At 40.7% G+C, this 115343-nt stretch carries 103 protein-coding genes, 1 pseudogene and 3 riboswitches (2 of these 107 only partly in view); of the genes and pseudogenes, 38 read left to right on the forward strand and 66 right to left on the reverse strand.

Features of this window, described 5'->3' with window-relative positions; all coding sequences use genetic code 11:
- The 3 genes in view from MHB38_RS18560 to MHB38_RS18570 are tightly spaced (at most 12 nt apart) and all read right to left on the reverse strand, a layout consistent with a single transcriptional unit that may run on beyond the window.
- A protein-coding gene (locus tag MHB38_RS18560) for a hypothetical protein (protein WP_035389955.1) crosses the window boundary here: on the reverse strand, window positions 1–545 show its 5' portion. Its footprint begins 214 nt before the window's first position; the window shows 545 of its 759 coding nt (coding positions 1–545); it begins with the start codon at window positions 543–545; its stop codon lies off the left edge, out of view.
- Between the two features lie 12 nt (window positions 546–557).
- Window positions 558–1754 carry a DUF6861 domain-containing protein gene (locus MHB38_RS18565; RefSeq protein ID WP_017358662.1) on the reverse strand — a complete coding sequence of 399 codons (1197 nt, stop codon included), beginning with the start codon at window positions 1752–1754 and terminating at the stop codon, window positions 558–560.
- 4 nt (window positions 1755–1758) lie between these two features.
- On the reverse strand, window positions 1759–2082 hold the full coding sequence (locus tag MHB38_RS18570) for a WXG100 family type VII secretion target (protein ID WP_008345659.1): 324 nt from the start codon (window positions 2080–2082) through the stop codon (window positions 1759–1761).
- 226 nt (window positions 2083–2308) lie between these two features.
- On the opposite strand from MHB38_RS18570, the gene pepT reads away from it, so the two are divergent.
- Together pepT and MHB38_RS18580 are read left to right on the forward strand one after the other, a co-directional pair.
- A complete protein-coding gene (gene pepT, locus MHB38_RS18575) occupies window positions 2309–3541 on the forward strand; it encodes a peptidase T (RefSeq protein ID WP_008345662.1) in 1233 nt (410 codons plus the stop codon).
- Window positions 3542–3829: 288 nt separating this feature from the next.
- The gene (locus tag MHB38_RS18580) at window positions 3830–4009 is read left to right on the forward strand and encodes a hypothetical protein (protein WP_008345664.1); all 180 of its coding nucleotides are present in this window, start codon (window positions 3830–3832) and stop codon (window positions 4007–4009) included.
- Between the two features lie 79 nt (window positions 4010–4088).
- Here MHB38_RS18580 and MHB38_RS18585 read toward each other — a convergent pair whose 3' ends face one another.
- The gene (locus MHB38_RS18585) at window positions 4089–4766 is read right to left on the reverse strand and encodes a DUF3298 and DUF4163 domain-containing protein (RefSeq protein WP_017368341.1); all 678 of its coding nucleotides are present in this window, start codon (window positions 4764–4766) and stop codon (window positions 4089–4091) included.
- 161 nt (window positions 4767–4927) lie between these two features.
- Between MHB38_RS18585 and MHB38_RS18590 the strand changes: the two genes are divergently transcribed.
- The 5 genes from MHB38_RS18590 (at window position 4928) to MHB38_RS18610 (ending at window position 11080) form a co-directional block, all read left to right on the forward strand.
- Complete coding sequence (locus MHB38_RS18590) at window positions 4928–5785, forward strand: MurR/RpiR family transcriptional regulator (RefSeq protein WP_017368342.1); 858 nt, start codon at window positions 4928–4930, stop codon at window positions 5783–5785.
- Between the two features lie 200 nt (window positions 5786–5985).
- On the forward strand, window positions 5986–6879 hold the full coding sequence (gene garR, locus MHB38_RS18595; protein ID WP_035389960.1) for a 2-hydroxy-3-oxopropionate reductase: 894 nt from the start codon (window positions 5986–5988) through the stop codon (window positions 6877–6879).
- Between the two features lie 6 nt (window positions 6880–6885).
- Complete coding sequence (locus MHB38_RS18600; protein WP_046526794.1) at window positions 6886–8307, forward strand: four-carbon acid sugar kinase family protein; 1422 nt, start codon at window positions 6886–6888, stop codon at window positions 8305–8307.
- 50 nt (window positions 8308–8357) lie between these two features.
- Window positions 8358–9677, forward strand: a complete 1320-nt coding sequence (locus tag MHB38_RS18605; protein WP_008345676.1) for a gluconate:H+ symporter — start codon at window positions 8358–8360, stop codon at window positions 9675–9677.
- An 81-nt stretch (window positions 9678–9758) separates the two neighbouring features.
- Window positions 9759–9871, forward strand: a riboswitch (SAM riboswitch).
- Window positions 9872–9958: 87 nt separating this feature from the next.
- Window positions 9959–11080 (forward strand): 5-methyltetrahydropteroyltriglutamate--homocysteine S-methyltransferase, encoded by a 1122-nt coding sequence (locus tag MHB38_RS18610; protein WP_341004169.1) that lies wholly within the window; start codon window positions 9959–9961, stop codon window positions 11078–11080.
- 213 nt (window positions 11081–11293) lie between these two features.
- On the opposite strand, the gene MHB38_RS18615 is transcribed toward MHB38_RS18610, so the two are convergent.
- The gene (locus MHB38_RS18615; RefSeq protein ID WP_228003901.1) at window positions 11294–11839 is read right to left on the reverse strand and encodes a JmjC domain-containing protein; all 546 of its coding nucleotides are present in this window, start codon (window positions 11837–11839) and stop codon (window positions 11294–11296) included.
- A gap of 684 nt (window positions 11840–12523) precedes the next feature.
- Here MHB38_RS18615 and MHB38_RS18620 point away from each other — a divergent pair.
- The 3 genes from MHB38_RS18620 (at window position 12524) to MHB38_RS18630 (ending at window position 14056) form a co-directional block, all read left to right on the forward strand.
- Window positions 12524–12700, forward strand: a complete 177-nt coding sequence (locus MHB38_RS18620; protein WP_017358652.1) for a PqqD family protein — start codon at window positions 12524–12526, stop codon at window positions 12698–12700.
- Window positions 12697–13686 (forward strand): GNAT family N-acetyltransferase, encoded by a 990-nt coding sequence (locus tag MHB38_RS18625; protein WP_017358651.1) that lies wholly within the window; start codon window positions 12697–12699, stop codon window positions 13684–13686. The genes MHB38_RS18620 and MHB38_RS18625 overlap by 4 nt, the downstream gene beginning before the upstream one ends.
- 115 nt (window positions 13687–13801) lie before the next feature.
- Window positions 13802–14056 carry a hypothetical protein gene (locus tag MHB38_RS18630; RefSeq protein WP_025208230.1) on the forward strand — a complete coding sequence of 85 codons (255 nt, stop codon included), beginning with the start codon at window positions 13802–13804 and terminating at the stop codon, window positions 14054–14056.
- A gap of 209 nt (window positions 14057–14265) precedes the next feature.
- Here MHB38_RS18630 and MHB38_RS18635 read toward each other — a convergent pair whose 3' ends face one another.
- From MHB38_RS18635 to MHB38_RS18685, 11 genes are all read right to left on the reverse strand, one after another.
- Window positions 14266–15684, reverse strand: coding sequence for a glycoside hydrolase family 1 protein (locus tag MHB38_RS18635; protein ID WP_025208231.1), 1419 nt, complete (start codon window positions 15682–15684; stop codon window positions 14266–14268).
- Window positions 15656–17563: a beta-glucoside-specific PTS transporter subunit IIABC gene (locus tag MHB38_RS18640; RefSeq protein ID WP_341004174.1), complete on the reverse strand. Its 1908-nt coding sequence runs from the start codon at window positions 17561–17563 to the stop codon at window positions 15656–15658. Before MHB38_RS18640 ends, MHB38_RS18635 begins: the two co-directional genes overlap by 29 nt.
- Before the next feature lie 325 nt (window positions 17564–17888).
- Window positions 17889–18722 carry a BglG family transcription antiterminator LicT gene (gene licT / locus MHB38_RS18645; protein WP_017368351.1) on the reverse strand — a complete coding sequence of 278 codons (834 nt, stop codon included), beginning with the start codon at window positions 18720–18722 and terminating at the stop codon, window positions 17889–17891.
- Window positions 18723–18946: 224 nt separating this feature from the next.
- A complete protein-coding gene (locus MHB38_RS18650) occupies window positions 18947–19762 on the reverse strand; it encodes a YwqG family protein (protein ID WP_035702594.1) in 816 nt (271 codons plus the stop codon).
- 173 nt (window positions 19763–19935) lie between these two features.
- Window positions 19936–20775 carry a methyl-accepting chemotaxis protein gene (locus MHB38_RS18655; protein WP_024719223.1) on the reverse strand — a complete coding sequence of 280 codons (840 nt, stop codon included), beginning with the start codon at window positions 20773–20775 and terminating at the stop codon, window positions 19936–19938.
- Window positions 20776–20924: 149 nt separating this feature from the next.
- Window positions 20925–21659: an energy-coupling factor transporter transmembrane component T family protein gene (locus tag MHB38_RS18660; protein ID WP_017358644.1), complete on the reverse strand. Its 735-nt coding sequence runs from the start codon at window positions 21657–21659 to the stop codon at window positions 20925–20927.
- The gene (locus MHB38_RS18665) at window positions 21649–23247 is read right to left on the reverse strand and encodes an ABC transporter ATP-binding protein (RefSeq protein ID WP_135226476.1); all 1599 of its coding nucleotides are present in this window, start codon (window positions 23245–23247) and stop codon (window positions 21649–21651) included. Before MHB38_RS18665 ends, MHB38_RS18660 begins: the two co-directional genes overlap by 11 nt.
- Entirely contained in the window at window positions 23222–23821 is a 600-nt protein-coding gene (locus tag MHB38_RS18670; RefSeq protein WP_019743666.1) for an ECF transporter S component, read from the reverse strand. Before MHB38_RS18670 ends, MHB38_RS18665 begins: the two co-directional genes overlap by 26 nt.
- Window positions 23818–24504 (reverse strand): thiaminase II, encoded by a 687-nt coding sequence (gene tenA, locus MHB38_RS18675; RefSeq protein WP_025208236.1) that lies wholly within the window; start codon window positions 24502–24504, stop codon window positions 23818–23820. The genes MHB38_RS18670 and tenA overlap by 4 nt, the downstream gene beginning before the upstream one ends.
- Window positions 24505–24591: 87 nt before the next feature.
- Window positions 24592–24695: riboswitch (TPP riboswitch) on the reverse strand.
- 56 nt (window positions 24696–24751) lie between these two features.
- Entirely contained in the window at window positions 24752–25879 is a 1128-nt protein-coding gene (locus MHB38_RS18680; protein WP_341004181.1) for a hypothetical protein, read from the reverse strand.
- Between the two features lie 141 nt (window positions 25880–26020).
- Entirely contained in the window at window positions 26021–26677 is a 657-nt protein-coding gene (locus MHB38_RS18685; RefSeq protein WP_268390612.1) for a type 1 glutamine amidotransferase domain-containing protein, read from the reverse strand.
- A gap of 227 nt (window positions 26678–26904) precedes the next feature.
- On the opposite strand from MHB38_RS18685, the pseudogene MHB38_RS18690 reads away from it, so the two are divergent.
- Window positions 26905–27096 (forward strand): annotated as a pseudogene (locus MHB38_RS18690) (hypothetical protein); the annotation flags it as partial.
- A 144-nt stretch (window positions 27097–27240) separates the two neighbouring features.
- On the opposite strand, the gene MHB38_RS18695 reads toward MHB38_RS18690, so the two are convergent.
- The 11 genes from MHB38_RS18695 to MHB38_RS18745 form a co-directional block, all read right to left on the reverse strand.
- Entirely contained in the window at window positions 27241–27612 is a 372-nt protein-coding gene (locus tag MHB38_RS18695; RefSeq protein ID WP_007498006.1) for a DUF1304 domain-containing protein, read from the reverse strand.
- Entirely contained in the window at window positions 27609–27872 is a 264-nt protein-coding gene (locus MHB38_RS18700; protein ID WP_008345710.1) for an ORF6C domain-containing protein, read from the reverse strand. The genes MHB38_RS18695 and MHB38_RS18700 overlap by 4 nt, the downstream gene beginning before the upstream one ends.
- Window positions 27873–28079: 207 nt before the next feature.
- Window positions 28080–30461, reverse strand: coding sequence for an immune inhibitor A domain-containing protein (locus MHB38_RS18705; RefSeq protein WP_025208238.1), 2382 nt, complete (start codon window positions 30459–30461; stop codon window positions 28080–28082).
- Window positions 30462–30650: 189 nt separating this feature from the next.
- The gene (locus MHB38_RS18710; protein ID WP_008345714.1) at window positions 30651–30944 is read right to left on the reverse strand and encodes a putative quinol monooxygenase; all 294 of its coding nucleotides are present in this window, start codon (window positions 30942–30944) and stop codon (window positions 30651–30653) included.
- A gap of 25 nt (window positions 30945–30969) precedes the next feature.
- A complete protein-coding gene (locus tag MHB38_RS18715) occupies window positions 30970–31608 on the reverse strand; it encodes a nitroreductase family protein (RefSeq protein WP_017368360.1) in 639 nt (212 codons plus the stop codon).
- A 13-nt stretch (window positions 31609–31621) separates the two neighbouring features.
- Window positions 31622–32065, reverse strand: coding sequence for a MarR family winged helix-turn-helix transcriptional regulator (locus tag MHB38_RS18720; protein ID WP_045033720.1), 444 nt, complete (start codon window positions 32063–32065; stop codon window positions 31622–31624).
- 534 nt (window positions 32066–32599) lie between these two features.
- A complete protein-coding gene (locus MHB38_RS18725) occupies window positions 32600–33901 on the reverse strand; it encodes a pyrimidine-nucleoside phosphorylase (RefSeq protein ID WP_035702607.1) in 1302 nt (433 codons plus the stop codon).
- A 24-nt stretch (window positions 33902–33925) separates the two neighbouring features.
- Entirely contained in the window at window positions 33926–35107 is a 1182-nt protein-coding gene (locus MHB38_RS18730; RefSeq protein WP_057078859.1) for a NupC/NupG family nucleoside CNT transporter, read from the reverse strand.
- A 167-nt stretch (window positions 35108–35274) separates the two neighbouring features.
- Entirely contained in the window at window positions 35275–35946 is a 672-nt protein-coding gene (deoC, locus tag MHB38_RS18735) for a deoxyribose-phosphate aldolase (RefSeq protein ID WP_007498018.1), read from the reverse strand.
- Between the two features lie 84 nt (window positions 35947–36030).
- Window positions 36031–36975: a sugar-binding transcriptional regulator gene (locus MHB38_RS18740; protein ID WP_019743593.1), complete on the reverse strand. Its 945-nt coding sequence runs from the start codon at window positions 36973–36975 to the stop codon at window positions 36031–36033.
- A gap of 60 nt (window positions 36976–37035) precedes the next feature.
- Window positions 37036–37911 (reverse strand): aldose 1-epimerase family protein, encoded by an 876-nt coding sequence (locus tag MHB38_RS18745; RefSeq protein WP_268390606.1) that lies wholly within the window; start codon window positions 37909–37911, stop codon window positions 37036–37038.
- A gap of 239 nt (window positions 37912–38150) precedes the next feature.
- Between MHB38_RS18745 and MHB38_RS18750 the strand changes: the two genes are divergently transcribed.
- On the forward strand, window positions 38151–39974 hold the full coding sequence (locus MHB38_RS18750) for an acyltransferase family protein (RefSeq protein WP_025208244.1): 1824 nt from the start codon (window positions 38151–38153) through the stop codon (window positions 39972–39974).
- A 95-nt stretch (window positions 39975–40069) separates the two neighbouring features.
- Here MHB38_RS18750 and MHB38_RS18755 read toward each other — a convergent pair whose 3' ends face one another.
- From MHB38_RS18755 to MHB38_RS18765, 3 genes are all read right to left on the reverse strand, one after another.
- Window positions 40070–41341, reverse strand: a complete 1272-nt coding sequence (locus MHB38_RS18755; RefSeq protein WP_025208245.1) for an MFS transporter — start codon at window positions 41339–41341, stop codon at window positions 40070–40072.
- Window positions 41342–41523: 182 nt separating this feature from the next.
- A complete protein-coding gene (locus tag MHB38_RS18760; RefSeq protein ID WP_017358626.1) occupies window positions 41524–42621 on the reverse strand; it encodes a saccharopine dehydrogenase family protein in 1098 nt (365 codons plus the stop codon).
- Window positions 42618–43325: a class I SAM-dependent methyltransferase gene (locus MHB38_RS18765; protein WP_048002491.1), complete on the reverse strand. Its 708-nt coding sequence runs from the start codon at window positions 43323–43325 to the stop codon at window positions 42618–42620. The genes MHB38_RS18760 and MHB38_RS18765 overlap by 4 nt, the downstream gene beginning before the upstream one ends.
- A gap of 125 nt (window positions 43326–43450) precedes the next feature.
- On the opposite strand from MHB38_RS18765, the gene MHB38_RS18770 reads away from it, so the two are divergent.
- Complete coding sequence (locus MHB38_RS18770) at window positions 43451–44458, forward strand: helix-turn-helix transcriptional regulator (RefSeq protein WP_008345737.1); 1008 nt, start codon at window positions 43451–43453, stop codon at window positions 44456–44458.
- Between the two features lie 35 nt (window positions 44459–44493).
- Here the strand turns inward: MHB38_RS18770 and yidA are convergent, their stop codons facing one another.
- Window positions 44494–45306, reverse strand: a complete 813-nt coding sequence (gene yidA / locus MHB38_RS18775; protein ID WP_008345739.1) for a sugar-phosphatase — start codon at window positions 45304–45306, stop codon at window positions 44494–44496.
- A 311-nt stretch (window positions 45307–45617) separates the two neighbouring features.
- Here yidA and MHB38_RS18780 point away from each other — a divergent pair, with 311 nt between their 5' ends.
- Window positions 45618–45977, forward strand: coding sequence for a MerR family transcriptional regulator (locus MHB38_RS18780; RefSeq protein ID WP_007498034.1), 360 nt, complete (start codon window positions 45618–45620; stop codon window positions 45975–45977).
- A gap of 144 nt (window positions 45978–46121) precedes the next feature.
- A complete protein-coding gene (locus MHB38_RS18785) occupies window positions 46122–47105 on the forward strand; it encodes a Gfo/Idh/MocA family protein (protein ID WP_341004184.1) in 984 nt (327 codons plus the stop codon).
- Window positions 47106–47146: 41 nt separating this feature from the next.
- On the opposite strand, the gene MHB38_RS18790 is transcribed toward MHB38_RS18785, so the two are convergent.
- Window positions 47147–48661, reverse strand: coding sequence for a methyl-accepting chemotaxis protein (locus tag MHB38_RS18790; protein ID WP_341004186.1), 1515 nt, complete (start codon window positions 48659–48661; stop codon window positions 47147–47149).
- Window positions 48662–48979: 318 nt separating this feature from the next.
- Between MHB38_RS18790 and MHB38_RS18795 the strand changes: the two genes are divergently transcribed.
- Window positions 48980–50317 (forward strand): amino acid permease, encoded by a 1338-nt coding sequence (locus tag MHB38_RS18795; protein ID WP_007498042.1) that lies wholly within the window; start codon window positions 48980–48982, stop codon window positions 50315–50317.
- A 219-nt stretch (window positions 50318–50536) separates the two neighbouring features.
- Here the strand turns inward: MHB38_RS18795 and MHB38_RS18800 are convergent, their stop codons facing one another.
- The 8 genes from MHB38_RS18800 to MHB38_RS18835 form a co-directional block, all read right to left on the reverse strand.
- Window positions 50537–51637, reverse strand: a complete 1101-nt coding sequence (locus tag MHB38_RS18800; protein ID WP_377862879.1) for a DNA alkylation repair protein — start codon at window positions 51635–51637, stop codon at window positions 50537–50539.
- A 108-nt stretch (window positions 51638–51745) separates the two neighbouring features.
- Window positions 51746–53074, reverse strand: coding sequence for a GntP family permease (locus MHB38_RS18805; RefSeq protein ID WP_008347326.1), 1329 nt, complete (start codon window positions 53072–53074; stop codon window positions 51746–51748).
- Window positions 53075–53098: 24 nt separating this feature from the next.
- Window positions 53099–54643, reverse strand: coding sequence for a gluconokinase (gene gntK, locus MHB38_RS18810; RefSeq protein ID WP_025208252.1), 1545 nt, complete (start codon window positions 54641–54643; stop codon window positions 53099–53101).
- Window positions 54644–54828: 185 nt separating this feature from the next.
- Complete coding sequence (locus tag MHB38_RS18815; RefSeq protein ID WP_034646848.1) at window positions 54829–55662, reverse strand: MurR/RpiR family transcriptional regulator; 834 nt, start codon at window positions 55660–55662, stop codon at window positions 54829–54831.
- Window positions 55663–55778: 116 nt separating this feature from the next.
- Complete coding sequence (locus MHB38_RS18820) at window positions 55779–56714, reverse strand: nucleoside hydrolase (protein WP_249476668.1); 936 nt, start codon at window positions 56712–56714, stop codon at window positions 55779–55781.
- A gap of 99 nt (window positions 56715–56813) precedes the next feature.
- Window positions 56814–57299, reverse strand: coding sequence for a hypothetical protein (locus tag MHB38_RS18825; RefSeq protein WP_017368376.1), 486 nt, complete (start codon window positions 57297–57299; stop codon window positions 56814–56816).
- Window positions 57300–57375: 76 nt separating this feature from the next.
- A complete protein-coding gene (locus MHB38_RS18830) occupies window positions 57376–57858 on the reverse strand; it encodes a DUF1433 domain-containing protein (protein WP_017368377.1) in 483 nt (160 codons plus the stop codon).
- Between the two features lie 83 nt (window positions 57859–57941).
- Window positions 57942–58439: a hypothetical protein gene (locus tag MHB38_RS18835; RefSeq protein WP_007497257.1), complete on the reverse strand. Its 498-nt coding sequence runs from the start codon at window positions 58437–58439 to the stop codon at window positions 57942–57944.
- A gap of 131 nt (window positions 58440–58570) precedes the next feature.
- Here MHB38_RS18835 and MHB38_RS18840 point away from each other — a divergent pair, with 131 nt between their 5' ends.
- The 3 genes from MHB38_RS18840 to MHB38_RS18850 all read left to right on the forward strand — a co-directional run bounded on the left by MHB38_RS18840 (window position 58571) and on the right by MHB38_RS18850 (window position 62237).
- Entirely contained in the window at window positions 58571–60055 is a 1485-nt protein-coding gene (locus tag MHB38_RS18840) for a lipase family protein (protein ID WP_052321118.1), read from the forward strand.
- 12 nt (window positions 60056–60067) lie between these two features.
- Window positions 60068–60478, forward strand: a complete 411-nt coding sequence (locus tag MHB38_RS18845) for a hypothetical protein (protein ID WP_041092638.1) — start codon at window positions 60068–60070, stop codon at window positions 60476–60478.
- A gap of 82 nt (window positions 60479–60560) precedes the next feature.
- Window positions 60561–62237 carry a hypothetical protein gene (locus MHB38_RS18850; RefSeq protein ID WP_099496966.1) on the forward strand — a complete coding sequence of 559 codons (1677 nt, stop codon included), beginning with the start codon at window positions 60561–60563 and terminating at the stop codon, window positions 62235–62237.
- 15 nt (window positions 62238–62252) lie between these two features.
- Here MHB38_RS18850 and MHB38_RS18855 read toward each other — a convergent pair whose 3' ends face one another.
- Window positions 62253–63152 carry a LysR family transcriptional regulator gene (locus MHB38_RS18855; RefSeq protein WP_017359912.1) on the reverse strand — a complete coding sequence of 300 codons (900 nt, stop codon included), beginning with the start codon at window positions 63150–63152 and terminating at the stop codon, window positions 62253–62255.
- 172 nt (window positions 63153–63324) lie between these two features.
- On the opposite strand from MHB38_RS18855, the gene MHB38_RS18860 reads away from it, so the two are divergent.
- The 7 genes from MHB38_RS18860 (at window position 63325) to MHB38_RS18890 (ending at window position 72919) form a co-directional block, all read left to right on the forward strand.
- Entirely contained in the window at window positions 63325–64320 is a 996-nt protein-coding gene (locus MHB38_RS18860; protein WP_129547986.1) for a LacI family DNA-binding transcriptional regulator, read from the forward strand.
- Window positions 64321–64492: 172 nt separating this feature from the next.
- Complete coding sequence (locus MHB38_RS18865; protein WP_341004193.1) at window positions 64493–65758, forward strand: extracellular solute-binding protein; 1266 nt, start codon at window positions 64493–64495, stop codon at window positions 65756–65758.
- 145 nt (window positions 65759–65903) lie between these two features.
- Window positions 65904–67142, forward strand: a complete 1239-nt coding sequence (locus MHB38_RS18870; protein WP_007497272.1) for a carbohydrate ABC transporter permease — start codon at window positions 65904–65906, stop codon at window positions 67140–67142.
- Between the two features lies 1 nt (window position 67143).
- A complete protein-coding gene (locus tag MHB38_RS18875; protein WP_007497274.1) occupies window positions 67144–67986 on the forward strand; it encodes a sugar ABC transporter permease in 843 nt (280 codons plus the stop codon).
- Window positions 67987–67997: 11 nt separating this feature from the next.
- Window positions 67998–69206: a glycoside hydrolase family 53 protein gene (locus MHB38_RS18880; RefSeq protein ID WP_341004195.1), complete on the forward strand. Its 1209-nt coding sequence runs from the start codon at window positions 67998–68000 to the stop codon at window positions 69204–69206.
- A gap of 23 nt (window positions 69207–69229) precedes the next feature.
- A complete protein-coding gene (locus MHB38_RS18885) occupies window positions 69230–71296 on the forward strand; it encodes a beta-galactosidase (RefSeq protein WP_341004198.1) in 2067 nt (688 codons plus the stop codon).
- Window positions 71297–71590: 294 nt separating this feature from the next.
- On the forward strand, window positions 71591–72919 hold the full coding sequence (locus tag MHB38_RS18890; protein WP_050826775.1) for a CitMHS family transporter: 1329 nt from the start codon (window positions 71591–71593) through the stop codon (window positions 72917–72919).
- A gap of 45 nt (window positions 72920–72964) precedes the next feature.
- Here MHB38_RS18890 and MHB38_RS18895 read toward each other — a convergent pair whose 3' ends face one another.
- The 8 genes from MHB38_RS18895 to MHB38_RS18930 all read right to left on the reverse strand — a co-directional run bounded on the left by MHB38_RS18895 (window position 72965) and on the right by MHB38_RS18930 (window position 80419).
- Window positions 72965–73393, reverse strand: a complete 429-nt coding sequence (locus MHB38_RS18895) for a DUF4064 domain-containing protein (RefSeq protein WP_007497283.1) — start codon at window positions 73391–73393, stop codon at window positions 72965–72967.
- Between the two features lie 26 nt (window positions 73394–73419).
- Window positions 73420–74370 carry an ABC transporter permease subunit gene (locus MHB38_RS18900; RefSeq protein WP_076821422.1) on the reverse strand — a complete coding sequence of 317 codons (951 nt, stop codon included), beginning with the start codon at window positions 74368–74370 and terminating at the stop codon, window positions 73420–73422.
- The gene (locus tag MHB38_RS18905; protein WP_079920001.1) at window positions 74367–75296 is read right to left on the reverse strand and encodes an ABC transporter ATP-binding protein; all 930 of its coding nucleotides are present in this window, start codon (window positions 75294–75296) and stop codon (window positions 74367–74369) included. Before MHB38_RS18905 ends, MHB38_RS18900 begins: the two co-directional genes overlap by 4 nt.
- Window positions 75297–75591: 295 nt before the next feature.
- On the reverse strand, window positions 75592–76113 hold the full coding sequence (locus MHB38_RS18910) for a tubby C-terminal domain-like protein (RefSeq protein WP_268357692.1): 522 nt from the start codon (window positions 76111–76113) through the stop codon (window positions 75592–75594).
- Between the two features lie 205 nt (window positions 76114–76318).
- Window positions 76319–76657 carry a zinc ribbon domain-containing protein YjdM gene (locus tag MHB38_RS18915; RefSeq protein ID WP_039962846.1) on the reverse strand — a complete coding sequence of 113 codons (339 nt, stop codon included), beginning with the start codon at window positions 76655–76657 and terminating at the stop codon, window positions 76319–76321.
- A 91-nt stretch (window positions 76658–76748) separates the two neighbouring features.
- Window positions 76749–77888 carry a glycerate kinase gene (locus tag MHB38_RS18920; protein WP_341004206.1) on the reverse strand — a complete coding sequence of 380 codons (1140 nt, stop codon included), beginning with the start codon at window positions 77886–77888 and terminating at the stop codon, window positions 76749–76751.
- Window positions 77889–77917: 29 nt separating this feature from the next.
- Window positions 77918–79189 (reverse strand): GntP family permease, encoded by a 1272-nt coding sequence (locus MHB38_RS18925; RefSeq protein WP_116306540.1) that lies wholly within the window; start codon window positions 79187–79189, stop codon window positions 77918–77920.
- Window positions 79190–79306: 117 nt separating this feature from the next.
- On the reverse strand, window positions 79307–80419 hold the full coding sequence (locus tag MHB38_RS18930; protein ID WP_007497295.1) for a CdaR family transcriptional regulator: 1113 nt from the start codon (window positions 80417–80419) through the stop codon (window positions 79307–79309).
- 160 nt (window positions 80420–80579) lie between these two features.
- On the opposite strand from MHB38_RS18930, the gene MHB38_RS18935 reads away from it, so the two are divergent.
- The 5 genes from MHB38_RS18935 to MHB38_RS18955 all read left to right on the forward strand — a co-directional run bounded on the left by MHB38_RS18935 (window position 80580) and on the right by MHB38_RS18955 (window position 87489).
- Complete coding sequence (locus tag MHB38_RS18935; RefSeq protein ID WP_008347371.1) at window positions 80580–81230, forward strand: TetR/AcrR family transcriptional regulator; 651 nt, start codon at window positions 80580–80582, stop codon at window positions 81228–81230.
- Window positions 81231–81299: 69 nt separating this feature from the next.
- A complete protein-coding gene (locus tag MHB38_RS18940; protein ID WP_206114115.1) occupies window positions 81300–82553 on the forward strand; it encodes an MFS transporter in 1254 nt (417 codons plus the stop codon).
- Window positions 82550–84877, forward strand: coding sequence for an FtsX-like permease family protein (locus MHB38_RS18945; protein ID WP_035703966.1), 2328 nt, complete (start codon window positions 82550–82552; stop codon window positions 84875–84877). The genes MHB38_RS18940 and MHB38_RS18945 overlap by 4 nt, the downstream gene beginning before the upstream one ends.
- Window positions 84878–84890: 13 nt before the next feature.
- Window positions 84891–85652: an ABC transporter ATP-binding protein gene (locus tag MHB38_RS18950; protein WP_265154200.1), complete on the forward strand. Its 762-nt coding sequence runs from the start codon at window positions 84891–84893 to the stop codon at window positions 85650–85652.
- A 658-nt stretch (window positions 85653–86310) separates the two neighbouring features.
- Window positions 86311–87489, forward strand: a complete 1179-nt coding sequence (locus MHB38_RS18955; RefSeq protein ID WP_341004214.1) for a response regulator aspartate phosphatase — start codon at window positions 86311–86313, stop codon at window positions 87487–87489.
- Window positions 87490–87582: 93 nt separating this feature from the next.
- Here MHB38_RS18955 and MHB38_RS18960 read toward each other — a convergent pair whose 3' ends face one another.
- The 5 genes from MHB38_RS18960 to MHB38_RS18980 all read right to left on the reverse strand — a co-directional run bounded on the left by MHB38_RS18960 (window position 87583) and on the right by MHB38_RS18980 (window position 94082).
- On the reverse strand, window positions 87583–88431 hold the full coding sequence (locus tag MHB38_RS18960) for a PRD domain-containing protein (protein ID WP_008347382.1): 849 nt from the start codon (window positions 88429–88431) through the stop codon (window positions 87583–87585).
- Window positions 88432–88462: 31 nt separating this feature from the next.
- Window positions 88463–89929 carry a glycoside hydrolase family 1 protein gene (locus tag MHB38_RS18965; RefSeq protein ID WP_017368396.1) on the reverse strand — a complete coding sequence of 489 codons (1467 nt, stop codon included), beginning with the start codon at window positions 89927–89929 and terminating at the stop codon, window positions 88463–88465.
- Window positions 89930–89933: 4 nt separating this feature from the next.
- The gene (locus tag MHB38_RS18970; RefSeq protein ID WP_017368397.1) at window positions 89934–91793 is read right to left on the reverse strand and encodes a beta-glucoside-specific PTS transporter subunit IIABC; all 1860 of its coding nucleotides are present in this window, start codon (window positions 91791–91793) and stop codon (window positions 89934–89936) included.
- Between the two features lie 330 nt (window positions 91794–92123).
- Window positions 92124–93077 (reverse strand): hypothetical protein, encoded by a 954-nt coding sequence (locus MHB38_RS18975; protein WP_035390045.1) that lies wholly within the window; start codon window positions 93075–93077, stop codon window positions 92124–92126.
- Between the two features lie 111 nt (window positions 93078–93188).
- Window positions 93189–94082, reverse strand: a complete 894-nt coding sequence (locus MHB38_RS18980; protein WP_144625451.1) for a hypothetical protein — start codon at window positions 94080–94082, stop codon at window positions 93189–93191.
- 182 nt (window positions 94083–94264) lie between these two features.
- On the opposite strand from MHB38_RS18980, the gene MHB38_RS18985 reads away from it, so the two are divergent.
- Window positions 94265–94816 carry a PadR family transcriptional regulator gene (locus MHB38_RS18985; RefSeq protein ID WP_035703942.1) on the forward strand — a complete coding sequence of 184 codons (552 nt, stop codon included), beginning with the start codon at window positions 94265–94267 and terminating at the stop codon, window positions 94814–94816.
- A 4-nt stretch (window positions 94817–94820) separates the two neighbouring features.
- Entirely contained in the window at window positions 94821–95309 is a 489-nt protein-coding gene (locus tag MHB38_RS18990) for a DUF4188 domain-containing protein (protein WP_046344840.1), read from the forward strand.
- Between the two features lie 10 nt (window positions 95310–95319).
- On the opposite strand, the gene MHB38_RS18995 is transcribed toward MHB38_RS18990, so the two are convergent.
- Complete coding sequence (locus MHB38_RS18995) at window positions 95320–95943, reverse strand: NUDIX hydrolase (RefSeq protein ID WP_191219038.1); 624 nt, start codon at window positions 95941–95943, stop codon at window positions 95320–95322.
- Window positions 95944–96112: 169 nt separating this feature from the next.
- Between MHB38_RS18995 and MHB38_RS19000 the strand changes: the two genes are divergently transcribed.
- Together MHB38_RS19000 and MHB38_RS19005 are read left to right on the forward strand one after the other, a co-directional pair.
- Window positions 96113–96319, forward strand: a complete 207-nt coding sequence (locus MHB38_RS19000; protein WP_025208285.1) for a helix-turn-helix transcriptional regulator — start codon at window positions 96113–96115, stop codon at window positions 96317–96319.
- Complete coding sequence (locus MHB38_RS19005) at window positions 96316–96996, forward strand: DUF3169 family protein (RefSeq protein ID WP_076821448.1); 681 nt, start codon at window positions 96316–96318, stop codon at window positions 96994–96996. The genes MHB38_RS19000 and MHB38_RS19005 overlap by 4 nt, the downstream gene beginning before the upstream one ends.
- A 47-nt stretch (window positions 96997–97043) precedes the next feature.
- Here the strand turns inward: MHB38_RS19005 and MHB38_RS19010 are convergent, their stop codons facing one another.
- Window positions 97044–98390 carry an amino acid permease gene (locus MHB38_RS19010; protein WP_017359936.1) on the reverse strand — a complete coding sequence of 449 codons (1347 nt, stop codon included), beginning with the start codon at window positions 98388–98390 and terminating at the stop codon, window positions 97044–97046.
- A 162-nt stretch (window positions 98391–98552) separates the two neighbouring features.
- A riboswitch (glycine riboswitch) is annotated at window positions 98553–98632 on the reverse strand.
- A gap of 276 nt (window positions 98633–98908) precedes the next feature.
- On the opposite strand from MHB38_RS19010, the gene MHB38_RS19015 reads away from it, so the two are divergent.
- The 3 genes from MHB38_RS19015 to MHB38_RS19025 all read left to right on the forward strand — a co-directional run bounded on the left by MHB38_RS19015 (window position 98909) and on the right by MHB38_RS19025 (window position 102677).
- On the forward strand, window positions 98909–99925 hold the full coding sequence (locus MHB38_RS19015) for a LacI family DNA-binding transcriptional regulator (protein WP_007497313.1): 1017 nt from the start codon (window positions 98909–98911) through the stop codon (window positions 99923–99925).
- Window positions 99926–100574: 649 nt separating this feature from the next.
- The gene (locus MHB38_RS19020) at window positions 100575–101756 is read left to right on the forward strand and encodes an MFS transporter (RefSeq protein WP_017359938.1); all 1182 of its coding nucleotides are present in this window, start codon (window positions 100575–100577) and stop codon (window positions 101754–101756) included.
- An 18-nt stretch (window positions 101757–101774) separates the two neighbouring features.
- Window positions 101775–102677 (forward strand): shikimate 5-dehydrogenase, encoded by a 903-nt coding sequence (locus tag MHB38_RS19025; protein WP_008344408.1) that lies wholly within the window; start codon window positions 101775–101777, stop codon window positions 102675–102677.
- Window positions 102678–102723: 46 nt separating this feature from the next.
- On the opposite strand, the gene MHB38_RS19030 is transcribed toward MHB38_RS19025, so the two are convergent.
- The 10 genes from MHB38_RS19030 to bglA form a co-directional block, all read right to left on the reverse strand.
- Window positions 102724–103917: an MFS transporter gene (locus tag MHB38_RS19030; RefSeq protein WP_017368408.1), complete on the reverse strand. Its 1194-nt coding sequence runs from the start codon at window positions 103915–103917 to the stop codon at window positions 102724–102726.
- Between the two features lie 330 nt (window positions 103918–104247).
- Window positions 104248–105717 (reverse strand): glycoside hydrolase family 1 protein, encoded by a 1470-nt coding sequence (locus MHB38_RS19035; protein WP_341004228.1) that lies wholly within the window; start codon window positions 105715–105717, stop codon window positions 104248–104250.
- A gap of 13 nt (window positions 105718–105730) precedes the next feature.
- The gene (gene licT / locus MHB38_RS19040; protein ID WP_017359941.1) at window positions 105731–106579 is read right to left on the reverse strand and encodes a BglG family transcription antiterminator LicT; all 849 of its coding nucleotides are present in this window, start codon (window positions 106577–106579) and stop codon (window positions 105731–105733) included.
- Between the two features lie 35 nt (window positions 106580–106614).
- Window positions 106615–108489 carry a beta-glucoside-specific PTS transporter subunit IIABC gene (locus MHB38_RS19045; protein ID WP_017359942.1) on the reverse strand — a complete coding sequence of 625 codons (1875 nt, stop codon included), beginning with the start codon at window positions 108487–108489 and terminating at the stop codon, window positions 106615–106617.
- A 413-nt stretch (window positions 108490–108902) separates the two neighbouring features.
- Window positions 108903–109397, reverse strand: coding sequence for a YxiF family protein (locus MHB38_RS19050; RefSeq protein WP_017359943.1), 495 nt, complete (start codon window positions 109395–109397; stop codon window positions 108903–108905).
- A gap of 674 nt (window positions 109398–110071) precedes the next feature.
- Window positions 110072–110434: a hypothetical protein gene (locus tag MHB38_RS19055; protein ID WP_046527526.1), complete on the reverse strand. Its 363-nt coding sequence runs from the start codon at window positions 110432–110434 to the stop codon at window positions 110072–110074.
- A 30-nt stretch (window positions 110435–110464) separates the two neighbouring features.
- Window positions 110465–112123 carry a ribonuclease YeeF family protein gene (locus tag MHB38_RS19060; protein ID WP_341004332.1) on the reverse strand — a complete coding sequence of 553 codons (1659 nt, stop codon included), beginning with the start codon at window positions 112121–112123 and terminating at the stop codon, window positions 110465–110467.
- A 201-nt stretch (window positions 112124–112324) separates the two neighbouring features.
- Window positions 112325–113560, reverse strand: coding sequence for a TerD family protein (locus MHB38_RS19065; protein ID WP_035390067.1), 1236 nt, complete (start codon window positions 113558–113560; stop codon window positions 112325–112327).
- A 328-nt stretch (window positions 113561–113888) separates the two neighbouring features.
- A complete protein-coding gene (locus MHB38_RS19075; protein ID WP_046527586.1) occupies window positions 113889–114869 on the reverse strand; it encodes a restriction endonuclease in 981 nt (326 codons plus the stop codon).
- Window positions 114870–115043: 174 nt separating this feature from the next.
- Window positions 115044–115343, reverse strand: the end of a protein-coding gene (bglA, locus tag MHB38_RS19080) for a 6-phospho-beta-glucosidase BglA (protein ID WP_144741109.1). It continues 1140 nt past the right edge of the window; only the last 300 of its 1440 coding nucleotides appear in the window; its start codon lies beyond the right edge, outside the window; the stop codon is at window positions 115044–115046.

Genomic DNA, 115343 nt, shown 5'->3' on the forward strand with positions numbered 1-115343 from the left:
TCTTGGTTCTCTGCTTTATTTAGAAAAGAAGGGCAATCCTCATTCCCTTGACTGGCTTGTTCTAACAGCAGTTCAAATTCTTCCGCCTGCAAATTGATGACTGGTGTAAGGTGTTCACTCATGTGTATGTTCAAAAAGGTTGTCACTTTCTCCACAGTCTGCTGATCGTCTTTTAGTTTGTGAATCTGATGCACTTGTTGATCAAAAAGCGTATGGTGTGAATACACACCTGCCTGAGTCGTATGAAAGGACGTACTGACCTCTTCATCTAATGCACCAAACCTTGAAGCTTTCACGGTATGTGATGCATCGTTCATGGCTTGAATGAAATGCCGGTATTTTTCTTTATAACGGTATTGTCTATTTCGGAATTCCAGCACGTCTTTTGCCAGCAAAGAGCGACATGCAATTTCAAATAAAAATCCAAGACGTTCATCCTCTACATCTGGATAATAGGCTTCCTTTAAAGACATCCCTTGCTCAAAATAGCCTTCACTGTAAAAACTAAAGATGAGTTCCTCGATACTTAGACTTAGCTGATCCAACTTGATCTCTCCTTATCCAAAAGAAAATGCGCCCTTCAAGAAATCACCTGCACCTTTCAACAGCGAATCTGCGGTTTCTTTTGTTTTTTCTATTCCTTTATGTATCACCTGATTTGCTTGATCAATGGTGTCATTGACTGCTTTAACACCTTGACCTGCCAGTTCAAATGCTTTTTTTCCTTTATCGACAACCGCATGAATTGGGTCTTTTAATTTCACTGCGACCTGTTCTGCAAAACCAGAAGTAAGCTTGGCGACTTTTTCACCAATAAAGCCACCTACTGCTGATCCTATCGCACCGCCAACCACTGTTCCAATCGGTCCTGCAAAGCTTCCAAGAGCGCCGCCCACAACGGCACCTGCAACAGATCCGCCTGCAATAAAGACCGTATTATTCACTGCATTTCCAACAGCCTTTGCATTTTCACGCTTGAGAACTTCTGGCTGATCCCCAAATTCCGCATAGTTCTCCGCAATTTTCAGACCGCAGCCAACCGTTTCTGTTGCACCCGTGACGACCGTTGCAATGATGGCATTTCCTTTCGCAAACCTTGCACCATTTTTCAGAACAGACTTGATGCCAGCTGTGTCCTTCCAATTGATACTTCCTTTTGTGAAATCACGTACACTGTTCGTGAACGCAACTGTATCGCTAGGATAAAATTTCGTAAATTTCTTATGGACCAGGTCAGCCATCGACCAATTCGATCGTTTTAATAATTCTTTTTTGCTCAGCCAAATCCTTGCCAGCCGGTCAAATCTCGTTCCTTCTACCCGTCCGGTCACATCAAGAAGGAGCTTTGAATGTTGCGCAGCATAGCGGCCATTTTCTTTGATAAAGGTTGTCATGCCAAGCCCATAGTATTTCGCCTGCATCATCACAATACCAGCTAAGCTCGTGAGTGTACCATATTGATCATACAAACTGTACATTTTCCTTAAAATATCATCAGCTTCGACCATTTTATCCGTTGCATGACGAATGGCAATGTCGTCACTGCTCAATTTGCTCATTAAGGCTTGTCCAGAACCCCACGCATCTCCTACTCCAGAAAAACAGCTTCGATAACGGGGATCACAGCCTAGGATGAGGCCATCCAGTTCACTATGTAAATCGTGGTGCTTTGTTTCGATGGCCGAAAGCTCTCCTACAAAATCATTCGCCAGCCCTGTCAGCTGATCTGGATCTACTACAATGTCACGCGCCATCACATCATCTCCCTTCTCGGTTTCTTTCTCTCCGTTCTTCTCGCCTTTTTCGCTCAAGCTCTTCCATTCTGGCGATTTCAGCTTTACGTTCCTCGATTTTGACAGCAGCATCCCGCAGTTCCTGACTTGTTTCAAGCAAGTCCTTTTCAAATTGATCATAGCGTGTCACTGTTTCCTCAAAGCTTTGATCAAATTTATCTCTTGCTTCCCCTTGCCAGCCTGATCCAACTGCCTTCAGCCGATTCTCAAGTAGCTGCTTCGACTGCCGAATGCCATCAGCGGCTTCTTGGAACTTTTGAGCGAGTGCAAGTGTTTGACTAGAATCCAACTTTCGCACCCCTTTCTCCCAAATTAACGTACAAATGGATGATTTTATATGTCCTCATTATAAATAAAAAGACACCCAAAAAAATCACCCTAAAGAACCATTCAGCACATCGCAAAATAAAAGTAGGTCTTTTTCCTCTCTAATTGTCAGAGAAAGCCTTTCTTGTTATGAAGCGCATTCAAGACATGATAAAATGAACATATTCTACAAAAGGAGTGACGTATTGATGAAAGAGGAAATGATCCAGCGATTCACAAGTTATGTAAAAGTGGATACACAGTCTGATGCAGACATAGAGAGCTGCCCATCCACTGAAGGACAGCTGAACCTAGCAAGGCAGCTAGTTGAAGAGATGAAATCCATCGGCATTCAAGAAGTGACAATGGATGAAAACGGTTATGTCATGGGCACGATCCCATCTAACACAGACAAAGAAGTGCCAACCATTGGCTTCCTGGCTCATATCGACACAGCCACTGACTTCACTGGCAAGAACGTGAAACCGCAGATTCACGAGAACTATCAAGGCGGGGACATCACGTTAAACGAAGATCTACATATCGTATTATCTCCAGCACAGTTTCCAAATTTACAAAAATACCAAGGACATACGCTCATCACGACTGATGGCACGACCCTGCTTGGTGCAGATAACAAAGCTGGTATCGCAGAAATTATGACCGCCATGCATTACCTAATTGAGCATCCAGAAATCAAGCATGGAAAAATTCGTGTCGCCTTCACACCAGATGAAGAGATCGGCAGAGGACCTCACAAATTCGATGTTGATGCCTTTGGCGCTTCTTATGCTTATACGATTGACGGCGGCCCGCTAGGAGAGCTTCAATATGAAAGCTTCAACGCCGCAGGTGCAAAAGTATCAATTAAAGGAAACAACGTCCATCCAGGCACAGCAAAAGACAAAATGGTCAGTGCTGCAAAGATCGGCATGCTCTTTCACAACAAACTTCCTTCAGATGAATCTCCAGAATACACAGAAGGATACGAAGGCTTTTTCCACCTCACGAGGTTTGTAGGAGAAGTAGAAGAAGCAGAGCTGCAATATATTATTCGTGATTTTGATAAAGAGAAATTCAACAAGCGCAAAGCACTGTTTGAAAAAATCGCAAACGACTTAAAAGCGGTATATGGCGAAAACAGCATCACCCTTAGCATTCAGGATCAATATTACAATATGAGAGAAAAAATTGAGCCAGTTAAACATATCGTAGACATCGCTCATGAAGCCATGGAAAACCGCTCAGTGACACCTGTCATTGAACCAATCCGCGGCGGTACAGATGGCTCACAGCTTTCATATAAAGGACTTCCAACGCCAAACATCTTTACTGGCGGGGAAAACTTCCATGGTAAATATGAATTCATCTCTGTAGAGAACATGCTGAAAGCGTCAGAAGTGATCGTGGAAATTGCACGTTTATTTGAAGAAAAAGCATAAACATGTTTACAACCGTTCCTGTTCGGGAACGGTTTTTTAATAAAAGTTTACAATTTTCTGAAACTTTTATGACACTTAATCGTACTAATAGAGACAACCCCAGAAAAATTCTTCTTGACGAGTGAAATAACTGGAAATATAATAGTTAAAAACAACCAGTATTTTAGACCTAAAAAAGCAGCCAGAATAAACCTTTAGAACTAAACGCTATTTGCTAACTATTTTCAGTTATAAACATCACTCACCCTGTCTACACTTAAAGAATAGGATGAATTGGAGGAATGTCATATGATGATTTTATTGATTATCGCTTCACTTTGCTGCTACTTACTATTCTCTTTCAAAAAAGATAACCGCACCCAAAAACGAAAAAGCGCAGAGCTTTCGGAGTTTGAAATCTTTCGTATGCGCCGCCACTACAACGGCAAACGCCGTCACCCACTAAACGATGCACCCAAACAAGTATAAATGTAAAAAGAAGAGCCTCATCACCAGGGGCTCTTTTTATGTATAAAAAAACGACCAAATTCATGGCCGTTTCTCTTGTTTATTTATACACCTTCGCAGGTACTTGAATCATAGGAATTCCTACATAGTACGGTGAAATTTCATATGGCTGGAAGACAACAGCGATTCCCTTTTTCGTGAAGTAGTACTGCGTGTCGTAGCCGATTTGAATATCGCTTTTTTTCAGATTCGCATAGAATTTACTTTTATGCTTCTTTGTGTAGTTATAGATATAATCTCTTACTTTTGTACGCTTTTTCTTTGTTTTTACCACATCTGTAAAGTACAGTTGCTTTGTTTTTTTCTTTGTTAACACATAGTTCATGCTCGTAACCATCGTATCCCCGTGCATGCTACCGTCATTCATGTAATCATAGTTTAGGATACTTAGTTTCTTCCCATTGTTAAATTTCGTTTTAAACGATCTCTCGTATGTGATCTTCCCAATGCCTTCTTTTTTCGCTTCGTCCTTTAAGAACAAATACGTAGAGTAGGAAAATGCAATATCTTCTTTTAAATCATGGTTAATGGTTTTCATATGCGCTTTACTAAGGTTTTTCACCTGTGCATATTTAAACGTTTTTTTCTTTTTATAATAGTGTGTGCTTACTTTTGCTTTTTTCACTTGTTTGGCATCCGCAGATCCAACTGGCGCAAACAACGAAACAATCAGCGAAAAAATGAGCAGGCTGATCGTTAAGCCTTTTTTCATTGTCATAGTAAAAACCCCCATTTTTGTCTATTACCAATTGAGTATACCATGACAAAAGAACCAAAAGAAGTGTTTTCTTCCATATTATTCTTTATTTTTCATGTGAGGTTTGTTTACCGTTTTCATAAGTTCCTGTATGCTTAAGATAGAATGTTAGATGAAGTGTGGTGTTTATCATAGAAGAGAATATTTTCAGTCATATCCGGACAACATTTCATAGTTTGTCCCCTACCCAGAAAAAGATTGCCAATTACATTTTACAAAACCCTCAGAAAGTTGTGCTTCATTCGATTAGTGCACTCGCTGCTGAATGCAACACAAGTGAAACGACGATCTTTCGTTTTCTGCGAAAAATTGGCTATGAGTCCTATCAAGTGTTTCGTGTCCATGTCGCGCAGGATATTGCGACCAATACGCCTCAATCTATATACGGTGAGATCGAAGCATCTGATAGTGTCGCAGATATTAAACATAAGGTCATAGAGTTAACAACCAACTCTATTCAGGATATGAAGCATATTTTAGAAGACCAAGCTGTGACACAATTTATTGAGCAAATGAAACAGGCTCATAAAACCGTCTTCTTTGGAGCAGGTGCCTCCAGTTTTATTGCCGGAGATGCCTATCATAAGTTTCTCCAGCTTGGCTTTGAAGTGAGTCTATGCAGTGATCCTCATATGATGAATATGATTGCAACACATGCAACGGAACATGATTTTATCGTCGCGATCTCACATTCAGGGGAAAGTAGAGAAATCCTTGATGCCGTGCAATTTGCAAAGGAAAAAGGTGCAACGGTCGCCTCGATCACGAGCTATCCGAAATCAGAGCTCGCCAAGAAATCCGACTTTCATCTGCTCAGTTCATCGAGAGAAACAACCTATCGTTCTGACTCAATGATTTCTCGTATTAATCAGCTTGTGATTATTGATGTTTTGTATGTCGCAGCTGTTTTAGAATTAGGATCAAATGCGATCGACAACGTCAAACGTTCTCGATTAGCTGTAGCTAAAAATAAAACATAATCGACAATAGACCGGAGCTGTTTCCGGTCTTTTTTTTGTGACTTTTCTCATATTTTCCGTTGACACATTCCTATTTCGTCATGTACATTAAATGAACAATAGTTTATTTCCTACTATTAAATTAGAAAGATAGTATATATACTAACAAAAAGAAAAGAAAGCGCCTTTTGTAAGGGGTTTCTAAATAGGAGGCGGACAAAATGGCAAAGCAAATTGGATTCATTGGATTAGGCATTATGGGGAAACCTATGGCACTCAATCTATTAAAAGCCGGTCATACTGTGACTGTTTTCGATATTCATACAGAAGCTGTTCTAGCATTAAAAGAAGTGGGTGCAAATGCCGCTGCATCAGCTGCTGAGGCAGCATCTGTAAGCGATATCATCATCACGATGCTTCCAAAAGGTGAGCATGTAGAAGCAGTCGTAGCAGGTGAACAAGGCATATTGGCTACAGCAAAACCTGGCACGATTATTATAGATATGAGCTCTATTTCACCTGTTACTTCTAGAGCATTAGCGGCACTGGCAAAACAGCATCAGGTCGAATTTATCGATGCTCCTGTCAGTGGCGGAGAGCCAAAGGCGATAGACGGGACACTTGCGATTATGGCGGGCGGAGAAGAAGAGATCTTTGAACAAGTAAAGGATGTCCTCTATGCCATGGGCACAGATGTCGTATTAGTTGGATCAAATGGAAGCGGGACAACCGCTAAGCTTGCGAATCAAATCATCGTCAACTTAAATATCGCTGCCATGTCCGAGGCACTCGTTCTTGCCGCTAAGTCTGGCATTGCGATTGATAAAATGTATGAAGCCATCCGAGGTGGACTGGCAGGAAGTGCTGTACTCGATGCGAAGGTTCCTCTCATTTTAGAACGAAACTTTGAGCCTGGCGGACGTATTGACATCAACTTAAAGGATTTAACCAATGTCATGGAAACTGCCCACGATATCGGCGTTCCTCTCCCGCTTTCTAGTCAGCTGCTAGAAATCTTCCACGCCCTCAAAGCGGATGGAAAGTCTGGACTTGATCACGGCGGAATCGTTCAATATTACGAAAAAATGGCTCATGTTGAAGTGAAGAAAGGATGAGGTTCTATGAAACAAAGCATTGAGTTACTAAATGCCATTCCGAAAGCGGATTCAGATCGCATTCAATCAGCATACGAACAAGCACTAAACCATTTTCACCATAAAGTGATTGTATTAGACGATGACCCAACAGGCATTCAAACGGTACACGGCGTCTCTGTTTTCACCGATTGGTCAGAGAAAAGCATTGAAGCTGGTTTTCTTGAAGACAGCCGTATGTTCTTTATCTTAACCAACTCTCGCAGTATGACAGAGAAAGAAACGGCGGTTCTTCATGAAATGATCGCATCAACGATTGTGAAAACGGCTGAACGGCTTGATCAAGATTTCATCATTGTCAGCCGGGGGGACTCCACCCTGCGTGGACACTTCCCGCTAGAGACTGACATTCTCAGAACGACCATTGAACAGCAAAGCTCCCGCCAATTTGACGGCGAAATCCTTCTTCCCTTTTTTAAAGAAGGCGGCCGCTTTACGATTGGCAATATTCACTATGTACAGGAAGGTCACGAATTAATTCCTGCTGGTGACACAGAATTTGCATTGGATCGTACATTCGGATTTCAATCTTCTCACCTCGGAGAATGGATCGAAGAGAAATCAAACGGATCGTTCACTAAGGAAAACACTACTTATATTTCTTTAGAAGATATCCGGGCTTTACGTATTGAACAAATCAAGGATCAGCTGATGACCGTGAAGGATTTTCAAAAAGTGGTTGTAAATGCAGTAGACTATGACGATGTCAAAGTCTTTGTCATTGCCCTCATAGATGCCATCAAAGCAGGTCAGCACTTTCTATTTAGAAGTGCGGCCGCTCTCACAAAAGTGCTTGGCGGTGTTGAGGATCAAGCACTTTTAGCTAGACAAGACTTAATACAGGAAGAAAGCACGCACGGTGGCCTCATCATGGTCGGTTCCCATGTCAAAAAAACAACGGAACAATTGCGAGCGCTGCAGCAAAATAAAGACATTGCATTTATTGAATTTGATACACACCTCGTGTTAGAACCTGAAGCATTTCAAGAGGAAATTGACCGCGTGATTCAACAAACTGAAAGGCTTTTAACAACCGGACAATCGGTTGCTGTTTATACAAGGAGAGAACGGCTTGATCTTGGAGACAATCGCCGAGAGGAAGAATTGAAACTCTCTGTTCAGATTAGTGATGCGGTGACAAGCATTGTCCAGCGCCTCTCCATTCGTCCTAAGTACCTCATTGCCAAAGGTGGAATCACCTCAAGCGATATTGGAACAAGAGGACTCAGCGTCAAACGTGCGACCGTCGCAGGTCAAATCAAACCAGGTATTCCCGTTTGGCAAACAGGAGAAGAAAGCAAATTCCCATTCATGTCTTATGTGATTTTCCCGGGAAATGTTGGCTCAAAGGATACGTTAAAAGAAGCAGTAGACATACTTGAAGGATAAAGCAGAGGGAGCGTTCACGCTCCCTTATGCAGCACAAAGGAGGAAAGATCATGTCGTTAGTTTTTATCGGACTTGGCGTTTTGTTATTACTTTTACTCATGGTTGTCTTTAAGTTAAACGCTTTCATTTCGTTGATTATTGTCTCTTTAATCGTTGCCGTTTTAGAAGGCATGTCACCACTTGAAGCGATTGCTTCAGTCGAAAAAGGGCTTGGAAGTACACTCGGCCATCTGGCGTTGGTTCTTGGCTTTGGAGCGATGCTTGGTAAATTGATGGCTGATTCTGGCGGTGCTCAGCGTATTGCCATGACACTCATCGACCGCTTTGGTATCGGGAAAATCCAATGGGCGACGATGCTGACTGGATTTGTTATCGGAATTGCTCTATTTTATGAAACCGGATTCATTATTCTTATTCCATTAGTCTTTACCATTGCTCAAGCCGCAAGACTTCCTGTGTTGTATGTGGGAATGCCGCTCGTCGCTGCACTCATTACCACACATGGCTTCCTCCCTCCTCACCCAGGGCCGACAGCCATTGCCAATGTATTTCAAGCCAACATGGGACAAACCTTATTGGTTGGAATTATTTTAGCCATTCCTGCTGTTTTAGTAGGCGGACTTCTGTTTACGAAACTATTTAAGAAAGACCAACTGCATGCACACATTCCAAAGGACTTGTTTAATCCAAAGGAATTTACAGAAGAGGAAATGCCAAGCTTCGGCATTAGTATTTTCACCGCTATTTTACCTGTATTGCTCATGACATTCAGAGCATGTTTAGAAATTTTCTTCCCGTCCTCCCCGCTGCTACCGGCGGCTGAGTTTTTAGGTGAGCCGGCGATTGCCCTATTAATCTCTGTGCTGCTTGCCATCTACACATTTGGTCTTGGCAGAGGAAAGAGCATGCAGGACGTCATGAAGTCGATTACAGATTCAATTGGCTCCATTGCGATGATTCTATTGATCATTGCAGGCGGCGGCGCCTTTAAACAGGTGCTCATTGACAGCGGTGTTGATCAATACATTGCAGGGATTATGCAAGGAAGCACACTGTCTCCTCTGCTCCTCACTTGGCTGATTGCAGCTGTCCTTCGTGTCTCTTTAGGGTCAGCAACTGTCGCGGGTCTCACAGCAGCTGGCATTTCTGCACCGCTAATTGGTTTGACGGGAGTCAGCCCAGAACTAATGGTGATTGCAACAGGCGCCGGCAGTATAACATTCTCTCATGTGAATGATGCAGGTTTCTGGATTTACAAAGAATACTTTAATTTGTCGATGGCTCAAACTTTTAAAACGTGGACATTGATGGTGACTGTTCTATCACTTGTTGGATTAGCCGGTGTTCTCGTCGCTGATTTGTTTATGTAGGAAAATAAATAGGAAAAACCATTGACTTTTTCTCGAAAAGATTGAATAATTGTGTTTATTAAGAAAATTGAATCAAAGGTAACCTTATTAAGAGTGGTGGAGGGACTGGCCCTGTGAAACCCGGCAACCGCTGTTCCTAGGAACAGAATGGTGCTAATTCCTTAAGCAAGCTGAAGCTTGTTTGAAGATAAGGCAGAGATCTCACAGTATATGATGCTCTTCCTTATCCAAGGAAGAGCTTTTTTATTTGATTTATAACCTGAAGAAAGAAGGGATTCAGCATGACACAAGTACAAACCATTGGTAAGAAAACAACAAAGCCGCCATTTCGTGCAGATCAAGTAGGGAGTTTACTTCGTTCTGAACGCATCAAAGAAGCCCGCAAACAAAAAGCAGACGGTACACTGACAGCAGAACAGCTCAGACAAATTGAAAACGAAGAAATCACTCGTATTGTAGAGAAGCAAAAGGAAATTGGATTAGAGGTTGTCACAGATGGAGAATTCAGACGTGCATGGTGGCATTTTGACTTTCTAGAAGGGCTTGATGGGGTCGAAGGATTTGAAGCAGACCAAGGCATTCAATTCCACAATACGACGACAAAAGCGAGAGGCATCAAAGTAACAGGTAAGATAGATTTTACTGATCATCCAATGCTGGAGGATTATCGCTTCCTTCACAGCATCGCGGGTGATCATACGGCTAAAATGACGATTCCAAGTCCGAATATGCTCTTTTTCCGTGGAAAGCTTGAAGAAGGTGTGTACGACAGCTTAGATGATTTTCACCATGACGTGGCACAAGCTTATAAAAAAGCCATCCGTGCTTTTTATGATGCAGGCTGCCGTTACTTACAGCTAGATGATACAGCTTGGGCTGTGTTCTTTTCTGAAAAAGGACATGAACAAATCAAAGCCTTTGGCCGCGAAGAAGATGAGCTTCGTGAATCGTTTGCAAAAACAATCAATGAAGCAGTTGCCGATCGACCAGATGATTTAGTGATCACCATGCACATTTGCCGTGGTAACTTTAAATCAACTTGGGCAGCCGAAGGTGGTTATGAGGCAGCGGCAGAAACGATTTTTGCAGGTCTCAATTTGGATGGTCTCTTCTTAGAATTCGACGATGACCGTTCTGGCGGATTTGAACCCCTGCGTTATGTGAAAAATTCAAACCTTCAAATCGTACTAGGTCTTGTCACTTCAAAGTATGGGGAACTTGAACCCGTTGATCAGATCAAAAGACGAATCGAAGAAGCGGCTCAATATGTGGACATCAACCAAATCTGTTTGAGCCCACAATGCGGATTCGCCTCAACAGAGGAAGGCAATTTGTTAACAGAAGAGCAGCAATGGGAAAAGCTGCGTCATGTGATTGAGATTGCGGATCAAGTGTGGAAATAGGCGGAAATCTGCAGAAAAAGATTACCGTCATAATAAAGAACCGCTTTTTTGGCGGTTCTTTATTTTTTGTCATCTCTATCAACATTATATGAAGTTTAATCGTCATACTTCTATAGTAGAGTTAAGAAGATAATGAATATAAGTTATCTTCTTAAAAACCATCTTTTATACTCATAAGTTGTCTTACAACAAGTTGTGTAGATTGATATACATCTAAGTCATCTTTCTTGCCAGTATATCCCCTACTGAAATTCCCTTGAAATCGTTTGGTAAATTATTTATCATTGATTTTAATTTTTCTTCTACCTTTTTTCGTTCATTTTCATCCAAAAGATCAATATTAACGAGTTCTCTCCATTCGTCTTTTTGAATCAATCGATTCCTTAATTCTATTAAAATTAGATCTAGCCAAGCTGGCTGACCGAAGGTAAAGTTTAATGCAATGGTTTCTTCAGAAGAACTAGTTGAATGCCAACAACCTCTTGGAAGAAATAAAAATGATCCCGTATCCAAAATCAATTCCCTACCATTAGATAAATTTTCATCAGGAAAATCACCATTCCAATACGACTTTAATGGATCTGGCAAATGAGGAGCCTCAATTAATTCATAATGTTGAAGTGGATTCACTGTATTAAAATTTTCAGCCAACTTCCATTTCTTTTTCCCTTTAAGTTGAAAAATGAAATTACAATACGCATCAAAATGTGCTGAAAATCCAGCTGATTCTTTAGCAGCGTACAATACTGCTTTTGCCATTGTTCCCTCAGGCAAGCCTAAAAGATTATCCTATACCATTTAGAATTCAATTTAGTGGATATACAGCTCTCTAAAACCATAAACGCCTTCCTAGATTAAAATAACCGATGATTCTAGCCATCTTTTGTATTTTCTCCAATTTCTTTTTTACAAACTATCAATCTATTTGCAACATCAATCTACTCATCACTATTACTTTATAAACATAAAATTTGTCAAAAAATCATTGTTTAAATATTGAAAAAAATATAAATGACATGCTATTATCTCTTTTGTTAGGATATAAAATAGGAATTTAATACATATATAAGAGGAATGTTACATCAAAAAAATTATAAAACTCCATGTCTTGTTGAGATTCGTAATGTAGTTGTTGCTGGAGGACATTAATAACTAGTTTTTCATACCCTAACACTTTATGAAAGGAGTGTACAATCTTTGCTGACTCATGGTGAATGTTATTTATATAATGATTTTGTCAAAGAAAATCAACTATACATATATCCTTTGAAGATAATAAAATCTTAAATCATACCCTGACACAAACGAGCCAAAGCTACAATCTTGGTACCTTGTTATAGAAAAAAGAATGAAGGGAATCACAATGAAGAATAATACAATTTTCGTAAAAAATCCTGATAATGAACAAGAAAGTACTTAGTAGGTATCATTATCGAACCGGGCATGTCCCTAAATCAAGTCGCAGCTGATTTTTATGAACGAATTGACGGACAAAGAGAGTTTATTTCAATAGTAACGGAAATTGCTGAAGAATATGATACAGATGTTCAAACTTGTATCAAAGACCTCCAAGCATTGAGTAAACAATTAATTGAAAAGGAAGTTGTATATGTAAAATGAATAAACTGAATGATGATATTCTAGAAAACATCTATAAAAACATTTCAACTAAGAGAAGCAAAACAATCGTTAATTACATTGCAATGCTAATGGCACTAGCAAGAGATCATGAACTAAACGAGGATGATTTAATTAATTGGATTCACAGTAAATTAAGTGCAATAGGATATTTTCAAGAAAAAAACCGTTTATTTACTCAAAACAAATTAGATGAATTTGTCGTAGAGTTTATTGAAGGAAGAGCACTATTATATGATGATATCAACATAACTGAAACAAAACAAAACGAATATGTCATCAGTAGCAAATTGTGGTACAAAAAGAATCCACCTGAAAGTTTTTTTTATTTTGGTATTGACCCTGAAGATTTTTCGAACTACGCACAAAAACTTGCTCAAATAAACGCCGAAAAACTAGGTATCTCAATCAATTTTTCTAAGGATCAAGCGAATGACAACGAAATAGCTCATATCCAGCTTTCAAAAAAATGGTCTCTTTCAGAAGAATTGACAGTAACTCAGCCAAGTTCAAAAGACTTTTCTTGGTTAACATGTTTTTTCAATGAACATTGGGGTGGAACGACTATGGTGTCTAAAGGGACAACTTATAATGTTTTAAATGAAAACATTATGTTGGCTAAACGTGGAGATACTATAGTAGGAATATTAGTTTACAAAATATTCAAAGAAGAGGCGGAAATCCTGACTTTAGAGGCTCTAGAAAAGTACCATGGGGTTGGCAGTAAATTGCTTTTTGAGTTAGAACAACATCTAAAAACACAAAATATACAATCTATTAATTTAATCACTAGTAATGATAACTTAAATGCCATTAGGTTTTATCAAAGAAAGGGATATTCTTTCAAAAACATCTATATCGGTGCAATTGATAAAGCAAGAATGCTTAAGCCGACAATTCCCTCTATAGGAAATTACGGAATAAATGTCAAAGATGAATTAGAATTTGAAAAAAGGTTGATACGATGACTATAAAAAGCAGATTGATTGTTATTGCGATTTCACTTTTAACTTAAACCAAGACGCAGCTCTCACGATTAATACATTACACATTCCAATACTAAAAGAAAACATAGATGTTTTAATGCCTTTACAAGAGGATAACTTATTATATATCACTATTAATAATAACATTGAATACCTTGTTGATTCACGCGATGATTATGAATGGTTTACTTTTTTAAGTAAAATCAATGGTATCAAATCCATAAAAGATATTTTATCTCAAAATAATCAAAATTTTAGAGATATAAAAGAAAGACTTGAAGAATCAGTATTACTTGATATTATCGAATTAAAATCACTTTTTGAAGATCAAAGCTCTTCTTCAAAAGCATAAATAAATATATTCGAAAGATCATATGATTTATTTGAACCACGCAAAAATTTAAAGTGTGGTTTATTTTTTGTGCAATTTTGTCTTTTTCATAAAACAAAAAGCATTATCATTCCAAAGTGACACCTAAAGAATGATAATGCCTCGATTCAAATTGTTTTCATCGTTTTATGACACCGTGTGTTCTCAAAGAAACCAAATATTTTCTCTATTTAGTCGTCTAAATGCTTTCCATTTGTCGCAATCACTTGTTTATACCAATCAAAGCTTTTCTTTTTCTTTCGATCTAATGTACCGTTGCCTTCATTGTCACGGTCGACATAAATGAAGCCGTAGCGTTTTTTCATTTCAGCTGTTGATGCACTGACAAGGTCAATTGGGCCCCAGCTTGTATAGCCGATCAGATCAACGCCGTCTGCGATCGCTTCTCTTGCCTCAAGCAAATGACTTCTGAGGTAATCAATTCGGTAATCGTCTTGAATGGAGCCGTCTTCTTCTACTTGATCCACAGCACCCAATCCATTTTCTACGATAAACAATGGTTTTTGGTAGCGGTCATATAGTTGGTTTAGTGTTGTACGAAGTCCTTTTGGATCAATTTGCCAGCCCCAATCACTTGCTTCTAGATAAGGGTTTTTCACGCCTTCAAATAGGTTACCACCAGTAACTTGTCCAAGAACCTCTGGATCTGTGCTTGTCACAAAACTCATATAATAGCTGAAGCCAATATAGTCGACTGTATGGTTTCTTAGAATGTCTTCGTCACCGTCTTGGAATTCAATGTTGATGTTATTTTCCAGGAAATAACGTTTCATGTATCCAGGGTAATAGCCTCTTGCCTGTACATCTGAGAAGAACAATGTTTTACGATCTTGATCAATCGCAGCAAACATATCTTCAGGTCTTGAGCTGTACGGATATGTGGTCATCGCTGCAATCATACAACCGATTTTAGCATCTGGAATGATTTCGTGTCCTGCTTTAACAGCTAGAGCACTTGCAACAAATTGGTGATGCGCTGCTTGATATTGAATGCTTTTCTCGTCTTCGCCTTTTTCAAATACAAGGCCACCCCCTGTGAAAGGAGCATGTAACACAACGTTGATTTCATTAAAAGTCATCCAATATTTCACTTTATCTTTAAAGCGAGTGAACAATGTTTTAGCGTATGTTTCATAAAGACCCACAAGCTTACGGTTTCTCCATCCGCCGTAGTTTTTCACAAGTGCAAGTGGCATTTCATAGTGAGAGATCGTGACAACTGGCTCAATTCCATGCTTATGCAGTTCATCAAATACTTTTTCATAGAAAGCGAGGCCCGCTTCATTCGGTTCCGCATCGTCACCATTTGGGAAAATACGTGGCCAAGAAATGGATAGTCTGAAGCACTTGAATCCCATTTCTGCAAACAGGGCAATATCTTCTTTGTAGCGATGATAGAAGTCGATCGCATCATGATATAAGTTAAGGTCTTTCATTGATTCATCGAATGGGTGCATAATCCCGTGTGGTGATACATCCGCTGTCGATAAGCCTTTTCCATCTTTGTTATAAGCACCTTCAATTTGGTTGGCGGCTACTGCGCCGCCCCATAAGAAACCTTTAGGAAATGTTTTTTCTAAATTGGTCATGTTGAATGCCCTCCTCATTTTCTTCTACACTGACTGTAAGCAATGTCTCTTTTACTGTAATCGCCCCATCTGTTTTCGCATTAACTTGTGCATAATCATTTGTGTTGGTGACGATAATTGGCGTTGTTACATCATAGCCTTCTTGCTGAATGCCCTCGATATCAAATTCAACTAGCAGATCTCCTGCTTGAACAAGATCACCTGACTCTACATGACTTGTGAAATGTTTACCGCCAAGTTTTACTGTATCAATCCCCACATGGATGAGAAGCTCTGTGCCTTGATCACTCTTTAAACCAATGGCATGTTTCGTTTGGAAAATGGTTTCAACCTTGCCGTTGAACGGTGCTACTACACGTCCAACTGTTGGGACAATGGCTGTTCCTTTACCCATGATTTCATTAGAGAATGTTGCATCATTTACTTGATTGAGCGGCTTTAGTTGACCTTCAAGCGGGCTTTGTACCACTTCATTTTGAAGCGCTACTGTGTCTTTCTTTTCTTCTGGTTTGTCTGCTTTTGTATCATCTTTCACTGGTACATCTTTGAATCCTAGAACAAGTGTCATGATGGTTGCTACAACAAAGCCGATCACTAATCCAATGATGGAGTAAACAAATGTCGGTCCAATGAACGTTGGGAGACCTGGAAGACCTGCTGATCCTGATATCACATATGACTTTACTTTGAAGATGGACATGAACACGCCGCCTGCTGCTGCACCAATGAGGGCTGCAAGGAACGGTTTTTTCAATCGCATGTTCACACCATACATAGCAGGTTCAGTAATACCCATTAACGCAGTGATACTTGTAGACATCGCCAATGATTTGAATGTTTTGTTTTTTGATCTTAAGAAGACACCGAATGCTGCGCCTGCTTGTGCCATATTCGCTACAAACATCATTGGAAGAATGAAGTCAAAACCGTTTAATGTAATGTTGTTGATCATGATTGGAAGTAGTGCATAGTGCATGCCCGTAATGATCAATGGTGACATAAAGCCACCGATTAAGAGTCCGGCCAAAATACCTGCATGTTTGAACAATAAATCAATTCCACCTGAAAGACCATTTCCGATAATCCCACCAAGCGGTCCAACTGCGATGAGCATAACTGGTACCACGACAAGAAGTGTAACTGTTGGAACAAGAATGATTTTTAGTGATTTCGGACTATATTTTTCTGCGAATCTTTCCACATATGAGCCGAGCCAGATAGTGAGTAGAATTGGAATCACCGATGAAGAGTACACAACGGCAACCACTGGCAAGCCTAGAAATTCTGTATTTCCTGCACCTAGTAAGGCAGTGAGCTGCGGGTGCAGTGCGGCTGCTGCAATGGCAGCGGCGATATACTGATTTGTGCCAATTTTTTTGGCGACGCTTACAGCGAGCAGAATCGGTAAGAAGTAAAAGGCTCCGTCTCCGATAGCTGTTAAAATCGCATATGTGCTGCTTTTATCTGAGATCCATTGGAACGTCAGCATTAATGCCAAGATTCCTTTGATCATACCAGCTCCAGCGATGGCTGGAAGAATCGGTGTGAAGACACCAGAGATAAAATCGAAAAGCTTTGAAATCACATTTTGTTTTGATGCTTCTTCTGTATCGCCTGACTTTACATCTGTTGATAACCCAGAATCAGCAATCATTGCTTGATAGACGTTTGATACGTCGTTGCCAATAATGACATGGTATTGACCGCCGCTTTGATTCACGCCCATGACGCCATCTGTTGATTGCAGCTTCTCCTTATCCGCTTTGCCTTCATCGTATAAATTGAAGCGAAGTCTTGTCATACAATGCGTGACTTGCTTTACATTCTTTTCACCGCCGACAAGCTCTAGAACTTCTTTTGCTGTTTGTTTGTGGTTCATTGTGTTACCCTCCAATCGTTGATTTCATCTTGATATAGAAAAAACCTAAACATCCATTAATGCCCGAAAAATAGCGATTCAGACATTAATCGATATTTAGGTTTTGCCTGCTTAACCAGTAACAATCCTTCATAGCGATTGATCGTTATTCAATTTTATAAGCCTTTAGATACAAAAAAACCTAAATCATGCCTTATCAAAGATAGGGACAATGATTTAGGTTTTGCCTGCTTGACCAGTAACAATCCTAAAAGATTGTGGGCTATTGAGTTTATAGTTATAAATTAGCATGTTAATTTTGATATGTCAACGCTTTCTTTTTGATTTATTTTCTTTTTATGACTCGATCGATGTGCAAAGTTAAGTATAACATCTCATCTTCTATGAGACTTCGGTTGTATTCTTTTTGAACATAGTCATTAATTTTCTCCGCACATTGAAAAGCGGCTGTATTTTTTTCCTTTACCACTTCATACAGAAACTCATTTTGATTTTCCATTTGTGTTTCGTTAAACAGACGCTGTCCAAAAAATTTCAAATGCGTGACAAAACGGAAATAATTTAATGATTCTTCGTCTAAATCAATTTGGAAATGATACTTTACGATGTTCAAAATATCTTGAATCAGTTTTGTAATTTGAATGACATTCGGCATTTCCTCATTCAGTTCTGCATTGACAATATGCATCGCAATAAAGCCTGCTTCATCCTCGGGAAGATGGATGTTGAGCTTGTCCTGTATGATCCGAATAGCTTCTACACCACACATGAATTCCTCTTTGTACAGCCGTTTGATTTCCCAAAGCAAGGCATTTTTAATGTCCATTCCTTTTTGATGACGTTCAATAGCAAAGGTAATATGATCCGTTAACGTGACATAGATGCTGTCATTTAAATTTTTGTTAAGGGTCGTTCTCGCGTGATCGATAATTGCCTCACACACTTGCATATACTCGATCGGAATATCATAAAGCAGGGTTTTGAATTTTTCTGATATATCTTTATTTTGAATGGAAAATACTTTTTCGATACGTTCTTCGTCAATTGGGTCTCCGCTTTTCTTTTGAAACGCAATCCCTCTGCCCATAATGACCAGCTCATGCTGCTCGTCATCATACGCACTGACCACATTATTGTTGATTACTTTCGAAATGATCAATTGATCCCCCCCAGTACATTCCGCTTTTTCGAGCATTTCATTGTTGATTGATATGTCATTTTATTATTATTTTCAAAAAAGAGGACTTTAAGATGATTTTACATTTTTTTTTGATACGGTCAACTAGAAAGAATGACATATTACCTCTCAGAAATGACGATTTAGGGGCAAAAAGGCTAAAAATAGACAAAAAACACTCTTCAAAAAGAGTGTTTTTTACAAAATTAGGAGCAATCCCAGTTATAGACGACATTTTCGAAATGTTTTCGTTTGAGGTCTTCTGGTTTGATAAAAAAGTTAGCAATGCCGCAATCTCCCCACAACATGTCCACTTCATCATCTGAGTCAATTTGCAATAATAGCACAGTATGTTCTTGGTCTACATAGGTACGCGGGTCTTCTTGTGTAAAACCTGGGTATCCGCCAACTTTATGGCCAAAACCACTTGCTGTCTCATAAAATTCATCTAGCAATTGATCTGCTTCATCACCATCAATACCAACAGCATCTTCGAATAGATCCCAGCTTCGCTTTCCTGTGACTTTTTCAAAGCGGAAATCTTCTACACTGATCGTTTCGCTTGATAATTCACCTGTAATCGCGCCTTCCTTCGTAACTGGAAAATAAAAATCGTCAGGAATTTTCACGAATGAAAAATCAGTCAATAAGTCTTCTTCAGCTAAGAAAGGTTCCTCAATAAATTTGATCCGAAAATCTTTTTGCTCTGTTTTATGGTCAATATTCATCCCATAAAGATCATCATGTACAGAAATAAAAACTTGCAAAAGTCCTGTTTCTGGGTAATCTTTCAGCTTTGGCAGCTGGCCGAAATTGATTTGTGCCAGCAGCTTCATAGGATGGCCTTCTCCATCAACGGGATATTCGTCGTTTTTTGGGAAATAAGGATCACCTGATATTTTGCTGTCATATGGTCCTGTTTTTCCTTGTTTTATCTGTAATTGAATCAGTGGTTTTTCAGTTTGATCTAACAATGGACGGTAAGGCGCAAGTACTTCTTGCAGCTTTGCTGATTGTGTCAAGATGGGCTTCCTCCTTATGTATAGGTCTAATGATCAAAACAGGTCTCTCTTTTTCTATCATACAGAAGTGTAACTTCCCTGTCAGTGAAAAACCCGTCAATATCATGACAAAAAACTCACTTCAACACGTTAAAAAACCTCCGATACGGCTGGAGGTTTTGTGATTCGTTTATTTATTTCACTTGATAATTCACTAAGTCTGTTGCCAATGATTTCATCGTTTCGTTCGTTTCGTGCAGCCCCTCAATAATTTTTGTGAAAGTGCCAACGAGTTCTGCTTGATGTTCAGAAGAAGCCACGATTTGTGCTATTTCTTCTTCCATTCCTTTGATAGAGCCTTGCACATCTTTTAGCGCTGTTTCAATATCAGTCGTTGCTTGCTTCGCGTGAGTAGACAGCTTTCTCACTTCTGTAGCAACCACCCCAAAGCCTGCTCCTGCTTCACCGACTCTTGCAGCCTCAATGGATGCATTGAGTCCAAGTAAGTTCGTTTGATCAGAGATACCTTTGATGAGATTAGACACTTGGTTGATTTTAGAGGAATTTTCGACAGTGGTTTTTGTATTTTGTAGAATTTGTTCACTTGTCGCTTGTAGTTCCTCTGAATGTGCAGCCACTTGCTGTACCATCGCGACTAGTTTTTCGGAAGCATCGTTACTTTCCGTCATAATGTGTTCTAATCGTTGTTGATTCGTTTGGTCATATGCTACACAGAAGGCAGCGATTACTTGACCATTGTCATCTTTAATCGGGACGGCGACGATGTCCATAGGAATTCCGTACACCTCTTTAGGAATCTGGATAAATGATGGCTCTCTCCCATTTTTCAACATCGAAAAGTTTTGGAACCCGGGAGCTACAACGTCCCCTGCTTTAAACCCTAAGTCAATGTTCCCGTGCTGCTGATAATAAAGAACCTTCTCTTTCCCTAATACAGAAAAGGTTAGCTGCTCTCTCATAGCTAGTCCAACGATTGGTAAAGCGTCTATTATGTTATCAATTCTCTGTGACATTCGCTCACGTTCATCCTCTCTTTTTCTCAGTACACTCTCTTTATCGGTTCTTTATATGATCTATTACAGCCTGCAATGTGTACTAATATCAACCAAATGACCTAAGACATATAAAACAGCCACATTCTATCAAGAGAATGTGGCTGTTTTTAAAAAAAGAACATGCATATCAACACACTGATGACGATGAAAAAAAGATACATGCAGTCGATCCATGAAGTGCTGATGACATGATAATACGTTCTCTCCCTCGTCCCTGTGAAGCCTCTTGCTTCCATCGCAATGGCTAGTCGTTCAGATTTCCGTACGCCTTGCGTGAAAAGAGGGAGTGCATAACGTATAAACGCTTTCCAACTGTTTTTTTGCTTGTAACCTCTAATTTTATGTGCAGCCTTCATTTGCTTCAATTCACTTTGAAACAACGGGATAAACCGGAAGCCTGCCAGCATCCCATATGCCCATTTGGGTGACATTCGGCATTGATGGATTAAGCTCATCATAAAGGCCGTCAAATCAGTTGTTGATGTAAAAAGGAGACCAAATGTCACAAAGCCAAGCATTCTAAAAGAAATGGTCAGCCCATTTCTTAAACTCTCCTCTGTAATATGAAACCATGCCCACTTCCAAACTGTATGATCTCCCTTGCCAAAGGCCGCGATCATCCAAAACACGAGAATGAAAAAGAGCAGATAAGGTACAAGTCTGGTGATGAGGTATTTCAAATTCCAGCCGCCTAGGACAAGTCCAATTCCAAGTGCAAACAGCCAGATGATGAACGTCGTTTTAGGATCAGAAATCGCCATCAGACAGCACATCGCAAGGAGATGGGCGAGTAATTTCATGACTGGATTTACAGTGGATAGAAAGGAGTGATTACTTTGCAATCGTCATCACTTCCTTTCTTTCAGCCATATAGCGATAATGTAACGGCACTCTCAGCTCACAGGAAGTGACAAGTTCCTGATGAGAAAATAAATCAAAAGGCGTACCATCATAAACATGCTCCCCTTGATGAAAAACAAGCACTTGATCAGCGCACTCATCAACGAGTTCCATATCATGTGTGACCATGATAATAGTGGTGCCTTGTCGTTGACGTTCTTTTAAACGCCGGATTAACTCCCTCGCCGTTTTCTCATCCTGCCCGAAGGTCGGCTCATCTAAAATGAGTACATCCTGATCAAAAAGAAGCATCGTGGCAACACTTAATCTTCTTTTTTGTCCTAAACTTAAGGTGAAAGGATGCACGTCTCTATGCTTCTCTAGGCCGAACTCTGCCAATAGCTGATTCGTTTTTTCTTGCACCACAGGCTCTGGCCAATTTCGCTGTCTCCCACCAAATGCGATTTCATCAAACACTGTGTCCTGTATAAATTGAAGTTCTGGATTTTGAAATACAAAGCCGGCTTTTTCATATAATGTTCGGTCAGACCACTTTTTCAGGTGTTTTCCTTTTAAAAAAATGTGACCTTTTTTTATTGGTTCTAAACGGATGACATGTTTAAGAAACGTACTTTTTCCGCTGCCATTTTCACCAATGATCGCAACCCAATCTCCTGCTTTTATATCAACGTGCAGGTCATCTATAATGCTTTTTTTCCCGTAGCTTAATTGTAGATGATCTGTGCGAATAATGACCTCTCGATTTGTTGATGACAATTTCTCATGACGTTCTTTTCTCGCCTCAAAGGTTTGCAAGAGTGTTTGACTCAGTGGATGAAACGGATCTTGTACGATAGTGGACCATTTCTCGGGAAATATTTTCGGACGCCAAATGCCGGCTTCTTTCATTTCTCCCTCAAATGTGTTCATCACGTCTTTTGGCGTTCCATCTGCTATGATACGGCCTTGATGATCTAATAAGATCACCCGATCCATCCACTCGATGACACCGTCTAACACATGCTCCACAAAAATCATCGTCTGATTCTGTTCAGCTGAAAGCTGCTGAAGTAATTGAAATATCTCCATTCTTCCTGCTGGATCAAGCTGTGCTGTCGGTTCATCAAAGAACAGGACGTCTGGCTCTAATGCTAGTAAACAAGCAAGCGCCAACCGCTGCTTCATGCCGCCAGATAAGGTATGAATATCTGTGTTTGGGTCGACATCCAGCTGTACCTTTTTCATGAGATGCTGAATCATGTCATCCATTTGTTCTCGAGGGACAGATCGATTCTCTAAGCTAAACGCAATTTCTTCATTGACTCGGTGCATACAAAACTGCGAATCTGGGTCTTGAAACATGACACCAGTATGCCTTTGCCGCATCACTTCTCCCTGTACTTCAGCTTCCATATGCTCTGGAATAATGCCAGCAAGCACAGAAATCAGCGTAGATTTCCCGCTTCCACTTGGTCCTAATATCAGCACCTTTTCCCCCTTTTGAATAGAAAGAGATACTTGATGAAGAACGGGATTCGGCTGTTCATAAAAACGGACAGTGAGATTACTGCACGCGAGAAATGAATCCATGCTGGTCACCCTTACTTCGTTTTTCTTTCATGATGGCATATTGATTCAGCACACCCGTTTTAGATAAAGCATCCACCACAACCTTTGCCAAGCAACCGCCGAGTAACATACCGCTGATGACTTGAGTGACAAGAGTCATGAGTAACACTTGAGGCGTGTAATAGCCGAATCCATTGGCAATGAGGCTATATGCCATTGCCCCTACTGCTGCAAAGGCACCAGACAACATGAGTGTCCACATGCGATATCGCTTATAGCCAAATAGAGCGAAGGCGATTTCTGCTCCAAGTCCTTGGCATACACCAATCAAAAGCGCAGAAAGACCGAAGTGGCTGCCTGTCAGTAATTCCACGGCAGCAGCAGCTGTTTCTGCGATGAGGGCAGCGCCTGGCTTTTGGATAATGTAAGCAACGATTGGACTAGCAATGACCCAAATTCCGAACATGATGTTGCCTCCTGCTGGACCGACAAGGGCTGTAATCGGTAAATAAAGCGTCGACCACCCTAAATAGATAACTCCGCATGCCACTGATAAAATGACAGCGAGAACGACTTCTTTCATCTTCCATGTCATGAAGAATGCACCTCCATTTGGACTGGCCACTCTTCGACAGTAAAGGCCATTTCCCAGAATTTATACTCAAGCTGACAGCTTAAGATGAAGTGCTGTTTCATTTTCTCCTTTTCCTTCTCACTTGCTCCTTCCGCCCACTGATCAAGCCGTTTGCAAAGCTCCACTGTAACAGAGTCCGTTAACCCGCCATAAAACGTGATCCACTCATAGAATGGATGGGCAGGATCGGGCTCTACATCTCTGAGCATTCGTTTGCCTATTTCCCAATAGGTCCAAGGGCAAGGGAGCAAAACCGCAATGATTTCTCCTAGCGTCCCTTCCTCGGCGACTTGCAGCATGTGATGAATATAGTGATGAGCACTTGGCGCCAAAGATGCACCTTGCAGTTCATCATAAGCGACACCTGCCACCCGGCAAAGGTTTTGATGAGGATGTGTCTCACTATCAAGGACAAAAGCCATTTGTTGATGGAAAAAGGTAATGTCCTCTCTGTCTGTACATCTGCTAATGGCTGCCGCATAAATTTTAATAAAGGCATTTAAATATTCTGCATCCTGTTTGACATAATGAATGATCTGTTCCTTTTCGAGTTCTCCTGCTGCAAGTCCTCTCACAAACGGATGCTGATAAATCGCTTCAAATAATGGTTCTGCTTCTTGCCTTAATTGGGTTGAAAATGTCATAAAAAAAGCCTCCTCTTTTTCAGTTGAATAAATGAAAAAGCCACCCCAAATGGAGCGGCCTTCTTATCGATTCAATCATGAATAAGACAAGGTCCAGCTCCACTTCCCTCCGCTAGTACAAACTAGATCAGGTTCAAAGGGTCCAAGATTTCCTCTTGTCTCAGTCATACATGACTCCCCTAGTGGACTTTTGTCATTTAATTATCTTTACTCTACACATGTGGCGATTTGATGTCAACCGCCGATCTTAATTCAATGTATTGATCGTTGGCAGCTTCTCGATCCCTGCTGCATAGTAGAAATTAAGGACACTGAAGAAATCAATTGGCTTTCCTGTCTTTAAATCAACAGCCAAAATATGATCGCCGTAATTTGTCAGGTCATCAATGTCTAAACGCCTTGGCGTTGTCTTTCCGAGAGTATCAACAAAGCTGCTATGGTAGTACTGCCCACTAGCAAACGATGATTCATGATACATAAATAATGTCTCCACATCTAAGTAGACAAGAATGGCCTCAGAGGAACTCGCATATGGAGCAGAGTACGATACTGGTGCCGAAATACTCTTCACTTTTACACTGTCAACAGAATGCGTTCTCTGTTGATATTTTCCATCATATGAGAAATAAAATACACGCTCCCATTTATAATCGGCGGTCTTAGATTGTTTGTTATACACTTTTGTACCATTTGCGAAAACATCCCCATTGGCATACGAAGCAACAAAGTATTGCAATGTTGATGACAGGGATTCAGCACCTGTGAAATTTGGTGGGTTTTTTGCATTCACCTGTAATGTATATGAGTCTCCAAAGTCTCCACCGCTAGTAATACCAAACGCATAATCCCCCGCTGGTAAATTGCTTAACGCAAGCAGACTGCCTGCCGGTTGAATCAGATCGGTTGGATAAGCTTGTCCTTCTTCATAATCAATAACAAATAACTGAACGAAATAATCAGCATTTGGAGAGGTAATCCGGCTGATGAGCGCCTGAGGGGACGATGTACTTAAGAACCATAAATCAACTGGATCTTCCTCGTTTAAAACTGCCGATTGATTAATGGCTAGTCCATCAATAGAGCGAACGGCAGACGTGCGCATCTTTCCATCTGCAGCCGCTTTTCGTTTAATACTTATTCCCTTTTTCTTATCTACTTTAAATGATTTTTTTACTTCCTTCTGTTGAACCGCAGTCCCTTTATCCTGCTTTTCAAACGACTCTTGCACTTGCTGAATGGCTTTTTCAGTCAGTGGCGATACTTTTTCACTTGATTTTGGTGCATCTTCTGCTTTGATTGCTGTTGAAAATAAACCTGTTGTGATCAATAAAATAGACAGTAAGGCGGCGGTGATTTTGACATAAAATGCTCTCACAGGAACATCCCCTTTTCCCTAATTTGGGTTTTTTACCCTGTGATTATTTTACCATTTTTCTAATACTTGTTTTGGACTTTTTTAGGAAATTTTCATAACAAAAAACCAGCCGTATGAGTCACGACTGGTTTATTTGATGATTTATGCAATGGTTTTGACAAATAAGCGTGCTGTTTCTGCACTTGATCCTGGATTTTGTCCAGTAATAATTTGTCCGTCTACAACAGCGAATGGCGCAAATGCATCGCCTTTTTCAAATGCTGCCCCTTGCTCGCGAAGTTTTGTTTCCAATAAAAATGGAACTTTAGATGTCAGCTGAACAGCATCCTCTTCCTCATTTGTGAATCCTGTTATTTTCTTGCCGTCGATAAATGATTTTCCATCACGATCCTTCACATCAACAAAGGCAGAAACGCCATGGCAAACTGCCCCAACGGCTCCATTTTTGTCTGAAATCGCTAAGATCGCATCGGCAACCAATTGATTGGACGCAAAGTCGATCATTGGGCCATGTCCTCCAGCAAAGAAAATGCCATCATACTCAGCTGGGTTTACATCTGTCAGTGCCTTTGTGTCTTGAAGTAATTCATACACATCTTGATATTGTGCTGGGACTCCTTCAGGAATTGAATTTTTATCGATCGGTACTGTTCCACCTCTTATTGAAACGATTTGCACGTTTAGTCCATTTTCTTTAAAAATATGAAATGGCTCGGCCAATTCTTCTAGCCATAAGCCTGTAGGGTGTCCGTTCATTTCTGAGCTGCTTGTTGATACTAATAAAACGTTCTTGCTCAACTTTATCATCCTTTCTATTTATCATGTGGCTATTTTATATTTTGCACAATTAAATATCAAGCAATCAGACTTGGATACAACTCTTTATGTTATACCCGATTTTTTAAAAAATATAGCCTCACTTCAAATCTAATCATTCTGTCACATTCTATTGACAGGGAATTTCATGTAAAATTGTGATGAAATGATATAATATGAGAAACAATTGACAGACCTCTTGCGCTAGAGGGAATTTAAAAGGAGTGGAAAAAGAGATGAAAACCTATTCGATTGTGATGATTATCATCACGCTCTGTATCATATTGGCTGTCTTTTTAATGAATCTTACGGGCGTCATGTATGGAAAAATCATATTGGCTGTCGCTGTTGCCCTTTGTCTTACGTCCATTATTCGTTTGATGGGAATGCGTAAAAGATAAAAGCCGCCCTCTAGGGCGGCTTTACCGTGTAGACAAACCCCTCGCATTCAGTGTCAGTCCTACGCTTCGGTGCTCACCAATGTCAAATTCACTCCGATGCTCGTCCTTCCTAAACTGCAAAGGTTTTCTATCACGCTGATAGGATTATATAGCCAGGATAAGTGCAATTAATGCAAGAAACGCTGGTAACCCTTGTTTGATGATAATCGATTTATTAGACGTCACACCGCCAAATACTGCTGCGATGAACACACAAAGAACGAAAAATAGCTGAATCATATATCCTACGGTATTCGAACCAAGAATGAGCCCCCAAATGAGTCCAGCAGCTAGAAAGCCATTGTATAGCCCTTGATTAGCAAACATCACTTTCACATTTGGATCCTTTTGTAAGTGTTCAGGCAGATTGAAAGATCTTTTCGCCATTTTTGATTCCATAAAAAACATTTCTAGTAACATGATGACAATGTGCTCTAAAGCGACAATTCCTACTAAAATCATTGCTAAAATATTCAATTTAGTGAATTCCTTTCTGATAGACGGTCTCGTATTTGTATTTTGTCCGTGTATAAATCAAAGTCTTGGATTAGCTCTAACGCCTCATGAAAACGACTTTGTGGAATGTCTTTCATTTTTCTTACACCAAATTCCTTTTTAATAAAAGCCATGATGGTATTAATATGAAGCTTACCGTGGCCATCATACTCTAAATGGCTGCAAAAAGTCTGCATCGTCCCTCGAATCACCTTTAATTGCTTGGCAGTGACACAACTCATTGGTAACGCTCATCCTTTCTTGGTTTTTTAACAACTAAAAAGAACATTGAATGAAAGAAAAACCTTCCAATCTCTATTATATAATGGTTTCATTCGGATATCAAAATAAAAAAGAACAAACATTCGATCAAAGACGAGTCATACGCTAAAAATCCATGTCTTAACGTATCAAAAAGCCGGATTCATGGATTGAATCCGGCTTTTTGTTTAGTTGCTTTTAGAAATTAATACCTTTCCAACAGAACGGTCCTTACTTTGTCCGACGACTTTAAAAGATAGGCCGTATGTTGGCACATCACGTCCTGCATCCGGGTTATTTGGATTCACATAGTTCTTTTTATCACTAAATGTACGCGTTGGGCGGATATAGCGATCCTCTAAGGTTAAGCCTGTTGTCGCTGTATAATCAATATTCAGCTTCGTGCTTGGATTCAAAGAGAATGCTGCATCATGTACTTGGAAACCTGTCGCTGCAATAGAGCCGTCACTCCATTTCAACACTTGTTGATCTGCATCTACGACTCCAAGGAAGCCGTTCCCTGGATGTTTTCCAACCCAGTTATCACTGTACGATTGATCGACGTACCACACGACCAAACCGTTATTATAGCTCATCAGACTTGCTCCTCGTTTGATATGCTTTAAGCCTTTATCGACATCAGCATAAGAGCGCCATTCTAGTAAATAATACTGAGCGGCATATTGTTTTCCATTAGATTGAGAGAATCCATTAAAAGTGAACGTGGACGTTCCCTCGGCATCATCTGACCACACTTTTGATCCATCTGCTGTAATCTTTAGATCATCTACAAATAAACCTGGCAGTGAATATCCTGCATCGGTTGTATAGCGGAATTGCAGATCGATCTTCTTCCCTGCATAAGCAGAAAGATCAAAGGATGCATCTACCCATCCATCTGATTTTCCATCGATGCCATTGCCTTCATTCGCTCCTGCCTCATTTCGATCATTCGTAATATTACCAGCAATGGTTGTCCATTTGTCTGTCCCAGTTTCACGAACTTCTACATACGCATAGTCATAATCTTCTTCGATATCGTACCATGCTTTAAACGTAAGCTCGGCTTTGCTTCCCTTCGACAAATCAATCCCAGATGTCGTCATGGTAGCATTCAAATTGTCACCTGTTCCGCTGAAGTATGAATATTGCCCTTGTGCAGGCTGAGTGACCACAATCTCTTTATCTGGCAAATCGACTCGAACCGCATCATGGTTGGTTCCTTTTGTTGCTGCTTCATCGATTAAAACTGTTTTGCTTTTTGTTAATGTCTTACCATCAATGGTTTTTCCAGAAAGCCAGTTGCCGCCATGCAAGTTTTGAAGCATTTCTTTTGCATATGGACTAAAACCTGTTGGTTCCGTACCAGGTACTTTACCTGCCCAGCTTCCGCTTGACATGATAGACCAATAAGAAACGGGCTCTCCTCTGCCTGTGTATTGTGTATCGTATTCATCAGGCAGACCAAGATCATGTCCAAATTCATGTGTGAACACACCTGCTGCGCCATCTTCAGGCTCAATCGTATAATCTAGAGCGCCTAACTTTCCGCCTTGACCCACTTCTGATTCAGTGTTTGGAATCTCAAATACATCACCAAGTGACCAGCGATGCGACCAAATCGCGTCAGAGCCAAGCTGTCCGCCGCCAGCTTCTTCACCTACGCCAGCGTGTACAACCATGAGGTGGTCAATGATACCGTCCGGCTCATTATAAACACCGTCCCCATCCATATCATAGCGGTCCCATTGATCATATTCACCAAGGTCAATGTTTGGATCCTTTGCCGCTGCTTCGAGGGCTTCTTTCACCAATTCGCGCGGTCTGCCGTCACTGCCTGATTCGTCTGGTACGTTCCCGCCATAATATGCTGCTTCATGCTTGGCTGTATACCATCCAGCTACTGTTCCACTAATCGTATAGCTTCCACCAGACTGCTTTTCATAATACTGCTTCATAGATACTTTTCTTTTACCATCTGGACCAATGTAGCCATTTTTTCCGAAAAGCATATCTTGGTAATGCTGCTGATCGTACTTGTCATAGTACATATCAGTCTCTTCTTTTTTAATACTATTATGCTTATAATCTTTAAAATCTACTAATAAGACCAAAACTTTATCATTACGGACGTCGCCTTTATATTTTTCCTTTTTCACCGGCTTTACTTGATTGCCTTCTTTTCCTTTATGCTTCTTTAACTTTTTCTTTTTGGCTAGTTTATTATGTACATTTTGTTTGTATTCTTTTAGGAATTCAGGTTCTTCTGTTAAGGTACTTGCGCTTTGTTTCATCGCTGCTTCTTCTTTTTTCTTTAGGTAGTTCTTTAATGCTTTTTGGGTTTCTGCCTCATTGGCATTCTTTTTGATCTTTCCTTGTTTTTTCAAGGCTTTGATGAGGCGGTCTTCATTGACAACACTTGCGTCGAATGGAATACCTGAATAATGACCACCATCTGAGGATGTTGACTTTTCTGAGGTGTGGGCAGATAGAGGGGTGCTGAAAGCTGTCAATGTGCCTAAACTGAGGACAGCTGTTAGTGCGATGCTCGTCCATTTCCCTTTTTTCATATTGGTTCCTCCCTAATTTGGTAATAAATAATATCTAATTCTAGCATATTCCAATATACTTAAGTCGAAAAACATTTTATTTTCAGAAACTTTGTGGAAAATGCACAATACGAGATTGAAATAGGTGGAACGAATTGTCGAAAATAAAAGAACCCTAGGCTATAAATGCCTAGGGTGTTTGTTGTTTTTCTATGAAAGCTGCTCTCCTTGATATGCAACAACATCAAGTGGAGCGGCTAAAAATTCTTTTGCCTTTGCGACGAAAGCTTGGAAATGTGCACTTGCATTATGGCTTTGAACCGCTGCTTCATCTTTCCACACTTCTACCATTAAAAAGGTGTTTTCTTTCTCTGTATCCTTGAAAAGCTTGTAGGACACATTGCCTGCTTCTTCCTGTGAAGCTTTCATTAAACCGTTGATTTCTTCTAGAAATACGTTTTCTTTCTCTGGATGAATGGTCATCCCTGCATGAATAATAATCATATGATCGTCTCCCTTTTTTTAAAAATTATTTCCACTCTGTGATGCGATCGATCGGTAAACGGTAAGAAGCATAACCTTCGTCAGCCGCTTTCCCAATGGATAGAAGCATAACTGGTACATAGCGCTCTTTATCCCAGCCGAATGTTTCAGCGATGACTTCTTTGTCATATCCGCCAATTGGGTTTGTATCATAGCCATGCGCACGAGCAGCAAGCATCAGCTGCATTGACACAAGTCCACCGTCAATTAAGATCGTTTCACGATTCACTTGCTCTGGAAGAGCTTCAAAATGTGCAGTTAATGCAGCAATTTGTCTTTCTTTTACTTCCTGCGGCATGTAGCCATTTTCTACTGCTTTTGAATAAATTTCTTCTAAGTATTCATTGTTTTTCATATCTGCAAACACAGCGATGACAGCTGATGATGTTGCCACTTGTGTTTGATTGAATTTTGCAAGTGGTGCAAGCTTTTCTTTTCCTTCTGGGCTGTCAATGACCATGAAGCGCCAAGGCTGTGCATTCACTGATGATGGTGCTGTTGTTGCCTCTTCTAAAATCTCCGTCATTTCTTCTTTGCTAATTTTCACTGCTGGATCATAGTTACGAATGGAGCGGCGCCCTTTCATAATATCCATAAAATCGTTTGTTTTTAATGTTGTAGCCATGTGTAACACTCCTTTAGGTTGTTTGAATCTTCTCGATGTTTTGTTGTATACGGATGAGCACATCAGTGAGAAGCTTTCGTTCTTCATCACTTACGTTTTCAAGCATTTCTGAGATAAATCGTTCTTTTTCTTTTTTAGAAGCTTCGATTCTTGTTCTGCCTTCATCTGTCAGACGAACAAGCGTGACGCGATTATCTTCCGGCTTTCTTCTGCGCGTGACCATTCCTTTTGTTTCTAACTGTTTTAAGTGACGCGTCACAGCCGCACTATCAATATTTACTTTTTTCTGCAAATCGGATTGGCTGATTTCGTCGGCTTGGAATAACAGTGATAGCAACTCCAGTCTTGATTGGCTGATGCCCGTGCATGCTTCGAACTTCACACCCATCATACGGTTCACGCACTGCAAACGATATAATACCTCTGCTTCTTCAGAGCAAAATGCAGTCAATGCCATCCCCTCTTTTCTATTCAGATCAATTAGTTGATATATCAATCATTGACTCGTCAACTAATATACACCCATTATTTCATGATTGCAAGAGGTTTGTTTCATAAAGTGAAATTTTTTATTTCAATTAAAAAAGACGAGCTTTTGCTCGTCTCAGACAGTAGACAAAGGGCTAAAATGTAGTTTATTTTAGCCCTTTGTCTTCTTTTCAGCGTGAAAGAAAACCTTTGCAGTCTAGAAAGGACGAGCAATGGAGCGGAACGAATTTGACATTCGTGAGAACCAGCGCGCAGGACTTACACCGAATGCGAGGGTTTGTCTTCACGCTGTCGTCTTAAGAACTTGGTGTTGTTGTTGGTCCCACATAGTAGCTGATAAATCCAATAATCATCAAGACAACAAAAATAAAGAGAATGAGTTTGAGCATTCTCATGGTTTATCCCCTCCCACTCATCTAACTTATCATATCTAGAAGAAGCGCTACCTAAAATTTACATAAAAAAAAGACAAAAGCGATTCATCACTTTTGTCTTTTTCTCTTTATTCTGTAATCACTGTATGAATCAAAGTCGGAGCATCGGCATGGTCATCAATGCGGATGTTGTCATAAATTTTCTCCATGACATTCGCAACATCTTCACGATTTGCATGCAGCGTCACGAGAGATTCGCCTTTTTCTACACGATCGCCTACTTTTTTGTTGAGCATGATGCCAACAGATAGGTCGATATCGTCTTCTTTTGTTGCACGTCCTGCTCCAAGAATCATCGCTGCAACACCGATTTCGTCTGCGACGATTTCAGCGATCACACCTGATTCTTTTGCCGGCACTTCGATTTGATAAGGTGCTTGTGGCAGTTTTTCCGGTTGATCTACAATCGAGCCGTCTCCACCTTGGTTTTCTAAAAATTCCTTGAATTTCTCAAGTGCTTTGCCGTTTTTCATGACTTCAATTAGCTTTTCTCTTGCTTCATCAAGTGTCTCTGCTTTTTTCGCAAGAACGACCATTTGACTTCCTAATGTGAGCACAAGCTCGTTTAAGTCTTCAGGGCCTTCGCCTTTAAGCGTGTCAATCGCCTCTTTCACTTCAAGGGAATTTCCAATCGCTAATCCTAGCGGCTGAGACATGTCTGAGATGACAGCCATCGTTTGTCTGCCAACATTATTTCCGATACGAACCATTGCTTTTGCAAGCTTCTCAGAGTCTTCAGGTGTTTTCATGAAAGCACCTGCGCCTGTTTTCACATCTAATACGATTGCATCTGCGCCAGCAGCGATTTTCTTACTCATAATCGAGCTTGCAATGAGCGGGATTGAGTTAACAGTTCCTGTTACATCACGAAGGGCATACAGTTTTTTATCAGCAGGTGTCAGGTTGCCTGATTGTCCAATGACCGCTACTTTATGACGGTTCACCAGCTCGATGAACTCGTCTTTTGTAATTTCAACGTGGAAGCCTTTGACTGCCTCTAGCTTGTCGACTGTTCCACCCGTATGTCCAAGACCACGCCCAGACATTTTTGCAACAGGTACATCAAGTGCTGCAACAAGAGGAGCGAGTACAAGCGTTGTTGTATCGCCTACACCGCCTGTTGAATGCTTGTCTACTTTAATGCCGTCGATAGCAGACAGGTCAATTGTGTCCCCTGAGTTTGCCATAGCGAGTGTTAAATCTGCACGTTCTTGATCCGTCATATCTTGGAAGAAAATCGCCATCGCCAAGGCACTTGCTTGGTAGTCAGGAATTGTTCCGTCCGTATAACCTTTGACAAAGAAAGAAATTTCCTCTGAAGATAATTCTTTTCCGTCACGTTTTTTCGCAATGATATCTACCATTCTCATTGTTTTCACCATTCCTTTTTTAGTTTAGTAAATCAAACCGACAACGCCTGCTGTTAAGAAGCTGACGAGTGTTGCACCGAATAACAGCTTTAATCCAAAGCGTGCGACAACGTTTCCTTGTTTTTCATTTAAGCCTTTCACTGCTCCAGCAATGATACCGATAGACGAGAAGTTCGCAAATGACACAAGGAATACAGAAATGATCGCTTCTGTACGAGCAGTGAAATGAAGACCGTCGCCAGATAGAGCAAGCATCGCTACAAATTCGTTAGATACCATTTTAGTCGCCATAATACTTCCTGCTTGTACCGCTTCACTCCAAGGTATACCAACAAGGAAAGCAAATGGTGCAAACACATATCCAAGTACATCTTGGAAAGAAACACCGATGGCAGCTGTGAAAATACCATTAATCATCGCAATTAATGCAACGAATCCAATCAACATCGCAGCCACAACAATGGCTACTTTGAAACCATCCATAATGTATTCGCCGAGCATTTCGAAGAAAGATTGTCTTTCTTCTTCTACGACTTCAAGCATGTCTTCGTCTTTAGACACTTCATATGGATTGATGATAGACGCAATAATAAATCCACCAAATAGGTTCAGCACAAGTGCTGTAACAACGTACTCCGGTTTAATCATTTGCATATACGCACCGACAATGGACATTGATACAGTCGACATCGCAGATGCACACAATGTATAAAGACGCTGTTGAGGTAATAATCCAAGCTGTTTCTTAATGGAAATGAACACTTCGGATTGACCTAAAATCGCTGACGCTACGGCGTTGTAAGATTCTAGTTTCCCCATTCCATTGACTTTACTAAGCAAATACCCAATTCCGCGTACGATCAGCGGAAGGATACGCCAATGCTGCAGGATACCAATCAAGGCAGAAATGAAGACGATCGGCAGCAAGACATTGATAAAGAAAGTTGATGCATTATCATTCATTAAACCGCCAAATACGAAGTTGATCCCTTCACCTGCATAGCCTAGAAGCATTTGGAATCCTTTTGCAAAGCCCCCGACTAGGAAGTTCCCAACACCTGTATTGAGCAGAATATAACCTAAAATAAATTGCAGTACAATCATGACAATGACTGGACGGAATTTCACTCGCTTTTTCCCGTTACTTGCCAGCCATGCAATGGCGAGAATCACCAGCAAACCGATAATACCAATGACGTATTTCATGTTTTTCCTCCTTGAATGAATTCGTTTACATTAATGTGCTTGTATGGAACAAACCCTATTTCGCAAACAAATTGCGGAAGAAAATCCCAGAAATGAGATCCTTCCGCATATGACTTTTTCATCATCTAATGAGTCATGATTGTTATCCTACCATAGGATCGTATGAATTAATAGTCTTTAGAAGGAGCTGATTGATCCCCTTTAATAATGGAAACGCCTGCACTGGCACCAATACGGGTTGCGCCTGCAGCTGTCATCGCTTCTACGTCTTCTTTTGTTCTCACGCCGCCTGATGCTTTGACACCGATGTCAGGTCCAACTGTTTTACGCATTAATGCGATGTCCTCAGCTGTTGCACCGCCTGTACTAAATCCAGTCGATGTTTTGACGAAATCAGCGCCAGCTTTTACAGAAAGTTCACAAGCTCGTACTTTCTCTTCATCTGTGAGTAAACAAGTTTCAATGATGACTTTCACTAAGGCTTTACCTTTTGCTGCATCTACAACGGCACGAATATCTTGTTCAACTGCATCATATTCGCCATCTTTCAATGCCGCAATATTGATGACCATGTCCACTTCAGTTGCACCGTTTTCAATGGCATCCTTTGTTTCAAATGCTTTCACTGCTGTGGTGTTTGCACCCAACGGGAAACCGATAACTGTACATACATCAACGCCTGTTCCTTCTAGTTCTTTCGCCGCAAGAGATACCCAAGTTGGGTTCACACAAACGGAAGCAAATTGATATGTCTTTGCTTCTTCTAGTAACTGCATGATCGCAGCTTTAGATGTATCTGGTTTTAGTGCTGTATGATCAATGAGCTTTGCTATTGTCATGGTTCACACTTCCTTTTAATTATGATACTTTCATCATAAATGACTGTTGAACAATTGTAAACATAGTTATGAAATTTTGTTCATCTATTTTGTGACATTTAAAAGAGCTCTTGCTGTGTGCTGATCGATCATCAATACGTTCGCATATTTTCCTCTCAGCGCCCCGTGGATAGAAGCAACCTTTCGATGTCCACCAGCAACAAGAATGGAGCGCTCTTTTGTTCTCAAATCATCAAGCTCCACCCCGATTGTGCGATTGTTAATCGCTTCACTGCAAATGCGTCCTTCTTGATCATAAAAACGCGAACAGATATCTCCAACACTGGATGTCTTGAGTAGCGCCTTTTCTTCTTCACGGAAATAACCGAGTCTAAACAAAAGCGCCTCATCTCTTACCGTCCCAACAGTAAACACAGCGATATTTGCCTGTTTGCCCATTTCAATAATGCGCTGGATATGTCTGTCCTGTTCGACCATCTCTTTAACGGCGGCACTATCGAACACAACAGGCAGCGGCAAATAGCGTGGTGCCGTTTGAAAAGCTGATGCAAACAGCTGGATCGTTTCCGCAGAATATGTATTCACATGTGAATGGCTGATTCCACCTTTCAGCTGAACAACTTCTACCCCTTTTACCTGTTTAGGTTGCATCTTTTGAGCAATTTGATACATCGTGGTGCCCCAGCTCACTCCAACGATATCGCCGTCTTTCACCGTATTCTGAAGATAATCTGCACCAAACCGGCTCAAGTAGTCAGTAATCGTTGGATAATCGTCCTTTGGTGAAAATACCACATGAGCCTCGAGCAGATCATATTTTTCTTTCAGCAATGAGGACAGCTCATTTAAATCCTCAAATGGGTCCATCACTGTAATTTGGACGTACCCTTTTTCCTTCGCATACTGAAGCAGACGAGACACCGTTGGCCTCGACAGGTCAAGCTGCTTGGCGATTTCCTGCTGACTGTAATCAGATAAGTAATAGAGCCTTGCTGCTTCAATACTTAATTGCTGTTTCTCCCGATCCATTCGTACGCCTCCTTTTTTCCTCTATCATAACAAATTGTTCACTTCACCATGCACAAATGTTCATTTAAAGAAAATGGTGTAGGCTGCGTGAAAGGTCTCTTGCTTCTCTAAAGTTTGAATGCCGAATTTCTCCTTATACTGCCCATTCATCCCTTCCATATCAGCGATCCCATACCAAGGCTCAATACAAACAAAAGGAGCCATTGTTCCCTTTTCTTGATCATATGGAGACCAAATACCAACGAACGGAAAACCACTGAGATCGACCTCAACGCCGTGACCTGCTTGAGAAGTCAATGATACTTGATCAATATGACTAAAGATCATTGCATCGTTCTGAAAAAGTTCTGGGCGAAGTTGAATCGGCTCAAACTCAACACCTTTCTCCTTCTCTCTCACAAGTGAATCATGAAGTTCATATTGGACTGGATCATGTTCGGTGGAAGGTGCCAATGTAAGTGAATAATCAGCTGTCTGCTCGCCTTCAACAAGCGGAACATGAAATGCCGGATGCCCGCCAATTGAGAAATACATCGTGCCATCTCCTTCATGAACAATTTCCCAGGAAATCGTTAGTCCATTTTCCGACAGTGCATAACTGATGCGCGCTGTAAATTCATACGGATATTGTGACCTGTGACGGCCATTTGATTGATATTGAAAAACCACCTGATCTTTTGTTTCTTGAAATAGTTCAAAATCAACATCACGCAAAAATCCATGCTGCGAGAGTTGATACGTTTGATCGTCTATCTTGTATTGATCATCCTTCAACCGTCCGACAATCGGAAATAAGACGGGCGACACCCTGCCCCAATAAGCAGGGTCACCAGACCACATATATTGACGTCCACTTTCTTTATGAAGCACCTCTCTCACCTCGGCACCTCTCTCATTGATTTGAACCAATAACAGATCATTTTCAATCGTTCTCATTCAACACATCCCCTTTCCTTCTTCTTTTATTATGACAGGGATTTTCGGTTTGAGTATAAAAATAAGAATCCCTCAAGCCTTAGAATATTTCTTCATATAAAAAAATTTTAAAAAAGACAGAAATTCGCCAACAAAATGTAATGCTGATTCGTCTAATCTTATATAAAATAAAAGAATCGTTGTTCTTTTGGAGTGACAACAAAAAAGACGCGTTTGACATTGATGGGGGATTCTTTTTCATGAACAGCAAGGAAAACCGTTTACGTTACATATTAGGATTAGATGGACTGAGAGCTGTTGCCGTATTGGCGGTCATTGCTTATCACTTACATATTGAACCCGCAAGCGGCGGGTTTCTTGGCGTTGATTTGTTTTTTGTGATTTCTGGTTACTTGATTACAACCATCTTGCTGCATAAGCAGGATCTGGGCTATCAAGAGCTTCTGCCTTTTTGGATGGGCCGCATCAGAAGGTTGCTTCCAGCTGCCTACGTCATGATTTTTTTAATCGTCAGCTGGTGCGCCATTGCTGGTTCAAATGCATTAATGTCCATTCGTGGCGATGCCTTATCGTCCTTTTTTTATGTGAGTAACTGGTGGTACATTTTTCATCAGCTCTCTTACTTTGACAGCTTCAATGCTGTATCTCCACTAAAAAATTTATGGTCTTTGGCGATTGAAGAGCAATTTTATCTCATTTGGCCGGTACTGTTGATTGCTGGACTGAAATGGGTGAAAAATAGATCCCATCTTCCTATGATCACCTTTGGTCTGGCACTTGTATCTGCTTTATGGATGGCCATTCTCTATTCACCGGATACTGACCCGAGCAGGATCTATTATGGAACAGACACACGTGCGTTTGCACTCCTCATCGGGTGCAGTCTTGCATTTGTCTGGCCCATGCACAGACTTTCCAGCAGAAAATTACTTCCTGTCGGCAGACGTATGTTACAAATAGCCGGATTCGGTTCGATGGTCATTTTCCTCTTATGTGTTTATGCAGTCGACGAATTTGACGGCTTTCTCTACCAAGGCGGTATGCTTTTATTCTGTTTGAATGCAGCGATCTTAATTGCGTGTGTCTGCCATCCTGCCAGTCTTATTGGGAAATGGCTGTCTTTTCAACCACTCGTTTGGCTCGGAAAGCGGTCTTATGGCATCTACTTATGGCATTATCCAATTATCGTGCTAACCACACCGGTCATTGAGATTGGACAGCCTTCCATGGGACGTGTCACATTGCAGCTCATCGCAATTCTACTCATATCAGAGGCTTCCTATCGTTTGATCGAACAGCCGATTCGTAAACTCGGGTTTAGACACTATTTTGCCTCTTGGTCGATTTGGAAAACAGGAATCAAGCAATGGTCTATGTCCAATAAAGTGTTTCTTGGTATTGCCGCAGTCCTTTTGATTTTATTTACCATTGGCATGTCTAGCTCGTCTCATACATCCCCACATGCCAAGGAAGTAACACAAATTAAGACAGCGCCCCAAAAGGCAGGCGGTCAGACAGAATCAAAAGTGAAGAAAAAGAAAGACAAACATGAGAAAAAAGCAGCAGATCAGAAGCAGTTTCACCAAATTCTTGCTATTGGTGATTCCGTCATGCTAGACATAGCGCCGAATCTTGAAAAAGCATATGCACAAATCACCATCGATGCAAAGGTTGGCAGACAAATGAACGAAGCCGTCAACATCGCTCCTCAGTATGCTTCATTTAATCAATCTAATGCCGCTGTTATTATTGAGCTTGGCACAAATGGTTATTTTACAGAGGGGACTTTGACCTCATTCATTCAACATTTCTCGAAGGCTCATATTTTTCTTGTGAACACTCGCGTTCCAAGATCTTGGGAAAATGATGTGAATGCAGTCATTGAGCGTGTGGCCAATCAACATCACAATGTGAGCTTAGTCGATTGGCATTCAGCCGCTACCGGACAGCCATCCTATTTTCAGCCAGATGGTGTTCACCTTTCCACAAAAGGCTCTGACACATTGACTGAGCTCATTAAAGCCAGTATCAAGAAAAAAGGAGATGTGTCCTCGGCATCATAAGAAGACTAGCATCCTGTGAAGAGAGATTCAAAAAAGACATGCTTTCCTATGATTGGAGGCATGTGTTTTTTGTGATGGATGAGCACGGAGCTGCATTATGTTTTACTTTTAAAAGACCAAACGATGACAGGGATGAGAATTAACGATAAAATTCCTCCGCTTAAAGATAATGTAGCATAACTCGTATTCGCCACGACCATTCCTGAAAGGGCACCGCCAGAAGCACCTGCTAACGCAACAAAAACATCGAGTGTTCCTTGGGTTTTTGCCCGGGTTGATGGTTCTGTAGCATCCACTATTTGAGCAGTACCACTAATTAAACCAAAGTTCCATCCCAATCCAAGTAAAGACAAAGCAATGATTAATAGAATCATTGAATCACTTGGTGCGAATGCTGCTAATAAACCAGCAAGTAACAATGTGATGCCCGACGCTATGCTCATAGCTGTTCGTCCTAGTTTATCTACAAGTACACCCGTGATAGGTGAAGGAAGATACATGGCCCCTATATGAAAACCAATCACAATGCCCACTTCGGCTAATCCATGACCATGATGCTGCATATGCACCGGTGTCATGGTCATGAGTGCCACCATGACAATTTGAGTTAAGATCATCACTGTGGCACCTACTGTAAGCCCTTTTTTATCTGTTTTTTTATCAGCAGCATCTGCTTTATTTCCATGCCCATGTTCTGCTTTGTAAGTTGCTATTCTTCGGGCAATGTCTAATGGATCAGGACGCAGCAGAATAAAAAGAACAAGACCAGCTACAATAAATGCTGCTGCTGATAAAATAAAAGGACCGGCAAGTGCTGGAACACCAATGGACACTGCAAATTTACCCATCACTTCAACTAAATTCGGACCTGCTACTGCTCCAAATGTTGTCATGACCATTGTTGTACTAATGGCAGTTGCACGCTGTTTAGAATTCGCTAAGTCCGTCCCAGCATAACGCGCTTGTAAGTTCGTGGATGTTCCTGCTCCGTAAATGAAGAGCGATGCAAATAATAAAGTGACACTATTCATCATAGCTGCCAGCACAACGCCAATTGCTCCGAGCCCTCCAGCAACAAAACCTGTCGATAAACCGATGCGTCGTCCATAACATTGCGAAAGCTTTCCTACAATGAAAGCTGACCCAGCTGACCCCAAAGTAAATAAAGCGATTGGGACTCCTGCATAGGCTTCAGTTCCAAGCATTTGTTGCGCTAAAATGGCACCTACCGTAATTCCTGCAGCTATTCCAGCCCCTCCAAATATTTGCGATAGACTGACAACGAACAATACTCGTTTATATAATTTTTTCAATTTTTGGGGTGAATCTATATAATTCTTCACTACATCTTTTTCTGTATCTAGCACTTGTAAACACCCACTTGAGATTTATTTGCCCAATGTAACCATTATATCAGCTCCGACTACCATCTTTGATTGCCTCTCGGCCATTTACATGGAGAGCAAGCGGTTGTTTTCGGATCATGAATAAAGCGCCCACATGACTGACCTGTACTTTTGAGCTGATGCGTATCTCTTGTCGTTTTCTTTTATGCCGTTAAAAGGCTGGCTCTCAATGCTAATGCGTGCTTTTCCTTCGTTTTTTGATCCACCAACGCAAAATCACCATTCTCATACGCTAATGAAAATAATTCTTCGATATGAAAGACACCTGCCTGAAACTGCCTGCTCAATACATGCAGTGCCGCAGCACTGGCGACTTGAGCCGTTGCTTGAGACTCATCGCGACCTTTTATTCCAAGCGCTGCTTGATGAATTTCGTTACCCTTCATTCCTACCGCTTCCACTTTCACTGCATATTGATCTGTACCCATTTGAGCAGATTGAATCAGTGAAATGGCTCGTTCCTTGATTTTCGGCATCGTGAGAAGGGACGTCATTCCGAGTTTCCTTGTGAGAGCAAATGCACGTGTCGCTACACCAGAATCAAAACAGAGCCTTGTTGTCACAGAAGGCACATGGAGCGTTGAAGGCAATGTTTGCTGGTCAGAGAAAGGGAATTGATAGGCTTGCCGCTTTCCAAGCGTTTTGCCAAAATCAATGCGTTTCCCTCCAGTAAAACTTTTGACTTTCTTTCGCTGATGATTCTTCGTTAGCTCATAATCCGTATGCACATGATCAAGCGTCCATTCAATAGCTGCTTTTCCATGCTGGTCACCTAGCCCAAGCATGATACTAATATCAATTTGCTCCACAGAGGTCAGAATAGATGCCGCCTTCGCTGCAAGCAAATTGGTGAGACCAGGTGCAAGACCTACGCTCAGCACAGCCGTTGCGTTCAATTGCTGTTGATGGACCTTTGCTAGCTTCTCAATATAGGCTCCTTTTGCCGAAATATCGAGATAATCAATACCTGATCGTAAGCATGTTTCAGCAAATGACGTGTCATCTTGATCCAGACACATGATCACGAGTTTCGTTTCATCCATCCAGTCCGTATCCATTGGTTGTCTGACGTCTATCTGAAATGGACGTACACGCCCATTTGTTTGGCGTGCAAATTGTTCAGCCTTCTCATAACTTCGGCCAGCCGCAAAGACTTGGCCTGGATACACGTCACTTAATTGAAGACATATTTGCTGCCCCACATGTCCATAACCGCCTATCACCATCACTTTTGACCTCATTTTCCAACCGCCTTTCTATTGCCTCTTTTACAAACAATCCCTTTGATCATGCCCGCTTGAAAATAAGGTCTGATGTCTTGAAATCCTGCTTCGGTTAATTGTGCTGTCATTTTTTCTTCAGACACGGGATATGTTGTGACACCCAGCCTTTCTCGGAAGGATGTAAACACTTCCTTTCCCAAGCCTTGACGATTCATGAAGAGAGAAAGCATTTGAAGCTCCTGCTGAAATGCAGGCGTTTCTGGGTCTCCTTGAATAAACGCCAACACGAGAGGCGCCCCTGGTTGAAGCCGGCGGGCGATCTCCTGTAAAAAGGTCAGTTGATCTTTTACAAAATGAATGACAAGCAAACTTACTGCTGCATCGTACAACTTTTCAACCGGCACTTTGTCTAAGGCCATCTCATACCATGTGACGCGATCTTGCATATGAAGCTGTGCCACTCTGCGCTTGGCCATATCAAGCATGGTTGGAGATGGATCAACCCCTGTGATATGCCAGTCTTTATTTCTTTGAAGCATGTTGATAATCTCTTCGCCCCCACCTGCTCCGACTGTTAACATGCGAGAAGCCGCTCCCATTAAATCGATTTCTACTCTATCCACTGTCAGCTCATGCAAAAGATGATAGCCCGGTACTTTATGTGCAATTGTCGCTGCATAGGATTCAGCAACAGGATCATGCCAATGTTGATTTACACTCATATGTCTTCTCCTCCAGTTTCCGCTTTGCTTCGTTTCCTTTACACTAACGGTATGTTATCTTCATTGTAAGAAGATAGATGAAAAAAAACGATCCCTAAAAGTGGGGATATTGAGGAGGAGATCAAATGAACAATCCAGCCGCTCATTTTCAGCAGCTGAGAAAAAACATTCGAGATGAACTTGCTGCTATCTGTGATTTTGATGCTGCCTGTATCACAACCATTGATCCAGCTACTCTCCTCTCGACGGGTTCTTTTACAGATGAGCCGATTGAAGCCATACATAACGAGCTGTTTCAAAATGAATATTTAAAAAAAGATGTGCACCAGCATGAAGATCTAGCGAAAGGTCCTGTCCACGCTGCCAGTCTCGTCCAAAGCGGAGAATACACCAATAGTGGTCGATACCAGCACATTTTGTTACCTAACGGATGGGCAGATGAATTGCGGGCAGCCCTTGTGATTCAAGGTGAATGCTGGGGAATTGCCAGCCTTTATCGGAAAAAGGAGAAGGAACCTTTTCATGAACAAGATATACAAGCGATTAGCCGCCAAACACCAGCACTCGCTGCCAAGCTGAGAGATGAACTTTTTAAAAGAAGAGAAACGGAAGAAGATGAAACGGCGGAACACCAAGGCTTCCTCATTCTTTCACACGATTACCATCTTCTTTATGGAAATGAAACCGGACTTCATTGGCTCCACACCTTCCAAACCTTTGAGCAAATTCATGACGGTGCCATCATGCCCCGTCCGTTTAGAGCATTAGGTGCTAAGCTTTTATATGGAGGCGGTGACCAAACAGCGGTCAGCATCACTAGAATGCCGACAGGGCGTTTTCTCTCTCTTCAAGCATTTCGTTTAGCACAGGCAGCCGGGCAGGAAGAGGCTGTCATGATTCATATTAAACGAGCTCAAACAAGTGACATTCTTCCTTATATAGCGAAAACATATCGGCTGACAGAAAGAGAAATGAACGTCCTTGACTGCTTAATCAAAGGACAATCCACAAAGGAAATTGCCAGTACGTTATTTATCTCGCCTCATACGGTGCATGATCATGTAAAGGCAATGCTCGAAAAAACAAATTTGAACAGCAGACGTATGCTTGTTTACTTTTTCTCACACATATAAAAAAGCGGCTACCTCATTGGTAGACCGCTCTTTCTTTATTTTCCGATGACTCGCTCATGCAGAACATGTGCGACTCCTGCTTCGTTATTGGATTTTGTCACAACATCCGCAACTGCTTTGACATCTTCAATGGCATTTCCCATCGCAACGCCACAGCCCGCAAATTCTAGCATCGACACGTCGTTCCCATTGTCACCAATCGCCATCACTTCTTCACGAGAAATCCCCAGTTCATGCGCTAGAAGCTTCACAGCATTCCCTTTGCTCACATCAGGATGAAGAATTTCTAGGAAGAAATCTGTGCTTTTTACCATCATGTACTGATCCTTCACTTCAGATGGAATGGCTTGTATCGTCTTTTCCAAACGTTCCGGCTGATCAATATACATCATCTTCGGAAGTCTCATGGATGGGTCTGCCTCTTCGACAGGTAAATACTTGAGGGGCAATTTCGTTAAGTACGATTCAAGTACCGTGTATTCACTAATATCCCGATTTGGTGTGTATAGATGAGCTGAATCGAAATAATGCATAGGTGTATCCAGCTGACGGCTCAGTTCATATAAAGAAGTCAAATCATCATAGGATAAAGTTAATTCTGATACGACTTCATTTGTATGGCTGTTTTGTACAAGCGCTCCATTATAGGCGATGACATAATCCCCCTCTTGATCAAGCTGCAGCTCTTTTAAATAGCGATGCACCCCGCCAATCGGCCGGCCTGTACATAAAACAATTTTAACGCCTTCTGCCTTCGCCTGTTGAATGGCTTCAAACACCTCATCCGGCACCATATGCTGATCATTTAATAACGTACCATCCATATCAATTGCGACTAATTTATACATTTACTGCTCCCCTTTTCTCAGCAAAACGTGCTGTCACTATTTTGAGTGATCATCTACATGATCACATGCTGTTCATCATACTATGTACCTATTTTAGCCTATCGTTTTTTTCTCACGCTGTCTACTTGTTCATATCTGTTACAAAAAATCACTTGATCCTCATCTATTATAACGTATTCTATGGAGTCTGCTGTGAATAGGACAGACCTGTCATTTTAACAGTATGAAAAGGAACAAATGTTCATCGGAGAACATTTTGAAACTAGCAAATCTAATTGTATGATGGATAGCAAAGAAAGGAGGTGCAGGGAATGATTACATTTACGAGAGGGAAATTGTCGAAAATGTCTGGTGTACATATTGAAACCATTCGTTTTTATGAAAATGAGGGTGTGCTCCCCGAGCCTAAGAGAGCACATAACGGCTATCGTTTATATGATAAAAAATATGTACTCATGCTATCCTTTATCACTGAAGCAAGAAAGCTAGATTTCTCACTCAAAGAAATTCGAGAAATTATCACGTCACTATTCGAGAAACAGTCGAAAACAGAAGCGGAACAGCTGCTCGAACAAAAAGTAGAAGATATTCAAAAATCCATTCAAGAGTTAAAAAAGAGGAAGGCGGCCATTCAATTGTTAACAAAACAAACATTAGCTAACATTAGTTAATTGTAAGGGCTGCCAAAGATGTGCCGGTATTTTTTACTGGCACCCCTCTGCGACTAGCTGTTAAGTACACGTTGTATGAAAACATCAGGTATACTAGAGACAGCTTGACGTGACATCAATCGTATGGAAGGGGTTATGAATAGAATGAGAATAGCAACCATTGGAACAGGTGTGATTGTGGAAGGTTTCCTCCAGGCAATTGAACAGCTTGAAGGTGCTTCTTGCCACGCTGTCTATTCAAGAAAGGAAGCCACGGCAAAGAAACTCGCAGATCAATTTGGGGTGCAAACGACTTATACGGATTTAACCGCTATGTTAGAAGATCCCCACATAGAAGCGGTATATATCGCATCACCCAATCGTTTACATAGTGAGCATGCCACGGCTGCATTGAAACACGGAAAACATGTGATTTGCGAAAAGCCTTTTACCTCTAATGTGAAAGAGCTAGAAGCCTTAATCGCTATCGCAAAGGAAAAGCAGCTCTTCCTATTTGAAGCCATTACAACCGTTCATATGCCCAACTATCATTTAATCAAAAAACACCTTCATCAATTAGGCAGAATCAAACTCGTTCAATGCAACTATAGTCAATATTCAAGTAAATATAATCAACTGCTCGCCGGGGAAACGCCGAATGTCTTTAACCCAGAGTTTTCTGGCGGTGCCCTCATGGATATTAACATTTACAATGTTCATTTCATTATGAATCTATTTGGTTCACCGAAAGACGTTCGTTACCAGGCCAACCGCCATCCAAACGGCATCGACACATCTGGTGTTTTAACTTTTACTTACAATGATTTCATCGCCACAAGTGTTGGCAGCAAAGATACAAGCAGTATGAATTTCGCTTTGATTCAAGGGGAAAAAGGGTTCCTGCATGTGAAAAATGGTGCGAATGGCTGTGAGGAAGTGTTGCTGCATATAGGAGACCAAGTCACTTCACTCAATGCACAAACCAATTCAAACCGCCTGTTTTATGAAGCAGAAGCATTTCAGCATATCATTGAAACAGGAAATGTCGAAAAGTGTTATGAATGGCTTGATGACAGTCTTTCTGTCATGAAGGTTCTTGAAGCCGCTAGGAAAGACGCCGGTATTGTTTTCCCAGCAGATCATGCTTAAATAAAAAAACCGCCTTCTGATGAAAAGGCGGTTTTTTGACATTAGATACTCTTTGAATATGCCACTAGACGCTGAGACATATGATTCACTTCATCAACTGAAGCGTTCACTTGCTCTGTCAAAGCAGCCTGTGTTTGCGTAAGAGCTGTCATATTGGAGATATTTTCAAGAATTTGATCGATTTGTGTTTTCATTTCAGTTAAACTAGATTCGATATTTTCTGTCGCATTGGCACTATGAAGCGCTAGCTTACGCACTTCATCGGCAACGACTGAGAAACCGCGGCCCTGCTCGCCTGCTCTTGCTGCTTCAATTGCGGCATTCAAACCAAGCAGATTCGTTTGGTTTGCCACTTCTTTGATTAAGTCTGAAATGTTCTTCGTCTCATCTGCACTGTTTTTCGCCAAATTAGCAGCAGATGTTGACTGCTCTTGGGCGACAGCAAGCTCTTGTGCTTGGTTTGTCACAGAACTGATGCCAGATACCATTTCACTAATAGAACTTGAAAGCTGCTCTACTTGGGAAGCCATTTCATTGGCTGTTTTTTCTTTATTTTTTTCTAACGTAATATCACGAATCGTTCCTGCAACACGTAAAGGGGCACCCTTCTCATCACGAATGGTTTCACCGCCCGCATGATACCAGCGGTACTCGCCATTTTTACTTTGCAATCTATAATCAATGTCAAATGGTGTACGGCCAGAATGGTCATTTAAGTGATCCGAAAAGGCTTGGAGAGCCGATTCTTTATCTTCAGGATGCAAACGATCACTCCAGCTACTCAACACGTTCGGGAAATCTTTTTCATCTGTAAAACCAAGCGTTTTTCTAAACTGTGGAGACCACCAGAATTCATTGTTTGGATTGACAGAATCGCCAGCCTCTACAACCATATCCCAAGGCGCTTCCACAAGCGCACGGTTGATCAAGTCATATCTTGTCACGAATGCTTGCAGCTCTTCTTCTTTCAATTTCTGATCATGAATATCAAAAAGAGCCCCTGCCACACGAAGAGGTACCCCATTTCGATCTCGAATCGTCGTTCCAGTTGCTTTGAACCAGCGATACTCGCCATTTTTCAACTTCAGACGATATTCGATATCATACGGTGTACGGCCAGAATGATCCAATAAATGCGTAGAGAATGCATTCAAAGTGTATTCCTGCTCATCTGGATGAATTCGAGATGCCCAGCTGTCTAAGACATTCGGAAAATCGTTTTCATTTTGAAAACCTAGCATTTTGCGGAAATCATCTGTCCATGTGAATTCGTTTTTTGGATTCACAGGATCTCCTGCTACAACCGTCATATCCCATAGACCCACTTGAATCGCTTTTGTCACTAAATTCATACGCATATGAATATCTTCTTGCGCTTCTTGCATCTTTTGTAACGCTTCATTTATTTGAGCCACAGCTTCTATTGTTTGACTAGAAGAGAATGCAGCAGTATCAATTCTGGCTGAAAAATCTCCCTTTTCAATTCGTTCAACTAATTGACTGCTTTCACTAAGAAGGGCCCCCGACGATGAATCACTTGCTTTTCTCATAAACATCTTCAATAACTCCTTTCATTCTTCCATACTTTTTTGAAATATTTTACAGTTATAAATAATTCTTTATTAGGACTTTAGTAATACAAAAGATATATCGACAAAAACTGAAAATTGTTTATGTCAGAATGAAGGCAAATGTTCATTTTTTCACGAAGTTTCAGATTTTGGGGATGGGTCATGGAAAGGATTTATGGAAGAAAACGGATCATTTGATAGAATCAACCACCTATTTTGTCTGAAAAATCTCTTTTTTTATATTGACACTGACCGCTCGAAAAAAGAAAATGGAACATAAGCATTTTAAAAAAGGAGAACGTCATGAGCGCGAATCAGGAACAACACGAATTAAAAAAGCTTTTATCGCCGCGTCATATTCGCATGATTGCGATGGGCGGGGTCATTGGTACAGGAATCTTTAAAGGAAGTGCCGATACAATCGGCTTAGCAGGTCCTGGAGTTATCTTTTCCTATGTATTTGCTGGATTGCTTCTTCTCATTGTCATGGCGGCTTTAGCTGAAATGGCCATCGTCTACCCGGGGAATAACCTTCGCGACCTCATACAGATTGCGCTTGGTCAACGTTTTTCATTTGTTGTCGGATGGGTTTACTGTTTTATGTGGCTCACTGTATGTGTCATTGAAATCATTGCAGCGGGGAGTTTACTTCAATATTGGATGCCAAACGTACCTTTATGGTCTTTATGTTTACTTTGCTCACTCTTAGTCATCGGAATTAATTTAAATAATGTAAAATACTTTGGTGAAATTGAGTTTTGGTTCGCTGGAATGAAGATTTTCGTTATTATTGTGTTTATTATTCTCGGTGCTGCATTATTATTTGGAATCATTCCGAGCGAACAAAGCACGCCTGTTCTCACCAATTACCAAAACTTTGTCCCGAACGGATGGGGCGCTGTCTTTGCTTCATTATTAGTGGTGATCTTCTCATATGGAGGCTCAGAATTGATCGGGCTGACCATTACAGAAACAAAGGATGCAGAAAAGGTGTTACCTGGTGTTGTCAAAAGTATGATGTGGCGCATCATCTTGTTTTACACACTGCCGATTTTGATTATTTGTGGACTCATTCCTTGGAATCAAATTGATCCGAATAACAGTCCATTTGTCCAAGTCTTTTCAGCAGCTGGCATGCAAGGTGCCTCTCACTTCATTAATTTCGTCTTAATTACAGCTGTTCTATCTGCCGCCAACTCTGGTATTTACGGTACGACGAGAATGATTCATTCTCTATCTAAATCAGACGGCGGTCCAAAAAAGCTGGCACAGGTCAACAAAAGAGGTGTACCTATTTTAAGTTTATGGGTGACCGTTCTGTTTCTTTTAATCGGAACATTCTTTGCTTACTTGTACCCAGATCAAATTTTCAGCTATATGCTGGCTATTCCTGGTTTTGCGGTTTCTCTTATTTGGATCAGCATCTGTCTGGCTCATTTGAAACTGCGTCCAAGATATCCGCAGGAGCCGTATTTCAAAGTTTGGTTATTTCCGTATTTCACTTTATTTGCTGGTCTTGTACTCAGTGTCAGTTTTGTTCTGTTCCTATTCAGACCAGAGAACTTACCTAGCTCGATTATCAGTATCGGTTTCTTAGCAGCCGCCATCATTGCTTCATTCTTAATGAAAAAGAAAGCTTAGAAACGCATGAAAAAACCCGCCTCAATGGCGGGTATCAAATTGTTGACAAAGGGCTAAAATGAACTTGATTTTAGCCCTTTGTCTTCTTTTCAGCGTGATAGAAAACCTTTGCAGTCTAGGAAGGACGAGTACTGGCGCGGAGCGAATTTGACATTCGTGAGCACCAGCGCGCAGGACTGACACCGAATGCGAGGGTTTGTCTACACGCTGAAACCCGCCTCAGTGGCGGGTTTTTTCATGAGCAGCTGCTGTGACTTCGAAATCAACAGACGCTTTTGGGATGCCGTTGATGATGATGGTTAATGTATGAATGCCCTCATAATGCTTTCTCGTTGTCATATTTTGAAACGACTGTGACCGGACAAATTCTCTATGCAGCGCCGATCCTGTTTCAAATTCTGTGATTTTAAATACCTTTTGATTGCGTGTACCACGAGCTTTCACGTAATCAATGGCATACTCTACGCGCAGCTTTAATGGCTTATCAACCTGAAGAATAAAATGAAAGGTCAGCTTCTCTCCAATACGTACGGGGTCTTGCGTCACCTTCAAATCCGTTACTTGGATAGACGGATCATCTCCATAGCCAAATAAAGCCATGATATCTGGATCGCCTTTTTTCAATAACGTACGGGATGCATGTTTGACAATCCAGTTTGTATGTTCATTGGTTCCATACCAGCTTTTGACCATTTGCTTCATGAGGTCTGGCTGAATTGCAGAAATATCATTTAAATGATTCGCTACACTTTTTTGCACATATTTGGCCGAATCTGACTTCAAATTTTCTAGAATGGGCAGCGTGACAGAAGGGTCCTTTTTCAGCGCAGGGACGGATAATCCCCACGGCAAACGAGGCCTGCATCCTTCACTAGCGAGACGGCGAATATGTTCATTTTGATCCTGTGACCACACAAGCATCTGCGCCAGCATTTTCTCTTGATCTTGTATGAGAAAAGGTCGAACGGCAAATTCAGCAGTGGAAAACGGTGTAAAGAATTCAAGTGCTTTGATCGAAATATCCCAATGGTCAACACCATATGTCTCGACATAGTCTGGAAATACGAGCGCACTGAGCCCTGTAAAATGCGGTGCTGTCTGACGCAGTACATCGATTGCCTTCTCATAATCCTCAGGCAGACAGGCGTGCATCGATTCAGTTACTCTTCTCATTCGTCCTTTCAACTCCAGCTGCTCCCAATCCTCTTGAAACACGAGCTGCTGAAAGTGATCAGCATCAAATACAGTTGACGCTTGCGCAAGTTTTTCTGCTAAATGTTGAATAAATGATTCATTATATACATGTTTTAAAGGTTCGATCGTGTCCGCCTCCCATAGCTCAATATCATTATTTTATCCTAAATTGTCAAAAGCGGCATAACAACAAGCTAAAACAGCCCAATTCCGAAGAATTGAGCTGTTGTCCCGTTATATAAACATATTAATAATCATAATAAATGCAATGGCGCTAACGGAAATGATGGTCTCCATAGCCGTCCATGTCAAGAACGTCTCTTTGATGGTCATACCAAAATACTCTTTGATCAGCCAAAAACCAGAGTCATTGACATGAGACAAAATCAGTGAACCCGCTCCTGTTGCTAAAACAAGCAGCTCTCTGCTCACATCCGGCATGGATGCAGCGATTGGGGCTACAATTCCGGCCGCTGTCATCATGGATACTGTAGCTGATCCTGTTGCCACACGAATAACCGCAGCAATCAGCCAGCTAAGTAAAATCGGTGAGATTGGGGAGTGTTTGGCTAAATCAGCAATATAATCCCCAACGCCTGAATCGATCAGTACATTATTGAACGCTCCGCCTGCACCAATCACAAGCAGAATGGAAGCGATTGGTCCCAAACAATCGTTACTGAATGACAGCACTCGGTCACGGCTCATCCCTTGTATAAAGCCAAGACTAAAGAAAGAATACACTGTCGCAATCAATAAAGCTGTTATGGGATCTCCAATGTACTTGAACATCTGATACCACATACTATCCTCTGGCAAAATAATGTCCGCCAACGTGGCAAGCAACATAAGAATGACCGGCACCAAAATGGTAAACATCGTATTCGCAAAACCAGGAAGCTTCCGATCAGCATGTCGTTCCGTGAATTGCTTTCTGAGCAGCTCTGGAACTGGTTTATGTATTCGCTTTCCAATCCACTTACCATACAACGGTCCAGCAATAATAGCTGTTGGCAAACCGACGATGATTGAAAAGAAAATCGTTTTCCCCACGTTGGCATGATAGATGCCTACTGCTGCCATTGCAGCTGGATGAGGCGGGACTAACCCATGCACAACAGACAAGCCTGCGATTAATGAAATCCCAATCGTCACAAGCGAAATGCCCGTTTCAATCGCAATGGTAAAGAGTAAAGGAATGAGAAGAACAAATCCGACCTGGAAAAAGACAGGTATCCCCACGATAAAGGCTACAAACATCATCGCCCAATGCACATTCTTCGTCCCAAAACGACTGATGAGTGTTTGAGCGATCCGCTCAGCGCCCCCTGACTCGGCCATCATTTTCCCAAGCATGGTCCCAAGCGCTAGCACTATCGCCAGTAATGATAACGTGTTCCCTAATCCCGTTTTAATCGATTGAATGATTTCCTGTAAATCCATTCCTGTAGCAAAACCTACTAGCATAGAGGTAATAATCAAACTCACAAACGGATTCAACTTAGCGACTGTAATGAGAATGAGTAAAAGGACAATCGCCGCAATCACAATGAATAAAAGCATGTTCTCCCACCTTTTCCCCGATGTTTAACGATTTTGTTTTAATTGCAACGCACTAATGACATCAAATTCATCCTTCAGTTTGTCATAGAGACGCTCATATAAATAAAATAGCTCTATGTATGTTTCGTTGTTCTTCATATTTGGTTCATGGCGGGCAGAAATACGAATCCATTCCTGCACCTCTTCTATCTCTTCCATATGACCTAAACTATGAAGTGCAAGGACAGCCGCCCCAAGTGCGGAAGCCTCATAGCTTTCTGGAACGAGCACTTCTCTACCCATCGTATCTGCCAAAATCTGTCGCCATAGAGGGGATCTCGCAAATCCACCAGAAGCCCTGACATCCTTCGCTGGACCTGTTAAATCTCTTAGTGCCACACCGATCGAGAATACACTCATAATGACGCCTTCTAACACGGCTCTAATAAAGTGCTCGCGCTTATGCTGAAGACCAATCCCAAAGAACGTGCCTCTTGCGTTTGGATTCCAATAAGGTGCTCGCTCACCTGTTAAAAATGGTAGAAACAGCAGTCCTTCTGAGCCAGCTGGAACCTTTTCTGCAATATCAATCATCAGATCGTAAGGGTCTACACCTAGACGCTTTGCTACCTCCACCTCTGACGCCCCAAATTCATCCTTCAGCCATCTCAGCATAATCCCGCCGTTATTGGTCGGCCCTCCGACCACCCAATGCTTGTCCGTCAATGCATAGCAAAATGTTCTTGATTGCTCATCTGTAATTGGCTGATCTACGACTGTACGTACTGCACCACTTGTCCCAATCGTGACTGCTACCTCACCTTTGCCAATCGCACCAACACCAAGATTCGCTAGGACACCGTCATTTGCACCCACAACAAATGGTGTATCTTCTTCAATGCCCATTCGCAGCGCAATTTCTGGCTGAAGACCACGCAGCTGATGCGTCGTTGGAACAAGTTCAGACAACTGATTCACCTGAATTCCTGCAATGCGTAGTGCCTCCTCGTCCCATTGAAGCGTTTCCAATCGGAACAGTCCTGTTGCTGATGCGATTGAATAATCGACCACATACTGACCAAAGAAATGATAAAGAACATACTCTTTGATGGAAATGAATTTTGCTGCCTGATTGAAGACGTCAGGTGTCATTTCCTTGATCCATCGTATTTTTGAAAGCGGTGACATTGGATGGATCGGTGTTCCGGTTCTTTTATAAATTTGAAAGCCATCTAAGTCCGTTATGATTCGTTTCGCTTGTTCTGCACTTCTGTTATCAGCCCAAATGATACTGTTTGTTAATGCTTTCCCATTCTCATCCATGACGATTAAGGAGTGCATCGCCGTACTAATCCCCACACCTATGAGGTTTTTTGCATCAAATGCTGCTTTCGTCAATGCGCCTCTTACACTCGCAATCACAGCATCTAAAATATGTTCAGGGTTCTGCTCAACCCATGCTGGCTGGGGGTGAATGAGGTCATAAGGAACAGAATGCTTTGATATGACTTTCCCCTGTGGTCCAAATAGAACCGCCTTTGTACTTGTTGTTCCAATATCCAAACCAATTACCGCCTGGTTTCCCTTCATCTGTATCACGCCCAATCATTGATTTGAAATAAAGTGTCGTGGTGCTGGTGTACCTGATAAATCCCATTATAGGAATATTTTTTTCGACATTCAACGATCAAAAAGAAAATAATTTTCATTTAAAACCTTAGAATCGTTACCACAACAGCATTTTTCACTAATAGAAAAATTTATTTTTGAAACCATTACACTCTTTTTTGAGAAATGGTTTCTCTCATTTGCTTTAAGTTTGTTAATGTTTCCTGCTGCCTTAAATGTGCAAGCGCAAAATATAGCACATCAATCACAGTAAGCTGGGCAAGCCTAGCAGACATCGCTTCCGTTCGGAAAGCCGTTTCTTGCGTTGATGTATACAGCGTGACATCTGCAAGCTGACTCAATGGAGAACGCTGATAGCTTGTAATGCCTATGGTTTTCGCTCCTTTTTCCTTGGCTGTTTTCATCGCATCCAGCAAATCCTTATTTCGACCAGAATGAGATATACCAAGCACTGTGCTCTTTTGATCAAGCAGACCTGCCGACATCGCTTGAAAGTGAGAATCTGTATGAACAATACAGTTGATGCCTGTTCTCATAAATTTGTGAAAAGCATCTGTGGCGATGAGGCCAGACCCACCGCTGCCATAAAACTCTAAGCGCTCTGCTTCATGGATTAATTGTACGGCTTTTTCTACATCTTCTGGATTCAACAATTGAAAACTATCCTTTAATGCAGTGATGTTCGCCTGAAATACCTTTTGCATAAAAACGGCAGTATCATCGTCAAGACTCATCTCTTCATCTACATAATCAGGCTTCGTTTGGTCTATTTCCTGGGCAATAGCAATCTTCAAATCTTGATACCCCTCAAATCCAAGCCTTTTACAAAGACGAAAAATCGTTGCCTCTGAGCTCGCTGTCTTTTTGGCAAGCTCGACAATCGACAAATGGATGATGTCGCGGGGCTCACTTGTAATGTGCTCAGCAATTGCTTTCAGTTTTGGCGGCAATCCTCTGCTTGCTGCCCTTATCTTATCCATACTACTTAAACTGACAGAAGCCAATTGACTTCACTCCTTCCTCATTCATGTGAGCGCATACATTTCCTCATGTTCCCATCTTATAAAAAAGAAGCCTGTTTGCACAGACTTCTTTTTTAAGAATTCAAGACTTTGATCATTAAATCAAAAAACCCTTCAGCATCTACATCCATACACACTTGAAGATTGCGATCTTTTCCCCATTGATGCTGAAAATCACATATCATTTGACCATCGCAGAACTCACTCTTCGTCTCCACTTCTACATGAAAAGCCTGTGTATTCACAAGTTGTTTATCAATTGCAAGACTTACAGCAAGCGGATCATGCATGGCACATGCCCACACCCCGTTCCGCTCAAAATAGCGCTGGCGGTAAATGCTTGTGCTCTCTCTGATATAACTGGCTAACGTTTCATTTTGAATGGCATCAATTCTCTCATCCGTTAACAAGACCTGTCTCGTGACATCCAGCCCTACTTGAGTCAGTGAAGGGAAACCAGCCTCCAGCACCAATTTCGTCGCTTCTGGATCTGCATATGTATTAAATTCCGCAACCGGTGTGACATTTCCCTGTCCCTGCACGACACCCCCCATAAAAATGACTTCTTTCACATGATGAATCAGCTCAGGGCATTTTTTTACCGCAAGGGCTAAATTCGTTAACGGCCCTGTCAACACGAGCGTAACCTGCTTCGAATACTTCAGCACTTGGTCAATGATAAAATCAGACGCAAAACCTTCATCTGCGGTCTTCTTAGGCCGGGCGTCCTTTAAAGCGCCGCCAATTCCATCCTCCCCATGCACCCGATGTTCATAATGAGGGGCTCTCAAAAGAGGCGTTACTGCACCTTTGATGACAGGGATTTCCTCTGCCTCAACCAGCTCAAGCACTTTACACGTATTCAATGTCGCCGCTTCAACAGACACATTCCCGCACACCGTTGTGATCCCCAACATATCAAACCGCTTACTTTTCACTGCAAGCAAAATACCAATCGCATCATCAATTCCAGTGTCTACATCCAAGATCAATTTCTTTTTATTTGCCATGTTTGAAAGCTCTCCCTTGTTTGTAAGTCTTGTTAGGGGAATGATAGCATATTATTTTGGTCATCGTTTTTGAAAGAACATACGGCTAACGGATATTTTTCACTCTTTTTCTCCAATGTCTCTAAGATACTGTTCTCGTTCCTCCTTAGTAAAACTTTTAAGGTAATTTTCTTTCACTTCCGGCTCATCTTTATATTCTTCCCAATCTATAAAGCGGTCTGATAAGTCAGGGTCATAACTCATTGAACCGATTTTTTTAGCTCTATATTGTAAAGAAGCTGAGAAACCGTACTTTTCCGGTTCATCATTTATATATCCTCTAATTACGATGTAGCCCATTGGATCAATAGTTACCCTCTTCTTAAACGTTATGGTCTTAATAAAGTGATGGATGTCTTCTTTGCGTAAACATTCTTCTATTTTAGGCTTCATTTTTTCTGCGAGCTCTTCTGCTTTTTCTTGATCACTCTTTGCTTTTACCACATCATTTGATTTACTTTGCTTATTGTGCTGAGTGACTAACGAAGTCACTGAGACAATGATGATAACGACCAAAACAGATACAAGTTTTAAAGTATTTTTCATACAACGCAACACTCCTTACAATCAAAACTTCTCATAATGATAATAAAAAAATAAAACAGGTGGGTAGACACCTGCTTCACTCTTTTTCTCCAATGTCCTTTAGATATTGCTCTCGTTCTTTTTCAGAGAGTCGTTTAAGATAGTTTTCCTTTAATTCTGGTTCATCTTTAAATTTGTCCCAATCTTTAAAACGATATGACAACTCAGGATCATAACTCATTGAACCTATTTTTTTAGCTCTATATTGTAAAGAAGCTGAAAATCCGAACTTCTCCGGTTCATTATTTATATAGCCATCGATTATAATATCCCCCATAGGATTGATGGTCACTTCTTTTTCAAACGTTATGGTTTTGATAAAGTGATGAATATCTCTTTTGTGTAAGTGCTCTTCAACCTTAGGTTTCATCTTCTTTGCAAAATCTTCTGCTTTTTCCTGATCACTTTTCTCTTCCACTACTTCATCTGACAGACTCTTATTAATGTACTCTACGATAAAAACAGTTACTGAAATGATGACGGCCACAATTATAATAGAAAACTTCATTGTATTTCTCATAAAAAGCAAAACTCCTTAATGGATTTTTAATCCATTGACTAATGAAATTGACAAAATAAAAAACAGGTAGGCATGTACCTGTTTTACTCTTTTTCTCCAATGTCCTTTAGATACTGTTCACGTTCCTTTTTAGAGAGACTATTCAAAAAATCTTCTTTCACTTGCGGATCAAAATCATCCCAGTTCTCGAAACGGTCTGATAAATCAGATGAAATGCTCATAGAACCCACCTCTTTAGATCTATATTCTAATGATGCAGAGAACTCAAATCTTTCTGGTTCACCATTCACGTATCCTCTAATTCTTATATATCCCATTGGATTAATGGTTACTCCCTTTTTAAAAGATATGGTTTCGATAAAATTATGAATATCCATTTTACGTAAACGCTTTTCTATATTCGGCTTCATTTCCTCTGCGAACTCTTCTGCCTTCTGTTGTTCATTTTTCTCTTTTTCTTCCAAGATAGCCTTTCCTCCAGATTCATTTGTTTGAGATTGCTTACCATTTAAAAGAATCAGTGTAACTGAAATGATAGTAATAATTATCAAGACAATTATAATCGAAATTTTATTTCTCATATGAAATATCTTCCACCTCTTAAAAGTTATAATATTCTTCTTTAGAGATTACTTAAATACTGCACTTATTATAGATATCTATATCTTTCTATAATATAATATATATGATAAATATTACAGGAGTGTAAAAATTGACCACAAAAAGCTCAATTAATCAACTTAGCGATAAAGATTATAATGATATATCGTCAGAGTCTTATGATATTTCCAATTATTCCCACAAGAAAGATATACGCTTAAAAAGCGGTAAAACCATGTATGTCGTCGACCATATAGAAACCAAAAAAGGCCTTAATGCACTAACCCTTGTCTCGAGAGAAGATTATCGTAACTCAAACAAAGGCAAAGACCTCACAAAAATCAAAAACGCCGTCATCGCCTACCGCGGGTCAGAACCGATTGGCGCAGGCCAATATAAAGATACCATTAAAAAACATGGAAAAAAAGAGTCAGATGATCTTCTTTCTACCATTTTGACAAAGCTGCCTCCTTTTAGCCAGTCAGAGACGTCAAAGGAAGTCACGACGAAGGTGACGACAGGGACAACGACCTATACAAATGAGATTGTACAAGATTGGTTGATTTCAGATACGAAGTATTTGATTAAAAATATCCCCTTTGAACACGGTGCAGAGAATCAAATGGTGCAGGCGGACCGGTATGCAAAAGAGATCCATAAGAAAATGCCGAATGCGAAGATGTATGTGACAGGGCATTCACTTGGCGGGTCAAATGCTTCTTATGTTCTTGTCAAAAATGATTTTATTAAAGGCGGGGTCACCTTTGAGAATCCGAATATTTACCCAAATCTATCGGATGGTCTGCAAGCCAAAGCATTAAAAGGTGATTACCGTAGTAGATTAACAGAATATATCAATCTCAATGACGGGCTTTCTCTCTTAAATCGTCATACGACAGAAATCGGTCGTGTGAAAGTGATGTATGATGCCGCTTTACCTGAAGGCGTCGATTACACTGAGGACTCCTCAAAGGCCGTCCAATTTATGAAAAATCTCCTCAATCGGGCAATGAGTGTGAATCCTTCACTTGATGCGAATTTATTTCTTGAAGCCCTCGCCGGCAGCCATGGCTTAGACCGGTATTCCTTTTCGTCAGATGGCTCCGTTCAAACCATTGATGATATGTTGAGAAAAAACCCTTCTCTCACTGCCGCCATGTTACATCAATTGAGCCAATCAAATGTTCACCCGCAAAGTGTGGTAGCGATTTTAATCAAGTCGCATGTTCTTATGAACACAGGTCGTACATTCTCCACATATGCCGAGCACCATATGCAGCAAATCATTCGCAAAATTGAGAAACTCGATGACAAAGTGGATCAATCAGTGGAACGCGTTCGTTCAAGATACAAACAAATTGTCGGTTTTGGCTCGTATGATCAGCTGACGGCTTCAGATGTGGATGCTGTCATTCGCCACTTAAAAACAGAGGGTCTTGACAATGAGTTCTATTCAGTTAAAAAGTATGATGCAGCGATTGATCATGCGATGGATATGAAAAGGTGGATGGACTCAATATCAGATGATATGAGCCAGCTAGGAAAACAATACCACGATGCAGATACGGCCCTAGCCAAGAACATGGGTATTTCTTAAGGAGAACGATAAATGGAATTTTCAAAGAAACAACCAACAGATGCAGATCGTTTTTTGCAAAGAATGACAGATACGCATACATCAAGCTCCATTTTCTCAAAAGCAAACTTTAACACGGAAGACATGACACCAGCAGAGCTGGCTGCTTTGAAAGCAAAGATCAAAGAAGAACAGAAAACAGCGCTGATCAGAGCCATCCGGCATCAACTTCAAAATGAATTTGCAGAGGATCGTCAAGAAGCCAAAAAAATAGTAGATCTAATTGATGACCTTCTGATTAACGTGTACAAACATCAAAGGAACATCCAAACCCATATGTCAGGTGAAGCCATTGACGCGTTAATAGAGAAAATCGAAAAAAGACTCACATTTTTTGAGCTGAAAGAAGATGTTCAATCAGCCATTGATTCGATCGGCATTTAAATGAACCTGCCATCCGGTGAATCTTTTCCCCGTCTCACTCGTATATACTAAAAGAGTGATTGATTTGAAAGGAGATCTGTTTGTGGGATATATGTTGTTATTTTCGGTTGTGATCGGTCTTGTCCTGACCCTTTTGCTCACACCACTCAGGTTAATCGTTAGAAAAAAAGGGACTGAACAACAGGTGCCGCTTATGTGGATTGCGGGACTTGCCCTGCTGTTTATCATCGGGATTTTCGGCTTCTACTACATCACCAATTTAGACCGCAACCCATCATCACTGTGGCTCATTGGACTTGTTGTGACAGCAGCAGGTGCCTTTTTATCAGTGGGATTGGAGCGGAAGATCAAGGGCGTTTTATTTCTCATATTATTGTTGCTCGGTGTTTATATGGCAACCGCTTTTCTATTCAATGCAAATGAGAAATTCGACGTGTCTAAGATGGATCAAAAAGTCGAAATCAAAGCGTTTGATGAGACAGAAACACCTGCGAGTGTACCACCGCAATTTGCTCGCAATAAGATGAAGAAATCGTTCGGACAGGTGCCAAACACGAGCTACTACGAGCTGGGTAGCTTGCAAATTCAGAAGGTCAATGGTGAGTATGTGTATATCGCTCCCGTCGAGTTCTCCGATTTCTTTAAATGGATTCGTTCTGGTAGCACACCGGGTTACTTTACATTAAGTGCGACCGACTCATCTGCCAATCCAAAGTTTGTGAAAACCGAGATGGTCTATACGCCTTCTTCCTATTTCAATAAGGAAATTGAGCGGCATATCCGTCTTCAGTACCCAGATTTGATTTTCTATGGAGACACGCAGCTAGAGATCAATGATGATGGCAAGCCTTATTACATCCAAACATTTGGGGATTTCATCACTGCACGAAACGGGTTTAAAGCTTCAGGTGTGGTTGTTGTGGATGCCAAAACAGGTGAAACGAAGAAATACGCCTTAGACAAAGTACCAGCCTTTATTGATGGCGCTGTTTCGCCAGAGGCTGTCAGTCTGCAGAATAGTTACTTCGGCAACTATGTACATGGTTTCTGGAACAGCCTCTTTGGAAAATCAGATGTGAAGCTGCCTTCTGATGAGGGGACTGAAGCCAATGTAAGTCCGGTGTTTGATTCAAAAGGGGATATGTATTACTTCACAGATTTCACGAGTCCAAAAGAGGGCGTTGATTCCATGCTCGGGTATGCACTAACAAATGCCCGAACAGGAAAAGCCACGTATTATACGGGTAATCTTGAAGAATCCTACATGGATTCACAGGGAGCTTTGCAAATTATTGAGAAACGATTTATCGAGAAGAAATGGAAGGGCCGCATGCCGATTCTTTATAATTTCTATGGGGAAGCTAGCTGGCTTACACCTGTTCTCGATTCAAACGGGTTCCTGCAAAACTACTTTATTGTTTCGGCAGCCAATCCTGAAATCGCCGCATATGCTTCTACACCAAACGAAGCACTAAGAGCCTATAAAACAGCTCTTCAAAAAGGCGGCGGTACCGTCAATAGTTCATCGAAGCAAGAAAAGAAAGAGTCAACAGGTAAAGTGAAGAGGGTGTATAAGGAAAAGACCGGTGATTATACAACCGTCACCTTCTTACTAGACGATGGGAAAAACTACACGATGTCTTCTGAAAAAGAGCCTCTTATTATTTATTTAAAAGAAGGGGATCAAGTCATCATGAAGTACACAGATACAGGTGAGATTTTCCTACCAGTCGATGAAATCAACATCAAAGGATTATAAAAAAAGACGTTTCTCCTACTGCGGAGAAGCGTCTTTTCTCTCTTTTCTCAACAACTCAACAAGCAATTCCTTATTCTTATTCCCACCTGTCATCGGGGATTCAACATAGGAAAATGTCCGTTTAAAGTCCATTCCCCTCACAGAAATGACAGCCAATTCCCCGCCAATGCTGCCCCGCTGGAGCACATATTTAGATAAAACAGACAGCCCCATTCCATGAATGACAGCTTCTTTAATCGCTTGATTGCTGCTAAATGTCACAAAGGTTCGCGCTTTCAGTCCATTTGATTTCAGGACGTGCTGTAAGTATTCTCCTGTCCCAGATCCTTCTTCTCTTGTGATCCATGTTTCATTTTGCAATTGATCAATGGTGACATCCTTTTTCTTTGCAAACGGATGGTCTAATGGTGCAACGATATACAATTCATCCTCTAGAAACGTTTCCACAGAGAGTTCTTTGTCATTGGTTTGTCCTTCGATCAGTCCGATGTCGACATGGAATAAGCGAACATGTCTGGCAATCGCCTCTGTATTATCAATAACTACCTCAATATCAACATGCGGATAAAGCTGATGAAATTGTGCCAAGATTTGCGGCAGCACATACTCCCCAATGGTAAAACTCGCTCCAATCGTGAGCTTCCCTCGTGCCAGATGATGATGCTCATAAATATCCTGCTTCGCCTGTTCATATAAACGAATGATTTGTTTTGATCGATGGTACAGCATATCCCCAGTTGGCGTCACCGTTAATTGCTTTGGCGAACGATTAAGCAGAACAGTCTGAAATTCCTGCTCCAAGTTCTTAATGTGAAGACTGACACTCGGTTGAGAAATCCGCAGCTTCTGAGCTGCTTTAGTAAAGTTTTTCTCTTCTACCACTGTCACAAATGTCTTCAGTGCATCATAATACATCTGTCCCTCTCCTATCAGAAATCTTAATCCTACATCTTCAATACATATATCTTACTAATTCCTTTCGAGATCGTAAAGAACAGTCTAAACGCAATCAATTTAATAAAAATATTTACTAATATTTTTAAAGACTCTATACTGAAAGGAGATATTTTCTATAGGAGGTGCTGACTTGGCAGCTAAAATAAAGGACATTGCGGAAAAAGCCGGATTATCCATCGCTACCGTGTCTCGCGTATTGAACCAAGATCCCAACCTATCTGTTACGGATCAAACACGTGAGAGAGTATATGCGGCAGCAGAAGCTTTGTCCTATCAAAAAAAGACATTCAAACATTCACTAAAAAAAATTGCCTTTCTCTATTGGATGACAGAAAAAGAGGAGCTTGAAGATATTTATTTTAAATCCATTCGTCTAGGCATTGAGGAACTCACCAATACCAGAAGCTTAAATGTTACCGCTTACAAACCGTCTGATGGTCTTCAATCGATTGATCCTTCTACAGAAGGCATCATCGCCATCGGTCGATTTAAAAAAACTGAGCTTGATCAATTATATACGATCACAAAACACATCGTCTTTATTGATACATCACCAGATGAAGACCGCTTTGATTCTGTGAAACCAAACCTGAAACGAATTGTAGAAAAGATTATTGATTCTTTTATCGAAAAACACCACACATCCATCGGATTTATTGGCGGGACAGATCTTGATCTCAATACAAATAGGCGGATTCCAGATATTCGTGAAACGACCTTCCGCCAGTACATGACAGCACACAACAAACTGGATGAACAATTGGTCTATATCGGTCACCACTTCTCTGTAGATGAAGGCTATTCATTGATGATGAAGGCGATCGACGAGCTCGGTGATCACCTGCCAACCGCTTTTTGTGTCGCAAGTGATCCTCTTGCGATAGGCTGTTTACAAGCATTAAATGAACGCGGTTTTTCTTTACCAAATCGAGTGAGTGTCTTTAGTATCAACGATATTCACGTCTCTCAATATGTGTCACCACCGCTCACAACTTATCACATCCATACCTCTTTACTTTGCGAGACAGCTGTCGATTTACTTTTAGAAAGACTTGTTGATGGCAGAACATTACCAAAAACCGTGCTGATTGCCTCAGATCCTGTCTTTCGGAAAAGCACGATATAAACAGCTGGAAGCCCTGCCATATATGGCGGGCTTCTTTTCTCTTTATTTCAGTAAAAAATTTTACTTAATAAATTTAATAAAATGTGTTTACTTTTTTTACTCAAGTTGATATTCTCACATTAAGAAAGCGTTTTCTTATCATCTGTGAAAAAAGAACGAGAGGGGATTACGAATGAAAAAGGGAAAATGGGCGACATTATCGGCAGTCGTTGGTACTGCTGTGCTGCTGCTGTCAGCATGCGGACCAGGAGATGACAATTCAAGCGGTTCACAGCCGGCATCTACAGGTACAAAGACCTTGCTAGTGTGGGAGGATGTCAAAAAGTCTGATGGGATTCAAGACGCCGTCAAAGAGTTTGAAAAACAAAACGACGTGAAAGTCAAAGTAGTCGAAAAAGCATATGCCGACCAAATTGAAGCGCTTCGTCTTGATGGCGCAGCCGGCACTGGTCCAGATGTCATCACCATGCCTCACGACCAAATTGGATCAGCTGTCACAGAGGGATTGTTACAAGAAATCAAACCAGATGAAAAAGTGATCAATTCCTTCACAGACGAATCGATTCAATCACAAACGATAGATGGGAAGCTGTATGGTCTGCCAAAATCCGTTGAAACCACTGTGCTTTTCTATAACAAAGACCTTGTGAAAAAGGCACCAACGACACTCGATGGCTGGTATGACCTTTCGAAAAAGCTGACAAAGGACGGGAAATACGGTTTTGTTGCGAAGTGGGATGAAATTTATTACGCAGAAAGTGTATTAGGCGGTTCAGGTGGCTATATTTTCAAACAGAAAAACGATGGTTCTTATGACGTCAATGATATTGGTCTTAATAACGATGGTGCCATCGAAGGCGGAAAATACATTCAGACATTCTTTAGCGAAGGACTTTTCCCGAAAGGTATCATTGGTGAGCAAGGAATCAATGTCCTCAATTCCTTATTCACTGAGAAAAAGGCAGCGGCTGTGATTTCTGGTCCATGGTCATTTGGTCCTTATAAAGATGCGGGTATCGACTATGGCGTGACGGAACTGCCAACACTCCCTAACGGAAAACATATGAGCTCGTTCTTAGGTGTAAAGAGCTACAACGTCTCCTCTTATTCTAAAAATAAAGAACTTGCCGAGAAATTTGTTGAGTTTATCACGAACGAAAAAAATTCGAAAAAGCGCTTTGAAGTCACAGAGGAAATTCCACCAGTGAAAAAGCTGATGAAAGACCCAGTCATTACTGAAAACGCAAATGCGGATGCTGTTTCAAAGCAAACGAAATATGCCACGCTGACACCGAACAATCCAGAAATGGCAGAGGTGTGGAAGCCGATTGACAGTGCATTAGGACTGATTGCGACTGGCCGTACCGATGTGAAAAAAGCATTTGATGATGCGGTCAAACAAATCGACTCGCAAATTAAAGCGAATCACTCCAAATAAACATCAAGCGCAGGTAGCTGTTCATCTATCATGCTGCCTGCACTTGATCTAATTTCATATGAAGTAGGTGTTAGACGTGACGGGTAACCTTGAACTAGACCGCACACACATAGTGGAATCAAAGACACACCGGAGACGGGCGCTAATGTTCTCTCTTATACCCGGGATGGGGCAAATATACAACAAACAGTATGGCAAAGGGGCACTCTTTTTCCTGTTTGGCGTTTCTTTTCTAGTAGTGTTTTATGATTTATTCAATATTGGCTTCTGGGGGCTGTTCACACTTGGTACGATGCTGCCTCGTGACAACTCTGTTTTCCTTTTAGCAAAAGGAATTATTGCACTTTTAACAGCTGGCTTTGGCATCGGTTTTTATGTACTCATGATACGAGATGCATTTATGAACGGAAAGAAACGTGATCAAGGGGTTCCGCTTCATTCCATCCGTGCTCAATACCATCAGCTCATCGACCAAGGCTTTCCTTACTTAATGAGCACTCCTGCTTTCTTTTTACTTCTATTCTCTGTTGTCTTTCCTATTATGTTCAGCTTTGCGCTGGCCTTTACAAACTATGATTTATACCACTCGCCTCCTGCCAATCTCATTGATTGGGTAGGCATCAAAAACTTTCAAAATATCTTTTCAATCGATATTTGGAGAGACACATTCATTGATGTACTAGGCTGGACGGTCGTATGGACGTTGGCTGCATCGACCCTTCAATGTGCTGTCGGCATTTTCCTAGCGGTTCTGCTCAATCAAAAAGATTTAAAAGGAAAACGGTTTTTCAGAACGATTTTGATTCTGCCGTGGGCTGTTCCAGGATTTGTGACCATTTTGGTGTTTGCTGGATTGTTTAACGACACGTTTGGTGCGATTAACAATACCCTTTTTGCATCGATTGGAATTGATCCAAAACCATGGCTGACAGATCCATTTTGGAGCAAAATCGCTCTTATTGCGATGCAGACTTGGCTTGGTTTTCCTTTTGTGTTCATTATGACAACTGGCGTTTTGCAGGCCATTCCTGAAGATTTATACGAGGCTGCAACCATTGATGGGGCAAATTTCTTTCAGAAATTCCGTTCCATTACATTACCGCTTGTCCTCTATTCAATTGCACCTATATTAATCACGCAATATACGTTTAACTTTAACAACTTTAATATCATCTACTTATTTAATGGCGGAGGACCGCCTGTGGCTGGCTCAACTGCTGGGGGCACAGACATCTTGGTGTCTTGGATTTACAAACTGACGATGCAATCTTCTCAATATGCACTCGCTGCCGCTGTTACGATCTTACTGTCAATCTTCGTCATTGCCATTGCACTTTGGCAGTTTAAGAGAACGAATTCATTTAAAGAGGAGGACATGATGTGATATGGGATCAAAACAAAATAAGCTCATTCGCCTGAGTATCACTTATTTCATCCTTTTCATTGCCTCCGTTTGTATTCTATATCCACTCCTTTGGACGATCGGCGCTTCCTTTAATCCTGGGAACAGCCTGATGAGCACAAGCATGTTTCCGAAGAATCCAACGTTCAGCCACTTTACAGAACTCTTCTTCGGTCAGGGAGCACTTTATGCAAAATGGTATTGGAACTCAATGAAAATCAGTATTGCGACTATGCTCTTAACGTTGATACTTGTCAGCTTTACAGGCTATGCCTTTTCTAGGTTCCGATTCAAAGGACGCAAAAATGGGCTAATGCTCTTTTTGCTGCTGCAAATGATTCCTCAATTTTCAGCGCTGATTGCCATATTTGTATTGGCTCAAATGCTTGGACTCATTAACAGCCACCTCGCATTGATTTTGATTTATGCAGGCGGACAAATTCCGATGAATACGTATTTAATGAAAGGCTATCTTGATGCGATTCCAAAGGATCTCGATGAATCAGCCAGAATGGATGGCGCAGGGCATTTCCGGATTTTCATCCAAATTATTATGCCGCTTGCCAAGCCGATTTTAGCCGTTGTTGCCATCAACTCATTTACAGGACCGCTGGGTGATTTCATCATCTCCAGTGTCATTGTCCGCTCACCCGAAATGTATACGCTCCCAATCGGTCTATACAATCTTGTATCAGACAAAATGGGTGCCAGCTACACGACCTTTGCAGCCGGGGCTTTACTCATTGCGATTCCAGTTGCTTTATTGTTTCTTGTTTTACAAAAACAATTTGTATCCGGCCTCACACAAGGCGGGACAAAAGGATAAGGGGAGATTTGATGAAGAAATGGTTGCTTGTCACTGTTGTCGTTTTCTTTCTGGTTGGGTTAGGTATTCTGCCGGAAGCAAAGGCTGATACGATTTCGGTGAAACCGATCAATGGATTGCAAGGTGATTTCATCAAAGGAGCCGATATCTCCATGCTCGCAGAAGTGGAGCGAAGCGGCGGCAAATACTACAACCAAAACTGGCAGCAGGTTGATCCGCTCAAGCTATTAAAAGAGAAAGGTGTCAACTATGTGCGCATCAGACTCTGGAACCATCCATACGACAACCAAGGCCGTGCCTATAACGGGGGGACAAACGATTTAAATACCGCCATTGCTCTCTCGAAACGTGCAAAAGCACAAAATATGAAAGTGCTGCTTGATTTTCACTACAGTGATTTCTGGACCGATCCCGGAAAACAGTTCAAACCGAAAGCTTGGACAAATTTCTCCCAAAGCGATTTAGAAAAAGCGGTTGGCACTTACACAAGCGATGTACTTAAAGCGATGAAAGCACAAAATGCCCTGCCAAATATGGTACAGGTCGGGAATGAATTGAATTCAGGTATGCTTTGGCCGAACGGAAAGAGCTGGGGTGAAGGCGGCGGTGAATTTGACCGGCTCGCTGCTTTGCTAAAAGCGGGAACAAATGCTGTTCGCTCTGTCGATTCAAACATCAAAGTCATGCTTCATCTTGCACATGGGGGGGACAATGGTGCATCTCGCTGGTGGTTTGATGAAATCACCAAACGAGGCGTTTCCTTCGATACGATCGGTTTATCTTACTACCCGTATTGGGACGGGGGATTTAGCGGTCTTACTACCAATATGAATGATATTAGCGCCCGCTATAACAAAGATGTCATCGTGGTAGAAACCGCCTACGGCTTTACAACAGCAAATGGTGACAACCTCGATAACTCATTTAACCAAGATTCAGTCAATACGGCCGGTTATCCAGCATCACCACAAGGGCAGGCATCTTTTATACGAGATCTATCAGAAAAAATTTCACAAGTGAAAAACAATCGTGGGAAAGGGTTCTTTTATTGGGAGCCGCTTTGGATTCCAGCAAAAGGTGCTCCGTGGTCTAGTCAATACGGGCTCGCTTATATTCAAACAACCGGCACAGTCGGGAATGCTTGGGAAAATCAGGCCATGTTTGATTTCAACGGAAAAGCACTGCCTTCTCTTGATGTATTTAAACAAATGACACCGTAATTAAACAGATAGGACGTGACAAAATGGGAAAGCGTTACCCACTCGTTCACCCAAATGTGAAAGGCTTTTTGCATGGTGGCGACTATAATCCTGATCAATGGCTCCATATGCCGGAGATCATTGACGAAGATTTTCGATTAATGAAGCTTGCACACTGTCAAACATTCTCTATCAATATTTTCGCTTGGAGCAAGCTCGAGCCAAAAGAAGGGGAATATGATTTTGCCTGGCTGGATGATATCATGGATCGCTTGGCAGCGCAGGGAGCTCACGCTATTCTCGCCACGCCAAGCGGAGCAAGACCTGCTTGGCTCTCGCAAACATATCCAGAAGTCTTACGCGTTGAAGCAAACCGCCAGCGCAACTTACACGGACTTCGCCATAATCATTGCTTCACCTCACCGGTTTATCGAGAAAAAACGAATACACTCAATCGTTTGCTTGCTGAACGCTACAAGGACCATCCAGCGCTGATCATGTGGCACATTTCAAATGAATACGGCGGCGAATGTCATTGTGATCTTTGCCAAGAAGCATTTAGAGACTATTTGAAAGACAAATACAACCATGACCTTGAAGCTTTGAATCAAGCATGGTGGACGGGATTTTGGAGCCACACCTTTACCGATTGGTCACAAATCGAGTCACCAGCCCCTCATGGCGAGCACATGATTCATGGCATGAACCTAGACTGGAAGCGTTTTGTCACAGCACAAACGATCAATTTTTATCAAAATGAAATTGAACCGCTACGAGAATTAACACCTCATGTGCCAGTAACCACCAATTTTATGGGCGACTATCCGCATATGCGTCCATTTCTTGGACTGGATTATCATCAATTTGCAAAAGAAGTCGACGTGATCTCATGGGATAGCTATCCAGCATGGCATAGCGGCAGAGAAACCACTGCAGAATTAGCGTCAAACGTCGCCTTCGTTCACGATTTGTATCGTTCATTAAAGGGCGGTCAGCCGTTTCTTGTGATGGAAAGCACACCAAGCCTCGTGAACTGGCATGAAGTGAATAAGGTGAAGCATAAAGGAATGGCACACCTCTCTGCCATGCAGGCGATTGCCCACGGGTCCGACTCCGTCCTTTATTTCCAGTGGAGACAAGGCCGGGGCGCCTCTGAAAAATTCCATGGCGCCGTTGTGGATCATTCAGGACATGAACACACGCGTGTGTTTCAAGAAGTCGCTGATTTAGGAAAACAGCTGGAGCAGCTTCAGCCGATTGCGGGTACGTCCGTTCAACCAGAAGTCGCCATCATATATGATTGGGAAAACCATTGGGCGATTGATGATGCGCAAGGCTTAAATAATACCAACAAACGCTATGTAGAGGCTTGCCAAACTCATTATCGAAGCTTCTGGAAAAAGGGCATCCCTGTTGATATTGTCGGGATGGAAAAGGATTTCTCATCCTATCGAGTGCTTGTTGGACCAATGCTCTACATGATCAAACCAGGCGTGGCAGAAAAGATCGAAGCATTTGTCAAAGAGGGCGGCATTTTTGTGGCAACATACTGGAGCGGCATTGTCGATGAAAACGACCTCTGTTTCCTTGGTGGTTTCCCCGGTCCTCTCCGCCATGTACTTGGTGTTTGGGCAGAGGAAATCAACACATTGATGCCAGATGAACAAGTCTTAATGACCACAGGAAATGGACGCACTTATCATGTCGGGCAATATTGCGAGTCCATTCATCCTGAAACAGCCTCTGTGTTAGGGCATTTTGAGAATGGCTGCTATGAAGGACAGCCCGCCCTTACTGTCCGTCCATTTGGCAAAGGGAAAGCATACTATATGGCTTCTGAAAATGAGCAGGCGTTTTATGATGATTTTTACGAAGACCTTATCACAGGAATAGGCATACAACCGATCCTATCCTCTTCGATTCCAGAGGGCGTCAGTGTCCAGAAACGAACAGATGGATCGCAGGACTTTGTGTTTATGATGAATTTTACAGAACAGCAACAGAACATTTCACTAGATTCAGCGGAAAGCTATGAAAATATGCTGACTGGACAGCATACATCTCAACAGTTACAACTGAATCCTTACGAATACGTTATTTTGAAAAAATAGCGTGAAAGAAGCGTCCATCCAAAGGGCGCTTTTTACTTTTAAGTGAATCTAAATACCTATAAAATCTCTTCCGGTAGTAGATTACCAATAGAATCATTATTTTTTATCTAAATTTTTTGACATATTGAACACCGCGCCACGATTGGATTCACCATCCTTTTTTACCATTGTATAGGTATGAAAGCGGTTGCCTAATACTCATATTTTTGATACTCTTTTTTTCAATGCAAATGTGGGACTGCATTGGTATAAAAACAAACAAATGTAAACGGTTTATTGTAGGGGGAGGGGCTTATGTTAACGTTTGTTGGATTGTTGATTATTTTAACGATTGTTGTTTTGCTGATTTGGGGGAAAGCGAGTCCAATTGTCGCCATGGTCATGGTGCCTTTAATAGGGGCGCTCATCGCGGGATTTGGTATCAATGACATTCAAACTTTCTTTGAACAAGGGATTATCAAAGTATTGCCAGTGGCGACCATGTTTATCTTCGCCATTTTATTTTTTGGCATTTTACAAGATACAGGGTTCTTTGAACCTGTAATTAAAGCATTAATCAAGCTGACAAAAGGAAATGTTGTCACAGTTGCGATGGGAACTGCCTTGATTGGGGTCATCGCACACTTAGACGGAGCAGGAGCTACCACCTTTTTATTAACTGTACCTGCACTGCTTCCGCTTTATAAAAAATTACATATGAGTCCTTATTTATTGCTTTTGTTAATCGGGACAAGTGCTGGATTAACCAATATGATTCCATGGGCCGGCCCCACAGGACGGGCAGCGAGTGTCCTTAATATGGACCCATCTGAACTGTGGGTACCGCTCATTCCAATTCAGTTGATCGGGGTCGTGCTCATATTAGGAATGGCATTCATTTTAGGAAAAAGAGAAGAAAAACGAATTCGGGTGAAAATCGCCGCAAATGAAGTAGCCGCTGTCCAATTAGAAGGCGCCGATTGGGATCGTGCCATTCAATCGATCAGCGAAACAGGCGATGCGTCTTTAAAGCGTTATCACTTAATGTGGGTCAACCTCATTCTATTTTTAGCTGTTGTTGTCCTTCTTGTGCTGAACGTGATTCCTGCTAGCTATATGTTTATGATTGGTCTTTCACTAGCACTTCTGATTAACTTTCCAAATGTGAATTTACAAATGGAGCGAATAAAGGCACATGCCCCAAGTGCACTAATGATGGCAGCTGTAATTTTCTCCGCAGGTTCTTTTTTAGGAATTCTTGAAGGAACGGGCATGCTAAAGGCGATTGCAGTGGACAGTATTCACATTTTGCCAGCTTTCTTACTGCCATTTTTACATATCATTGTGGGGATATTTGGGGTTCCTCTTGATATGCTGACAAGTACAGATGCCTATTATTATGCACTCTTGCCGATTGTCGAATCGATTACATCAGAGGTTGGTGTGTCAGGAACATCTGCGGCATACGCCATGATGATTGGAAATATCATCGGCACCTTTGTCAGCCCCCTTGCACCTGCTGTATGGCTTGCCATCGGTCTTGCAGGGGTCGATATGGGGAAACATATCCGCTACTCCTTCTTTTGGATGTGGGGGTTCAGTATCGTTTTACTCATCATCGCCAAACTGATTGGCATCATATAAAAAAGAAAGACATGCGCAAAATCAGCGCATGTCTTTTTCTTTGAATTATGAAGGATATTCACTCGTGTGAATGTCTGTTTTCGGTTTTCTAATCAGTGACATCAATCCAACGATTAGCAACAAGATCATTGGAACGAAAGCAAGACCTACAGTTCCAATTAAAAGAGTCACAGCCGAAACCAAGAAAAGAATACCAGAAAGCACGGCACGGCGGTCTGTTTTCAAGACAATCACACCAACAAGGGCTAAGACAGCCGCAATTGCGGAAACAACCATAAACTGAACGCCAAAGGCATGAACCGAAGCTTCAAGTGTTTCAACTGGCAAGGCGCTGCCTTCCTCTTGTAAAATTTCATTCATTTCTTCATAAAATGCTGGGTCCACAGAGAGCATCAATGCCCCAAAACCAACACCAATTACGTTGAGGACAATACTGATAATCCCCATAATTTTTTCACCTTTACGCTTAATCATTGATAGAAACCTCCTAAAAAGTTAAATTAACCTGTTTTTACTTCTCGCTTTTGGAAGACGATTAAAGCAACCGCCAAGAAGATGGCCCAATAAATGACTAGGACCGTTAGTGAGAAACCTAGGGACATGCCTTCGATAAAAGTAGGTGTTTCTGCGAAATACTGTGCAGGATCGTTGGCAAACAATAAGTATTTCGCCCAATCAAAGAAGAACATCAAAATGCTTGTGATGGATGCTCCGACAACATAGGCTAATACACTAATCGCTATGGAAATGGCCTCACTTCTAAACACCGTTGAGATGGCAAAAGAAAGTGTCCCTAATACAACAAACATAGCACAATGCGCCAAATAATAAGAGACCATATTTGCAAACTGAGACCGTTCAATGACTTCACCATTTTGATAAGCCAAATACACATAATCATTGTTTAGTCCAAAGAATATCGCACCTAAGATAAAGGATAAGATAAATAGGACAGCGATCAAGAAAAGTGAATATAGTTGAACGGTAAAGTATTTAGACAAAAGAACCTTCAACCTGGATGGCGGACGAATCAGTAATAATTTAATTGTACCATGCTTATATTCAGCCGAAACAATTGTGGCTGCAATAATAATCACAAATACACCGACCAGCTGAAGCAAATTAGCATTTGTTTCCACATAAGTCCATGCATTTTTACCGAATTGATCGGCTGGAGGTAAATCATGTTTGATTCGATATTCATTGATCGCTATTTCGGTTTCAAGGGATCTCTTATAAAAGCTTATATTATCCTCTTTCAATTCTTGCTTCTTTGCTTTATTGATTTCTTGCAACTCAGTTTTCCAATCACCGGATGCTTGATCTCCGTCATTTGTCTTAACAGCAAAAATCAACGTCGCAATCATACCTAAAACAAGAAGCCCAACCATAATCCAAGTACCCACACGATAACTGATTTTCATCCACTCGTTTTGAATGAGGCGAATCATACGTCTGCCTCCTTTTTACCTGTTAAGCTTAAGAACTTATCTTCTAAGGTTTGTTTTTCTATTTTGATTTCGTACAAATGAATAGAAGCTTCGCTCAAATGACGAATCAATTGTGGCATCTTCTCTTCTAGGATGGAGAAGAATAAGTACTGCTCCTCTTCTCTAACTGTGATACCTTCCTCAAATGCTTCAATGAGCTTTTGAGCTTCTTCAATCTCACTTGATGCTACTTTCATTCGATAATTGACCAAATCATCCTGCTTCGTCTCCGCACGCTGATCCTCAATCGCAATCAGCTTTCCTTTTTGGATAATGGCGAAACGATCACACATCAATTCCATTTCTGACATGAGATGACTTGAAACAATGACAGCAAGCCCTTCTTCCTTTGCCAGCCTTCTCAAGTAATCTCGTATCATACGAATTCCCTCTGGATCTAGTCCATTGGTCGGCTCATCTAAGATTAGCAGTTTCGGTTTATGTATCAATGCCTGAGCAATCCCCAAACGCTGCTTCATTCCTAATGAAAACGTACGGACACGCTTATGCTTCACATGCTGCAAACTAACTAGTTCTAGTAGTTCATCAATTCGACCTTCATCCACTTTTCCATTCATTCTGGCAAAATGAACAAGGTTTTGTCTAGCCGTTAAATGATTATACATTTCTGGATTTTCAATAATTGCACCGACATCTTGGATGGCATGCTGATATGAGGTTTGAATACTATGACCATTAATCAGAATGTCACCAGATGTAATGGGAGAAAGACCGACCATCATGCGAATGGTTGTCGTTTTTCCTGCGCCATTCGGCCCTAAGAAGCCAAAGACTTCGCCCGCTTGGACAGAGAAACTCAAGTCTTGAACAATCTTTTTCCCACGAATATGCCTAGATACATTTTGCAGTTCTAAAACGTTCGTCACGTTACCTCTCCTTCTTTGTCTAAGTATCATCTATCATCTATTTCCTGATAAACACCATGATCCGTCAAAAATAGAAGAACACTTCCATATGGTACAGCAATGCCCAAAAGTTGTGAAGGGGATTAGGCAAAATTTAGAGAATCATCTGCCTTTTTTAAGGTGAGGTTAAGGTAATCATTTTAATAAGATCTTATTGCACGAAAGGGACTTCACTAAATTTTATAGGAATTAGAACCTAAATCATAAATAGTATATTTTCAAATTCTTTAAGTATGATAAAACATATTAACTTCAGCTACTCCCTCAACATAAAGATATAATAGAGGCAAGCGATAAGATGTAGAGTTAGGTCACCTTGTCTTTTTTCAATACTGACTGTTGCAGGTGGTATTATTTTATCGTATGTAATGTCAGCGATGGTCTGCTTTGAGTCTTCCAATCTAACACGTTTATCTGCGAAACCTTTCTTTAGATAATAGGTAGTATCATTGATGATGAAACGCATCGTTGGATTTGTTTTGATTTTAGTTTGATCTTCGAATATCAACCTTCCTTTCTCCTTACATTCTATGCTCCAATTTGAGCGGTACATAGATCTGAAGGATAAATTTTCTGTAGCTTTTACAACAGTATTCAAATTTGCATCCATAACCTCAACATTCACAAAAAACTCATCAAAAATATGATCCAAAATTCTCTCAACTTTATTTTTATAAAATCTTTTTATGAATCCAATGGGGACACCTTCTTTATTGATAATAGGGATGCATTTAGTCGTTTTTTTCATAACAGTTTTTTTGAAATATCCAAATTCCACTTCTACCACCCCATCGATAACTGATCTTCAAAAATAAAAGCTTTATAAAAATATAAAACACCTAATGAGCAAAGGAATTGAATCCCTTTGACAATTTAGGTGTTTTTTATACGTTAACAACAATCATATACATCATTCTTCTTCAGCATTTATAGTAAGCTTGTCATGACCAAATTCTAATTATGAGAAGAACATTTCTTTGTCATTATACTTTCTTCACAAACTCCGATTTTAACTTCATCGCGCCAAAGCTAGGAATTTTACAATCAATATTATGATCGCCTTCGACTAAACGAATCCCTTTGACCTTCGTTCCTATTTTTAAAACCGAAGAAGAACCTTTGACTTTTAAATCTTTAATCACAGTGACCGTGTCACCATCACTTAATAGATTTCCATTCGCATCTTTGACAACAAGCTGCTCCTCTGCCACTTGTTCTTGTTCTAGCGACCACTCATGCGCACATTCAGGACAAATAAGCATGCTGCCATCCTCGTATGTATAGGTTGAACTGCACGATGGACAATTCGGTAGATTAGACATTTGTGTTTCCTCCAACTTTTTTTCATTTAGAACCATTTTACCACATTTCTATAGAAAGGAATGTGATAGAAAAGGAAACATTTTTCATCATTTACTTATCTCTTCCAAATGTCATGACAGCCGCAATATTCCTTGCTGTTCTCTCTACATACACACTGGCATCATGCATGGCTTCGGCCAGAGTCGTGACGCCAGGGACAATACTAAAGAGTGCATCAATGCCATGATCATGTACGACTGCACTGTCTTTTGAGAGGGACCCAGCGATGCCAATGACAGGGAGTCCATATTGTTTCGCAGCTTTGGCTACACCGATTGGCGTTTTGCCGTAAATGGTCTGCTGATCAATCCGCCCTTCCCCTGTAATGACTAGGTCAGCGTCCTTGAGTACGTCAGCAAAATGTACGGCTTTCAGTACAATATCGATTCCCTTTTGCAGATCAGCCTGTAAAAAGCCTAATAAACTCGCGCCCATTCCTCCTGCCGCTCCTGCACCTGCCGCCTCACCAAAGGAGACATGAAAATGCTGCTTAGCCACTTGTGCAAAATGAGATAAATTCTTGTCCAACAGTTGAACCATTTCTGTATCTGCTCCCTTTTGAGGACCGAACACAGCAGACGCTCCTCTTTCACCCGTTAAAGGATTATCCACATCACACGCCACTTCCAGACGGACTGATCGCAATCTTGGATCCAGTCGAGATAGATCAATAGAAGCTAATTGATTCAGTGATCCACCGCCCGGCGTGAGGTCTTGGCCTGCTTTATCGAGAAAAGAAGCACCTAAACCTTGCATCATGCCAACGCCACCATCATTTGTTGCGCTTCCGCCAAGCCCAATGATTAAATGCTTCGCTCCTTTATCCAGCGCTGCAAGAATTAATTCTCCTGTCCCTCTAGACGTCGTGAAGAAGGGGTTCCGTTTTTCTGGCGGGACAAGATGTAATCCTGATGCTGCTGCCATCTCTATGACAGCTGTCTGCCCATCTCCCAACATACCAAAAAAGGCATCCACAGGTTTGCCAAGCGGGCCCGTGACCACTTGCTTGACAATGGTTCCGCCTGTCGCATCCACTAACGATTGAACTGTGCCTTCTCCTCCATCTGCCATTGGGATTTTCATATATTCTGCGTGTGGCAAAATAGAACGAAATCCTCGTTCAATGGCACATGCTGTCTCATAAGCAGATAAACTTTCTTTAAATGAATCTGGTGCGATCACAATCTTCATCCAAAAACCCCTCGTTTCTCATTAAATCCTCAGCCGAACAGCTGGAAAATACCAAAGATAATGGTCGATACAACGGTTAATGTCAAACCAATTAACGATTCAAAGGGCATTAATTTCAACCGTTCTTTTATCTCCATTTGAACACTTCCTGCCGTTGCATGGAAAAAGCTTCCGTGCGGCATATGGTCGAGCACAGTTGCGCCAGCGTGAATCATAGCTGCGCCTGAAAGGGCAGATACACCAAGACCAATAAGAGTTCCGCTAAATACACCACTTGCAACTGCCGTCCCTGCAGTTGTCGAAGCTGTGGCAGCCGACATAAAAATTCCAGACGTTGGTGCAAGCAAGTAAGGAGGTAATCCCGAAGCGTCAAGCGCCTGAATAAATACCTCTTTCATGGAAGAATTCGATACAATTCCAGCTAATGTACCTGTCCCTAGTAACATGATCGCTACACCTGACATTTTATGCAGCCCTGACATCGCATAATCATTGAGAAACTTCCCTTTTTTCATGAAAAGAGCGCCAACAATTCCTCCTATTGGTAAGGCAATCATTGGATCAATATTTATTTGAAACAATGGTCTCAAGGCTAACAAGAGAATGGTCACAAGCGGTCCTACAAGCGCTTGTAGAAAACCAGGCACTTGAACCTGGCCTTGGTCAGCTCCCTCTTCCAGAACAGGTGTCCCTTTATTCGCAAGCTTTTTGGCTAATACATATGTGACGGCTATCCCGAAAATAGCCGGTATGACACCTGCCGCCATCAGGGAAGTAAGCGGTACACCAAAGGCATCAGAGGCTGCAATGGCATTCGGATTCGGTGACATGATATTCCCCGCCTTCCCTCCTCCAATCATCGCAAGTAAAATCCCCGTTTTAGAAAGTTTTGCACGCTTGGCAATGGCAAGTGCGATTGGTGCTACTGTAATGACTGCTACATCTACAAAAACACCCACCGTTGTTAAAATCATTGTTGCAAGTGCGAGTGCTAAAAGTGCCCTCGCCTCTCCAAGCTTTTTGACGATGGCCTCCGCAATAGATAGCGCTGCTCCCGACTCAATTAAAACCCCTGCCAGTACACCTGCCGCCATGATTCGAAGGACAGCCGGAATCATGTCCTTTGCGCCTTCCATCATGACGTTCACGGTCTGCACAACATCTACACCGCCAACCAAACCGCCAATAAATGCACCTGCCAGCATGCCATAAGCAGGTGATACTTTTTTTAAAATGAGAACAATAGCGATCACAAGCGCAGTCAATGCGCCCAATGTACTTACTGTCACATCTCCACCCATTCTCCATCCCTCCTGATTGTCTTTTATTAATTGTAAGCGTTTACTCATTGGGATCGAGTTGTGAATCTAAATGAACTTCTTTTATTTATTACTTCATCCAGTTGTGCAAATGCACAATTAAGACAGTTGATGGTCCAATTGTGCTATGTACAGCTCCATCAACTGTTTCACATGACGAGGGTCTTTTCCGGTCAATGCCTGGATTTTATCTAAACGATATCGCAGTGTATTACGGTGAATAAATAGACGATCAACGATTCTTTGTAAATCCCCGCCCTCTTCAATGTAAACCTTTAACGTTTGAACGAGCTCCATTTCTTGTATCAGCGGATGATAAAAATCACTCCACCGTTTGCCCTCTTTGGCGGCTCTCGCTTTTATAAACAAGCTTTCAAGCTGATAAGATTCAAAGACATATATGCTTTCCTCTGGATGGAGCACCTTTCCTAACCGCAGGGCCTCTCTCGCATGCTGAAAGGACAACGGTAATTGACTCATGTCCTCAGCGACAGTTCCTACACCCACTAGCACTTGTCCATCAACTGCACCTGCCATTGTTTGTTGCAGCTGTTCGATCACATGCTTGAATTGATGGTCACATATCGGCTGTCTTAACAGGATCAATTCATGACGGAAGGTCATGCCTAGTAAATCATCCGCATTCTTATCGTATTGAATGGCATGCATCATTTTGTGTACAGTGTCCTCAGACGATGGAATCGGCTGAAAAACAATAGCCATTCGCCGCTTGTCTAAAACCATTCCAAGCCAGTCAGCACGGTGTTTCAGCTGATGATCACCCATGTCAGACTCGGAGATGAGCTGATTCACAATTTCACTCTCTATTCGCTGCCGCCACTGGAAGCGTTCAAGCAGAAAAGATTGCTCTAATACGAGCTCAGCTGCCATTTTCACCAGCTCGGCATGATGACGAATGTCCTCTGGCTCACCCGTAATCCCAATGACACCAACAACTTGTTCCCGAAAGCAAATAGGCAGATTGATTCCAGGTCTCACGCCTTTTAAGCGGCGGGACGTCTCCTGATCAATCTCCACACTATCTCCGCTTGACAGCACTAGACGTGCTCCATCATGTTCTTGTCCAATCCTTTTTCGTTCACCAGACCCAATAATGACACCATCTGCATTCATGACATTGATGTTTTGATGTAAAATATGCATCGTACGTTCAACCATCTCTTGAGCCAATTCACTGGTTAAAAATTGCATTCAGCATCTCTCCTGAAGGGGTTTTCATTCAATGTATCATAGTGTCATTGCACAATAAATGCAAAGCTTAAAAAAACAGCCGTTGACAAAGATACGCCAAAAAGTGTTTAATCAAATCAAGGGACCGACCGACAGTCTAGTCAAAAGAAAGGATGGCTTTATGAGAACCGTTAAACATCCTGAGGAACGCAAAAATGACATCTTGAATGCAGCAGAGAAGCTTTTTTCAACCAAAGGCTATCAGCAAACCACAATTATTGACATCCTCAAAGCCGTTGGCATTGCAAAAGGCACATTCTATTATTACTTTACTTCCAAAGAAGAAGTGATGGATGCAATCATTGACCGGATCATAAAAGCAGATATCATCGAGGCAAAGCGTATTGCCGCTGATCCAGATATCTCAGTGGTTGATAAATTATTTCGCATCATCATGGCACAATCTCCTAAACAGGGCAGCCATAAAGAAGGCATGATCGAACAATTTCATCAGCCTGCTAATGCAGAGATGCATCAAAAAAGCTTGATCAAAGCCATTACAGAGCTATCACCCGTTTTAGCAGAAGTCATTCAGCAAGGGGTAGAAGAAGGGATATTTCAAACGGATTATCCGCAAGAGACGGTCGAATTTCTCCTCGCTTCTGCACAGGTTATCTTTGATGAGGGACTTTTCCAATGGACTACAGCGGAAAGCATACAACGGGCTCTAGCATTTATCGCAATCCTTGAAGCCTCATTACATGCAGAAAAGGGAAGTTTCTCCTTCCTTCTCCAACGTTTAACTGGAGAACCGGAAGACAATAATCAGTGATTGGTTACTTCAATACCAATCCTGCATACATTATAGACTGACGGTCGGTCTAAAAGGAGAGTGATTTTCATGTCGTTATCAGCCAAAAATGGTTCCACCCACTTTATCTACCTCGTTCTCGGGCAAATTATTTCCGTTTTCGGGTCTTCCTTGATTCGTTTTGTTCTATCTTTACACGTCTTGGATATGACACATCGTGTTGATTTATATGCTCTGCTTTTCGCTTTATCCAATATCCCGCTCCTCCTTTCGCCATTAGCAGGAGCAATGGCTGACCGGTTTAACAGAAGAAATTTGATGATTTTATTTGATGTTCTTACTGGCATTATGATTCTGGCTTTTTATTTCTGGTTATTTTCAGGTCATGATTCACTTTATATGATTGGAGCCGTCATGATTCTCCTTGGTGTCATGAGTACGTTTTATGCTCCTGCTGTGATGTCCAGTATTCCTCAGCTAGTGAAAGAAGAAAAATTAGAACAAGCGAATGGCATCGTGAATGGCGTGCAGGCCCTTTCAGGTGTTGTCGCTCCTATCATTGGCGGCGTTTTATACGGACTCATTGGGAGCCAGATCATCATAGGCGCTAGCAGCATTGTATTTTTTCTATCAGCATGCATGCTTTTACGGTTAAATATCTCTTTCTCACCTAGCCCACTCGCAGAACCGATGACCAAAGTACTCTTGAAAGATATGAAACAAGGATTTTCCTATATCGGAAGCCAGCCATTTTTAAAAAGAGCCATGCTGCTTGCAGCGCTGCTAAATTTCATCCTCACACCATTTTTTATCGTTGGAGGTCCCATTATTTTAAGGGTCACAATGAAAAGCAGTGACATCATGTATGGAATAGGAATGGGCATCATTGAATTTGCCGTCATCGCAGGCGCCCTGCTAGTTGGGCTTGTAGCGAAACATTGGCGCATTCCTACTTTGTATCGCTGGCTGCTCGTCATCGCAGTCATTTTGCTGCCTGTTGCTTTTTCAACATCCAAGGTGGCTCTTCAATTTGGGACATTTCCAGCCTATTTTCTCTTTTTAGCAGGGTGTCTCCCAATTGCCATGCTGCTCACCATGATTTCGATCGTTGTCATCTCACATGTGCAAAAGAAAACACCCAATGCTCAATTAGGAAAAGTCATGGCCAATCTGACAATGGTCTCTCAATGTGCTGCACCGCTCGGTCAAATGATGTACGGGTTCTTGTTCAACACTTTTTCCGCCAGCATGTATGTGACCGTGTTAATCGTCAGTGCCTTGATGTTTGCACTTGCCTTCCTTACAAAAAATATGCTTCGACATGAAGGAGAATCAGCCTCATGAGATTGACGTTTATCAAGAAAGACCTAACCCGCCACCGTCTCATTTCAATCGGCTTAACCCTTTGCATCATGATGACATCATTTTTAGCAACAAGCGCTGCGCAAATGACAGTCCAGTTGAATGGTTCCATTTCTGATTTACTCCAATCAGCCAAAGCACCAGACTTTGTCCAAATGCACGATGGGAGCTTAGATGAAAAAGCGGTCGATACATTTTCAAGTAAACAGTCGATGGTGAAGGCACATCAAATTGTTCCAATGATTCCGATCGAACATGTCAGCATCAAGTTCGGGCAGGAGCCTGCTCAAGCGGGTGTGATGGATCATTTATTTGTAAAGCAAAATCGCTATTTTGATTTCCTTTTAAACGAACGAAATGAAAAGCTCACTGTCAATAAAGGAGAAGTAGCAGTCCCTATTTATTTTCAACAAAAATACCACTTAAAGATTGGCGAAAGGTTACTCATTACAAAAGGCTCTCATCAATTCTCTTTTCAAATCAAAACGTTCTTACGAGATGCCCAAATGAATCCAAGTCTTGTCAGTTCAAAGAGATTTCTTCTGCATGATGCGGACTGGGCGGCACTGAATCAAGTGTTTCAAAAAAAGGAGTACTTAATTGAATTTTTATTGCATGTTGCTGGTCAAGCAGATGCTTTTCAATCACTCTATCAATCATCTGAGCTGCCACAACAGGGGCCTGCTGTCACATTACCCCTGCTTCGCATGCTGAATGCCCTAACAGATGGTATGGTGATCGCCATTCTCCTTCTTGTCTGCTTTCTGCTCATTAGCATTTCTCTCCTCTCTCTTCGTCTCGCTATGACCGCCGCTATAGAAGAGGATGAACGTGAAATTGGAATCTTAAAAGTACTTGGAATCCCTTTATCAAAAATCAAACAATTATACGTTGGGAAATATGCTGTGCTTACCTGTATAGGGTGTATAGCAGGATATTTAATGACGCTCATGTTTGGTGATTTGTTTACAGCCAATATTCAGCAATATATGGGGAATCGCCTCTCTTTTATTCATCAGGTGATCCCGCTTTTGGTGTCAATTTTGACGGCAATGATCGTCATCTCATTCAGCTATGCTGTCCTAAGGAGATTTGGACAAATATCAGCCGCTCAAGCCATTCAAGGCGGCATAAGCTCACCAATCCATAAAAAACAAATTCCTATGCACCTCCAGAAAAACAGATTCCTCCCAGTAAATTTTTGGTTTGGTTTGAAAGATCTGTTCTCGCGAATAAAGATGTATTCAACAATTACTTGTATTATCGCGCTTTGTACATTTTTAATGTTGATGCCGATTCAGTTATGGTACACATTACAATCACCAGATTTCATCACATATCTTGGCTCAGGAAAAAGTGACCTTCGAATTGATATTCGGCAGGGAAATCATTTAGAGAAAAGTACAAATAAAATAGAGTCTATGATTAGCGAAGACCAAGACATTCAAACATCTGCCGTCTATGAAACAACTTCTCTACAAGCCAAAACAATGGAGAATACATTAGAAACGCTCTATTTAGAAACAGGTGATCTATCAGCATTCCCTCTCACCTATTTACAAGGAAGGGAACCGTTGAAGGAGGAAGAGATTGCTTTATCGGTGTTGAGTGCTGACTCACTTCAGAAAAAGATAGGCGAAAAAGTCACTCTCGCCACAAATGGGCAGCAAGTTCAAAAAATGGTTACCGGCATTTATCAAGACGTCACCAACGGAGGGAAAACTGCTAAAGCATTATCTCAGCCTTTTCCTCAATCATCCCTTTGGAAAACCATTCAAATACAATTAAAACAAGGAATAGATATGGCAGGAAAAAAAGCAGCACTTGAAACAAATATGTCTCCTGCAAAAGTGACAGATATGAAAGAATATGTGCATCAAACAATAGGAAGCACCGCATCTCTAGTAAAAGTGATTGCATTATTTTCAACCATCGCAGCTTTTGGAACAGCCAGCCTCATGTTAATGATGTTTCTACACATGTTAAGGGCGAAAGATTTAAATCGTACTCACTTGTTAAGGACGATTGGTTTTTCTCAAAAAGATTTAACCTATCAATACTTAACAAGTTTTATCGTCGTTCTCTCTATTGGTGCCTTCATTGGAGCAATCGCTGTTCATACTATTGGTCCGGCGTTAATGAGTGCAGGCGGAGCATCATTAGGAGCATCCAGCCTTCAGTGGTTAGCCCCGAAATGGGTTTGGATCGTGTATCCTCTCCTGCTGTTTATGGTGAATTTAACTGTCATCTCGTGGTTATTGAAGTCCTTTTTTTCTAGTAAAATCAGCCGTCATACACTTTCATAAGGAGATGTTTCACATGGAACAATTAATTGAAGCGAAACAATTGTCTTTACAAATTGATTCATTAAAAGGACAAAAACAGACCATTCTTAGAAATATTCACTTAACCATTAAACGTGGAGAATTTGTCACCATTATGGGACCTTCAGGATGTGGAAAAACCTCTTTGCTTTATCAACTTAGCGGTATAGAGACATCCTCCAGAGGGGAAATCAAATATAAAGGTCAACTGCTATCAGAAATGACAGACAAACAGTTAACAGCTTTGCGCTTATCAGAGATGGGATTCGTCTTTCAACACAGCCACTTACTAAAAAACCTCAATCTATTTGATAACATAATTGCTGCAGCTTACTTAGCGAAGAAAATGCCGAGAAAAGAAGTCAATGAACGAGCAAAATATCTAATGGAGAAACTTGATATTGATCATTTAGCTGATAGATATTTATCAGAAGTATCAGGAGGACAGCTCCAAAGAGCCTCTATCTGTCGAGCTCTTATGAATAAACCAAACATTCTTTTTGCAGATGAGCCCACAGGTGCTCTAAATTCAAGCACCACAAAGGAAGTCATGGATATTTTTTCACTAATCAATTCTGAAGGAACAACTCTGCTTCTCGTCACCCATGATCCAAAAGTGGCCCTTTGCTCTGAAAGAATTTTGTTTATGAATGACGGTGAAATTTCAGCTCATTTAAATTTAGGAAAATACGATCGCTTCACCGCTGAGAAACGAGAGGCCTTGTTAAACAAGTGGTTACAAAACTTAGGGTTTTAATTGGTGTAAAACAGGCAGAAAGCTGCCTGTTTTATTTTTTCTTACACTCAAAGGAGTAATCCATAGTCAAACTATTTGTTTCTAGTATGATTTTGCCGTCTTCTTGTTGACAAGATTCTGTCAGCAACTCAATTTCTTTGCTATAAAAGTATCTCTTTGAGATATAAAGAGTGACTAAAACAAGTAAAAGCGTCGTCATCACAATTGTCATTTGCCAGTTTAACATTTGAAATCTTTTTTTCATTTCAACATCCTTTCTGAAAGGTCAACACTTGTCTCGGATATTCACCTTTCTCAGTAACTACCAGTTTCTTTTCCAAAATCATCTAGCAACATCATAACTGATTTTCCCTTCTAGATCGACCTTTCATTGTTCTTTTCTCATAGCTAAAATAGCTTTATTTCATATATTCAGATGGTATTGTCGACCATAAACTTAAAACTAATAGTATCTATCACGTTTTTAGACTTCCAAAAAAAGATTTTACTCATTTGAATAAACAATCAATCATCATTACAATAACGTACATCTCATGACATAAGGTCCTTTTTATTACCTCCTGTCAATCACCTCCCAGAAACGATTATATTTTACCAAAAATTGTGATATCGTTTTTTATTGAAACAGGCGAAAGGATGTTAAAGAGGTGAAATTTCCATGAAAATCATTTCAGCTGAACAGGTGGGGAATCGTTTAAATGATTGGCGAATTGCCATTCGTAAGCATGATGTACACAATGCAAAGACAATCTACACAGAATTAAAGGAATTACTTCAAGAGATGGAAGAGAATCAGGAGGTCTTGACCTACTATTCATTGCTAGAAGGCAAGTTTAAGCTCATGTTATATGAACGAAGAGGTAAAAAACTAAATGAACCGACAGTGCTAGAATACCCTTCTAAAACAAACGACTTAATTGAATACTATTTTTACCTATATAAAGCTCTTTACGCTTCATATAACAGAGACTATGCATCAGCCATCGGACTGTTTAAAATTGCTGAGAAAAAACTACAAAACATTCCTGATGAAATAGAAGTAGCAGAATTCCATACGAAGGTCGCAAACCTATATATGATGCTTCGCCAAAGCCTGATTTCACTTCATTATATTCAGAATGCTATCGATATTTTCAAAGGGCATGATGGCTATGAAAGAAGACTGGCAGCAGCTTTTGTGATCGCAGCCACCAACTTCATGGATATTGGCGATTTCAAAATAGCTGAGAATTACTACACAAAAGCATTACACATCTCAAATCAATTAAACGATCATTTTTTAGCATCACAGCTTTATCACAATATCAGTATTCTATATGCTGAAGTTGGAGAATCAAAAAAATGTATTGATGCCCTAGAAAAGGCTCTTAGTGATGATGACTACCTTTCATCTTGTTATTTCGAACACTCCATGTTTATGTTACTAAAAGAGCTACTCTCCATTGATGAAAAGTCGCAAGCTCTCTATTATTTTGAATTGGTCAAACAAAAACAAGAAATAGACAGAAACCCCATCTATACAGCAAAAATGAATTTTCTCTATCACCTATATTTCACTGAAGACATATCCAAAAAAGCTAAAACCTGTTTCGATGACATCAGTATTCTGAAAGAATTAAAGGATGTTGAAGGTGCCCGTGAATTAAGTGCACTAGCTGCCAAACACTTTGAAGAGCTGGGTTCAATTCACCAAGCATACCTCTTTTTGAAGGATGCCTATCAATTGGAACACACTACACTTAATTGGAGGAATTATGATGAAAAAAGTGAGTTTACTCATTTTCGCTTTAGCTATCGTTGTTTTCGGACAAACGGTGTCTTACAATTCGTTAAATGATACAAATCTTGGCCCAACAGAACGACCTATCGGAACATAAACCGATACAATACAAATAACCACTTGCCTTATTACAAGGCAAGTGGTCCACATTTATTTCAGTTCTTGATAAGAAATGAGGCGGTGAATATGTACCGCCAGATACGTAAGTTCGTCATTTGGAATAACAATACTATGCACCTGTTTAATATAATCTTTGATTTTGAAAGCTACATCCATCGCTTGAGGATACAAGTGTGCAATTTGTTCAAACAACTCATTTTCTTGATCTGATAATAATTTATTTGCGTAGAATCTTTCAACAAAGAATTTCACATGTGTAATAAATCGGCTGTAATGAATATTCTCTTGATCCATTTTCATATTCAACGTATAGCGGACAAGATTCACAATACTTCCGATCATCTTTGCATACTTCATGCCATCTTTGGAATCGGACTCTTCACCTAACGCATTAATTAAATGGAAGGCGATATTGGCCGCTTCTTCCTTTGGTAATTGAATGCCCAATGTATTGTTGACTAACTCAAGCGCATAATTACCTACTTCAAATTCTTCGGTATAGTAGTTTTTGATTTCCCAGTATACTCGATTTGTAATATTAATGTTCTTCTTGTGCCGTTCTACTGCAAAATTCAAGTGGTCCATCAAGGTAAAATAGACACCAGAATTCAGACTTGAGTTTAAGCGTTTTTCAGCATATTGAACAATATGCTGAGTTAAATCGATAAACTCTTGTGGCATTGAATCTAATAGTTGGAGAAATTCCTTCGCTCTCATGTTATCGACAGACATAAACACTTGATCTGCCTTCTTTTCTTCAATCATTTGACCTGGTTTTTGTCCATAACCAATCCCACGGCCGAATAGAACCATCTCCTGTTGGTTCTGATCTTCAGCCAGAACCACACTCGAGTTTAAAACTTTTTTGATTTTAAACATCGTCATCACCTGTTTTCATGATTGTGGTTTTTCAATCAAGCGATTCACCATTTGTTTCAATGACCTTTTTATACCAATAAAATGAGTCTTTACGAGAACGTTTTAATGTACCGTTTCCATCGTCATCTTGATCTACATGAATGAACCCGTATCGTTTTGACATCTGTGATGTACCTGCACTAATAATATCAATTGAGCCCCAGCTCGTATATCCGAAGAGGTCAACGCCTTCTTCCACCGCTTCTCTCATTTGGCGGAAATGCTCTTTGAAATAGTTAATACGATAATCATCGTGAATTGATCCATCACTTTCAACAACATCTTTTGCACCCATGCCGTTTTCTACAATGATCAGTGGTTTTTGATACCGATCATATAATTCTATTAAAGAAATTTTCAGACCAACCGGATCAATTTGCCATCCCCAATCAGTAGATGGAAGGTAAGGATTTTTGACCCCACGGATGGTATTTCCATCCGTCTTTTCTAATCCTTCATCAGCTGATTCAGTTAAAGACATATAGTAGCTGAACGAGATAAAATCTACTGTATTTTCTTTTAAAATAGAAAGATCATCTGATTCCATTTGGATATGAATGTTTTTTCTCTCAAGCATGCGCTTGATAAGCGGCGGGTATTCACCAAATACCTGAACATCTGCATAGAAATAGTTTTCTAAGTTTTGTTTCAATGCCCGCTCCACATCATTCGGATGACAAGTGTGCGGATACGTTGTTAATTTTGTCAGCATACACCCTACTTGACTGCCTTGTATGATGCGATGACAATCTGCTGTTACGAGTGCAGAGGCAATGAATTGATGATGGAGTGCTTGATAAACCGTCTCTTCCTCTTTCCCTTCTGGGCAGCGATCAGGAATAATTCCTGCTGTAATAAAAGAGTGGCGGTGAATACTATCTATTTCATTAAAGGTCAGCCAATATTTCACATCATGTTTATAGCGTTCAAAACATACATTGGCGAACTTAACAAAGAGATCAACGACTTTTCTTTCAACCCAGCCATTATATTTCACGCTCAGTGCTAACGGCATTTCATAATGTGACAGTGTCACAATCGGTTCTATGTTGTGTTTTTTCATTTCTGCAAATACACGATCGTAAAATTGGAGTCCTTTTTCATTTGGTTCGTTCTCTTCTCCAGTTGGGAAGATACGGCTCCATGCAATAGAAATGCGAAGAGTTTTAAAACCCATTTCAGCAAATAGAGCCAAATCCTCTTTATAGTGATGATAGAAATCAACACCTCTGCGTTTTGGATACTTTTTATCATCTGGGTCTTTCATCGCTCGATCTATATTTTCAGAAGTAACAGCTAGATGCCCTTCATAATCTTCTACACTCAAATTAGACCGGTACATCGCAATATCAGCAACAGATGGGCCCTTTCCATCTACATTCCAAGCGCCTTCTGCTTGGTTGGCGGCAATGGCGCCGCCCCATAAAAATCCTTTTGGAAAACCTTTTATTGTCGTCATATGTTTAGCCTCCTAATTGGGTGATAACCATCAATGTATCTTGGCGATTGACCTCTTGTAATGGCTGTACCTTAATATCATATTGATCTGTATTCGTGATGACAGCAAGCGTAACTGGATCGTATCCTGCTTCCATGATTTTTTCTACATCAAATTCAATGAGTAAATCCCCTGCTTGTACACGATCTCCTGCCTGCACTTTTGGATAAAAATACTGTCCTTCCAACTGTACAGTATCAATGCCAATATGGAATAATACTTCAACCCCTTTGTCCGTTTTCATACCAAGTGCATGGTTTGTTTCGAACAGCAAGGTGACCTCACCATCTACTGGTGCATATAACGCTCCTTCTGAAGGAATAATGGCAATTCCGTCTCCCATGACCTTTGAAGAGAAAATATCATCTTTTACTTCAGCTAGAGAGATCATTTGACCAATCACAGGGCTTTTGAAAGTTTCCCCTGCTCCAATTTGTTCAGCAAATGCATCTTGATCATTTGTCTTTTCTTCTACTTTTTTATCCTTACCTAATACAAAAGCAGCGATAAAAGCAACAACGAAGGAAATGACAGCTCCAATGACAGCAAACATTAGATTTCGTGGAAGCTCATCTGATATAAACATCGACATACTTGCTAATCCAGGACCAACAAGTACAAAAGCTTGTATACCAACTAATCCAATGAAGATCCCGCCAACAAACGAACCAATCATGACACTTCCAAGTACGCGTTTATTTTGAAGTGTCACACCATACAAAGCAGGCTCTGTGATGCCAAAAAATGCTGAAATTCCTGCCGAAATAGCTGTTGATCTGAGTACCTTGTCTTTCGTGCGTAGTGCCACTGCGAAACATGCTCCACTTTCCGCAATATTATGCGCAAGTGATGCTGGTAAATAAAGTGCTTCTTTCCCGAGGTTCCCCATCGTTGTCACTGCATAAGGGACCATTGCTTTGTGCATGCCTGATGCAACCATAAACGGGAGTACCGCTGCTAAAATTGCAACAGCTACCCAGCCTACTGTATTAAACATCGCAAGAATAACGGATGAAAACCCTTGTCCTGCTGTAAAACCAAGTGGTCCTAATAACAGTAACGTAACGGGTACAGTAATGACTAATGACATCATTGGGACAAAGAAAATCCGAATTGGTTTTGGTGAAAATCGTGTGAAGAATTTTTCCATTTGAGCGTAAAGCAATACAGAAAGGATTGCTGGAAACACTTGATACGCATAAGCTATATTTTTTACGTCGAATGACATTAATTGCGCACCTTCAGTAAGCATGGCTGTCATGTTCGGAAGAAGGAGTGCACCGACTGCTGATAATGCGACCAGTGGGTTTACCTTTAGTTTATTTGCCGTTGTGACAGCGACTAGTAATGGCAGGAAGTATAGTGGTGCGTCACCCACCATGTTCAGTATTTGATAGGTTTGGCCTTTTGCATCCACCCATCCTAATAAAGAGAAGAGGAGAAGAAATGATTTTAAAATCCCTCCGCCTGCGATAGCCGGAACAAGCGGCTGGAAGACACCCACAATGAAATCTAATAGAACTGTGCCTGCTTTTCTTTTTTCTTTTGGCTGATTGGATGGCATGCTTTGCCCAGACGAGCTGCCGCCCATTAAATTTGTTACCTGTTGATACACTTCAATCACGTCATTCCCAATGACCACTTGGCATTGTCCTGACATTCTGACAGCTATGACACCTGGTGTTTTTTCTAATGCTGGTACATCTGCTTTTTTCTGATCAATTAGTGTGAAGCGAAGTCTTGTTGAGCAGTGTTCAAGGTGCGCAATGTTTTCTTTACCACCTACATGCTGTAAAACATCTTTGGCGACTTGTGTGTAATCCATTTTTTCTCCTCCTTTTCTCATACATGAGACCTATATTTTGGCAATAAAAAAAGGATCTAAAACGACAAATTAAAGAAATTCATCGTTTTTAGATCCTGCCTGCATGACCAGTCACATGTCTAATTTATTTATATTGGATTTGTTTTTAGTATATATTGATTATATGAAAGCGTCAACATTTATTTTTCTGAAATTTATTAAGGTCTATATACCCAAAATACTTTTCTTTATTTACTTAAAGCAACTCTTTTGTTCCTTCTATCATCAATCAACAAAATGTTTCTCCATAAAAAACCAGATAAGTTGATTCACTCATCTGGTTTAAGACGCCTATTTTCTCTTTTCTTCTGCTTTCTTTTTAAATGCTTTCGCTTGTTTTTCATATTCCTTTTTCGTGACAGCTTTTAACTCTACTGAATCGCCTGTCATGATATATGGTCTAGGGAGTTTTTTAAATTCCTGATACGTGAAAGCTTTTATCTCTATAGTACCGTTAGTCTTTTTAATTGGCAGTTTGATTGATTTTGCATCTCGATCAGTCGAACCTATAATGACACCTCGTTCAATTATAGGATCGTAGCTCATGTCTAAATAGTCTCCACCATCAGTTTCGCCCCCGACCTCTAATTTCATTTCTTTATATGGCTTACAACCATCTTCAGAAACAGTTGTTATTAGAAAAGAGCCGAGCCATCCATTCTCAATATGCATGCTTTCCACTTGTAAAAATAGTTGTTTGTCCTCTGCCGTATATAGAAAACCATATACCTTCGCCACTTTATCCCTGAAGTGTCTCATATTGTCATAAAATCTAGTTTCTGAAGTATCAACTAGATGTTGATGTCGAACTTGAAGTTTTTTGTGATACGAATCTAGCTTTTTTCGATTGATTGCTTTATATATTCTGCTTTTCTTATCACCTTGTTTTTTCACAGATAGGTCTTTACCGGACATTTGAACTTCGTATATGATTGTTTCTTTGCCTTGTTTGACTCGAAATTCATAACCGTTTTCCTTTGAACTCCCGGACACTACATATTGTTTTTTATATATTTTGGGATCCCACCATATTTCTTCTATATACTTTTCATTCAAATGCCCCGTTACTTTGCCTTTATTCTCAGATATCTCAAACCAGCTCATTTTATCCTTCGTTTTATACGCAAATGCATAGGCATGATTCAATGAATTCTTTTGTGCGATTGCTTGATATGCTGTCCAGCCGCCTCCACCTAAGACGAGTACTGCCAGGATAGACACGACCCACATTTTCAATTTACTCATAGGTACCTCCACTAATATATGATTTAAAATATCTTCATGATCCCTATTTATTCAACTAAATTCTGATCGCCCTGAAATGCCATTCACAACAATCATCTGTTCCAACACGATCTACTTTTGCCATTCTTTCGCCTTCTTTTTGAATGCTTCCGTTTGTTCTTGATATTCCTCTTTCGTGACCGCTTTAAATTCTATAATCCCGCCTGCCATTTTAAAAGGAAATTTAATGTATGTTGCGTCTCGGTCAGTTTCCCCTAAAATAAAACCCTTTTCAATTGCAGGATAAGTACTCAAATCAAACATTATCCCATCTGAAACTCCACCTGCTGTATGTTTCGTTTCTTTATAAGGTTCACCACCATCTCCTGGAACCTTTCTCATTAGAAAAGAACCTGCCCATTCAGACTGCATATACATTCGTTTTACTTTTAAAAATAGTTGGTATGAACCATCCTCTGCTGTATACAGATAACCATAAGCGCCTGTTACTTTCTTAATGAAGTTTCGTACATAATCATGAAATCTATTTTCCGTGTCATCCATCAGTTTCTCATATCGAGTATGAATGTCCTGTTGAACAGCACGTAGGTTTTTTTGATCAATTGCTTTGTATGTGATGCTGTGCTTTTCACCTTGTTTTTTCACAGAAAGATCTTTTTCGGCAAGGTGAACTTCATATGTGACCGTTTCTTTCCCTTGCTTCACATAAAATTCGTAACCGTTTTCAATTGATTTTCCGGTTAATTGATATTTGTTGATAAATAGATTGGGATCATAATGCCTTTGCGGATTTTCCTCTAAAATGGTTTCGTTCAGCTGGCCTGTTACTTTTCCGTTTCTCTCCGTTACCTTGAACCAGTTCACACGATCATGAGTCTTATATGCAAAGGCGTAGGGATGATTCAAACCACTCTTTTGTGCGATTGCTTGATAGGCTATCCAGCCGCCTCCACCAATCAGTAGTACCGCCAGAATAGTCATGATCCAGATTTTCGATTTACTCATATGTCCCCTCCAAACTATGATCGTTCACTCTATATGAAGGATTCATCTCATTGATTAACAAATCAGTGATCTCTTCACCTCCTTTCTAGCATTTATTTTTTTCTCATACCTCTTGTATCTGCAGTTATACATCGTTTATTATATATCTAAATGATATATCTTTTAGATAGGTGTGTTGATCAATGAAAAAATACAATGATACGACGTATGCGATTTTGGGGATTTTAACGACAGATTGTAAGTCTGGGTATGAAGTGAAGCAATTAATTGATAGGAGCTTGCATCACTTTTGGAAAATTAGTTATGGACAAATTTATCCAGCTTTAAAGTTAATAGTCGAGGAAGGGCTTGCGAAGGTTTCACCCACTTCTACAACTGGCCGCTCAGACAAGCGGGAATATCATCTAACTGAAAAAGGGCTGGACACGTTGAGGCAATGGCTGGCGCAGCCGCTCGATCAAGTACCATCAGAACGAAATGAGGTGTTATTAAAGTTATTTTTTGGTCAATATCTTTCGTTTGAGAAAAAATTGGTGCTTTTACAGGATTATGAGAGGCAGCTCCGTATCCGTTATGAGACATATGTTGCGATTGAACAAAACATTCAAGAGCTGTATCCAGATGAAGCTGATGCGAAGTATTGGCTGTATACGTTAAATTACGGAAAGAAAGTGGCGCAGGCTGGAATTGATTGGTGCGTGGAGACCTGTGAATCAATGAGGAAAGAAGGGTGAACAAATGAAAAAAAATATACGTGCAGGCAGGTATACAACAGACAATTCTGAGCCGATTGTTGTGTTCATTATCGGAATGAGAATCAATAAACGCTGGGCTGTCCATCAATGGCTGCCAGTATTTAAGGCGATGCCGGGGATGATCAAAGAACTTTATACACATCAAGAAGAACTTGGTTTTCTCGGGACAGAAAATTACTTCGGTTTACGCACCACCACCATGATCCAATATTGGAAATCAACAGAGGACCTCCTTGCCTATGCCAAGATGGAGAAGCATTTGGCTGCTTGGAAAGGATTTAACCAAAGAGCACGAAATAATGACGCGGTCGGAATTTATCATGAAACGTATCAAATTCAAGCCGGCTCATATGAATCTATCTACGTGAACATGCCTTCATATGGATTGAGCAAAGCTAAAGCACCCATCCTAATTGGAAAAGGGAAAGGAAAAGAAACCGCAAAAGAACGCCTTTCCACAACAAATTCCTAGAGCTGGTTCTCTAGGAATTTCTTTTTGCAACCATCACAAAATGTTTTAATATGCGGGCAGTTAATCCCCAAATGGTGTAACGATTGTAATCATAAAACCACTCTTCAATCGAACGACTCCCCCAGCTGTATTTTTCACCATTCATGATTTTTTCATAAGGAAAGTCCTCTCCTGGTGTTGGCAGCACCGATACATGGTGTAAGTACGGTTCGTATTGGCTGAGCCATGATAGAGGCACAGTAAAGGTCTCCTCTACTTCTTCTTGATTAAAGGAATGTTTGACCTGCTGTTCATCAATAATCCCGACAAATGGATATACCACAAAGGATGGTGAGGCAATATAAGGGCTGAGCTGCCCTAAAACCTTGACGGATTCGGGCGGAATTCCTAGTTCTTCATATGTTTCCCGCAGTGCAGCTTCTTGTGCGGTTTCCCCACCGTCGAGTTTGCCTCCTGGGAAGCTAATATCGCCAGGCTGTTTTCTCATCGTCAGTGATCGCACTTCAAATAAAACATGCCATTCCCCGTCTACTTGCACCAAAGGGACAAGGACTGCCGCTTTGAACGCTGTCTCTTCTCCAATAAATAGCGGCTGTGATTGATGTAAATCACTTTTTAATTGATCAATGAACATGGGCATCACCTATTTTCTGTTTCTCTTTTCTTTAGCGTATCATTGATTCCCTTTTGAATAAAGGCGATCTTTTGACAATTATTTTTATCATTTTGACAACTATACTTGTCAAAATGAATATAATACTTTACAATCAAGATAACATTTTGATCAGAGTTGAGGTGACAGAATGAAAAATCGGCTAAAAGAGCTGCGGGCGCGTGATGGTTTAAACCAAACGGAGCTTGCGAAACGGGCAAAGGTTTCCCGCCAGACGATCAGCTTAATGGAACGAGATGAATTAATGCCGTCTCTCTTACTTGCTATGAGGCTTTCACGTATTTTTCAAGAACCCATTGAACAAATTTTTCTATTCGAGGAGGATGAACTCACATGAAAACTGTATACAAAATGCTCTTAGGTGCTCTCCTTGGTTTTCTCGGTGCTTACTGTTTGCTGGCTGCCGAATTTGAGCTGACACTTCTGCAAGCTGCATTTGAAGCGACTCTTGTCATCACTGGCTTGACAGTTCTATTCATCATTTATTGTTTTTCAGGCATTTCACGCATGAAGAAAAGAGTCTCTCTTTCAGTATCTGGTGATGAGGAAGATGAACTAGAGGTAAAACAGTACCGAACCTTTACTGATGTAACGTTAGCTAATACGGTGAGTACCATTTTATCGATTATTGCAATTGGAATTTCCATCGTAACCGAGCAGCCACTCTGGCTGATTCTCGCAAATGCTGCCTTATTTTTGATCACCGTCATTCTTTCTTATGCATCGATCTCTGTCCTAAAGCTCGTCTATCCTAATCGTCACCTACCTAGTCCAACCGATAAAGATTATGGCAAAAAACTGCTCGCCATTTCTGATGAAGGCGAAAAGCATGTGATGCTCGATGGGCTTTTTCACACTTTCCAAATGATGAATATTTTATTGACCGGTGCCATGTTTATTTTGATTGTCTATTCTCTTGGCGCCAATCACTCTCAGCTCTTCTCCATCATCGTCGTTGGACTTGTTCTGATCATTCTTAATGCATACTATATGTTGAAGATTCGAAATCGTTAAATAAGCAAAAGCACAGCCATTTAAAAAGGCTGTGCTTTTTTCGTTCATTATGCTGAACGGCGTTTCTTTCGTGCATAAATCAAAAATAAGAACCCAAACCATACGGGTGTCAATAACAATGCTGGACGTGTTGCATCAGCGAAAAGCATGATAACAAGAATAGCAGCAAAGAGCACAAGAACCGCTATATTCACAAAAGGTGTAAATGGCGCTTTAAAGGTAGACGCCTTATGCAGTTCAGGACGTGTCTTCTTATATTTCAGATGGCATATTAAAATAATACTCCATACCCAAATGAAACAAATGGCACTGATCGTTGTCACAATACCAAAGGCTTGTTCAGGAATCAGCTTGCTTAAAAGAGCCCCTACTGACACCACAATCGTCGACACAAACAGGGCATTACTTGGAACAGCATGCTTATTTAGACGGCCAAAAGATGCCGGTCCTTGTTTTTGATGACTGAGATTATACAAAATTCGGCTCGTTGAGAACATACCGCTATTACAAGCAGAAGCCGCAGATGTCAGGACGACAAAGTTGATGAGTCCCGCCGCTACTGGTATCCCAATGAGCCCAAAGGTTTTCACAAAAGGACTTTCTGATGCACTGAGTTCTGTCCATGGGTTGATGCATAGTAATACAAAAATCGCACCTACATAGAAAAATAGAATTCTTAATGGAATTTTATTAATCGCAGACGGGATATTTTTTTGCGGATTCGCTGTTTCTGCTGCTGACACACCGACAAGTTCCACGCCCACATACGCAAAAATCACCATCTGGAATGACAATAAGAAGCCTGTCACACCATTTGGAAATAATCCGCCGTGTGACCACAGATTCGTTACCGTCACGGGTCCTGCATCTGTTTGAAAACCAATGATTAACAGGACAATTCCAACGCCAATCAACAGTAATATCGTAATCACTTTAATAAGTGCAAACCAAAATTCCATTTCTCCAAAAAGCTTCACCGTTAATAAATTAAATCCTAGCAAAATCAATAAACAAATAATAGCAGGAATCCACTGCGGAATATCAAACCAGTACTGCACATACACCCCGACCGCAATAACATCCGCCATCGCTGTCATAATCCAGCAAAACCAATACGTCCATCCTGTCACAAAGGAAGCCCATGGTCCAAGATAATCCTCTGCTATATCCGTTAAAGACTGATAGCCCGTCTTAGATAAGAGCAATTCTCCAAGTGCCCTCATGACAAAAAAGATGGCCATTCCGACAATTAAGTACGCAAAAATGATCGATGGTCCTGCCAATTGAATAGCCTTTCCAGACCCTAAAAATAGCCCAGTTCCAATCGTTCCGCCAATGGCAATTAATTGAACATGACGGTTTGATAAATCTCGCTTTAACTCTTGTTGTGCCAATTTCAACACCCTCCTACGACACGATCCTATACTGAAATAATGAACTCTCAAAAAGTCCATAAAAAAAGAGATTGGATGCGCTCCAATCTCACGGTCATAAAAGAATAGCAAAATAGAGAAAAGCAATACACAGTATGATCCATGCATCACAAATACAATATTTCGTACTCTTCTGTCCTTTTGCCTGAGATTGTGAACCCTTCGGCGCCGCACATACATGCGGTCTCTCCAGAAGCTGCTCCTGCCATAGTGTGACCCACAGCAATCATAGCCTTCGATATTTACTTTAAATGTTGCTATTTCTGAATAATTTTATATTTTACGCCTCTAAAAGAAAGCTGTCAATGGTAATCTTTTAAGATGTTGTTTCCTCCTTATCTGAAGCCGATATGACATCACTTCATCAACACCCCTTGATTAAGGTATAATGAAACAAAGAATGTTCGGCTAGTTTGGTGGAGACATCCATCTTGATGATGAACCATAGTTAGGCAATCCAATGAAGTTGGTGAAGACAAATGAAAAAAATGAACAAACAGCGTGTGACATTACAAGAAGTCGCTCGGCATGCCGGTGTATCGACTTCAACGGCCTCACTCGTTGTTCGCAACAACCCTAGGATCTCTGAAGCCACCCGGAAAAAAGTGCTGCAATCCATGGAGGATTTGGGATACGTGTACGATCGCGTCGCTGCCAACATGCGGTCGAAAAGTTCAAATATTGTGGGTGTGATCGTCACGGATATTTCAAACACCTTTATTTCTGAATTTTTAATTGGTGTGCAAACCACACTTGAATCACTTGGCTATACCGTTTTACTTGGGACAACCTTTGATAGTGTAGATAAGCAGGAGCGTCTCATCTCCACAATGGTAGAGCACCGAGTGGGTGGAATCATCTTAAATCCAGCATCGAAGAGCTCGACACGAACGGTGAAACAATTAAACAACATTCGCACACCAAAAGTATTGGCAAATCGTGAATTAGCAGATGTCCATTGTGATTATGTCGGCGTTGATTATGAACAAGGTACTTGGATGGCGGTGCGTCATCTTCTTCAAAAAGGGCATCGCCGCATCGCTTTCTTAGGCGGAGTCAAATCCTCCTCGACTTGGATTGAACGGATGAAAGGGTTCAAAAGAGCCCATGATGATGAAGACCTGACGATGGATGAATCTCTTATTATCGATATGGTACCTACCCGTGAAGGCGGGAAAGAAGCCCTTGCCCAAGTGATTGACCTTCCCGAACCACCTACTGCTATTTTTTGCTTCAGTGATTTAGTGGCGTTTGGGGTGATTCAAGAATTGGCAGCGCGTGACATCAAGCCTGGTGAAGACATTGATGTAGTTGGATTCGATAACATCCCTGAAGCGGAGATGTATCACCCGCCGCTCACCACAGTCTCATCATTTCCACGATCCATTGGAGTCAAAGCAGCCAACCTTTTGTATCATAAAATGAACGAGCAGGATGAAGAACTGCAGCGATTGATATTAAAGCCTCAACTTCATATTCGAGAAACCTCGACATGATCATGAAAAGGAGAATTGCAAAGCGATTCTCCCTTTCAGATTGTTGACAAAGGGCTAAAATGAACTTGATTTTAGCCCTTTGTCTTCTTTTCAGCGTGATAGAAAACCTTTGCAGTCTAGGAAGGACGAGCACCGGAGCAGAGCGAATTTGACATTCGTGAGCACCGGAGCGCAGGACTGACAAAGAATGCGAGGGTTTGTCTACACGCTGAAAGGAGAATTGCAAAGCGATTCTCCTTTTTTTATTGAGCAAGTCAACTATTTCTTTATTACATTTTTCTTTTTTTAAATCGCAAAGTCATAAACTTGACACATTTTAAACGCAGGAGTATATTTATCTCGTTGCTTCTTTTAGTATATCGTTATACCTTTTGTGAACATATCGTTATTTATGATATCAACTACAGTTAAAGATGGATCTTTTGATTCTGATCAAATCGAGGAAGTCCATCAACTTATGATAACTGTTATTATTTTTAATTATTTAGTAGAACGATGTACTTATTTGAAGAACAGATGAATATTCATTATTTTTTCATCAATCACACAAGGGGTGTTGTGATGGACTTAATATTATTTACGTTTAAGGAAATAACAAAGGGTAACAAGAATTTGGCCCGAACAGGGTTTCAAATATAGGAGTGGGAACATGAAAAATCCATACATTAAATCATCACTTGGCATGTACTTAAACTATTTCATGCTAGGCATGATCAATATTATTGTGGCATCAAACATGGAAAGCTTATCTGAACGCTACCATGTAGATATTCCAAAAATCAGCTTGCTTGTATCAGCAATCGGTATCGGTAAATTAATTGCTCTCTTTTTCTCTGGTAGGCTGGCAGACAGCTGGGGGCGAAAACCTGTCATTATTACAGGTAACTTTCTTTACTTATTATTCTTAATTGGGATTCCAACGACGACCAATTATACATTGGCTTTCATTTTTGCCATTTCCGCAGGGATTGCAAACTCATTGCTTGATTCAGGGACATATCCTGCTTTGACAGAGTCATTTCCTAAAAAAGCAAGTTCAGCTTCTGTATTAGTGAAGGCGTCTGTATCAATTGGTGCGACTGTTCTTCCATTTATCTTGGCATTCCTTATTGCACATGACATCTTCTGGGGCTGGGCATTCTTTGGTCTAGGACTTCTTTATTTACTTGTAGGCATTTACTTGATCTTTATGCCGTTCCCAGATCATAAACAAACGGCTTCTCAAAACGATCTTCCCGTTCAAGAGCAAATGAAGGAAGAACCGAAAATGTTTGGTGAAGGTCTAGCTGTTGTACTTATGGGATTCACGTCTACTGCATTATTTGTTGTATGGCAAACTTGGCTTCCACAGCTCGGGTTGAAATTGATTGGGCTTGGCTCAGGACAAGCGACGCAGCTTCTTTCTTATTTTAGTATTGGTGCACTCGTATCTGTTCTATTGCTTTCAATCGTATTAGATAAATTCATTTCACCAATTATGGTCGCTATTATTTACCCAATCGGGGCATTCCTTGCCATGCTTTCACTATTTCAAATTGAAACGTACGGCATTGTCATTGTTAGTACCTTTTTCTTAGGATTATTTACAGCCGGCATTTTCCAGTTGGCGATGAGTATTATGATGAAATTATTCCCTACAAACAAAGCAACGGCTTCATCATATGTCAACATTGCGGCAAGTTCAGCGTTTATCCTTGTTCCGCTGATTACAAGCGGACTCGTTAGCACGTACGATATTAAAATGACTTTATTCTTCGATATGATCATTGCGGTCATCAGCGTATTGTTAGCAGTCTTTGTTTTACGACGCATGAAAAAATTGTTTAGATAATTAAAGGAGATGTCAATCATGACAAACATACACGAACGTAATATTGATGGAAAAACAAAATTAGTCGGTCTTCTTGCAACACCAATCGGGCACAGCCTGTCACCACGGATGCACAACCTTGGCTATACACTAACAGGAATCAACTATGCTTACCTTGCTTTTGAGGTAGGAAATGATGAACTAGAAGCAGCAGTAAACGGGATGAAAGCAATGGGTGCAGCTGGATTTAACGTATCCATGCCGAACAAAATGAAAGTGCTCGATTACTTAGATGAACTAGATGATTCTGCAAAATATACTCGTGCAAGCAACACAGTTGTGAACAAAGATGGCAAGCTGGTTGGCTACAACACAGATGGTCTTGGTTACGTTAGAAACTTAATTGAACATGGCGTTGAATTAGCTGGACAAAAGGTCACACTCGTTGGATCTGGCGGCGCTGCAACTCCGATTGCCATTCAGCTTGCACAATCAGGTATTCGTGAAATTAGTATTTTTGCTCGTAATGACCAATACTTTGTTCAAGCAGAAGAAAATGTAAATTACATCAACAACGAAATGAAATCATTCGGTGTCAAAGCGAATATTTTCCCACTTGAAGACAAAGACGCTTTCCGTCGTGAAGTAGCTGAAAGTGCGATCTTAGCAAACGGGACAAGCCTTGGCATGAAACCATTAGATGAGCTCAGCATTATTGACGATACACTTGATGTATTACGCAAAGACTTAATCGTGACAGATGTCGTCTACAACCCGCAAAAAACAAAACTTCTTGCTCAAGCACAAGAAGCGGGTGCCAAAACGATTAACGGTCTTGGCATGATGCTATGGCAAGGTGCCCTTGCGTACAAACTCTTTACTGGCGAGGATATGCCGGTTGAACAAGTGAAACAAATTCTATTTGAAAATGACCGTTTCTAAACGAAACACATAAAAAAGACGACCTCCGCTTTGGAAGTCGTCTTTTTTATTCGTGTATCATCACACGGCGATATCGATAAAGGATATACATCGCCCCGATGATCGCCACAACAGCCACACCCGCATCAAATATAAAGATTTGCAAAATCGTCGAGTGGGTTTCGATCAAACCAGTGACGACCGGAATCACAATGGCGGACACTCCGCCTGCTGTTGAGATAATTCCTGTCATCGTCCCTTTGTTTTTCCAGAAGAACTCAGCCATTACGGTTAACGTCAGCTGAAAGACACCAGCTGTTGAAAAGCCCAATACAAATGCATTGACGGTCCCGATGACTGGAGACTTCACGACCAATAGCACACAGATAGAGGCTAATGTAATAATCGGATAGAGTAGCAGCACGGTGACCGGACGAACAATGCGGCGCAAAAGAAATGCGAGCAATAAGACAGACAGCAAACCGCCCATGCTATAGTAACTAAGCAGCTTCACAGCACTGCCAGAAGCCATCCCCAAAATTTCCTCACCGTACGTAGGCAGCCAAATTTGCGGCAAGGCGTACAGACCATTTGATGTAAAACTGATCACAATCAGTGCGACCCCTTCTCTCCAAAACGTAGGCTCTGATGAGAAGCGCGGAAGTCCATCATGCTCCGTCACCTGAACTTGCTCCACCTTGCGATGATTCGGAAATGGCAATGTCCACAACATCATCACATTCACTAAATAGATAAAAGCAGGTACAAAAAACGCAAATCCATAAAACAGATCATGCTCTGCTAAAAAGAAAATAGCGAGCGGCAGAATGGTCGCCCCAATCGAAATAAACGCCTTCACCATCACATTTGCAGATCCCGAGTTTTGAGGAAAAGCTTCCATTAAAGCCGGATACGTCCCTGCATCCATCGCCGAATTCGCCACCCCTGCCAAAATCGCAAACGCAAACGCGATTTGATAATTCGGAGACAATGGGATTCCAATGAGGAACACTGCCATCAGCACCCCCGAAACCAAAATGACCGGCTTTCGTCCAAAACGATCTGACAGTACACCCGATAGACCATACGTGAGCACCCTGCCAATACCGAGTGCAGATATCATATAACTAATCCCCGCACTATTTGTATCTAATTGTTTGATCAAAAATGGCATATTAGAAGCCAAAATAATATTGACCATACCTAATAAAAAATAATTGATATAAAGACTAGAAGCCGTTCTCAAATACGGATTCCTCATGCTGACACACCCCTCAACACATTGCAATGAAGTGACAAATAATGGTTACGCTTACAAGATTCATGCGTGAGGAGAAACAGCTTTGCAACCTTCACGTACTTGAAACATCTCATCATTTCATACAGCTTACATGCCCTTCATTTATCAAGCATCTCTTCAAATTTTCACTAGCTCTTATTTTATATGAATGTGAAAGGTAATGATAGTGAATTGCTTAAATTTGAGGGAAATGCATATCCATATGCATATCTTTTCTTTTACGAGCTGAAACATTCATCAATAAAAAATAGGAGTGGGTATACACCACTCCTTAAAAGATTTCTGACACATCTATTCGTTCATTTCCAGTCCATTTTGACGAATCACATTCTGGTACCAGTAAAAACTTTTCTTAGGTGTGCGATTTAATGTTCCATTTCCATCGTTATCTTGATCAACATGGATAAATCCATAACGTTTTTCCATTTCTGACGATGAATAGCTGATTAAATCAAGAATCCCCCAGCTCGTGTACCCCATCAATTCGACTCCATCCTCAATCGCTTCTAACATCTGCTGGAAATGCTGTTCATGATAACTAATACGATAATCATCATTGATCGTTCCATCCTGCTCCACTTGATCGTTTGCTCCTAATCCGTTTTCAACAATAATCAGCGGTAATTGATAGCGGTCGTATAGATCATTTAAAGAAATACGAATACCAATAGGATCGATCTGCCATCCCCACTCACTCACTTCTAAATAAGGATTCTTTACGCCACCTATCGTATTTCCGCTGACCGTTTCCATCCCTTCACTGTTTTCAGTAGCAACAAGTGAATTGTAATAACTAAAAGAAATAAAATCGACGGTATGAACCTTTAATAACTCGTCATCTCCTAGCTGTTTCTCAATGTGAATGTTTTTTTCTTTGAACAGTCGATGGATAAAACGTGGATACTCCCCGCGCACTTGTACATCTGTGAAGAACATATTAAATTGATTGTTCTTCGATGCCTTTAAAACATCTTTTGGATTACAAGAATAAGGATACGTTGTTAATTTCGTCAGCATACAGCCAATTTTTGAACCCGGGATCATTTCATGGCAATACTTCACTGCCAGAGCACTTGCAACAAATTGATGATGTAGCGCTTGATAAACAGCCTGCTCTACATTATCAAAACGCTCTGACACGATTCCTCCACTTGTAAACGGATGGCGAACAATGCTATCAATTTCATTGAAAGTCAGCCAATACTTGACTTTATCTTTGTATCGATCAAATACCACTCGACTAAATTTCACAAAGAAATCAACAACAATGCGGTGAGACCATCCACCATATTGATTGACTAAGTATAGCGGCATTTCATAATGAGATAGCGTAACGAGTGGTTCAATATCATGTTTCTTCATTTCATCGAATAAGCGGTCGTAAAACAATAATCCCGCTTCATTCGGCTCTTCTTCATCTCCCTTTGGAAAAATACGTGTCCAGGCAATCGAGACACGCAACGTCTTTAATCCCATCTCTTTGAAGAGCGCCATGTCTTCTGGATAACGATGATAAAAATCGACACCTCTTCGTTTCGGATAACCTTCAGCGGTATCTGCACGCATCGCTTGTTGAATTTGTTCTTCATCCACTTTATTGTGCTTTTTATAGTCAGACTTGCTGAGGCCTTTTTTAAAAATCGCCACATCAGCAGTCGATAGCCCTTTTCCGTCTACATTCCATGCACCTTCTGCTTGATTAGCCGCAATAGCGCCACCCCATAAAAAACCTTCTGGAAACTTTCTAACTTGATTAGACATCTCTCTTCCTCCCTTAAGACGATCCATTATTTCTTAAAACCACTCGATTGACATGAATAATTAAATACATTTTTTCGTCATTGGATATGGTGTAATCCACATTTGTTTTAATATATTTCTCGATTTTCTCCACACATTTCACTTCTTCAGGGTATTTCCTCATGATTTGATCGATTAAATCATGGTCATCTGTTTCAAGCATTTTGTTCTCCAGCAACCGCTGAACAAAGAACTGTAAATGTGTTAAAAACCTGGAGTAATTAATCGTATCTGTTGGAATATCGATCTTATAATGCATTTTAATGATGTTTAGAATATCTTTGACCATATTGGTCATCATCACGATTTGATTCAAATTGTCTTCTGTCTGCTGCGCATTTACTAGATGAAAAGCAATATTCGCTGCTTCTTCTTCCGGTAATTGAATACCTAGTTGTTTTTTTATTAGATCGAGTGCGTGCATACCAATGCTAAATTCCTCGGGGTAAAATTTCTTCACTTCCCAAAGCAGGCGATTTTGTATCGTGAGATGTTCCTTAAAGCGCTTTGTAGCCATAAAAAGGTGATCTGTTAGAGAAATATAAAGATGCTCATTTAAGTGTGTGGATAATCGATGCTTCGCATAGGAAATAATCTCATCCGTTATGATTAAAAATTCCTCTGGAGTCTCTCTCATGAGCTCAGCTAAATCATTTGACGTGCTTTGATCTTCTAGCACATAAATCTTTTGTATATCTTCCTCTTGAATAAGACTGCCAGGCTTATTTTTAAACCCGATCGCCTTCCCCATTACGATGATTTCCTTTCCATCATCTCGTTTAGCGAGAACCACACTGGTATTCAGCACTTTTATAATTTCCATACCATATCACCTTCCTGGTTACATTCAAAATCTATTTATAAGACAGTTAAAAGTGGCTGCTGATGACCAGAAGGATTGGTTTTTCCCTCTTGGGTTAAAATTTCTAAATAATCAGCCGAATTTGTAATGATCACTGGTGTTGTTGTGTCATAACCAGCCTTTTGTATACTCTGATCATCAAATTCAATTAAAAGCTGGCCTTGCTTTACTGTATCACCTTTTTGAACATGTGAAGTAAAATGTTGTCCATTTAAGTTAACGGTATCAATCCCAATATGAATAAGAACTTCAACACCTAAGTCTGACTTTAGACCAATCGCATGATTTGTATGGAAAATCATTTCTACTTGCCCATCAAATGGAGCTACTACTTTTCCATCGCTAGGTTGGATCGCTGCCCCCTTACCCATCACTTCTTCAGAAAATACTTTATCATTTACTTTCGCTAATGGGATGACAGCTCCTTTGATCGGTGCATAAATGACCTCACGATTTCTTGTGTTTTCTGTTGTAGAGATAGGCTCATTGCTCTTCTGGACGACTTCATTTTCTGCATCTTTAAAGCCAATGATGTAAACAGCAATAAATGCGACTACCGCTGAAATGACTGCACCAATAATGGCAAACGTAAAGTTTGAAGTCCCTTTTTCAATGAAAATCGGCATAGTGGCAATTCCAGGTGAAACCATGACAAACGCTTTCAGTTTAATTAATCCAACAAATATACCTGAAACCCCTGCTCCAATCATACATGCAAGTAATGTTTTCTTAAGCTTTAAATGGACACCGTATAATGCAGGTTCTGTGATGCCAAATAAAGCAGAAATTCCTCCGGACATCGCAATTTGTTTTAACTTAGGATCTTTTGTTTTAAATGAAACTGCCAAAGCACCTCCACCTTGTGCAAAATTCGCCGCTAACATGGCTACTCCAATGAGCGCATCATATCCAGGCGAAGCAAGGGAAGCGATAACAACTGGATAGAACACCTTCTGCATGCCAAACATCACGATAAAAGGTAAGAAAACAGCTAAAATTGCAACAGCCGCCCATCCCGCAGTTTGTTGTATCCATAGCACTCCCGCTGCTAACCCTGCGCCCAGATACATACCGAGCGGCCCTAGAAACAGTAAACCAATCGGCGCGACAATGATCATTGTGATTAAAGGAACCATAAAAATTTTGACGGGTCCCGGTGATAATTTATCCGCAAGCCTTTCAACATAGGACATAAGCCAAACAATCAATATAATTGGAATAACCGATGCGCCATAAGATACAGCTTTCAAGGGTATTCCAGCAAAAGCAACTGGATCGCCACTGCTAAACAAAGCTGTTAAGTTAGGATGTAATAAAACCCCAGCCAAAGCCATGGATACCATAGGGTTTGTGCCAAATTTTTGCGAGCTTGTATAGGCTAACAAAATCGGCAAGAAGAAGAACGCCGCATCTGAAATGATTTTCAACACCAAATAGGTCTGACTATCTTCTTTCATCAAATTCAGCATCGGCAACAAAATCAACAAAGCCTTCAACATACCAGCACCGGCAATTGCAGGGATAATTGGTGCAAAAATGCCAGTGATTAAATTGGCAAAACGATTGAAGTATCCTTTGAAGCTATGATCTTTATTCTGGACAATTTGCCCGCTTGCTTCTGGGTTGTGATCAATAAGCTTTGCAAATTCTTTATAGACATAACCTACATCATTTCCAATAATAATTTGATACTGACCTGCTGTATCCGCTACTTGAATAACGCCATCAAGACGACTAATTTCTTCAGAGTTTGCACGTGAAGAGTCTTTTAATGTCAGCCTTAATCTCGTCATACAGTGGATCGCATTTTGAACATTTTCACTTCCACCAATATGCTTTAGAATGTCTTGAGCTAAGTCTTTATGGTTCATCAAAGTCACCGCTTTCATTTTTAATTATAGGAGCTCAGGCAACAAAAAAAGACCTGGATTGGGTGGGAATATACAAATACAGATATCCCATCCAATCTAGGTCTTGCCTGCCGAACAGTAACACGCCTTATTGAATGTACGCATTATTCTATTTTTAGCTTTTCATCGTTTCATGAAACCGCTTTTAACATGTTAATATCACTATAGTAAGTAATTTTTTAAACAAAAGCAACATTTTTCTTAAAAATCAAATAAAAAATGAATAAATATAGATCAAAGAGTCTGTTTTTATCAACCAAATGTACCTTTTCAGATGACTGATAGAGTGAGAAAGAATAAAACAAACTAAAAACGATGTCAACCTGACACCATTGAGAAACCCTGACTATCAAGAAAACCTTATCTCTTCGTCTCTACATCCCACTTTTAATCTCACAGCCCCAAATACTAAACTCATAAAAATATTCTGTACGCTCTATGCATAATCCAAAATGAAAATCCTCTGCTATTAAAATGAAATCTCCGTATCCACTTAAAAATTTGGTTTGCTCAAGAAGTTGATTTAAATGATGAAACACTTCATCCACATTCACTAAAAGTGCTTCAATTTCATGATCTCGGAAAAAAAGCAATCTCCCTTGTTTAGGAGTCTCTTTTATCCTCCCGACCATTTCATTTAACATTTGTGTAGACTTTTCAATATGCTCTAGATCGTTGTCTCCATGTATTTGACTTTTATGTTCTCTCGATTGCAGGAAAGTAAATACCTTCTGACAAAAAAATTGATTCTCTTCGACCTCCAAAAAAGGGGGTTCTGGAAGTGTCATATAACTTAATTCGTTTATTAAGTGCTTTCTTCTGCTTTTTCTTTTTAAGGTTTCGATTTTTGTTTTTCCTTTATTATTCATAGGAGCACCTCCACAAGGCGTATAAACATTGCTCTCTAGACATCTCCCCCTTGAAAATTCCACCAGGCTACACGGTGGAATGAACTGATTTCTAGATAACTATGCTTTTTTTCAAAATTTCCGGATATAAATCTAGGAAATCAATATAAATGGGGACTTTGTATAATTACATGTACGTAATAATGAATCTTATGTTGTTTAAAATCCGAATAAAAGTGTAAATTAAATAATCTTGATCAGTATAAAACCAATCAAAGTACTATTTTTGTACCCTCTTCAATAGGATAACTTCTTAATGTATCAATACAAATCTCAAATAATTCAACATCATTAGTATTCAGCAAATCCAATAAAATATGAAACTCATATTCATTGCACTCATTATCGAGACAGTACGCAATTTTTCGCTGCCACTCTATCGGTTTATTGAGTACCTGTTTTGATAGTTCTCCCCAATCGTTTAGGCTAAAATACAAGAGTATCTCACTTACTAGTATTTATCAGCGGATAAAATTTTATCCAGTTCTATATACATTTTTAATGCTCCAATGATGGTTCCACATATTTTGCTTTTTAAGCATTGTTTGGTTTTTATTCATTATAAGACCACCACCATAGAAACGGCAAAACAGAGAAGCAATAGCCTTATTAACCTCGTAGAAATACATACAGTTTTATTTCCACCAGTTATATGTAATTTCTTTTAAATGAAATTCTATAAAATCTATCACTTTGCTATAGTCATCAGAGCTAAACTCCTGAATAGGATTGTCCCAATCTGTATTTTTAACTATTAGAACAAGATAGTTGCCATCTGAAGATAAATCGGGATACCAACCTAAGTCCAATGTTATTGATGATTTCTCATGATAAAGCTGTAACAAACTTTCAGTGAACATAAACCATCTTTCATCTTCTGTTTCTAACTTTCTAGGGTCAATTTCCCAAAAATGATTATAACGGACATTCCAACCTTCAGTTATCCTCAAGGGATGAATGTTTACTTCCGGAATATCAAGTTTCACATGCTTTCTCATCTTTATCCGACCTCTTTGTTAATTTTATAGTTATTTTATTCCTAATTTGTTTAAATACTTATTTAATCTATCACCAGCTATTGGATGACCGTGATACACATTACCACTCGTTAGTTCTCCTCTAATCCAACTAGTAGATTTTCCATTATCATAACCAACAACTTTACCAGTATCATAAATGAAGTAAAAATTATTATTGCCATTATCAATGATATGCCCTCTTTGAAGAGCTTCTTTTTCTATCACTTTATTATTTATTTCAGGTAGGTATTGAGCATTTCGTCTTCCGGTTTCACTAAAACGTTTCGCTTCTTCGGCAGTTCTAGCCTTTAAATGCTTATTATCATGATGAGAATATACTGCACTATTTATCTTTATTCTAAAATCTTTTCTACCATAATAACTTTTATGAGCAATTTCATCATGCCTTTTTGAAATATTAGGTATACCTGAACTCTTTACACCCATCTTCCCATGAAACCCTTTTGCCCCAAACGGCAAAAGCATCCCAAGCGCTGCATTCATACTCGCTTCCTGCTGTTCTTTCGAGATCTTATTTCCAAACATATCTCGACCCGTAATCGCTTCGCTGAAGCCGTTTGTTGCGGTGAGGCCATATAAGCCTTTTTGTGATGTTTTCAGGGCGTCAAAAGACTTCTGTGATGTCTTGTAAATGTCTACTGCTCTGACTGCGGCGGACGTGGCTTGAGTCGTTTTATAGACAGCTTTCCCGCCTTTGAAAATGCGTCCTGCCCAACCGACAATCGGGATGTAGCCTGCTGCTGCCATGCCGCCTGCGGCGACTCGCTGTCCTGCGGTGAGTTCTTCACCTGTGATCGGATCGACACCTGTTGCGGCACGTTTTGCATCGTTCACGCCTGTCAGTTCATTGACGATATTTCCTCCGTAATCAAGAGCTTTTTCATACCACGGACGGTTGGCTAGTGCTTCTTGTTCCTTTGCAATCTTGCGGGCTTCTTCTTGATCTTTTTTGATTTTTAGATATTCAGAAGTTTGCTTCTCAATATCGCTTTTTGCCTTGTAGATTTCGCTATTTTGATACGCTTTCTTGTCAAAATTCATAGGCGAAATGGATTTTCCGTCATTTGTGGCATTGATCATTTCTGCGTACAATGCCATTGTAGCCTTCTCCTCAGTCTCTGACAAAGCATATTCATCTTTTAGATTTTGATCAAGTTCTATTAAATCTTTAACCGTTTTCTTCCGTTCATCTTCCGCATCAGCAATCTTTTCGTCAAAGGTTTTACTATCAAATACCTCCAGAGAAATGAGGTCATCAATATCTTGAAAAATCGTTTTGAGTGCCTTTTTTTGATCCTTCACGATGCTTTTGGCATTCTTGATTCCCATATGTACAGCGTTGTCTAAAAAGTGTTCTTCTACAAAGGTGTCGCCGCCAAAATTTGTATCATCAAGTGTCCCAGAAACACCTTCATGAAAGGCCTTTTGTTTATCAATGAGGCTAATAAATATGTCCACATTTCCGGCGAGTTCTTTGTAGAAACTTTTAATGTTATCGGCACCTTTTCCAGTGAAGTCGTCACCGAGGTTGGCAACACCTTGTAATGCCTTTTTTAAATCTATCATTTGTTCGCGGAGTTCCTGATAGTGTTTTGCCCTTGTATCCATGGCACTGGTTAGTGCTTTTGCATCAAGTATCTTGCCCAGAAGAAGCCACTCCCTCCATTATTGATCATAAAGTCTATTTTACCGTGACCTCCAAAACTGAAAAATAGGCTAAATGACATAAAAAATGGAATGGACTTTCTATTCAATTTACCCTCTAATTTGGATAAACGAGTTTATCCATTGTAGAGATATAGAAAAGGCCAGACAGTTCATTATACTCTGTCTAGCCACATGTTCACGTCACTTATAGTCATTGATTGGTCCTTTATCCATCAAAACATCAATTTCATTTGAAGACTTCATTTTTAATTTAGGTCTGCGCTCGGAATTCGGCTTGCTGTAAAGCTCTAGTGGACGGATGATCACGCCATCATTTGTGTTTTGAAGTATACCAGGAACACAAGAATAAATTCGATCATTGTCATTTGCATGTTTTGCATAAATCGTGACAGACGTTCCTTGATGATTATCGATACTCATAGACACTCTATATCTATAGAAAGAACCTGTTCCATTTGATTGAGCAGAGTAAACAACGGGTACCACCGCAAGGATATCATCATTTAACCTTAGTTTAATGACTTCTGTTTTCATTGATTCACGATCTCTACCGACATCTCCCATATGCTCAACAGCCCCGTTACCGTAACTTTTGAGAGCGGGAACACCTTTTGCGCCAAACATGGCCACATCTATTTGTTTTCCTGACTTCGTATAGATCAACGCGTAAATATCATAATCGGTACCAGACTCCCAAGATACTGTAGCCGTAATCTCTGGTGTTTTGTCAATGATGATCGGTTTATGACCTTTGTCTAGACTAATTTTACCTTGAACTTTCTCTAAGCTAATAGGTGCAGAGACTTTCTCTTTAGCGGCTGTGTTCATTGGAGCAGGCTCATTAATTTGTTTTTCAGAAACCATTTGAGGAGGTGTAGAAACATCCTGTTCATCAGGTTCAACCTCCACCCCATAAAGCTTGCATAGCCCTTCCAATCCAGAATCGAAGCCACGCCAGATGGATCGTGCTTTCGTTTCACTATTTCTTATGTATAGCTCTACTACGACAATACCCTTTTCATTTGTAAAGCTTACTGGTGTTAGGTATAGCACCTCATCACCTGTTCGAATTTCTGCTTGCAGATTCTTCACATGAGAAAAGCCGATTCCTCGATCCTCTGTTAGTGTAATAGCCATCTTTGTGATTCCGACAGGCACTTTGCTCATATCAAAATTCAATTGATGTCTTTTCAACTGATCTGATATCTCTGCTGGTAAAAGTGTCGCGACACCCGTAGTACTCTCCGGCTGATTGTAAAAAATAATGCCATTATCTCCTTGAACTAGATCTGAATCTGTTAAGAGAAACGCCGTTAAAGAAATATCAATTGCAGATGACACTTCATAACTGATGAATAATTGCCCCTTTGGAGAGTTTAGTACGGTATTGGCACCCATTTGCAGAGTTTGATTCATTTCAACAACTCCTATTCTTTATCTACCATTTATCGTTTTTATAGACCAATTATACCGAATTATGTGATAGAACCTATTAAAACCTTTACCTCTTTTCAACCTCTACAATGATATGAGACAATGCCAACTAAAACCGCACTACTCTAGAAGGGAGAACCATTGTGTATAAATTAATTATTCCTGCTGTTATGGTGGTATTCAGTCTGTGGATTCTTCTTCAATTATCAATGAACATCAATATCTTTCAGAATCCAATGAACTATTTTACCGTCATTACCCTCTTTTTTCTTTGTATTCAGGAGTTATTGAAACATAGACAATAAAAAGATCACTCAGGTACATACACTTTTTTCAGAGGTAATAAGGATCTTGTCTCAGCTGGCATATGTTCATACCAATGTACAATAAGATTTACGAGTTCTTCTAAGTCCACTAGATGAACCTCATTATGCTTCGCAACAGCTTTTGCATGAGAAGTAAACCCACCAGTAGAAACAAATAAACTGTTAGCATTCATTGGATTAGCACCTAATAATTGCTGCACCTCTGGCGAACTGGCTGAATTTTTCCGATGCTTTACTTGTACTTTAATAATAGGCTTTTCAAATCCAAATGCATCTTTATAAGCTAATACATCCACACCGCCATCTGGCCCTTTTGGACTCACGCGAACATTGTATGACATTGCTTGCAGTAAGCCTCCGACTAAGTCTTGCATTTGCCACGGGTCCAATTTATCTACTTTATCTTCAATCATGACAGTAGCTTTGCTGACTAAATCTTCGATAATTTCATCTTCTTCGGTTTCATCTTCAGGCGCTGATATAGATGTAGGGTTTTTGAGTAAATGTTCAATCTCTTTCCCCCAATCATCTACACGAAAAACAGTTGATATAGAACCGAGGCTGTTCTTAGCTGATTGACTGAGAGAATCTCGTTTAACTGCTATTGGTTCCCAATTTACCTGAATATGATTTGGATACATTTTATCTCCAACTGCTTCATCAAAAAAATGCGGAGCAATCACCGTACCTACTCGATATTCACGGCTTTCTTTTATGTACGTAATGATTCGATCTCCCTTTTTGATTTCTCTACTAAACCTCCATACCTGACTGACCCAGCTTCTTCTCGTAAAAGGTTTGTTCTCAGCGAATATGACATCAGCTCGAGCATTCATCTCTTGCTTTGTTTGATATTGTTTTGGATTACCTAATTTAGGCCACCCTATCGATGCAATGCCTTTCTCTTCCCAAATTGTAATTAATTCGTTTTGGTCACCCGCACGAACCATCCACCATTTCGTCATTTACTACCTCTCCCATTCCATCTATCTTCTCTTATTTTCATCATCAAATATTCTATCTAAATTATAAGACTTATTTCTTGTTAACAAAAGGATATGCGCACCATTTTTGTCGAAAGAAACACAAAAACCCGAACAAGCGTATACCACACTCATCCGGGTCTGCATTTTCCTTTGTTACACTTCTTCACCATTCGTTGCAATGACGTTTTGGTACCAAGTAAATGAATCTTTTTTGAGTCTCTTCATTGAACCATTACCTTCGTTATCGCGGTCAACATAGATCATGCCGTAGCGTTTTTTCATTTCACCGGTTGTGAATGACACGATATCAATGATGCCCCAAGGTGTGTAGCCGATGAGGTCCACACCGTCATATTCAATCGCTTTTTTCAGTGCTTGAATATGAGAAGCGAGATATTGAATTCGCTCTGGGTCATGAATAGAGCCGTCTTCTTCCACTTGATCAATGGCACC

Origin of the sequence: Bacillus sp. FSL K6-3176 (genome assembly GCF_038003325.1) — a bacterium.
Lineage (GTDB): Bacteria > Bacillota > Bacilli > Bacillales > Bacillaceae > Bacillus > Bacillus altitudinis.

What these genes read in the sequence shown, in the direction of transcription:
- MHB38_RS18715 (WP_017368360.1), bottom strand. Translation starts at nt 31,608, where the DNA reads ATGGCTACAACATTAAAAACAAACGATTTTATGGATATTATGAAAGGG.
- MHB38_RS18625 (WP_017358651.1), top strand. Translation starts at nt 12,697, where the DNA reads ATGAATAAACTGAATGATGATATTCTAGAAAACATCTATAAAAACATT.
- MHB38_RS18580 (WP_008345664.1), top strand. Translation starts at nt 3,830, where the DNA reads ATGATGATTTTATTGATTATCGCTTCACTTTGCTGCTACTTACTATTC.
- MHB38_RS18765 (WP_048002491.1), bottom strand. Translation starts at nt 43,325, where the DNA reads ATGAGTGTAAATCAACATTGGCATGATCCTGTTGCTGAATCCTATGCA.
- MHB38_RS18670 (WP_019743666.1), bottom strand. Translation starts at nt 23,821, where the DNA reads ATGACATGGAAGATGAAAGAAGTCGTTCTCGCTGTCATTTTATCAGTG.
- deoC (WP_007498018.1), bottom strand. Translation starts at nt 35,946, where the DNA reads ATGACAATAGCAAAGCTCATTGATCATACAGCACTAAAACCAGATACA.
- MHB38_RS18985 (WP_035703942.1), top strand. Translation starts at nt 94,265, where the DNA reads ATGAAAAAATACAATGATACGACGTATGCGATTTTGGGGATTTTAACG.
- MHB38_RS18620 (WP_017358652.1), top strand. Translation starts at nt 12,524, where the DNA reads ATGTCCCTAAATCAAGTCGCAGCTGATTTTTATGAACGAATTGACGGA.
- MHB38_RS18600 (WP_046526794.1), top strand. Translation starts at nt 6,886, where the DNA reads ATGAAACAAAGCATTGAGTTACTAAATGCCATTCCGAAAGCGGATTCA.
- yidA (WP_008345739.1), bottom strand. Translation starts at nt 45,306, where the DNA reads ATGTATAAATTAGTCGCAATTGATATGGATGGTACGTTATTAAATGAT.
- MHB38_RS18955 (WP_341004214.1), top strand. Translation starts at nt 86,311, where the DNA reads ATGAAAATCATTTCAGCTGAACAGGTGGGGAATCGTTTAAATGATTGG.
- MHB38_RS19000 (WP_025208285.1), top strand. Translation starts at nt 96,113, where the DNA reads ATGAAAAATCGGCTAAAAGAGCTGCGGGCGCGTGATGGTTTAAACCAA.
- MHB38_RS18900 (WP_076821422.1), bottom strand. Translation starts at nt 74,370, where the DNA reads ATGATTCGCCTCATTCAAAACGAGTGGATGAAAATCAGTTATCGTGTG.
- MHB38_RS18790 (WP_341004186.1), bottom strand. Translation starts at nt 48,661, where the DNA reads ATGTTTATGAGAAAAGCAAGTGATTCATCGTCGGGGGCCCTTCTTAGT.
- MHB38_RS18605 (WP_008345676.1), top strand. Translation starts at nt 8,358, where the DNA reads ATGTCGTTAGTTTTTATCGGACTTGGCGTTTTGTTATTACTTTTACTC.
- MHB38_RS18805 (WP_008347326.1), bottom strand. Translation starts at nt 53,074, where the DNA reads ATGCTTTTATTCATTGTGATTGCGGCGATTGTCCTTTTACTCATTCTC.
- MHB38_RS19035 (WP_341004228.1), bottom strand. Translation starts at nt 105,717, where the DNA reads ATGTCTAATCAAGTTAGAAAGTTTCCAGAAGGTTTTTTATGGGGTGGC.
- MHB38_RS18915 (WP_039962846.1), bottom strand. Translation starts at nt 76,657, where the DNA reads ATGTCTAATCTACCGAATTGTCCATCGTGCAGTTCAACCTATACATAC.
- MHB38_RS18640 (WP_341004174.1), bottom strand. Translation starts at nt 17,563, where the DNA reads ATGAACCACAAACAAACAGCAAAAGAAGTTCTAGAGCTTGTCGGCGGT.
- MHB38_RS18830 (WP_017368377.1), bottom strand. Translation starts at nt 57,858, where the DNA reads ATGAGAAATACAATGAAGTTTTCTATTATAATTGTGGCCGTCATCATT.
- MHB38_RS18665 (WP_135226476.1), bottom strand. Translation starts at nt 23,247, where the DNA reads ATGGATTCATTTCTCGCGTGCAGTAATCTCACTGTCCGTTTTTATGAA.
- MHB38_RS18920 (WP_341004206.1), bottom strand. Translation starts at nt 77,888, where the DNA reads ATGAAGATTGTGATCGCACCAGATTCATTTAAAGAAAGTTTATCTGCT.
- MHB38_RS18610 (WP_341004169.1), top strand. Translation starts at nt 9,959, where the DNA reads ATGACACAAGTACAAACCATTGGTAAGAAAACAACAAAGCCGCCATTT.
- MHB38_RS18820 (WP_249476668.1), bottom strand. Translation starts at nt 56,714, where the DNA reads ATGGCAAATAAAAAGAAATTGATCTTGGATGTAGACACTGGAATTGAT.
- MHB38_RS19050 (WP_017359943.1), bottom strand. Translation starts at nt 109,397, where the DNA reads ATGAATAATAAAGGAAAAACAAAAATCGAAACCTTAAAAAGAAAAAGC.
- MHB38_RS18970 (WP_017368397.1), bottom strand. Translation starts at nt 91,793, where the DNA reads ATGGATTACACACAAGTCGCCAAAGATGTTTTACAGCATGTAGGTGGT.
- MHB38_RS18745 (WP_268390606.1), bottom strand. Translation starts at nt 37,911, where the DNA reads ATGAGAACGATTGAAAATGATCTGTTATTGGTTCAAATCAATGAGAGA.
- MHB38_RS18785 (WP_341004184.1), top strand. Translation starts at nt 46,122, where the DNA reads ATGAGAATAGCAACCATTGGAACAGGTGTGATTGTGGAAGGTTTCCTC.
- MHB38_RS18925 (WP_116306540.1), bottom strand. Translation starts at nt 79,189, where the DNA reads ATGGGTGGAGATGTGACAGTAAGTACATTGGGCGCATTGACTGCGCTT.
- MHB38_RS18980 (WP_144625451.1), bottom strand. Translation starts at nt 94,082, where the DNA reads ATGAGTAAATCGAAAATCTGGATCATGACTATTCTGGCGGTACTACTG.
- MHB38_RS18990 (WP_046344840.1), top strand. Translation starts at nt 94,821, where the DNA reads ATGAAAAAAAATATACGTGCAGGCAGGTATACAACAGACAATTCTGAG.
- MHB38_RS18585 (WP_017368341.1), bottom strand. Translation starts at nt 4,766, where the DNA reads ATGACAATGAAAAAAGGCTTAACGATCAGCCTGCTCATTTTTTCGCTG.
- MHB38_RS19075 (WP_046527586.1), bottom strand. Translation starts at nt 114,869, where the DNA reads ATGACGAAATGGTGGATGGTTCGTGCGGGTGACCAAAACGAATTAATT.
- MHB38_RS18655 (WP_024719223.1), bottom strand. Translation starts at nt 20,775, where the DNA reads ATGTCACAGAGAATTGATAACATAATAGACGCTTTACCAATCGTTGGA.
- MHB38_RS18750 (WP_025208244.1), top strand. Translation starts at nt 38,151, where the DNA reads ATGAACAGCAAGGAAAACCGTTTACGTTACATATTAGGATTAGATGGA.
- MHB38_RS18845 (WP_041092638.1), top strand. Translation starts at nt 60,068, where the DNA reads ATGGAATTTTCAAAGAAACAACCAACAGATGCAGATCGTTTTTTGCAA.
- MHB38_RS18705 (WP_025208238.1), bottom strand. Translation starts at nt 30,461, where the DNA reads ATGAAAAAAGGGAAATGGACGAGCATCGCACTAACAGCTGTCCTCAGT.
- MHB38_RS18890 (WP_050826775.1), top strand. Translation starts at nt 71,591, where the DNA reads ATGTTAACGTTTGTTGGATTGTTGATTATTTTAACGATTGTTGTTTTG.
- MHB38_RS19055 (WP_046527526.1), bottom strand. Translation starts at nt 110,434, where the DNA reads ATGAGAAAGCATGTGAAACTTGATATTCCGGAAGTAAACATTCATCCC.
- MHB38_RS18940 (WP_206114115.1), top strand. Translation starts at nt 81,300, where the DNA reads ATGTCGTTATCAGCCAAAAATGGTTCCACCCACTTTATCTACCTCGTT.
- MHB38_RS18935 (WP_008347371.1), top strand. Translation starts at nt 80,580, where the DNA reads ATGAGAACCGTTAAACATCCTGAGGAACGCAAAAATGACATCTTGAAT.
- MHB38_RS18635 (WP_025208231.1), bottom strand. Translation starts at nt 15,684, where the DNA reads ATGACCAATTTAGAAAAAACATTTCCTAAAGGTTTCTTATGGGGCGGC.
- MHB38_RS18865 (WP_341004193.1), top strand. Translation starts at nt 64,493, where the DNA reads ATGAAAAAGGGAAAATGGGCGACATTATCGGCAGTCGTTGGTACTGCT.
- licT (WP_017359941.1), bottom strand. Translation starts at nt 106,579, where the DNA reads ATGGAAATTATAAAAGTGCTGAATACCAGTGTGGTTCTCGCTAAACGA.
- MHB38_RS19030 (WP_017368408.1), bottom strand. Translation starts at nt 103,917, where the DNA reads ATGAGGAATCCGTATTTGAGAACGGCTTCTAGTCTTTATATCAATTAT.
- MHB38_RS18975 (WP_035390045.1), bottom strand. Translation starts at nt 93,077, where the DNA reads ATGAGTAAATTGAAAATGTGGGTCGTGTCTATCCTGGCAGTACTCGTC.
- MHB38_RS18700 (WP_008345710.1), bottom strand. Translation starts at nt 27,872, where the DNA reads ATGAGTTGTGTCACTGCCAAGCAATTAAAGGTGATTCGAGGGACGATG.
- MHB38_RS18615 (WP_228003901.1), bottom strand. Translation starts at nt 11,839, where the DNA reads ATGGCAAAAGCAGTATTGTACGCTGCTAAAGAATCAGCTGGATTTTCA.
- MHB38_RS19020 (WP_017359938.1), top strand. Translation starts at nt 100,575, where the DNA reads ATGAAAAATCCATACATTAAATCATCACTTGGCATGTACTTAAACTAT.
- MHB38_RS18875 (WP_007497274.1), top strand. Translation starts at nt 67,144, where the DNA reads ATGGGATCAAAACAAAATAAGCTCATTCGCCTGAGTATCACTTATTTC.
- MHB38_RS18780 (WP_007498034.1), top strand. Translation starts at nt 45,618, where the DNA reads ATGATTACATTTACGAGAGGGAAATTGTCGAAAATGTCTGGTGTACAT.
- MHB38_RS18960 (WP_008347382.1), bottom strand. Translation starts at nt 88,431, where the DNA reads ATGTTTAAAATCAAAAAAGTTTTAAACTCGAGTGTGGTTCTGGCTGAA.
- MHB38_RS18930 (WP_007497295.1), bottom strand. Translation starts at nt 80,419, where the DNA reads ATGCAATTTTTAACCAGTGAATTGGCTCAAGAGATGGTTGAACGTACG.
- MHB38_RS18725 (WP_035702607.1), bottom strand. Translation starts at nt 33,901, where the DNA reads ATGAGAATGGTAGATATCATTGCGAAAAAACGTGACGGAAAAGAATTA.
- MHB38_RS18740 (WP_019743593.1), bottom strand. Translation starts at nt 36,975, where the DNA reads ATGGATCGGGAGAAACAGCAATTAAGTATTGAAGCAGCAAGGCTCTAT.
- MHB38_RS18880 (WP_341004195.1), top strand. Translation starts at nt 67,998, where the DNA reads ATGAAGAAATGGTTGCTTGTCACTGTTGTCGTTTTCTTTCTGGTTGGG.
- MHB38_RS18710 (WP_008345714.1), bottom strand. Translation starts at nt 30,944, where the DNA reads ATGATTATTATTCATGCAGGGATGACCATTCATCCAGAGAAAGAAAAC.
- tenA (WP_025208236.1), bottom strand. Translation starts at nt 24,504, where the DNA reads ATGACATTTTCAACCCAATTAAGGCAAGAAGCAGAACCATTATTTGAA.
- MHB38_RS18730 (WP_057078859.1), bottom strand. Translation starts at nt 35,107, where the DNA reads ATGAAATACGTCATTGGTATTATCGGTTTGCTGGTGATTCTCGCCATT.
- MHB38_RS18950 (WP_265154200.1), top strand. Translation starts at nt 84,891, where the DNA reads ATGGAACAATTAATTGAAGCGAAACAATTGTCTTTACAAATTGATTCA.
- MHB38_RS18995 (WP_191219038.1), bottom strand. Translation starts at nt 95,943, where the DNA reads ATGTTCATTGATCAATTAAAAAGTGATTTACATCAATCACAGCCGCTA.
- MHB38_RS19065 (WP_035390067.1), bottom strand. Translation starts at nt 113,560, where the DNA reads ATGAATCAAACTCTGCAAATGGGTGCCAATACCGTACTAAACTCTCCA.
- MHB38_RS18565 (WP_017358662.1), bottom strand. Translation starts at nt 1,754, where the DNA reads ATGGCGCGTGACATTGTAGTAGATCCAGATCAGCTGACAGGGCTGGCG.
- MHB38_RS19005 (WP_076821448.1), top strand. Translation starts at nt 96,316, where the DNA reads ATGAAAACTGTATACAAAATGCTCTTAGGTGCTCTCCTTGGTTTTCTC.
- MHB38_RS18870 (WP_007497272.1), top strand. Translation starts at nt 65,904, where the DNA reads ATGTTCTCTCTTATACCCGGGATGGGGCAAATATACAACAAACAGTAT.
- MHB38_RS18945 (WP_035703966.1), top strand. Translation starts at nt 82,550, where the DNA reads ATGAGATTGACGTTTATCAAGAAAGACCTAACCCGCCACCGTCTCATT.
- pepT (WP_008345662.1), top strand. Translation starts at nt 2,309, where the DNA reads ATGAAAGAGGAAATGATCCAGCGATTCACAAGTTATGTAAAAGTGGAT.
- MHB38_RS18895 (WP_007497283.1), bottom strand. Translation starts at nt 73,393, where the DNA reads ATGATTAAGCGTAAAGGTGAAAAAATTATGGGGATTATCAGTATTGTC.
- MHB38_RS18825 (WP_017368376.1), bottom strand. Translation starts at nt 57,299, where the DNA reads ATGAAAAATACTTTAAAACTTGTATCTGTTTTGGTCGTTATCATCATT.
- MHB38_RS18855 (WP_017359912.1), bottom strand. Translation starts at nt 63,152, where the DNA reads ATGTATTATGATGCACTGAAGACATTTGTGACAGTGGTAGAAGAGAAA.
- MHB38_RS18630 (WP_025208230.1), top strand. Translation starts at nt 13,802, where the DNA reads ATGCCTTTACAAGAGGATAACTTATTATATATCACTATTAATAATAAC.
- MHB38_RS19045 (WP_017359942.1), bottom strand. Translation starts at nt 108,489, where the DNA reads ATGAACCATAAAGACTTAGCTCAAGACATTCTAAAGCATATTGGTGGA.
- gntK (WP_025208252.1), bottom strand. Translation starts at nt 54,643, where the DNA reads ATGAAGGGAAACCAGGCGGTAATTGGTTTGGATATTGGAACAACAAGT.
- MHB38_RS18815 (WP_034646848.1), bottom strand. Translation starts at nt 55,662, where the DNA reads ATGGATAAGATAAGGGCAGCAAGCAGAGGATTGCCGCCAAAACTGAAA.
- MHB38_RS18770 (WP_008345737.1), top strand. Translation starts at nt 43,451, where the DNA reads ATGAACAATCCAGCCGCTCATTTTCAGCAGCTGAGAAAAAACATTCGA.
- MHB38_RS18760 (WP_017358626.1), bottom strand. Translation starts at nt 42,621, where the DNA reads ATGAGGTCAAAAGTGATGGTGATAGGCGGTTATGGACATGTGGGGCAG.
- MHB38_RS18720 (WP_045033720.1), bottom strand. Translation starts at nt 32,065, where the DNA reads ATGGCATTGACTGCATTTTGCTCTGAAGAAGCAGAGGTATTATATCGT.
- MHB38_RS18795 (WP_007498042.1), top strand. Translation starts at nt 48,980, where the DNA reads ATGAGCGCGAATCAGGAACAACACGAATTAAAAAAGCTTTTATCGCCG.
- MHB38_RS18885 (WP_341004198.1), top strand. Translation starts at nt 69,230, where the DNA reads ATGGGAAAGCGTTACCCACTCGTTCACCCAAATGTGAAAGGCTTTTTG.
- MHB38_RS18835 (WP_007497257.1), bottom strand. Translation starts at nt 58,439, where the DNA reads ATGAGAAATAAAATTTCGATTATAATTGTCTTGATAATTATTACTATC.
- MHB38_RS18965 (WP_017368396.1), bottom strand. Translation starts at nt 89,929, where the DNA reads ATGACGACAATAAAAGGTTTTCCAAAAGGATTTTTATGGGGCGGCGCC.
- MHB38_RS19025 (WP_008344408.1), top strand. Translation starts at nt 101,775, where the DNA reads ATGACAAACATACACGAACGTAATATTGATGGAAAAACAAAATTAGTC.
- MHB38_RS19015 (WP_007497313.1), top strand. Translation starts at nt 98,909, where the DNA reads ATGAAAAAAATGAACAAACAGCGTGTGACATTACAAGAAGTCGCTCGG.
- garR (WP_035389960.1), top strand. Translation starts at nt 5,986, where the DNA reads ATGGCAAAGCAAATTGGATTCATTGGATTAGGCATTATGGGGAAACCT.